Source organism: Pseudomonas sp. MWU12-2345 (genome assembly GCF_023242385.1).
In the GTDB taxonomy this organism is placed as follows: domain Bacteria; phylum Pseudomonadota; class Gammaproteobacteria; order Pseudomonadales; family Pseudomonadaceae; genus Aquipseudomonas; species Aquipseudomonas gingeri_D.
This window is the reverse complement of record NZ_JALLJA010000004.1, coordinates 278,168-388,620: the sequence shown is the minus strand read 5'-3', so window position 1 is coordinate 388,620 and position 110,453 is coordinate 278,168. Positions and strand designations below refer to the sequence as shown.

At 61.9% G+C, this 110,453-nt stretch carries 116 protein-coding genes, 1 tRNA gene and 2 pseudogenes (1 of these 119 cut by a window edge); 53 read left to right on the top strand and 66 right to left on the bottom strand.

Annotation, left to right across the window (positions count from 1 at the left end; translation table 11 throughout):
* Window positions 1-527: 527 nt before the first annotated feature.
* Window positions 528-665, top strand: coding sequence for a hypothetical protein (locus M5C71_RS12160; RefSeq protein ID WP_177100072.1), 138 nt, complete (start codon window positions 528-530; stop codon window positions 663-665).
* A gap of 58 nt (window positions 666-723) precedes the next feature.
* Entirely contained in the window at window positions 724-1,689 is a 966-nt protein-coding gene (locus tag M5C71_RS12155) for a leucyl aminopeptidase (protein ID WP_248767928.1), read from the top strand.
* Between the two features lie 78 nt (window positions 1,690-1,767).
* On the opposite strand, the gene rluB is transcribed toward M5C71_RS12155, so the two are convergent.
* The 5 genes from rluB to M5C71_RS12130 all read right to left on the bottom strand — a co-directional run bounded on the left by rluB (window position 1,768) and on the right by M5C71_RS12130 (window position 6,480).
* Window positions 1,768-2,973, bottom strand: a complete 1,206-nt coding sequence (gene rluB, locus M5C71_RS12150; protein ID WP_103496517.1) for a 23S rRNA pseudouridine(2605) synthase RluB — start codon at window positions 2,971-2,973, stop codon at window positions 1,768-1,770.
* Window positions 2,974-3,098: 125 nt separating this feature from the next.
* The gene (gene scpB / locus M5C71_RS12145) at window positions 3,099-4,142 is read right to left on the bottom strand and encodes an SMC-Scp complex subunit ScpB (RefSeq protein WP_248767927.1); all 1,044 of its coding nucleotides are present in this window, start codon (window positions 4,140-4,142) and stop codon (window positions 3,099-3,101) included.
* A 12-nt stretch (window positions 4,143-4,154) separates the two neighbouring features.
* Window positions 4,155-4,853, bottom strand: a complete 699-nt coding sequence (locus M5C71_RS12140) for a ScpA family protein (protein WP_177093350.1) — start codon at window positions 4,851-4,853, stop codon at window positions 4,155-4,157.
* Window positions 4,854-4,973: 120 nt separating this feature from the next.
* Window positions 4,974-5,603, bottom strand: coding sequence for an L-threonylcarbamoyladenylate synthase (locus M5C71_RS12135; RefSeq protein ID WP_103496514.1), 630 nt, complete (start codon window positions 5,601-5,603; stop codon window positions 4,974-4,976).
* 13 nt (window positions 5,604-5,616) lie between these two features.
* Window positions 5,617-6,480 carry a PHP domain-containing protein gene (locus M5C71_RS12130; protein WP_103496513.1) on the bottom strand — a complete coding sequence of 288 codons (864 nt, stop codon included), beginning with the start codon at window positions 6,478-6,480 and terminating at the stop codon, window positions 5,617-5,619.
* 84 nt (window positions 6,481-6,564) lie between these two features.
* Between M5C71_RS12130 and M5C71_RS12125 the strand changes: the two genes are divergently transcribed.
* From M5C71_RS12125 to M5C71_RS12100, 6 genes are all read left to right on the top strand, one after another.
* Window positions 6,565-7,161, top strand: a complete 597-nt coding sequence (locus M5C71_RS12125; protein WP_100938960.1) for a septation protein A — start codon at window positions 6,565-6,567, stop codon at window positions 7,159-7,161.
* Window position 7,162: 1 nt separating this feature from the next.
* Complete coding sequence (locus tag M5C71_RS12120; protein ID WP_248767926.1) at window positions 7,163-7,462, top strand: YciI family protein; 300 nt, start codon at window positions 7,163-7,165, stop codon at window positions 7,460-7,462.
* Window positions 7,463-7,571: 109 nt separating this feature from the next.
* Window positions 7,572-7,982, top strand: coding sequence for a translation initiation factor 2 (locus M5C71_RS12115; RefSeq protein WP_103496510.1), 411 nt, complete (start codon window positions 7,572-7,574; stop codon window positions 7,980-7,982).
* A gap of 32 nt (window positions 7,983-8,014) precedes the next feature.
* Window positions 8,015-8,692 (top strand): response regulator transcription factor, encoded by a 678-nt coding sequence (locus tag M5C71_RS12110; RefSeq protein ID WP_103496509.1) that lies wholly within the window; start codon window positions 8,015-8,017, stop codon window positions 8,690-8,692.
* Window positions 8,693-8,922: 230 nt separating this feature from the next.
* Entirely contained in the window at window positions 8,923-9,354 is a 432-nt protein-coding gene (locus M5C71_RS12105) for a Spy/CpxP family protein refolding chaperone (protein ID WP_103496508.1), read from the top strand.
* Between the two features lie 74 nt (window positions 9,355-9,428).
* Entirely contained in the window at window positions 9,429-10,763 is a 1,335-nt protein-coding gene (locus tag M5C71_RS12100) for a HAMP domain-containing sensor histidine kinase (RefSeq protein ID WP_103496507.1), read from the top strand.
* A gap of 7 nt (window positions 10,764-10,770) precedes the next feature.
* On the opposite strand, the gene M5C71_RS12095 is transcribed toward M5C71_RS12100, so the two are convergent.
* From M5C71_RS12095 to M5C71_RS12085, 3 genes are all read right to left on the bottom strand, one after another.
* Window positions 10,771-11,040: a type II toxin-antitoxin system RelE/ParE family toxin gene (locus M5C71_RS12095; RefSeq protein ID WP_103496506.1), complete on the bottom strand. Its 270-nt coding sequence runs from the start codon at window positions 11,038-11,040 to the stop codon at window positions 10,771-10,773.
* The gene (locus M5C71_RS12090; protein WP_103496505.1) at window positions 11,030-11,221 is read right to left on the bottom strand and encodes an antitoxin; all 192 of its coding nucleotides are present in this window, start codon (window positions 11,219-11,221) and stop codon (window positions 11,030-11,032) included. Before M5C71_RS12090 ends, M5C71_RS12095 begins: the two co-directional genes overlap by 11 nt.
* Window positions 11,222-11,300: 79 nt before the next feature.
* Window positions 11,301-11,861 (bottom strand): nitroreductase family protein, encoded by a 561-nt coding sequence (locus M5C71_RS12085; RefSeq protein ID WP_248767925.1) that lies wholly within the window; start codon window positions 11,859-11,861, stop codon window positions 11,301-11,303.
* Between the two features lie 120 nt (window positions 11,862-11,981).
* Between M5C71_RS12085 and M5C71_RS12080 the strand changes: the two genes are divergently transcribed.
* On the top strand, window positions 11,982-13,436 hold the full coding sequence (locus M5C71_RS12080) for a TrkH family potassium uptake protein (RefSeq protein ID WP_248767924.1): 1,455 nt from the start codon (window positions 11,982-11,984) through the stop codon (window positions 13,434-13,436).
* On the opposite strand, the gene M5C71_RS12075 is transcribed toward M5C71_RS12080, so the two are convergent.
* Complete coding sequence (locus tag M5C71_RS12075) at window positions 13,393-14,454, bottom strand: AraC family transcriptional regulator (protein WP_248745030.1); 1,062 nt, start codon at window positions 14,452-14,454, stop codon at window positions 13,393-13,395. The genes M5C71_RS12080 and M5C71_RS12075 overlap by 44 nt on opposite strands.
* A gap of 159 nt (window positions 14,455-14,613) precedes the next feature.
* Between M5C71_RS12075 and M5C71_RS12070 the strand changes: the two genes are divergently transcribed.
* Together M5C71_RS12070 and M5C71_RS12065 are read left to right on the top strand one after the other, a co-directional pair.
* A complete protein-coding gene (locus tag M5C71_RS12070; protein ID WP_103496501.1) occupies window positions 14,614-14,925 on the top strand; it encodes a DUF962 domain-containing protein in 312 nt (103 codons plus the stop codon).
* A gap of 99 nt (window positions 14,926-15,024) precedes the next feature.
* The gene (locus M5C71_RS12065; RefSeq protein WP_152738389.1) at window positions 15,025-15,615 is read left to right on the top strand and encodes a phosphohydrolase; all 591 of its coding nucleotides are present in this window, start codon (window positions 15,025-15,027) and stop codon (window positions 15,613-15,615) included.
* A gap of 6 nt (window positions 15,616-15,621) precedes the next feature.
* Here the strand turns inward: M5C71_RS12065 and M5C71_RS12060 are convergent, their stop codons facing one another.
* The gene (locus M5C71_RS12060; protein ID WP_177100060.1) at window positions 15,622-16,443 is read right to left on the bottom strand and encodes a UDP-2,3-diacylglucosamine diphosphatase; all 822 of its coding nucleotides are present in this window, start codon (window positions 16,441-16,443) and stop codon (window positions 15,622-15,624) included.
* Between the two features lie 129 nt (window positions 16,444-16,572).
* Between M5C71_RS12060 and M5C71_RS12055 the strand changes: the two genes are divergently transcribed.
* From M5C71_RS12055 to M5C71_RS12045, 3 genes are all read left to right on the top strand, one after another.
* Window positions 16,573-17,322, top strand: coding sequence for an AraC family transcriptional regulator (locus tag M5C71_RS12055; RefSeq protein ID WP_248767923.1), 750 nt, complete (start codon window positions 16,573-16,575; stop codon window positions 17,320-17,322).
* Between the two features lie 87 nt (window positions 17,323-17,409).
* Window positions 17,410-18,303 (top strand): DMT family transporter, encoded by an 894-nt coding sequence (locus tag M5C71_RS12050; protein WP_248745032.1) that lies wholly within the window; start codon window positions 17,410-17,412, stop codon window positions 18,301-18,303.
* Between the two features lie 153 nt (window positions 18,304-18,456).
* Window positions 18,457-18,750, top strand: a complete 294-nt coding sequence (locus M5C71_RS12045; protein ID WP_103496496.1) for a hypothetical protein — start codon at window positions 18,457-18,459, stop codon at window positions 18,748-18,750.
* Between the two features lie 8 nt (window positions 18,751-18,758).
* On the opposite strand, the gene M5C71_RS12040 is transcribed toward M5C71_RS12045, so the two are convergent.
* The gene (locus M5C71_RS12040) at window positions 18,759-19,046 is read right to left on the bottom strand and encodes a SelT/SelW/SelH family protein (protein ID WP_100938944.1); all 288 of its coding nucleotides are present in this window, start codon (window positions 19,044-19,046) and stop codon (window positions 18,759-18,761) included.
* Between the two features lie 73 nt (window positions 19,047-19,119).
* Here M5C71_RS12040 and M5C71_RS12035 point away from each other — a divergent pair, with 73 nt between their 5' ends.
* Window positions 19,120-21,309 carry a patatin-like phospholipase family protein gene (locus tag M5C71_RS12035; RefSeq protein ID WP_248767922.1) on the top strand — a complete coding sequence of 730 codons (2,190 nt, stop codon included), beginning with the start codon at window positions 19,120-19,122 and terminating at the stop codon, window positions 21,307-21,309.
* 21 nt (window positions 21,310-21,330) lie between these two features.
* Here M5C71_RS12035 and M5C71_RS12030 read toward each other — a convergent pair whose 3' ends face one another.
* The 3 genes from M5C71_RS12030 to recQ all read right to left on the bottom strand — a co-directional run bounded on the left by M5C71_RS12030 (window position 21,331) and on the right by recQ (window position 26,444).
* Entirely contained in the window at window positions 21,331-23,577 is a 2,247-nt protein-coding gene (locus M5C71_RS12030) for a FimV/HubP family polar landmark protein (protein ID WP_248767921.1), read from the bottom strand.
* A gap of 162 nt (window positions 23,578-23,739) precedes the next feature.
* Window positions 23,740-24,174, bottom strand: coding sequence for a MarR family transcriptional regulator (locus M5C71_RS12025; protein WP_103496492.1), 435 nt, complete (start codon window positions 24,172-24,174; stop codon window positions 23,740-23,742).
* 140 nt (window positions 24,175-24,314) lie between these two features.
* Entirely contained in the window at window positions 24,315-26,444 is a 2,130-nt protein-coding gene (gene recQ / locus M5C71_RS12020) for a DNA helicase RecQ (RefSeq protein ID WP_248767920.1), read from the bottom strand.
* A 252-nt stretch (window positions 26,445-26,696) separates the two neighbouring features.
* On the opposite strand from recQ, the gene M5C71_RS12015 reads away from it, so the two are divergent.
* Complete coding sequence (locus M5C71_RS12015) at window positions 26,697-27,284, top strand: YecA family protein (protein WP_103496490.1); 588 nt, start codon at window positions 26,697-26,699, stop codon at window positions 27,282-27,284.
* A 19-nt stretch (window positions 27,285-27,303) separates the two neighbouring features.
* Here the strand turns inward: M5C71_RS12015 and M5C71_RS12010 are convergent, their stop codons facing one another.
* On the bottom strand, window positions 27,304-27,927 hold the full coding sequence (locus tag M5C71_RS12010; protein ID WP_103496489.1) for a DTW domain-containing protein: 624 nt from the start codon (window positions 27,925-27,927) through the stop codon (window positions 27,304-27,306).
* Window positions 27,928-27,940: 13 nt separating this feature from the next.
* The gene (locus M5C71_RS12005; RefSeq protein WP_040065200.1) at window positions 27,941-28,834 is read right to left on the bottom strand and encodes a LysR family transcriptional regulator; all 894 of its coding nucleotides are present in this window, start codon (window positions 28,832-28,834) and stop codon (window positions 27,941-27,943) included.
* Between the two features lie 166 nt (window positions 28,835-29,000).
* Between M5C71_RS12005 and speB the strand changes: the two genes are divergently transcribed.
* The 6 genes from speB to M5C71_RS11975 all read left to right on the top strand — a co-directional run bounded on the left by speB (window position 29,001) and on the right by M5C71_RS11975 (window position 34,218).
* Window positions 29,001-29,951, top strand: coding sequence for an agmatinase (speB, locus tag M5C71_RS12000; RefSeq protein ID WP_103496488.1), 951 nt, complete (start codon window positions 29,001-29,003; stop codon window positions 29,949-29,951).
* Window positions 29,952-29,960: 9 nt separating this feature from the next.
* Window positions 29,961-30,371, top strand: a complete 411-nt coding sequence (locus M5C71_RS11995; RefSeq protein ID WP_248767919.1) for a nuclear transport factor 2 family protein — start codon at window positions 29,961-29,963, stop codon at window positions 30,369-30,371.
* A 54-nt stretch (window positions 30,372-30,425) separates the two neighbouring features.
* Window positions 30,426-31,934 (top strand): cytosine permease, encoded by a 1,509-nt coding sequence (locus M5C71_RS11990; protein WP_103496486.1) that lies wholly within the window; start codon window positions 30,426-30,428, stop codon window positions 31,932-31,934.
* A gap of 82 nt (window positions 31,935-32,016) precedes the next feature.
* Entirely contained in the window at window positions 32,017-33,396 is a 1,380-nt protein-coding gene (locus tag M5C71_RS11985) for a sodium:solute symporter (protein WP_103496485.1), read from the top strand.
* A gap of 259 nt (window positions 33,397-33,655) precedes the next feature.
* Entirely contained in the window at window positions 33,656-33,970 is a 315-nt protein-coding gene (locus tag M5C71_RS11980) for an acyl carrier protein (RefSeq protein WP_248767918.1), read from the top strand.
* Complete coding sequence (locus M5C71_RS11975; protein WP_152738354.1) at window positions 33,967-34,218, top strand: acyl carrier protein; 252 nt, start codon at window positions 33,967-33,969, stop codon at window positions 34,216-34,218. The genes M5C71_RS11980 and M5C71_RS11975 overlap by 4 nt, the downstream gene beginning before the upstream one ends.
* 57 nt (window positions 34,219-34,275) lie before the next feature.
* On the opposite strand, the gene M5C71_RS33670 is transcribed toward M5C71_RS11975, so the two are convergent.
* Together M5C71_RS33670 and M5C71_RS11970 are read right to left on the bottom strand one after the other, a co-directional pair.
* Window positions 34,276-34,401, bottom strand: a complete 126-nt coding sequence (locus M5C71_RS33670) for a PA1414 family protein (protein WP_017903325.1) — start codon at window positions 34,399-34,401, stop codon at window positions 34,276-34,278.
* A gap of 126 nt (window positions 34,402-34,527) precedes the next feature.
* On the bottom strand, window positions 34,528-35,430 hold the full coding sequence (locus M5C71_RS11970) for a LysR family transcriptional regulator (protein ID WP_103496482.1): 903 nt from the start codon (window positions 35,428-35,430) through the stop codon (window positions 34,528-34,530).
* Between the two features lie 103 nt (window positions 35,431-35,533).
* Here M5C71_RS11970 and M5C71_RS11965 point away from each other — a divergent pair, with 103 nt between their 5' ends.
* The gene (locus M5C71_RS11965; RefSeq protein ID WP_248767917.1) at window positions 35,534-36,712 is read left to right on the top strand and encodes an MFS transporter; all 1,179 of its coding nucleotides are present in this window, start codon (window positions 35,534-35,536) and stop codon (window positions 36,710-36,712) included.
* A gap of 137 nt (window positions 36,713-36,849) precedes the next feature.
* On the opposite strand, the gene M5C71_RS11960 is transcribed toward M5C71_RS11965, so the two are convergent.
* Window positions 36,850-37,686, bottom strand: a complete 837-nt coding sequence (locus tag M5C71_RS11960; RefSeq protein WP_100938929.1) for a S1-like domain-containing RNA-binding protein — start codon at window positions 37,684-37,686, stop codon at window positions 36,850-36,852.
* Between the two features lie 347 nt (window positions 37,687-38,033).
* Between M5C71_RS11960 and M5C71_RS11955 the strand changes: the two genes are divergently transcribed.
* Window positions 38,034-38,222, top strand: coding sequence for a hypothetical protein (locus tag M5C71_RS11955; RefSeq protein WP_176987101.1), 189 nt, complete (start codon window positions 38,034-38,036; stop codon window positions 38,220-38,222).
* Between the two features lie 220 nt (window positions 38,223-38,442).
* On the top strand, window positions 38,443-39,312 hold the full coding sequence (locus M5C71_RS11950; protein WP_248767916.1) for a DUF6279 family lipoprotein: 870 nt from the start codon (window positions 38,443-38,445) through the stop codon (window positions 39,310-39,312).
* Between the two features lie 29 nt (window positions 39,313-39,341).
* Here the strand turns inward: M5C71_RS11950 and M5C71_RS11945 are convergent, their stop codons facing one another.
* From M5C71_RS11945 to M5C71_RS11920, 6 genes are all read right to left on the bottom strand, one after another.
* Window positions 39,342-39,734 carry a transcriptional regulator gene (locus M5C71_RS11945; protein WP_248767915.1) on the bottom strand — a complete coding sequence of 131 codons (393 nt, stop codon included), beginning with the start codon at window positions 39,732-39,734 and terminating at the stop codon, window positions 39,342-39,344.
* A 196-nt stretch (window positions 39,735-39,930) separates the two neighbouring features.
* Window positions 39,931-41,295, bottom strand: coding sequence for a hypothetical protein (locus M5C71_RS11940; RefSeq protein ID WP_248767914.1), 1,365 nt, complete (start codon window positions 41,293-41,295; stop codon window positions 39,931-39,933).
* Window positions 41,295-42,542, bottom strand: coding sequence for a DUF6384 family protein (locus M5C71_RS33735; RefSeq protein ID WP_248767913.1), 1,248 nt, complete (start codon window positions 42,540-42,542; stop codon window positions 41,295-41,297). The genes M5C71_RS11940 and M5C71_RS33735 overlap by 1 nt, the downstream gene beginning before the upstream one ends.
* A gap of 1 nt (window position 42,543) precedes the next feature.
* Entirely contained in the window at window positions 42,544-43,671 is a 1,128-nt protein-coding gene (locus M5C71_RS11930) for a merozoite surface protein 3b (protein ID WP_248767912.1), read from the bottom strand.
* 250 nt (window positions 43,672-43,921) lie between these two features.
* On the bottom strand, window positions 43,922-45,268 hold the full coding sequence (locus tag M5C71_RS11925; protein WP_100938924.1) for a DEAD/DEAH box helicase: 1,347 nt from the start codon (window positions 45,266-45,268) through the stop codon (window positions 43,922-43,924).
* Between the two features lie 28 nt (window positions 45,269-45,296).
* Window positions 45,297-46,274, bottom strand: a complete 978-nt coding sequence (locus tag M5C71_RS11920; RefSeq protein WP_103496476.1) for an AraC family transcriptional regulator — start codon at window positions 46,272-46,274, stop codon at window positions 45,297-45,299.
* Between the two features lie 279 nt (window positions 46,275-46,553).
* Between M5C71_RS11920 and M5C71_RS11915 the strand changes: the two genes are divergently transcribed.
* From M5C71_RS11915 to M5C71_RS11905, 3 genes are all read left to right on the top strand, one after another.
* Window positions 46,554-47,867 carry a sugar ABC transporter substrate-binding protein gene (locus M5C71_RS11915; protein ID WP_103496475.1) on the top strand — a complete coding sequence of 438 codons (1,314 nt, stop codon included), beginning with the start codon at window positions 46,554-46,556 and terminating at the stop codon, window positions 47,865-47,867.
* A 69-nt stretch (window positions 47,868-47,936) separates the two neighbouring features.
* Window positions 47,937-48,710, top strand: coding sequence for an L-iditol 2-dehydrogenase (locus M5C71_RS11910; RefSeq protein WP_103496474.1), 774 nt, complete (start codon window positions 47,937-47,939; stop codon window positions 48,708-48,710).
* 119 nt (window positions 48,711-48,829) lie between these two features.
* Window positions 48,830-50,128: a mechanosensitive ion channel family protein gene (locus M5C71_RS11905; protein WP_248767911.1), complete on the top strand. Its 1,299-nt coding sequence runs from the start codon at window positions 48,830-48,832 to the stop codon at window positions 50,126-50,128.
* Here the strand turns inward: M5C71_RS11905 and M5C71_RS11900 are convergent.
* From M5C71_RS11900 to M5C71_RS11890, 3 genes are all read right to left on the bottom strand, one after another.
* Window positions 50,125-50,985, bottom strand: a complete 861-nt coding sequence (locus M5C71_RS11900) for a carboxylate/amino acid/amine transporter (protein ID WP_103499817.1) — start codon at window positions 50,983-50,985, stop codon at window positions 50,125-50,127. The genes M5C71_RS11905 and M5C71_RS11900 overlap by 4 nt on opposite strands.
* A 252-nt stretch (window positions 50,986-51,237) precedes the next feature.
* Window positions 51,238-51,837, bottom strand: coding sequence for an FMN-dependent NADH-azoreductase (locus tag M5C71_RS11895; protein WP_103499816.1), 600 nt, complete (start codon window positions 51,835-51,837; stop codon window positions 51,238-51,240).
* 148 nt (window positions 51,838-51,985) lie between these two features.
* Entirely contained in the window at window positions 51,986-52,300 is a 315-nt protein-coding gene (locus tag M5C71_RS11890) for a 3-phosphoglycerate kinase (protein ID WP_103499815.1), read from the bottom strand.
* 49 nt (window positions 52,301-52,349) lie between these two features.
* On the opposite strand from M5C71_RS11890, the gene M5C71_RS11885 reads away from it, so the two are divergent.
* The 4 genes from M5C71_RS11885 to M5C71_RS11870 all read left to right on the top strand — a co-directional run bounded on the left by M5C71_RS11885 (window position 52,350) and on the right by M5C71_RS11870 (window position 56,579).
* Window positions 52,350-53,273, top strand: a complete 924-nt coding sequence (locus M5C71_RS11885; protein ID WP_100938915.1) for a LysR family transcriptional regulator — start codon at window positions 52,350-52,352, stop codon at window positions 53,271-53,273.
* 14 nt (window positions 53,274-53,287) lie between these two features.
* The gene (locus tag M5C71_RS11880; RefSeq protein WP_103499814.1) at window positions 53,288-54,091 is read left to right on the top strand and encodes an alpha/beta hydrolase; all 804 of its coding nucleotides are present in this window, start codon (window positions 53,288-53,290) and stop codon (window positions 54,089-54,091) included.
* A 3-nt stretch (window positions 54,092-54,094) separates the two neighbouring features.
* Window positions 54,095-54,661 carry a peptidylprolyl isomerase gene (locus M5C71_RS11875; protein ID WP_248767910.1) on the top strand — a complete coding sequence of 189 codons (567 nt, stop codon included), beginning with the start codon at window positions 54,095-54,097 and terminating at the stop codon, window positions 54,659-54,661.
* Between the two features lie 85 nt (window positions 54,662-54,746).
* The gene (locus M5C71_RS11870) at window positions 54,747-56,579 is read left to right on the top strand and encodes an ABC transporter ATP-binding protein (protein WP_248767909.1); all 1,833 of its coding nucleotides are present in this window, start codon (window positions 54,747-54,749) and stop codon (window positions 56,577-56,579) included.
* A 37-nt stretch (window positions 56,580-56,616) separates the two neighbouring features.
* Here the strand turns inward: M5C71_RS11870 and M5C71_RS11865 are convergent, their stop codons facing one another.
* The 7 genes from M5C71_RS11865 to aceK all read right to left on the bottom strand — a co-directional run bounded on the left by M5C71_RS11865 (window position 56,617) and on the right by aceK (window position 67,800).
* On the bottom strand, window positions 56,617-57,741 hold the full coding sequence (locus tag M5C71_RS11865; protein ID WP_152738326.1) for a GNAT family N-acetyltransferase: 1,125 nt from the start codon (window positions 57,739-57,741) through the stop codon (window positions 56,617-56,619).
* A 312-nt stretch (window positions 57,742-58,053) separates the two neighbouring features.
* The gene (locus tag M5C71_RS11860) at window positions 58,054-59,433 is read right to left on the bottom strand and encodes an OprD family porin (RefSeq protein ID WP_248767908.1); all 1,380 of its coding nucleotides are present in this window, start codon (window positions 59,431-59,433) and stop codon (window positions 58,054-58,056) included.
* A gap of 245 nt (window positions 59,434-59,678) precedes the next feature.
* The gene (locus M5C71_RS11855) at window positions 59,679-59,918 is read right to left on the bottom strand and encodes a zf-HC2 domain-containing protein (RefSeq protein ID WP_121137776.1); all 240 of its coding nucleotides are present in this window, start codon (window positions 59,916-59,918) and stop codon (window positions 59,679-59,681) included.
* Window positions 59,912-60,523, bottom strand: coding sequence for an RNA polymerase sigma factor (locus M5C71_RS11850; protein ID WP_103498704.1), 612 nt, complete (start codon window positions 60,521-60,523; stop codon window positions 59,912-59,914). The genes M5C71_RS11855 and M5C71_RS11850 overlap by 7 nt, the downstream gene beginning before the upstream one ends.
* Window positions 60,524-60,697: 174 nt before the next feature.
* Window positions 60,698-61,819 carry a beta-ketoacyl-ACP synthase III gene (locus M5C71_RS11845; RefSeq protein WP_103498703.1) on the bottom strand — a complete coding sequence of 374 codons (1,122 nt, stop codon included), beginning with the start codon at window positions 61,817-61,819 and terminating at the stop codon, window positions 60,698-60,700.
* 250 nt (window positions 61,820-62,069) lie between these two features.
* Entirely contained in the window at window positions 62,070-65,981 is a 3,912-nt protein-coding gene (gene hrpA / locus M5C71_RS11840) for an ATP-dependent RNA helicase HrpA (protein ID WP_248767907.1), read from the bottom strand.
* Between the two features lie 97 nt (window positions 65,982-66,078).
* Entirely contained in the window at window positions 66,079-67,800 is a 1,722-nt protein-coding gene (aceK, locus tag M5C71_RS11835; RefSeq protein WP_248767906.1) for a bifunctional isocitrate dehydrogenase kinase/phosphatase, read from the bottom strand.
* 144 nt (window positions 67,801-67,944) lie between these two features.
* On the opposite strand from aceK, the gene M5C71_RS11830 reads away from it, so the two are divergent.
* Window positions 67,945-68,856 carry a DMT family transporter gene (locus M5C71_RS11830; RefSeq protein ID WP_177100017.1) on the top strand — a complete coding sequence of 304 codons (912 nt, stop codon included), beginning with the start codon at window positions 67,945-67,947 and terminating at the stop codon, window positions 68,854-68,856.
* Window positions 68,857-68,878: 22 nt separating this feature from the next.
* Here M5C71_RS11830 and M5C71_RS11825 read toward each other — a convergent pair whose 3' ends face one another.
* The 3 genes from M5C71_RS11825 to cysK all read right to left on the bottom strand — a co-directional run bounded on the left by M5C71_RS11825 (window position 68,879) and on the right by cysK (window position 72,238).
* Window positions 68,879-69,742 carry a DMT family transporter gene (locus M5C71_RS11825; protein ID WP_248767905.1) on the bottom strand — a complete coding sequence of 288 codons (864 nt, stop codon included), beginning with the start codon at window positions 69,740-69,742 and terminating at the stop codon, window positions 68,879-68,881.
* Window positions 69,743-70,090: 348 nt separating this feature from the next.
* Window positions 70,091-71,029: an aspartyl/asparaginyl beta-hydroxylase domain-containing protein gene (locus M5C71_RS11820; protein WP_103498698.1), complete on the bottom strand. Its 939-nt coding sequence runs from the start codon at window positions 71,027-71,029 to the stop codon at window positions 70,091-70,093.
* A 234-nt stretch (window positions 71,030-71,263) separates the two neighbouring features.
* Window positions 71,264-72,238: a cysteine synthase A gene (gene cysK / locus M5C71_RS11815; RefSeq protein ID WP_103498697.1), complete on the bottom strand. Its 975-nt coding sequence runs from the start codon at window positions 72,236-72,238 to the stop codon at window positions 71,264-71,266.
* A 129-nt stretch (window positions 72,239-72,367) separates the two neighbouring features.
* Here cysK and M5C71_RS11810 point away from each other — a divergent pair, with 129 nt between their 5' ends.
* The 4 genes and pseudogenes from M5C71_RS11810 to M5C71_RS33730 form a co-directional block, all read left to right on the top strand.
* Window positions 72,368-73,456 carry a DUF748 domain-containing protein gene (locus M5C71_RS11810; protein ID WP_103498696.1) on the top strand — a complete coding sequence of 363 codons (1,089 nt, stop codon included), beginning with the start codon at window positions 72,368-72,370 and terminating at the stop codon, window positions 73,454-73,456.
* A gap of 141 nt (window positions 73,457-73,597) precedes the next feature.
* Window positions 73,598-74,443: a MoxR family ATPase gene (locus M5C71_RS11805; RefSeq protein WP_100938900.1), complete on the top strand. Its 846-nt coding sequence runs from the start codon at window positions 73,598-73,600 to the stop codon at window positions 74,441-74,443.
* Between the two features lie 35 nt (window positions 74,444-74,478).
* Entirely contained in the window at window positions 74,479-75,657 is a 1,179-nt protein-coding gene (locus M5C71_RS11800; RefSeq protein ID WP_103498695.1) for a VWA domain-containing protein, read from the top strand.
* Between the two features lie 53 nt (window positions 75,658-75,710).
* A pseudogene (locus M5C71_RS33730) lies at window positions 75,711-75,788 on the top strand (outer membrane lipoprotein carrier protein LolA); the annotation flags it as partial.
* A gap of 11 nt (window positions 75,789-75,799) precedes the next feature.
* On the opposite strand, the gene M5C71_RS11795 reads toward M5C71_RS33730, so the two are convergent.
* From M5C71_RS11795 to M5C71_RS11780, 4 genes are all read right to left on the bottom strand, one after another.
* Window positions 75,800-76,717, bottom strand: a complete 918-nt coding sequence (locus tag M5C71_RS11795) for a biotin-dependent carboxyltransferase family protein (RefSeq protein WP_152738305.1) — start codon at window positions 76,715-76,717, stop codon at window positions 75,800-75,802.
* Window positions 76,714-77,418: a 5-oxoprolinase subunit PxpB gene (pxpB, locus tag M5C71_RS11790; protein WP_248767904.1), complete on the bottom strand. Its 705-nt coding sequence runs from the start codon at window positions 77,416-77,418 to the stop codon at window positions 76,714-76,716. Before pxpB ends, M5C71_RS11795 begins: the two co-directional genes overlap by 4 nt.
* The gene (locus M5C71_RS11785) at window positions 77,415-78,167 is read right to left on the bottom strand and encodes a 5-oxoprolinase subunit PxpA (RefSeq protein ID WP_248767903.1); all 753 of its coding nucleotides are present in this window, start codon (window positions 78,165-78,167) and stop codon (window positions 77,415-77,417) included. Before M5C71_RS11785 ends, pxpB begins: the two co-directional genes overlap by 4 nt.
* A gap of 63 nt (window positions 78,168-78,230) precedes the next feature.
* Window positions 78,231-79,517, bottom strand: a complete 1,287-nt coding sequence (locus M5C71_RS11780; protein WP_103498691.1) for an MFS transporter — start codon at window positions 79,515-79,517, stop codon at window positions 78,231-78,233.
* 159 nt (window positions 79,518-79,676) lie between these two features.
* Here M5C71_RS11780 and M5C71_RS11775 point away from each other — a divergent pair, with 159 nt between their 5' ends.
* Entirely contained in the window at window positions 79,677-80,609 is a 933-nt protein-coding gene (locus tag M5C71_RS11775) for a LysR family transcriptional regulator (protein ID WP_103498690.1), read from the top strand.
* Here the strand turns inward: M5C71_RS11775 and M5C71_RS11770 are convergent.
* Genes M5C71_RS11770 through M5C71_RS11760 form a run of 3 tightly spaced genes read right to left on the bottom strand, consistent with a single transcriptional unit; the run spans window position 80,603 to window position 82,448 of the window.
* Complete coding sequence (locus tag M5C71_RS11770; protein WP_103498689.1) at window positions 80,603-81,136, bottom strand: DUF2937 family protein; 534 nt, start codon at window positions 81,134-81,136, stop codon at window positions 80,603-80,605. The two genes, M5C71_RS11775 and M5C71_RS11770, sit on opposite strands and share 7 nt — an antisense overlap.
* Before the next feature lie 11 nt (window positions 81,137-81,147).
* On the bottom strand, window positions 81,148-81,924 hold the full coding sequence (locus tag M5C71_RS11765; protein WP_248767902.1) for a class II glutamine amidotransferase: 777 nt from the start codon (window positions 81,922-81,924) through the stop codon (window positions 81,148-81,150).
* A 32-nt stretch (window positions 81,925-81,956) separates the two neighbouring features.
* Entirely contained in the window at window positions 81,957-82,448 is a 492-nt protein-coding gene (locus M5C71_RS11760; protein WP_248745052.1) for an MFS transporter, read from the bottom strand.
* A gap of 98 nt (window positions 82,449-82,546) precedes the next feature.
* Between M5C71_RS11760 and M5C71_RS11755 the strand changes: the two genes are divergently transcribed.
* Window positions 82,547-84,598, top strand: coding sequence for a S9 family peptidase (locus tag M5C71_RS11755; protein WP_248767901.1), 2,052 nt, complete (start codon window positions 82,547-82,549; stop codon window positions 84,596-84,598).
* A 91-nt stretch (window positions 84,599-84,689) separates the two neighbouring features.
* Window positions 84,690-85,163 (top strand): cyclic nucleotide-binding domain-containing protein, encoded by a 474-nt coding sequence (locus M5C71_RS11750; RefSeq protein WP_152738293.1) that lies wholly within the window; start codon window positions 84,690-84,692, stop codon window positions 85,161-85,163.
* Here M5C71_RS11750 and M5C71_RS11745 read toward each other — a convergent pair.
* Window positions 85,160-85,459 (bottom strand): hypothetical protein, encoded by a 300-nt coding sequence (locus M5C71_RS11745; protein WP_103498684.1) that lies wholly within the window; start codon window positions 85,457-85,459, stop codon window positions 85,160-85,162. The genes M5C71_RS11750 and M5C71_RS11745 overlap by 4 nt on opposite strands.
* Before the next feature lie 82 nt (window positions 85,460-85,541).
* Here M5C71_RS11745 and M5C71_RS11740 point away from each other — a divergent pair, with 82 nt between their 5' ends.
* Both M5C71_RS11740 and M5C71_RS11735 read left to right on the top strand, forming a co-directional pair.
* Window positions 85,542-86,228 carry a hypothetical protein gene (locus M5C71_RS11740; RefSeq protein ID WP_248767900.1) on the top strand — a complete coding sequence of 229 codons (687 nt, stop codon included), beginning with the start codon at window positions 85,542-85,544 and terminating at the stop codon, window positions 86,226-86,228.
* A 50-nt stretch (window positions 86,229-86,278) separates the two neighbouring features.
* Window positions 86,279-86,653 (top strand): YajD family HNH nuclease, encoded by a 375-nt coding sequence (locus M5C71_RS11735; RefSeq protein WP_248767899.1) that lies wholly within the window; start codon window positions 86,279-86,281, stop codon window positions 86,651-86,653.
* A gap of 3 nt (window positions 86,654-86,656) precedes the next feature.
* Here the strand turns inward: M5C71_RS11735 and M5C71_RS11730 are convergent, their stop codons facing one another.
* Window positions 86,657-88,582: a methyl-accepting chemotaxis protein gene (locus tag M5C71_RS11730; RefSeq protein WP_103498681.1), complete on the bottom strand. Its 1,926-nt coding sequence runs from the start codon at window positions 88,580-88,582 to the stop codon at window positions 86,657-86,659.
* Window positions 88,583-88,795: 213 nt separating this feature from the next.
* On the opposite strand from M5C71_RS11730, the gene M5C71_RS11725 reads away from it, so the two are divergent.
* On the top strand, window positions 88,796-89,725 hold the full coding sequence (locus M5C71_RS11725; protein ID WP_103498680.1) for an HD-GYP domain-containing protein: 930 nt from the start codon (window positions 88,796-88,798) through the stop codon (window positions 89,723-89,725).
* A gap of 12 nt (window positions 89,726-89,737) precedes the next feature.
* Here M5C71_RS11725 and M5C71_RS11720 read toward each other — a convergent pair whose 3' ends face one another.
* Both M5C71_RS11720 and M5C71_RS11715 read right to left on the bottom strand, forming a co-directional pair.
* Entirely contained in the window at window positions 89,738-90,439 is a 702-nt protein-coding gene (locus tag M5C71_RS11720) for a glutathione binding-like protein (protein WP_103498679.1), read from the bottom strand.
* Window positions 90,440-90,460: 21 nt separating this feature from the next.
* Window positions 90,461-91,042 (bottom strand): TetR/AcrR family transcriptional regulator, encoded by a 582-nt coding sequence (locus tag M5C71_RS11715; RefSeq protein ID WP_152738275.1) that lies wholly within the window; start codon window positions 91,040-91,042, stop codon window positions 90,461-90,463.
* Between the two features lie 126 nt (window positions 91,043-91,168).
* On the opposite strand from M5C71_RS11715, the gene M5C71_RS11710 reads away from it, so the two are divergent.
* Window positions 91,169-91,876, top strand: coding sequence for a glutathione S-transferase C-terminal domain-containing protein (locus M5C71_RS11710; protein ID WP_177100003.1), 708 nt, complete (start codon window positions 91,169-91,171; stop codon window positions 91,874-91,876).
* Window positions 91,877-91,924: 48 nt separating this feature from the next.
* Window positions 91,925-92,392 carry an RNA methyltransferase gene (locus M5C71_RS11705; RefSeq protein WP_007926908.1) on the top strand — a complete coding sequence of 156 codons (468 nt, stop codon included), beginning with the start codon at window positions 91,925-91,927 and terminating at the stop codon, window positions 92,390-92,392.
* Between the two features lie 3 nt (window positions 92,393-92,395).
* Here M5C71_RS11705 and M5C71_RS11700 read toward each other — a convergent pair whose 3' ends face one another.
* Window positions 92,396-93,634, bottom strand: coding sequence for a hypothetical protein (locus M5C71_RS11700; RefSeq protein WP_248745054.1), 1,239 nt, complete (start codon window positions 93,632-93,634; stop codon window positions 92,396-92,398).
* 24 nt (window positions 93,635-93,658) lie between these two features.
* Window positions 93,659-94,108: a YcgN family cysteine cluster protein gene (locus M5C71_RS11695; RefSeq protein WP_248767898.1), complete on the bottom strand. Its 450-nt coding sequence runs from the start codon at window positions 94,106-94,108 to the stop codon at window positions 93,659-93,661.
* Between the two features lie 155 nt (window positions 94,109-94,263).
* Between M5C71_RS11695 and M5C71_RS11690 the strand changes: the two genes are divergently transcribed.
* Window positions 94,264-94,857 (top strand): nitroreductase family protein, encoded by a 594-nt coding sequence (locus M5C71_RS11690; RefSeq protein ID WP_103498674.1) that lies wholly within the window; start codon window positions 94,264-94,266, stop codon window positions 94,855-94,857.
* Between the two features lie 133 nt (window positions 94,858-94,990).
* Here M5C71_RS11690 and M5C71_RS11685 read toward each other — a convergent pair whose 3' ends face one another.
* From M5C71_RS11685 to cynR, 6 genes and pseudogenes are all read right to left on the bottom strand, one after another.
* Window positions 94,991-95,923, bottom strand: coding sequence for a D-2-hydroxyacid dehydrogenase (locus tag M5C71_RS11685; protein WP_248745055.1), 933 nt, complete (start codon window positions 95,921-95,923; stop codon window positions 94,991-94,993).
* Window positions 95,924-96,049: 126 nt separating this feature from the next.
* Window positions 96,050-96,343 (bottom strand): YcgL domain-containing protein, encoded by a 294-nt coding sequence (locus tag M5C71_RS11680; RefSeq protein ID WP_103498672.1) that lies wholly within the window; start codon window positions 96,341-96,343, stop codon window positions 96,050-96,052.
* Window positions 96,340-97,473 (bottom strand): ribonuclease D, encoded by a 1,134-nt coding sequence (gene rnd / locus M5C71_RS11675; protein WP_248767897.1) that lies wholly within the window; start codon window positions 97,471-97,473, stop codon window positions 96,340-96,342. The genes M5C71_RS11680 and rnd overlap by 4 nt, the downstream gene beginning before the upstream one ends.
* A gap of 141 nt (window positions 97,474-97,614) precedes the next feature.
* On the bottom strand, window positions 97,615-98,292 hold the full coding sequence (locus M5C71_RS11670) for a class I SAM-dependent methyltransferase (RefSeq protein WP_103498670.1): 678 nt from the start codon (window positions 98,290-98,292) through the stop codon (window positions 97,615-97,617).
* A 182-nt stretch (window positions 98,293-98,474) separates the two neighbouring features.
* Window positions 98,475-98,561 (bottom strand): annotated as a pseudogene (locus M5C71_RS11665) (hypothetical protein); the annotation flags it as partial.
* Window positions 98,540-99,424 (bottom strand): transcriptional regulator CynR, encoded by an 885-nt coding sequence (gene cynR, locus M5C71_RS11660; RefSeq protein WP_248767896.1) that lies wholly within the window; start codon window positions 99,422-99,424, stop codon window positions 98,540-98,542. The gene cynR and the pseudogene M5C71_RS11665, both read right to left, overlap by 22 nt.
* Before the next feature lie 111 nt (window positions 99,425-99,535).
* On the opposite strand from cynR, the gene M5C71_RS11655 reads away from it, so the two are divergent.
* The gene (locus M5C71_RS11655; protein ID WP_103498668.1) at window positions 99,536-100,195 is read left to right on the top strand and encodes a carbonic anhydrase; all 660 of its coding nucleotides are present in this window, start codon (window positions 99,536-99,538) and stop codon (window positions 100,193-100,195) included.
* A gap of 34 nt (window positions 100,196-100,229) precedes the next feature.
* Window positions 100,230-100,700, top strand: a complete 471-nt coding sequence (gene cynS / locus M5C71_RS11650) for a cyanase (RefSeq protein WP_248767895.1) — start codon at window positions 100,230-100,232, stop codon at window positions 100,698-100,700.
* Between the two features lie 77 nt (window positions 100,701-100,777).
* Here cynS and M5C71_RS11645 read toward each other — a convergent pair whose 3' ends face one another.
* Window positions 100,778-101,137 (bottom strand): 5-carboxymethyl-2-hydroxymuconate Delta-isomerase, encoded by a 360-nt coding sequence (locus M5C71_RS11645; protein ID WP_103498666.1) that lies wholly within the window; start codon window positions 101,135-101,137, stop codon window positions 100,778-100,780.
* Between the two features lie 153 nt (window positions 101,138-101,290).
* On the opposite strand from M5C71_RS11645, the gene M5C71_RS11640 reads away from it, so the two are divergent.
* The gene (locus M5C71_RS11640; RefSeq protein ID WP_103498709.1) at window positions 101,291-101,629 is read left to right on the top strand and encodes a type II toxin-antitoxin system RelE/ParE family toxin; all 339 of its coding nucleotides are present in this window, start codon (window positions 101,291-101,293) and stop codon (window positions 101,627-101,629) included.
* Window positions 101,626-101,907 (top strand): addiction module antidote protein, encoded by a 282-nt coding sequence (locus M5C71_RS11635; RefSeq protein WP_100938869.1) that lies wholly within the window; start codon window positions 101,626-101,628, stop codon window positions 101,905-101,907. Before M5C71_RS11640 ends, M5C71_RS11635 begins: the two co-directional genes overlap by 4 nt.
* A 27-nt stretch (window positions 101,908-101,934) precedes the next feature.
* On the opposite strand, the gene M5C71_RS11630 is transcribed toward M5C71_RS11635, so the two are convergent.
* The 6 genes from M5C71_RS11630 to dapA all read right to left on the bottom strand — a co-directional run bounded on the left by M5C71_RS11630 (window position 101,935) and on the right by dapA (window position 106,798).
* On the bottom strand, window positions 101,935-102,855 hold the full coding sequence (locus M5C71_RS11630) for a LysR family transcriptional regulator (protein ID WP_103498665.1): 921 nt from the start codon (window positions 102,853-102,855) through the stop codon (window positions 101,935-101,937).
* 267 nt (window positions 102,856-103,122) lie between these two features.
* Window positions 103,123-103,212, bottom strand: a tRNA-Ser gene (locus M5C71_RS11625).
* Between the two features lie 84 nt (window positions 103,213-103,296).
* Window positions 103,297-104,007 (bottom strand): phosphoribosylaminoimidazolesuccinocarboxamide synthase, encoded by a 711-nt coding sequence (gene purC / locus M5C71_RS11620; RefSeq protein ID WP_103498664.1) that lies wholly within the window; start codon window positions 104,005-104,007, stop codon window positions 103,297-103,299.
* On the bottom strand, window positions 103,994-104,794 hold the full coding sequence (locus tag M5C71_RS11615) for an MBL fold metallo-hydrolase (protein WP_248767894.1): 801 nt from the start codon (window positions 104,792-104,794) through the stop codon (window positions 103,994-103,996). The genes purC and M5C71_RS11615 overlap by 14 nt, the downstream gene beginning before the upstream one ends.
* Window positions 104,795-104,798: 4 nt before the next feature.
* Window positions 104,799-105,902, bottom strand: a complete 1,104-nt coding sequence (gene bamC, locus M5C71_RS11610) for an outer membrane protein assembly factor BamC (RefSeq protein WP_248767893.1) — start codon at window positions 105,900-105,902, stop codon at window positions 104,799-104,801.
* 17 nt (window positions 105,903-105,919) lie between these two features.
* Entirely contained in the window at window positions 105,920-106,798 is an 879-nt protein-coding gene (dapA, locus tag M5C71_RS11605) for a 4-hydroxy-tetrahydrodipicolinate synthase (RefSeq protein WP_103498661.1), read from the bottom strand.
* A 327-nt stretch (window positions 106,799-107,125) separates the two neighbouring features.
* Here dapA and M5C71_RS11600 point away from each other — a divergent pair, with 327 nt between their 5' ends.
* On the top strand, window positions 107,126-107,686 hold the full coding sequence (locus tag M5C71_RS11600; protein WP_100938862.1) for a glycine cleavage system protein R: 561 nt from the start codon (window positions 107,126-107,128) through the stop codon (window positions 107,684-107,686).
* 10 nt (window positions 107,687-107,696) lie between these two features.
* Window positions 107,697-108,170, top strand: coding sequence for a peroxiredoxin (locus M5C71_RS11595; RefSeq protein WP_248767892.1), 474 nt, complete (start codon window positions 107,697-107,699; stop codon window positions 108,168-108,170).
* A 14-nt stretch (window positions 108,171-108,184) separates the two neighbouring features.
* Here the strand turns inward: M5C71_RS11595 and M5C71_RS11590 are convergent, their stop codons facing one another.
* Window positions 108,185-108,424 (bottom strand): sulfurtransferase TusA family protein, encoded by a 240-nt coding sequence (locus tag M5C71_RS11590; protein ID WP_103498659.1) that lies wholly within the window; start codon window positions 108,422-108,424, stop codon window positions 108,185-108,187.
* Window positions 108,425-108,552: 128 nt separating this feature from the next.
* Between M5C71_RS11590 and M5C71_RS11585 the strand changes: the two genes are divergently transcribed.
* Window positions 108,553-109,986 (top strand): M48 family metalloprotease, encoded by a 1,434-nt coding sequence (locus tag M5C71_RS11585; RefSeq protein WP_152738234.1) that lies wholly within the window; start codon window positions 108,553-108,555, stop codon window positions 109,984-109,986.
* 139 nt (window positions 109,987-110,125) lie between these two features.
* Here the strand turns inward: M5C71_RS11585 and nadA are convergent, their stop codons facing one another.
* Window positions 110,126-110,453, bottom strand: the end of a protein-coding gene (nadA, locus tag M5C71_RS11580; RefSeq protein WP_248767891.1) for a quinolinate synthase NadA. It continues 731 nt past the right edge of the window; 328 of the gene's 1,059 nt are visible here — the last part of the coding sequence; the start codon falls outside the window, past its right edge; its stop codon occupies window positions 110,126-110,128.

Here is a 110,453-nt window from a genome sequence, read left to right as displayed (position 1 = left end):
GGGTACGCAGTTGAGTCACAGGTAAAACGCCGCGCATTGTACACCGCCAGACCACCACTGGCAGGCATCCGCGCATCTCACCGCCCCCAGCGCGGGAGGACAAGGGGCCTTTTCGCCACAAAGAAAAATCCTACAGAGCCCCTCGGCAACTATTCCTTACGCCAATCCGAACCTCGGATTTTCAGGCGCTTTTACTGTCCAGATCGTCAGGTTTTCCTGACAAAGTGTCACGTTTTCTTGCCAACAAAGCCATATACGGCCCCCGTTCGAAAATTGACATACAGACTGTTTAGCGCGGGCTTTAGCGAGTGAATCGCTGTTTTTCCAGAAGAAGTTTTTTGCTCTGCAAGCCTGCAAAAAAAATTTGAAAATATTTTTTTGCGCCTATCGAGATACTGCACTAGGTTTTCAGCCACTTGCCGAAGCCTACAGTCGGCAAGCCGGAGAATCGGTTTTTATGCATAGGAATTTTCCTAGCAAAAAGCCTTTTCGACCGTCCAGCAATAACATTCCCAAGGAGATTCACCATGCAAGTCTCGGATCAGGACGTGAGCACTGAACTGCAACTGGACGATTGGTTTGAAGCCCCGACCCACGACGCGGCCGTGGAAATGATGCAAGCCGATGCTGTCGTGCCCTTTGGCACTGCGATGTGGCCTTTCTAAGGCCTCCAGGTGGGTGCGGTTTACCGCACCTACCCTCTGTTGCCCCAGGAACGACGTCATGGACAAGACCCGCGCCCTCGAACACTTTCTCTACTACCTCGCCCGCCATCCGGCCCTGGAAGGGCTCGACCAGCCGAAAGTCCTACTCGGCCATACCCCGGATTACAGCGAGATCACCGCGGCCATCATCGAGCAGGACGCCGAGCGCCAACAGTTCGGCTTCAGCGCGTTGCGCCTGGACCTTGAGCCGGCCCCGAGACTGATCGAGGCCATCAGCGACAGCGACCTGTATATCTTTTTCTACGACTCCTCGATGCTCTCCCCGCCTCGCCCGCAAGGCCCGGAGTTCCTCCACGCATTGCATGGGGTCATGGCCGAGCAATGGCGCAAATCGCTGCTGTTCAAGGATTACGGCGATTACTTCTACGACACCTTCAGTGTCAGCCCGCAACGCATTGCCGAACTCAACGACAGCCTGATCCGCCGCATGTCCCGGGCCACCACCCTGAGCTTCAAGGACCGCCACGGCTCGCACCTGCAGGCGCCGCTGAGCAGTATCCGCAAGTGGACCAATATCAATGGCGTGGGCAACCACGACCTGGCCCCGGGGGAGATCGCCACCCACAGCGACGCTATCAACGGTTGCGTGAAGTTTGTCGGGACCTTTCTCGGCACCATTCCCTTTGCCCGCAAGTACGGAGTGCTGGAGTCGCCGTTGGCGCTGTGGATCGAGGATTCGACCATCCGCCGCATTGCCACCGAAGTGCCTGGGCTGGAGGCGGATTTCAACAAGTACCTGAATGCCAATCCATCCAACCGTCGGGTCGAGGAACTGGGGATCGGTACGAATGAGGGGGTCAAGGCCCTGTATGCGCGCAACTCGGGTTTCGAGGAGCGCCATTGCGGCCTGCACCTGGGGTTGGGCGGTGGCGCCAAGGGCAGCCATCACCTGGACCTGATCTTTGCCAGCGGCGTGCTGGCGCTGGATGACAAGCCGGTGTTTGACGGGCAGTTTGCGTTTTGACCTGCCCCAAAAAACAAAACCCCATGACGTTGGCTCGTCATGGGGTTTCGGGTCTCGCGGTGCGCTCAAGCGCCTGCTTTACTCAGGCTTGCGACGCCCGAACCCCGGACGCTGGCCGGAACCGGCCGGGGCGCCACGACGCTTGCCCGACGGCGCGTCCTTGTCCAGGACCAGGCTTGGACGCTTGGTCTTGGGTGCCGGCTTGGCCGGACGCTTGCTGTCCGTCGGACGATCCGCCACTGGCGTACCACGGGTCGACTCACCACGACCGGCCGCCGGACGCGGGGCACGTGGTGCGCGCTCGCCATCCTGACGAGGAGCCGGCTTGCGGGCTGGACGCTCGCCTTCGATACGCGGCTCGCGCTCACTGCGCTCGGCAGGTGCACCGGCGGCCGGACGCAGGGTCCGCACACGCTCGCCCTTGCCCACCGGACGAGAGGATTTGCGCTGCATACGCTCCAGCTTGTCCTTGCTCTTGGCATTGAGCTGCGGCATCGCTACCGGCGTCAGGCCGACCTCGGCACTGAGGATGTCCACTTCGTACTGGCTCATTTCACGCCAGCGGCCCATCGGCAGGTCGGAGTTGAGGAACACCGGACCGAAACGCACACGCTTCAGACGGCTGACCACCAAACCCTGGGATTCCCACAGACGACGCACTTCGCGGTTACGACCTTCCATCACCACGCAGTGGTACCAGTGGTTGAAACCTTCACCGCCAGGCGCTTCCTGGATATCGGTGAACTTCGCCGGGCCGTCTTCGAGCATCACGCCGGCCTTGAGCCGGGCAATCATCTCTTCGTCCACTTCACCACGGACACGGACCGCGTACTCGCGGTCCATTTCGTAGGACGGGTGCATCAAGCGGTTGGCCAGCTCACCGTCGGTGGTGAACATCAGCAGACCGGTGGTGTTGATGTCCAGGCGGCCGATATTGATCCAGCGGCCTTCTTTCGGACGCGGCAGCTTGTCGAACACGGTCGGACGGCCTTCCGGGTCGTCACGGGTGCAGATCTCGCCGTCGGGTTTGTTGTACATGATCACGCGGCGAACCGATTCGGACGCCTCTTCGCGCTTGATCACCTTGCCATCGATGGTGATGGCGTCATGCATGTCGACGCGCTGGCCGAGGGTGGCGTCTTTGCCGTTGACCTTGATCCGGCCTTTGCTGATCCAGCCTTCCACGTCGCGGCGCGAGCCGACGCCGATACGGGCCAGGACCTTCTGCAGTTTTTCGCCTGCTGGGCCGATTTCCTGGTCGTCTTTCTGCTTGATATCACTCATCTGGGCACCTCCCGGTGTGTCGATTCAGGCCTTGGCCTGAAGAAATTGAATCTGTTGCCTGGGCGAAGGGATCGCCGCGGGGGCGCGAATCATACGCCGATGTTGGCCATTATGCACTCTCGCAATCAATCATCGAGCAAGCGGCGTTCCTGTTCGATCGCCTCGGCCAGGGCCAGGGCTTCGGCTTCTTCATCGGTCAGCTGCGGCCGGCCGGCGGCCTTGTCCAGGGCCGCGACCGCCGCGAGCAATTGTTCCCGGGCCTGCTGGGCACCGACGAGATCCGGTTCCGGTACTTCTGGCACTGCGGGTTCTTCGACTGTTTCCGGCTCTTCTTCGAGCACTTCGTCGGCCTCGACTGCTTCGACTGTCACAGCAGGCTCAACAGGTTCAGCTCTTTCAAGCCCTGACTCCTGCGGCGGCAACTCGCCCGTCGGCACCATTGCGCCGTCACGCAGCAAATCGTCAAAGTCGGTCTTGATCCCCTCTTCCATGGAGTCCAGCTCCAGCAACAGGGTATGGAAGCTGGTTTCCTCCTTCGGCGCCTCGGCACCCTCCGGATCGAGACTGGCATCGGCCAGGGCCTGCAGGCTCGCGGGCACCGGCGCATCCTCGACATCGAACAGCGGCTCGGGCTCCATCTCCCGCAGTTCGGCCAGGGGCGGCAGGTCGTCAAGGTTCTTCAGGTTGAAGTGATCGAGAAACGCCTTGGTGGTGGCGAACATTGCCGGTTTGCCCGGCACCTCGCGGTAACCGACGACCCGAATCCACTCACGCTCCAGCAAGGTCTTGACGATCTGGCTGTTGACCGCCACGCCACGCACATCCTCGATCTCACCCCGGGTGATCGGTTGACGATAGGCGATCAGCGCCAGGGTCTCGAGCATCGCCCGGGAATAACGCTGCGGACGTTCTTCCCAGAGCCGCCCGACCCAGGGAGCGAATTTCTCGCGCACCTGCAGACGATAGCCGGAGGCCACCTCCCGCAGCTCGAAGGCCCGCCCTTCGCAGGACTTGGCGAGGATCGTCAGGGCTTTCTTGAAGACCGGCGGCTCGGGCCGTTCGCCCTCCTCGAACAGCTCGAACAGCCGTTCCAGGGATTGCGGCTTTCCCGAGGCCAACAGAAAGGCTTCAAGCAGCGGGGCCAGCTCGCGGGGTTCACTCAGGTTCATGGATTGTGCTCGTTATTCAGCGCGCGCCCGCACATGGATCGCCGTAAAGGGTTCATTCTGCACCAGTTCGACCAGGGATTCCTTGACCAGCTCAAGAATCGCCATAAAGGTCACCACCACCCCCAGCCGTCCTTCCTCGGCGGTAAACAGCTCGACAAAGGGCACGAAGCCGCCGCCCTTGAGGCGTTCCAGTACATCGCTCATGCGCTCGCGGGTCGACAGTTGCTCACGACTGACCTGATGGCTTTCGAACAGGTCGCCACGGCGCAGGACCTCGGCCATGGACATCAACACTTCTTCCAGGCTCACGTCCGGCAACAGCTTGCGCGCCCGGGCCTCGGGGGCATCGAGCTTGGGCACCAGCACATCGCGGCCGACCCGGGGCAAGGTGTCGAGGCCCTCGGCGGCGCTCTTGAAGCGCTCGTACTCCTGCAGGCGACGGATCAGTTCGGCCCGCGGGTCGTCCTCTTCCGCCTCGATTTCGGCCGAACGCGGCAGCAGCATCCGCGATTTGATCTCGGCCAGCATCGCCGCCATCACCAGGTACTCGGCGGCCAGCTCCAGGCGCACCGACTTCATCAACTCGACATACCCCATGTACTGGCGGGTGATTTCCGCCACCGGGATGTCGAGGATATCGATGTTCTGCTTGCGGATCAGGTAGAGCAGCAAGTCCAGCGGGCCTTCGAAGGCTTCGAGAAAGACTTCCAGGGCATCCGGCGGGATATACAGGTCCAGCGGCATCTGAGTGACCGCCTGGCCATAGACCAGGGCGAACGGCAGTTCCTGCTGGGCATCGGCCTGGCTGTCGACGGTTTCCACGGCGGACATTCAGGCCTCGACCATGAACGGCGCGGGGTCGCCACAGCCCACGCGGATCACTTCCGGCTCGCCGTCCGCCAGGTTGATCACGGTCGAGGCCTTGATCCCGCCGAAACCGCCGTCGATCACCAGGTCGACCTGATGTTCGAGCAGCTGGCGGATCTCGTAGGGATCAATCATCGGATCGGTCTCGCCGGGCATGATCAGACTGACGCTCATCAGCGGCTCGCCCAGTTCTTCGAGCAGCGCCAGGGCAATCGGATGGCTGGGGATGCGCAGGCCGATGGTGCGTTTTTTCGGATGCAGCAACAACCGCGGGACTTCCCGGGTGGCATTCAGGATAAAGGTGTAGGGCCCCGGCGTATGGGCCTTGAGCAGGCGAAACAGGCCCGTGTCGACCTTGGCGAACAGCCCCAGCTGCGACAGATCGCTGCAGATCAGCGCAAAGTTGTGCTTGTCGTCCAACTGCCGCAAACGGCGCACCCGCTCGACCGCATTCTTGTCGCCGATCTGGCAACCGATGGCATAGGACGAGTCGGTGGGATAGATCACCACCCCGCCCTTGCGAATGATTTCCACCGCCTGTTTGATCAGGCGCGCCTGCGGGTTTTCCGGATGAATCTGGAAAAATTGACTCACGTTTTCTACCTGTTCAGACGACGGCAGTAAGTTGCTCATGTTTGAAGCGACACCAGAGTGGCGGCAGATCTTCAGGAACCGGGCGGTATTCACCGATCTCGGACCAGCCTCCAGGACCATGGAAATCACTGCCGGCACTGACCAGCAGTCCGAACTCACGGGCAAGGATCGCCAGACTGCCTACCTGCTCGGCGGGTTGATGCCCATTGACCACTTCGATAGCGTGGCCACCTGCTTGAATATAGTCGCCAATCAGCTTGCGGCGCTTGCTGCGGGTGAAATCGTAGTGCCAGGGATGGGCCAGACTGACCCAGGCGCCGGACTCGCGCAGGGTGCCGACGGTGTCTTCCAGGGTCGGCCAGTGCAGCTTGACGTCCCCCAGCTTGCCCGCGCCGAGCCACTTGCGAAAGGCTTCGGCACGGTCCTTGACGAAACCGGCACGCACCAGGAAATCGGCGAAATGCGGACGCGCCGGGGCATTGCCGCTATCGCCCAGTTCCTGCTGGATCGCCCGCGCGCCTTCCAGCGCGCCGGGCATGCCCTTGAGCGCCAGCTTGCGGCTGATTTCCTCGGAACGCAGCCAGCGGCCCTCGTGCAAGCGGGCGATGGCCTCGACCAGCGCCGGCGCCTCGACGTCGAAGCCATAGCCCAGCACATGGATGGTCGCGCCACCCCAGGTGCAGGACAATTCGACGCCGTTGACCAGCCGCATCCCCAGCCCATCCGCCGCCGCACGGGCTTCGGCCAGGCCTTCGAGGGTGTCGTGATCGGTCAGGGCCAGGACCCGCACGCCTCTCTCGTGCGCACGGGCGACCAGGATCGCGGGCGCGAGGGCACCGTCGGAGGCCGTGCTATGGCAGTGCAGATCGATTTCCACGGGGATTGAATAACCTCTAGGCGGCGCTTTCGCTGGCAATGATGTTTGTTATTATGCCGTCACATCCTGCTTCTGGCTGCCACTGTGAAACAATTCATCGATTTCATCCCGCTCTTCCTGTTCTTCATCGTCTACAAAATCGAACCGCGGGTCATGGAGATCGCCGGCCACAGCCTGACCGTGGGCGGTATCTACAGCGCCACGGCCATGCTGATCATCAGTTCCCTGGTGGTCTACGGTGCCCTGTTCATCACCCACCGCAAACTGGAAAAAAGCCAGTGGCTGACCCTGATCGCCTGCCTGGTATTCGGCAGCCTGACCCTGGCCTTCCACAGCGAAACCTTCCTCAAGTGGAAAGCCCCGGTGGTCAACTGGCTGTTCGCCCTGGCCTTTGCCGGCAGCCACTTCATCGGTGACCGCCTGCTGATCAAGCGCATCATGGGCCACGCCCTGAACCTGCCCGAGCCGATCTGGACCCGCCTGAACCTGGCCTGGATCGTGTTTTTCCTGTTCTGCGGCGGCGCCAACCTGTTCGTGGCGTTCACCTTCCAGCAGTACTGGGTCGACTTCAAGGTGTTCGGCAGCCTGGGCATGACCCTGCTGTTCCTGGTCGGCCAGGGCATCTACCTGTCCCGCCACCTCCACGACGCCGACCCGACCATCCCGAAAACCGAGGACTGACATGCTCTACGCGATCATTGCCACCGACGTCGAAAACTCCCTGGACAAACGCCTGGCCGTGCGCCCCGCGCATCTGGAACGGCTGCATCAGCTCCAGGCGCAAGGGCGCCTGGTCCTAGCCGGCCCGAACCCGGCCGTGGACAGCAACGACCCGGGCGCCGCCGGTTTCAGCGGCAGCCTGATCGTCGCCGAATTCGACAGCCTGAGCGCGGCGCAAGCCTGGGCCGAGGCCGATCCGTTCGTTGCCGGCGGGGTCTACGCCCAGGTACTGGTCAAGCCGTTCAAGCAAGTCCTGCCATAAATTTCTCCCCTCGCGATGAACCTTCAGGGTTCATCGCGGCCCAATCGCTCATTATTCTCGTTCAGCAGCCGACAACCTGCCCAATGCCGATTGGAATCAGGAGTTTGCGATGCGCCAGGGTCCGTTGTTGCTGCTAGTGGTCATCTTGTCGATAGGGGCCGCCGCCCACGCCGAAGAGAGTCAGGGGTCGAGTAATTCCACCCCCCTGTCCTTGAGCGCCGGTAGCCAGATCACCGATTTGCAGCAACGCTTGAAAGAAAGCGAGCGACAACGAGAAGAGTTGAGCAAACAATTGCAGAGTGCCGACGCCGAGCGCGAAAGTGCCCAGTTGAGCCGCCTGCGCCAGGAAAACCAACGCCTGAAGCTGCAACTCAAGGAAGCCCAGGCCAGCGCCGGACCGCGCCTGCTGACCGATCAGCAGCAATGGTTTGTCACCGGCGGGGGAGTTGCACTCCTGGCCCTGCTCTGCGGTATCTTCGCCAGTGGCGGACGTAGACAACGTCGGCAATGGCTGAATTGAGCGGCCAATAGCGATCTGTAATCGAGAGAGTCATGAGCGACCTGTTACTGATAGACGATGACCAGGAGTTGTGTGAACTCCTGACCAGTTGGTTGAGCCAGGAAGGCTTCCAGGTACGCGCCTGCCACGATGGCCAAAGCGCGCGCAAGGCCCTGGCAGACAGCGCCCCGGCCGCCGTGGTGCTGGATGTGATGCTGCCCGATGGCAGCGGCCTGGAACTGCTCAAGCAATTGCGCAGCGATCACCCGGAGTTGCCGGTCGTAATGCTTTCGGCCCGTGGCGAACCCCTGGACCGTATCCTCGGCCTGGAGCTGGGCGCCGATGACTACCTGGCCAAACCCTGCGATCCCCGGGAACTGACCGCGCGCCTGCGCGCCGTACTGCGCCGCAGCCACCCGACCGCGACTCCGAGCCAGATGGAGCTGGGTGACCTGTGCTTCAGCCCGGTGCGTGGCGTGGTCACCATCGACCAACAGGACTTCACCCTTACCGTCTCCGAAAGCCGCTTGCTCGAAGCCCTGCTGCAGCAACCCGGCGAGCCCCTGGACAAACAGGAACTGGCGCAGATCGCCCTGGGCCGCAAGTTGACCTTGTACGATCGCAGCCTGGACATGCACGTGAGCAACCTGCGCAAGAAGATCGGTCCGCACCCGGACGGCCGCCCACGCATCGTCGCCCTGCGTAGCCGCGGTTACTACTACAGCCTGTAAACCCCTGTGGGAGCTGGCTTGCCAGCGATGACTGGCGCAAGAGCGATGCAGGATTCAACCTCATCGCTGGCAAGCCAGCTCACAAGGGTCGGCATTGCCAGTCAGGCAAGTGTCAACCCGGGGCAAAAACCTCTTTACTCAAGCTTTACCCTCCCCTGACCGCCGCTGACCTTGAACTCCTTAATCTGTACTCATCCGGACTGACCGGAATCGAGACAAGGAGAAACACCATGCGCAAGACCCTTATCGCCCTGATGTTCGCTGCTGCACTCCCTACCGTGGCCATGGCCATGCCTCAAGACGGTGGCCCGATGGACGGCCCGGCATACGGTCACGACCAGCATCACGGCAAAGGTGGCTTCCAAAAACTGGACCTGACCAAGGAGCAGCGCCAGCAGATCCGCAAACTGGTGGGTGAACAACGCCATGATCGCAAGGCAATCGCAATCAAGTATCTGGAAAAACTCTCGCCTGCCGACAAGGCTGCCTTCAAAGGCGAACTGGATGCCGCTCACCAGAAGACCCAAGGCCAGATCCGCGCCCTGCTGACGCCTGAACAGCAGAAGACCTTCGACGAAATGCAGAAAAAGCAGGCCGAGCGCCGTGCCGAATGGACCGAATTCAAAGCCTGGAAGGCGCAGCAAGCGCAAAAAGCGCAATAATCCGCTTATGCTCCAGCCCGACGGCCAACGCCGTCGGGCTTTCTTCGTTTGTACCGTTTGGTTGAGGACTTGCTGTGCGATCACTGTTCTGGCGCATCCTGGCCAGCTTCTGGCTGGCCATTGCCCTTGTCGCGGGCCTATCGATTCTGCTCATGCACATCCTCAACCAGGACAACTGGATTCTCAGCCGTCATCCGGGGTTGAACACGCTGGCCGAAGAGTGGACGCAAACCTACGAAAGCCAGGGCGAAGAAGCCGCCCAGGCGATTCTGGAACAGCGCAAGCAGCGCTATCACATTGATGTGCAAGTGCTCAACGAAGGCGGCGATCCGCTGGTCCGCGGAACCTTTCCACGTCGGGCCGCGGCCTTTGAAGCACGCCAGAACAACGATGACCGCAAGCTGCCCTGGCGGCGCCTGACGGTCGAGTACACCAGCCCGAAAAGCGGCGAAACCTACCTGCTGATCTACCGCATTCCCCACCCGGAACTGGACGCCTGGCACCGCGAAAGCCTGCTACGCCCCCTCAGCGCCTTGGGCATTGCCCTGGTGGTGCTGACCTTGTTCAGTTTACTGGTGACCTTGTCCATCACCCGCCCCCTGAGCCGCCTGCGCGGTGCCGTGCATGACCTGGGGCAGACCACCTACCAGCAAAACAGCCTGGCAAAACTGGCGGGGCGGCGCGACGAATTCGGTGTGCTGGCCAAGGACTTCAACCTGATGGGCGCGCGCCTGCAAAGCCTGATCAGCAGCCAGCGCCAATTGCTGCGGGATGTCTCCCACGAATTGCGCTCACCACTGGCACGCCTGCGTATTGCCCTGGCCCTGGCCGAACGCGCCGGTGCCGAGGAACGCGAGCGACTCTGGCCACGCCTGACCCGCGAATGCGACCGGCTGGAAGCGCTGATCAGCGAGATTCTCACCCTGGCCCGGGTCGACTCCGACCAGGCCAGTGCCGAAGAGGTCGACCTCACGGCGCTGCTCACCACCTTGCAGAAGGACGCCAACCTGGGCTGCCCGGAACAGCCGGTGCACTTCGACGGCGAACCACCGTTGAGCTTCAAGGGCTGGCCGACCATGATCGAACGGGCTGTGGATAACCTGCTGCGCAACGCCCAGCGTTTCAATCCCGAGGGCCAGGCCATCGAGCTGACCGCGCAACGTCAGGGTGAGCGCATCGAAATCAGCGTGCGCGACCATGGCCCCGGCGTGGAGCCCGATCATCTGGCACAACTGGGTGAACCCTTCTACCGAGCGCCCGGGCAAACCGCCCCGGGCCACGGACTGGGACTGGCCATTGCCCGGCGGGCGGCGGAACGGCATGGTGGCAGCCTGGTGCTGGCGAATCACCCCGAGGGTGGGTTTATCGCAAAACTGGATCTGCCTTTGGAGCCTGGGGCACTGGTTTAAGTGGCTATCAGGGATACTCTTGCCGGGCGTGCAGCACGGCGACTATCTCGATGAAATCTGTAATGCGGTAAACCACCAGATAGTTTGGATGCACGATGATTTCACGAGTGCCAGGCACACGACCAAACCGATACAAGCAGGGGTGTCGAGGAAGAGCTGAGGTCGCTGCCTCAATGGCGTCGTTTAAATTCTCGGCCGCCACAATATTTCGATCAGCGATGTAATTCAGGATCTCACGGAGTTCGGCCCGAGCTTCGGGCCGCCACTCAACCCGCATCGTTCCGATTGCGCTTCGAAGCGATCAAGGCACGCATTTCCGCCATCACATCATCATGTGGAACGTTAGGACGAGGGTCATCCAGGGAAGCCTGCACCTTGGCACGAAACCAACGGTCGTAGCTGGCTGCCTGCTCTTCAGTCTCGAATTCCGACACTATGGGGGATAGTTGGGCGCTCATAATGGCCTCCGGCGTAGATGCAAACCAGTTTACGCCCTATGAACGCCTGCTGTCTCAGCCTGAAGCTTCAGAAAACATTTCAAGCCGACCAGGCTCTGACAAACTCAGTCAGATCGACCTTCGGTGGCTGACGCAGTTCGTTCTGCGGCGTGCCCAGGTACAGGAAGGCGATCACTTCCTCGTCATCGCCAAGCCCCAAACCCTTGGCCACATGGCGTGAATAGGACAGCTCGCCGGTGCGCCACACCGCGCCGATCCCCTGGGCATGGGCCGCCAGCAGGATGCCGTGGGCCGCACAACCGGCGGCCAGCAACTGCTCGGACTTCGGGACCTTGAAGTGCTCCTGCAAACGCGCCACCACCACAATCACCAAGGGTGCGCGCAAAGGCATGGCGTGGGCCTTGTCGATGGCCGCCGGGTTCGCATCACCCTCTTGCAGGCGCACGGCTTCAGCCAGCAGGCTACCCAATTGCTCGCGGGCCGCTCCCTCAACGGTCAGGAAACGCCAAGGCCGCAGTTGCCCGTGATCCGGTGCACGCATGGCGGCGGCGAAGAGGATATCGCGCTGGGCCTGGGTCGGTGCCGGATCGAGCAGGCGCGGTGCGGATACACGGTTGAGCAAATTGTCGAGAGCCTCCATCGGCCACCTCCTCTGGAAAATGATCGGGCTATTCTAGCCAGATCCCAGGCGGCCGTGCCGGTTTACATGATCGGGGTCACAGGTAAAATGGCGCCCGTCCCCCTTTCCCGAGCCTATTTCATGGCGATGCCGACCCTGCGCATCATTGGTTTCATCATCGGCATCTTCCTGATCACCCTGGCTGTCAGCATGGTCATCCCCATGCTGGTGCTGGTGGCTTTCGAACGCACCGGCGACCTGCCGGCCTTTCTCTGGGCCAGTACGATCACCTTCCTCGCCGGCCTGGCACTGGTGATCCGCGGTCGCCCGGAACAGGTACAGCTGCGCCCCCGGGATATGTATCTGCTCACCGTCTCGAGCTGGGTGGTGGTGTGCATTTTCGCCGCGCTGCCCTTCGTGCTGACCCTGCACACCAGCTACACCGACGCCTTTTTCGAAAGCATGTCGGGGATCACCGCCACCGGTTCGACCGTGCTCAGCGGCCTGGACAGCATGTCCCCGGGCATCCTGATCTGGCGCTCGCTGCTGCATTGGCTGGGTGGGATCGGCTTTATCGGCATGGCAGTGGCGATCCTGCCGCTGCTGCGCATCGGTGGCATGCGCCTGTTCCAGACCGAATCCTCGGACCGCTCGCAAAAGGTCATGCCGCGTTCGCACATGGTGGCGCGCCTGATCGTCACCGCCTACATCGGCATCACCCTCCTCGGCAGCCTGGCGTTCTGGTGGGCCGGCATGAGCCTGTTCGATGCGATCAACCACGCCATGTCGGCGATTTCCACCGGCGGTTTCTCTACCTCGGACCAGTCCCTGGCCAAGTGGAGCCAACCGGCAGTGCACTGGGTGGCCGTGCTGGTGATGATTCTCGGCAGCCTGCCATTCACCCTCTACGTGGCGACCCTGCGCGGTCACCGCAAGGCGCTGATCAAGGACCAGCAGGTGCAGGGCTTGCTCGGCTTGCTGCTGGTCACCTGGCTGGTACTCGGCACCTGGTACTGGTGGACCACCCAGCTGCACTGGCTCGATGCCCTGCGCCACGTCGCACTGAACGTGACCTCGGTGGTCACCACCACCGGCTTTGCCCTGGGCGACTACAGCCTGTGGGGCAACTTCTCGTTGATGCTGTTTTTCTACCTGGGCTTCGTTGGCGGCTGCTCGGGCTCGACGGCCGGCGGGATCAAGGTGTTCCGGTTCCAGGTCGCCTATATCCTGCTCAAGGCCAACCTCAACCAGTTGATCCATCCCCGGGCGGTGATCAAGCAGAAATACAACGGTCACCGTCTCGACGAAGAGATCGTGCGTTCGATCCTGACCTTTTCGTTCTTCTTCGCCATCACCATTTGCGCCATCGCCCTGGCTCTGTCGCTACTGGGCCTGGACTGGATGACCGCGCTTACCGGTGCCGCCAGTACCGTCTCCGGCGTCGGGCCGGGCCTGGGCGAGGTAATCGGGCCATCGGGGAATTTCTCCACCCTGCCGGACGCTGCCAAGTGGATCCTGTCCCTGGGCATGCTGCTCGGCCGGCTGGAAATCATCACGGTGTTCGTTCTGTGTATCCCCGCATTCTGGCGTCATTGATCGAGGCCACCGCCCCCAACATCCGCGCCCGGTATTCGCCGGGCGTGACCTCGAACCAACGGCGGAAGGCGCGAAAAAAGTTGCTCGGGTCAGCGAAGCCCAGCAGATAGGCGATTTCCAGCAAGGTCATGCGCGGCTGCGCCAGGTATTGCTCTGCCAACTCACGACGGGTGTCGTCGAGCAGCGCCTGGAAACTGGTGCCCTCCTCCTGCAAACGGCGCTGCAGGGTGCGCTGGGACAGGTGCAGGGTCTGCGCCACCACTTCGCGCTTGGGCTCGCCCTGGGGCAGCAGGCGACACAACACCTGGCGCGCCTTGTGGGTCACCCGGCTTTCCGAGAAGCGTGCCAGATATTCGCCGGCAAACCGGTCGTGGAGCAAGGCCATGGCCTCATTGGCGGTCGGCAACGGCGCTTCCATGTCGGCCTGCTCGAAGATCAGCGCATCGTAAGGTGCGTTGAATACCAGCGGCGCATGGAACACTTCCTTGTAAGGGCCGATATCCTCCGGCTCCGTCCCCTGCAGCAACACCTTGCGCGGCTGCAAGGTGCGCCCGGTCAGCCAGCCGCACAGCGCCAGGGCGCAGGCCAGGGACGCCTCGGCGCTCTGGCGGGTGGGCGGCAGATGGTCGCCGTGCACCGTCAGGATCAATGCATAACCCTCGGGCAAGAGGCGAAAGCTCAAGTCGGCGCTTTCGGCGATAATCCGCTGATAACGCACCAGGCGCCGGAAACCCTCGGCCAGGGTCTGGCTGGACATCAGCGCGTAGCCGGCAACATGAAAGGACGCCGGGCGTACCACCCGGCCCATGTTCAAACCAATCGCCGGGTTGCCGGAAAGCTCCACCGCGCGCTGCCAGAGGCGCGTCATCGAATCCTGGGGAAAACGCGCATCGGGGTCGTCCAGGGCTGCATAATCGAGCCCCAGCTGCCGGAACAGGACGCGACAGTCCAGGCCATCCATCTCCAGCGCCTTGACAATCCCCATCGCCCAGCTTGCAGAAGTCGTTCTCTCGCTCATGGCCTTTTCTTGCATGATAAGTCGTATAGGACGACTAATGGCCTAAGGATACTAAAGTGGCGTCTATTGTCACTGGTCGCCGCTGCCAATCACTCTAGACTCAAATAAGCTCCCCGTGGAACCCTCCATGGGCGAGGTCGCCAACGCGGAGAGTACCCCGTGGAAAACATCAGAAAATTCAACAGCTTCGCAGAGTTCTACCCCTACTACCTGAGTGAACACGGCAACAGTACCTGCCGCAGGTTGCATTTCGTCGGCACCAGCCTGGTGATCTTTTTCCTGGCGTTGGCCATCGGTCGCGCCTCGGGAGGGTTGCTGCTGGCGGTGCCCGTGGCCGGTTATGGCTTCGCCTGGGTCGGCCATTTCTTCTTCGAGAAGAACCGCCCGGCCACCTTTGAACACCCCTTCTACAGTTTGCTCGGCGATTTCGTCATGTTTCGCGACATGATCCTCGGCAAGGTACCGTTTTAGGCCCGGGGGGCCAGCAAAGCGTCCTGCGCAGCCACTGCCAGGACGCGGGCAAGCCCTAGACTGAGTCCGGCAGCGATAAAAACCACAAGAGGACAGCCGATGACCGGACAAGCCCGCTTTACCCATATGCAGGACGGCACCCAGGAGGATTGGGCGGTGATTGCCGCCGACTTCAGCGCCTACGCACGACAACTGCCGGCACGGATCCTGACTCACCTGAAGCTGCTGGAGGGTGATTTCGGCGGTTTCCCGGTGGATCGCCTGACCCATTCGCTGCAAACCGCCAGCCGGGCCTGGCGCGACGGACGGGACGAGGAGTACGTGATCTGCGCGCTGCTCCACGATATTGGCGACACCCTGGGTTCCTATAACCATCCGGACATCGCCGCGGCGATCCTCAAGCCCTTCGTCAGCGCGGAAAACCTGTGGATGGTGGAAAAGCACGGAATTTTCCAGGGCTACTACTTCTTCCATTACCTGGGAATGGATCGCCATCTGCGCGAGCAGTTTCGCGAGCACCCACAGTATCTGGCGACCATCGAGTTCTGCGCCAAATACGACGCGGCGGCCTTCGACCCGGACTACGAGAGCCTGCCCCTGAGCTTTTTCGAACCGATGATGGAGCGCGTATTCGCCCAACCCCGGCAGTCGATCTACAAGGCCGCGATGGCGCAGAACCAGACGGCCTGATAGGGGCTAACCCGCCTCGGCGACTTTTTCCAGCTCCAGCTTGAGCTGCGCCTCTTTCGCCTGGGCATCCGCCAGGCGATACAGCTCGATGGTGCCATCCCAGTGTTCGATCAGGGCGGTGCAGGACTCGACCCAGTCACCGCAGTTGAGGTAGTCCACTTCGCCGACCTTGCGGATCTCGGCATGGTGGATATGCCCGCACACCACCCCATCGAGCCCGCGCTTCACGCATTCGTGGGCGATCGCCTCTTCGAAGTCGCTGATAAAGCTGACCGCGGTCTTGACCTTGTGCTTGAGGTAGGCCGACAACGACCAGTAGCCATAACCGTAGCGGGCCCGCCAATGGTTCAGCCAGCGATTGAGGGTCAGGGTGAACTCGTAGGCCGAATCGCCGAGAAACGCGAGCCAGCGGTGATACCGGGTGATCACGTCGAACTGGTCGCCATGGATCACCAGCAGCTTGCGCCCGTCGGCGGTGTGGTGCACCGCTTCGTCGACCAGCTGGATATTGCCCAGGATCAGTTTGGAATAACGACGCAGGAATTCATCGTGGTTGCCGGTGACATAGACCACCTCGGTGCCACGCTTGCTCATGGTCAGCAGCCGGCGGATCACGTTGGTGTGCGCTTGCGGCCAGTACATGCCGCCACGCATCTTCCAGCCGTCGATGATATCCCCCACCAGGTAGATACGGTCGGCCTGATAGCCCTTGAGAAACTGCGACAGGTGTTCGGCCTGGCAGTCGCGGGTCCCCAGGTGCACGTCGGAAATCCACAGGGTTCGCACACGCTGCTTACGGCTGGGTTTGGCAAGCTCCGCACGGGTCATGGGCATTCTCCGGATTTTTCCTGAGCTTGCACCGGCGCAGTTAATAGTCCATGACAGCTACATGGCAGTCCGATGACAACTGCCCGAACGGCAAGCGGTGTAGACTGCGACGATGCCAAGGAGACCGCGATGGGACCGATCCTGACCCTGCGCCACTACAGCCCCGACCTGATCAACCACAGCCATGCCCATGCGCAGCTGGTGTTTGGCCTGTCCGGCCGGCTCGACTTCGAGATCGAGGGGCACGGCAGCCAGGTGGTGCAGCAAAGCGTTGCGGTGATTCCCTGCGATGCCCATCACGTCTGCGCCAGCCCCAACGGCAGCCGCTGCCTGGTGCTGGATGTGCCCGACGAACGCTGGTTGCTGAACACCCTGGGCGACCATGCCGAGGCCAGCCGGCGTCTGCTCGACACCGCCGGGCCACGCACCCTCGACGCCTCCCAGGGCCAACTGGTGCAGTGGCTGGCGGCCAGTCCCGTGGACGACCCGTTGATCGCGCAACAGGGCGCCGTGCTGCTGCTTGCCAGCCTGAACAGCCCCGGCAACCGCCCATTCGCTGGCAAGCGCCTGCCCCTGGCCTCCCTCAACGCGCACATCGATCGCCATCTGGCCCACCCGCTGCAGGTGACGGACCTGGCGCGCATTGCCGATCTGTCCAGCGCCCGCCTGCATACGCGCTTTGTCGCCGAATGCGGGCAGACGCCCATGGACTATGTGCGCAGCCGTCGCCTGCATATCGCCCTGGGACTGCTGCGCGAGTCGACCCTGCCGATCGGCGAGATCGCCAGCCGCGTCGGCTACCAGTCGCAAAGTGCCTTTGCCGCCGCCGTGCTCCGCGAGTTCGGCCGCACACCCGGCGCGTTGCGACGCGAGTCCTGAGACAAACGACAGCAGGCACGCGACAGACAGGCACACTGGCCGCCCTCTAGACTGCGGCTCTGTCTGTCAGCGTTTTCAAGGACCACCATGACTCCCCGTTCCGCCCTGGGCGCCCTGCATATCGGCGCATTGATGTTTGGCCTGACCGGCGTGTTCGGCAAACTCGCGAGCGCCGCCCCGGCGATCATCGTTTTCGGCCGTGCGGTCTTTGCCGTGCTCGCCCTCAGCCTGTTCGCCCGCCTGGCCCGCAATCATCACTGGCAACCGTTGCAGGCACAGGACTGGCGGCGCCTGCTGCTCAGCGGCCTGCTGCTGGCCGGGCACTGGGTCAGCTTCTTCATTGCAGTAAAAGTCGCCGGTGTGGCCGTGGCGACCCTGGGTTTCGCCAGCTTTCCGGCCTTCACGGTGATTCTGGAAGGCGTGATCTTTCGCGAGCGCATCCGCTTCAATGAAATCCTCCTGGTGGTGCTGGTCAGTATCGGCCTGGTGCTGGTCACGCCCGACTTCAACCTTGCCAGCCAGGCCACCGGCGGTTTGCTCTGGGCCGTACTGTCCGGCCTGCTGTTCTCATTGCTGTCACTGGCCAACCGGGCCGGCTCCGGGCGGATTCCCGCCGTACAGGCAGCGTTGTGCCAGAACCTGGTGGTCGCCGCCTGCCTGCTGCCCTGGGCCGCCCCGGATCTTGCGCAAGTACCAAAGCTGGACTGGGTCTGGATCGGCCTGCTCGGGGTGTTCTGCACAGCCGTGGCCCACAGCCTGTTTGTGGCCAGCCTCGCGGTGATCAAGGCGCGTACCGCGGCGGTGGTCTTTGCCCTGGAGCCGGTGTACGGGATCACCGCAGCCTGGCTGCTGTTCGGCGAAAACCCGACCCTGCGCATGTTGATCGGCGGCGCCCTGATCATTCTCGCCATCGTGGTGTCCAGCCGCCTGGGCGCCGCGGCGGCACCGCGGGAACACCAGGAAGCCGCGTCAGTTCATTGACGAAAACCCAATCCGCCTATACTGGTGACATCCGCAACAGTTTGCTGTCGTTCACGGAGATCAGGGTTTCTCGACGACAGCTGCAGTGATTCCCCCCCTGAATCGACTCGATTCGAGCGGCCCTCCCCATCAACATGTTGGAGGGTTTCATCCATGGACATCGTCAGTCTTTTGATTCAAGCCATCAGCGGCGCCGTGGGCGGTAACGTGGCCGGGTCGGTCCTGCAGAAATACAACCTGGGCCCGGTCATCAATTCCATCCTCGGCATACTCGGCGGCGGTCTCGGCGGGCAGTTGCTCGATCTCTTCACCAACGGCAGCGTGGGCAGCGGTAGCGGCGCACTGGACCTGACCTCGATCCTCAGCAGTATTGCCAGCGGTGGCGTGGGCGGTGGGGTGCTGATGGTCATCGTCGGGCTCATCAAGTCGAAGCTGAGCCCGTCGTAAGTCCGCGCCTATCGGGGCCGGTCGTTGTGCCCGAGGTCGCGCTCGGGATCGATCCGGTCCCGTACCCGCTGCTTGAGTACCTTGGCTTCGGGAAAGCCGCCGTCTTCCTTGCGCTCCCAGATCTGCACCTCGTCGCAGGTGATCCGGAACACTCCGCCGGTCCCCGGCTCCAGGGCCACCTGGCCGAGATCATCGGCGAAGGTGCTGAGCAGTTCCTGGGCCAGCCAGGCGGCACGCAGCAGCCATTGGCACTGGGTGCAGTAGGTGATGACGATATGCGGTTTACGTGCGGTCATGATTGCATCCGGCTGTGGAAGGAAAGGTCGTCGCTATAATAACGACCTTTTTATCGCCCCTCCCGAGATCATGATGCGCCGCCTGTTGTCCTGCCTGCTCCTCTGTCTACTGCCCCTGGCGCTGCAAGCCGCCGAACCGCCGCGACCGAAGATCGGCCTGGTGCTGTCCGGCGGTGCCGCCCGTGGCCTGGCCCATATCGGCGTGCTCAAGGCCCTGGAAGAACAGGGCATCAAGATCGACGCCATCGCCGGCACCAGCATGGGCGCGGTGATCGGCGGGCTGTATGCCTCGGGCTACAAGATCGACGAGCTGGAAAAGCTCGCCCTGGGCATCGACTGGAAACAGGCGCTGTCCGACGCCCCGCCACGGGAAGACATCCCGTTTCGGCGTAAACAGGATGACCGCGACTTCCTGGTCAAACAGCAGCTCAGCTTCCGCGACGACGGCAGCCTGGGCCTGCCGCTGGGAGTGATCCAGGGCCAGAACCTGGCCTTGCTGCTGGAAAGCACGCTCGCCCATGCCAGCGGCACCCGTGACTTCGACAAGCTGCCGATCCCCTTTCGCGCGGTTGCCACCGATATCGCCAGTGGCGAAAAAGTCGTGTTCCGCCGCGGCCACCTGCCCCAGGTGGTCCGCGCCAGCATGTCGATCCCGGCGGTATTCGCCCCGGTCGAGCTGGACGGGCGCCTGCTGGTGGACGGCGGCATGACCGACAATATCCCGCTGGATGTGGTGCGCGAAATGGGCGTCGATATCGCCGTCGTGGTGGATATCGGCACCCCGCTGCGCTCACGCAAACAACTGGCGACCGTGGTCGACGTCCTCAACCAGTCGATCACCCTGATGACCCGGCGCAACTCCGAAGAACAGCTGGCCACGCTGCACCGCAATGACATCCTGATCCAGCCGGCGCTGGCCAGTTACGGCAGCACCGACTTCGGCCGCGCCCAGGACATCATCGACGCCGGTTATCGCGCCACGCGCATTCTCGACGCGCGCCTGGCCGGCTTGCGTTCGCCGCCCAATCCCGACGCCGAACTGATCGCCGCCCGTGCGCCCGAACAGCGCACCCCGGTGATCAATACGATCAGGATCGAGAACGACTCCAAGGTCAGCGACGCAGTGATCCGCTATTACATCCGCCAACCCCTCGGCGAGCCGCTGGACCTCGAGCGCCTGCGCATCGACATGGGCACTCTCTACGGCCTGGACTACTTCGAGCAGGTGCAATACCGGGTCGCGCGCAAGGGCCAGGAACACACCCTGGTCATCAGCGCCCGGGGCAAACGCAGCGGCACCGACTACCTGCGCCTGGGCTTGAACCTGTCGGATGACATGCGCGGCGACAGCGCCTTCAATCTCGGCGCCAGTTATCGGGTCAACGGCATCAACAGCCTCGGCGGCGAGTGGCTGACCCGGGCCCAGATCGGCGATCAGCAGGATCTCTACAGCGAGTTCTATCAACCGCTGGACACCGGCTCGCGCTACTTTGTCGCGCCCTATGTGAACCTGCAAACGCAGAATGTGGAAGCGACCCTGGATAACGATCCAATTGCCGAATATCGCCTGGAACGGTACGGCTTCGGCTTGAACATCGGGCGCCAGATCGCCAACAACGGCGAGATCCGTCTCGGTATCGGCGAAGCCTGGGGCCAGGCCGACGTGAAGATCGGCGATCGCAGCCTGCCGCGGGTGAGTTTCAGCGAAGGTTTCTACGCGCTCAAATACTCCTTCGACTCGCTGGACAACGTCTATTTCCCGCACACGGGGGAAAACATCAACCTGACCCTGCGCGAGTTCGACCCGAGCCTGGGTTCGACCCAACGCTACCGGCAGTGGGAGTTCACCCTGGACAAGGCCCTGAGCCAGGGACCGAATACCTGGATCCTGGGTGGGCGCTACGGACGTACCCTGGACGACGCCGAAGTGGTCACTTCGAGTTTCCTGCTGGGGGGCGCACGGCAGTTATCGGGGTTCCGCCAGGATTCGATTGCCGGGCAGAACATCAGCCTGATGCGCGCGGTCTATTACCGCCGGCTGACACCCCGGGCCTACCTGCCGCTGGATTTTCCCCTATACCTCGGCGCCTCCCTGGAACGCGGGCGGGCCTGGAACAACGACAATCAATTCGACACCGGCTACATCAACGCCGCCAGCGTGTTCCTGGGCTTCGATACGCCACTGGGGCCGTTGAACTTCAGCTATGGCCTCAATGACGACAATCAGAAGGCGCTGTACCTGAATCTGGGACAGACCTTCTGATATTCCCAGGGGCGAGCCGTATCAGCGAATACTGGCGAGCAAGGTGCGCGCCGTCTGCTTCAGGGGTTCATCGCCTTCGCGCAGCAGCTCGAGGAGCAGTTGGCTGGCATGGTCCAGGTCGCCGACATTGATGCAGGTTTGCGCCTGCTCAAGCTTGCTGGCCGAAGCCTGCTCGCGCTCCAGGCTGTCGAAGTCGACTTCCAGGGGCTCGATGTCCAGGGGCTCGGAATCACTCATGAAACCATCGAGAAACGCGTCGTCCAGTGAGTCCCCGTCGTCGGGCAGGCTCAACTCCACTTCGCCCACAGGCGCGGGCACAGGCTCTGACTCAAGCTCGGAAAAATCGCTGAGGAACTGCTCGTCCGGCATCTCGAACACTTCCGGCAGCTCATTGAAGCTCTTGGTGAAGATCGGCTCGGGCTCAGGCTCCAGCTCGACAGGCAAAACCGGCTCTTCGGCGGCCTTGCTGCGGGGATGGGGCGTATTGTCGAACGGGCTGACCAGGTCCCAGTCGGCGTCCATGGACAGGTCATCAAGGTTGAGCTGGAATTCGTCCTCCAGCGGCTTGTCCGCTACAGGGGCGGTTGCAGTCGTCTCCTCAGCCGGCTCTTTCCAGTGTGCCGCCAGTACTGGCGCGACCGCTGCCACGGCGCCGGCCGCCGCCAGAACGGCGACCGGGGACGCAGCGGCTGGAGCTTGGGCTGGCGTGGCGGCAGCGCTTTGCAGTTTCGGATACTTGGCGCGCAACTCCTGCAGGGCCGACTCACTGAACCCGGCCTCCAGCAGCTTGCGCTCTTCCGTTGCGTAAGCCGCACTGTCGCCCTGCTGGGCCAGCACATCGAGCAAGCGCAGGTGCAAGTCCGTGCGCTCGGGCTCCTTGAGCATGGCCTCGCGCAGAATGCCCGCCGCTTCGCTGAAGCGACCATAGGCGATGTAGATACTCACGCCTTCAAGGGCATCAGGCACTTCGCTGGACTGACGCGAGGCCACTGCGGCCACCGGCGCCACCACCGGCTCGACCCGCGTCGACGCGGGCGTTGCCGGCTTGGTCGGTGGGGCCGGCGTTACCACTCGGCTGACCATCGGCTCCGGAACCGGAGCCACCGGAGGTACCGCCTCGGGCACCTGTTCAGCCTGCTGGCGGTTGCGGCGCAGGATAAAGGCCACGGCCAGCAGCGCGATCAGCAACAGCACCGCCCCCCACAGCAGCCAGTTCGGGCCATCGGCAGTCTCGGCGGCCGGTGTCGGCGCTACCACTGGCGCGGCCACCACGGCGGGGGCCGGCGCAACAGCCTTGGTCTTGAGTTCCGCGAGTTGTGTCTGCAGTTCAACGGCCTGTTTCTGGCTGCTGGCAATCATCTCGTCCTGGGCTTTCAACCTGACCTGCAGATCCTCGACGGTCTTCTGCAACTGCTGGTTTTCCAGGGCGGCCTTGGCCAGTTCCTCGGCGTTTTTCGCTGTCTCGGTCACGGCAGCAAGCGCATTCTGCGTGGCGGCAGCCGCGGTGGCCGTAGCCGCAGCGGCCAAGGTCGGGGCCGGGGAAGACGCCGGGGCCGCAACCACTGCGACGTCCGGCAGCAACAGGCTCTGGCCGACCCGCAAACGGTCGCTGCCCGGGTTCAGCGCACGAATGCCCTGGGACAATTCGTTGACCGACGCCTGACTGCCGGCTTCGCGCAGTCGCTTGGCAATAACCCAGGGGTTGTCACCCTTGACCACGGTGTAGTGTTTGCCTTGCAGCGCAGGCGGCGGTGGGATATTCGCCACCGAAGCCGGTTGTTCAAGGGCTGCGCTGCGAGCAGGCAGGCTGTAACCGGCCGGCCGGTTGCCCGGCGGATCGAGCAGCACGGTGTATTCGCGCAGCAGGCGCCCGTTGGGTCGGTTGACCTGCACCAGGAAATTCAGAAAAGGTTCGCTGACCGGCTTGTTGGTCTGCACCTGGATAACACTGCTGTTGCCCCGCAGCACAGGGGTAAAGCGCAGGTCATTGAGGAAGAACACCCGCTCGACGCCCGCCCGGGCGAACTCCTCGGGTGTTGCCAGGCTGACCGACAGTTCGCCGTCGGCCAGGTCGCCCGGCTCGATCAAGGCGATTTCCGCGTTCAACGGCTGATTGAGCGCCGAATGCAGGGTGATATCCCCCAACCCCATGGCCGGAGCCAGCGCCGAATACAACAACCCGCCGGCCAGCACGGCCAACAGGCGAGCCCGGTTCAGGGTGGATTTTCCAATGGAGCACCGCAACGCGGACTGCAAACTCTCGAGCATGAGCATCCCTTACTGGCGTGACGGCCCGCGCACGCGGGCCGGACACCGACACAATACACAGAACCAGTAACTCTTATAGTCTGCGGCGCAAAGACTATCAAAATTCGTTGAAGGCTTTACAAACTCGCTGAGGACTCCCAAGCCCGGCGGCCTGGGAATGCCTCAAGATTTTTCCAGGTTCGCCAGGATCCGGCTATGGACCCGCATGCAGATCCTCAGTTCTTCATCGTCGACACCGACGAACAGCTCATGGCGCAACGCAGTGGCGATGGTCTCGATCTGTTCAATCAGGGGCCGTGCCGAGGGACTAAGGACGATTTTCTTCGCCCGCCGGTCTTCCAGCACGGCCTGGCGCTGGACCAGCCCCTGGGTTTCCAGGCTGTCGAGCAGACGGGCCAGGGTCGGCCCTTCAACCCCCACACTCTGGGCCAGCTCGCGCTGGGTCGGGGCCTCGGTAAAACGCGCCAGGTGCAGCAAGACCAGCCAGCGCGCCTGGGACAAGCCCAGGCCCGCCAGACGGCGATCCAGTTCCGCACGCCAGCCTCGCGACATGTGCGCCAACTGCATGCCAAAACGGTGTTCATCGGTCAACGGCATAAAACACTCAGGGTTAGACTTAAAATAGACAAAACTAATTATTAGTCAGCTAAGCATGACCCATGCCCGGAGGCAAGGCTTGCTCGGCGCCGAATCGTTACTTGTCGTGAATAAGACAGTGACCGGGGACAATACCGACCTCACATTTCAAATTCCGCCTGCAAGGCGGCCCGCACGCAGTACAGCACCCCTTCCGGCACACGGCCGGCAAACAGTTCGGCAATAGCGGTCACCGGAGGCAATTCGCCTTCGCCGTCGAGGAAGGCGTCCTGGATTTCCCCCAGCAGATCCTCCGGCAAGTCCAGCGCCTGCTCCAGCGACAGTTGCTGGCGGCCGACGGCCTCGGCCAGCAAGGTATAGACATTCTTTTCCGAACACTGCAACTGGCCGGCGATCTGCAACGGCGTCATACCGGCCCGGGCCAGGCTGATCAGTTCGTGGCGGATATCGGCCACGGTTTTCGGGGTTTCTGCCTCGCCGCCGAGGACTTCGAGGAACGCCTCGCCATAACGCTCCAGCTTGCGCGCGCCGATACCGCTGACCTTGGCCATTTCCGCCAGGGAAGTCGGCTGGCTGCGGAGCATTTCCAGCAAGGTGGAGTCGGGGAAGATGACATAGGGCGGCACGCCATGTTCCTGGGCCAGCTTGCGCCGCAGGGCACGCAGGGCTTCCCATTGCTCGCGCTCCTCGCCGCGTACCAGTTGGCTGGCGGGGCTGGCGGAGACACTTTTGGCCGTGGTCTGCGGCTTGAGGTCGCGGCGCAGCTCCAAGCTCACTTCGCCCTTGAGCAGGGGCCGGCAGCTATCGCTCAGACGCAGGCCGCCGTAGCCTTCCAAGTCGATATCGGCCAGACCGCGGGCCACCAGCTGGCGGAACAGGGTGCGCCATTCGCCTTCGGCCAGCGCCTTGCCGACACCGAACACCGTCAGGTGCTGATGACCGAAACTGCGCACCTTGTCGTTTTCCTTGCCCAGCAGCACATCCACCAGGTGTCCGACGCCATACCGCTGGCCGGTACGAAAAATCGCCGACAGCGCCTGGCGCGCCGGTTCGGTGGCGTCCCAGGTCTGCACGCCATCGACGCAGTTGTCGCAATGCCCACAGGGTTGCGGCAAGTCTTCATCGAAATAGGCCAGCAGGGTCTGGCGACGGCAGCGGGTTTCCTCACACAGGGCCAGCATGGCGTCGAGCTTGTGGTGTTCCAGGCGCTTGTGCCGCTCGTCACCTTCGGAGTTCTGCAGCATCTGCTTGAGCATCACCACATCCTGCAAGCCATAGGCCATCCAGGCATCCGCCGGCAGGCCGTCGCGGCCGGCACGACCGGTTTCCTGGTAGTAGGCTTCCAGGGACTTGGGCAGATCCAGGTGGGCGACAAAGCGCACGTTGGACTTGTCGATGCCCATGCCGAAAGCGATGGTCGCCACCATGATCAGCCCTTCCTCGTTGAGGAAGCGCTTCTGGTTGGCGGCACGCACATCGCTGGCCAGCCCGGCGTGGTAAGGCAACGCCGGATAGCCTTGCTCGCAAAGCATCGCGGCCACTTCATCGACCTTCTTGCGCGAGAGGCAATAGACAATCCCGGCATCGCTGCGCCGCTGCGAAAGAAACGCCAGCAGCTGTTTGCGCGGCTGCTCCTTGGGCACGATGCGGTAGAAGATGTTCGGCCGGTCGAAGCTGGAGAGAAAGCGCTCGGCATTCTGCAGGTGCAGGCGATTGACGATTTCTTCGCGGGTCCGCTTGTCGGCGGTAGCGGTCAGGGCGATACGCGGTACATCCGGGAACAGCTCGGCCAACTGGCCGAGTTGCAGGTACTCGGGACGGAAGTCGTGACCCCATTGCGACACACAGTGGGCTTCATCAATGGCGAACAGGGCGATCTGGAGGTTCTGCAGGAACGACAGCATGCGCGGCTGCACCAGGCGCTCGGGGGCCAGGTAGAGCATTTTCACCTCGCCGCGACGAATCCGCGCCGCCAGGTCACGTTGCTGTTCGGCGCTCAGCGTGGAGTTCAACGCCGCGGCGGCGACACCCAGTTCCTCGAGGGTCGCCACCTGGTCGTCCATCAGCGCGATCAAAGGCGAGACCACCACCGTCAGGCCCTCGCGCAGCAACGCCGGAACCTGGAAACACAGCGACTTGCCGCCACCGGTGGGCATCAGCACCAGGGCGTCGCCACCATTGGCCACGCGCTCAATAATGGCACCCTGGCGACCACGGAAGCTGTCGTAACCGAAGATGTCCTTGAGGACGCGTTGAGCCTGTTCGAGCATAACCACTCCAAAAATCATCGAAACGCTTGTTCAAAGGCTGGCTGAAGATTCACCGTTTTCACGAAAAAAACCGTAAGCAGGCATTTCCCAGCGGCCCCGAGGGTCAGCAGCGCATCACAAAACGCGGCAGTATACCCGAGCGTCCGACGGCAATGGGCGGTGCCGGTCGGTTAAGGGAATTCAGTGCTTGCTGGCCTGAGGGCTCAAGAACGCCTAGAATTGCTTATCGTTTATTCCCAAGGTAGCCCCTCAATGTCCTTCGCTGAGCAACTCACCCGCCTGCAAGCCTTCCTCGACGCCGACGAGCTGCACGAAGAGGCGCTGGACTATGTCGCCGCCCACGGCTACCTGACCGCCTTGTCGATCTGCGCCGAGATCGTCCCCGATCGGGAATGGATCGACGCCCTGTTCGCCGAGGAGCCGCACTACAGCGACGCCGCCCAGCGCGAAGAGATCGAAGCCACGCTGATCCAGCTCAAGGCCCATATCGCCCGCCAACTGGCGTCCGATGAAGAATTCGAGCTGCCGTGCGACCTGGACCTGGGCGACGACCCGGACGACTCCGAGCTGCGCGGCTGGTGCATCGGCTTCATGGAAGGCGTGTTCCTGCGTGAAGAGGCCTGGTTCGAAACCGCCGAAGACGAAGTCAGCGAAATGCTCCTGCCGATCATGGTCGGTTCCGGCCTGTTCGACGAACAACCCGAGTTCGCCGATATCGCCGCCGATGCCAACCTGATGGACGACATGATCGTACAGATCCCGGAAGCCCTGACCGCGCTGTACCTGCTGTGCAACGCCCCGGACGAAAAGCCGGCGATCCTCAAGCCACGTCATCACTGAGTCGGCTGACGGCATGAACTCAATCGCCCGGCACTGCCGGGCGTTTTTTTTCGTGGTTGCGCAGGAAAGTCTCTTCACCCATCGCCCGAATCTGCCCTTCGATCAGTGCTTCGAACGGCCGCAGCAACGCCGCGAACGAAACCGGTGCCTCCAGGGTTTCCAGCGCCTGGACAATCGCCTCCAGCGTCGACAACGCGCCCGGCTCCGGCGCCTTGCGCAATCGGTAGCGCGACACCGCCCCCGCCCCCAGCGTCACCCGTGGCAACGCCGCCAGCAATGGATTGAGGTAGAGCATCTTGCGCGCCTTGCGCCAGGTGCCGTCGGGCACCACCAACAACAGCGGCAAATCCATCGGCGCGGCCGCATACGCCTGCAAGGGCTGTGCATCCTCTGCCGGGAACAGCAATTTCGCCTGGTAACCGGGCTGTTGCAGCAATTGGGGCAGATCCTCGAACACCTCACCCACCCGCAACTCGGCATGGGTCAAACCCAGCGCCGCCAGCCGGGCGGTGTTCAAGGCATGGTTGACCTCGCTGGGATGCTGCAACAGCAGCACGCGGGTGCGGCTGTCCAGCTGTGGGATCAGTGCGCACAGGCAGTGGCTTTCGGGACGCAAACAACGTTCGCAACGGGCTCTGGACATTGAGTTATACCGATCAGGGCTGGTTGAGCTGGGCTTTGAGCAGGTCGCGGAAGGTCTGGATCAACGGCTCGCGACTGCGGCCCCGACGCAGGATCATGGAGAACGGCGCCTGGTAACCGAAGGTCGCCGGCAGCAATACCCGCAGGTCACCCTTGTCGGCCCAGGGCTGGGCGTAGTGCTCCGGCAGGTAGCCGATATAGGCGCCGGACAACACCAGGATCAATTGCGCCTCCATACTTTCCACGGTCGCCGCGCTGTGCTTGAAGCCATGGCGCGCCAGCTCGGCCTGGCTCCAGTAACCGCGTCCGACCATGCGTTGCTGCGTAATCACCTGTTCCGGGATACGTCGTTCGTTGTACAGCGGATGCCGGTTGCTGCAATACAACCAGTGCTGCTCACGGTACAGCGGCTGGTAGACCAACCCGCTCATGCGCGTGGAAAAGGCGCCGATGGCCAGGTCGAGACGATTGTCCTGCACGCCGAGCTGCAATTCGTAGGGACTCATCACCGACAGGTGCAGGTGCACGGCCGGGTGCTCCTGGCTGTAGGCGCCGATGGCCTCGGCCAGGGGCAAGGCCGGCTCGCTGACCGTGGAATCGATCACCCCCAGGTTCAAGGTGCCGCGCAACTCACCCTTGAGGGCCGCGGCGTATTGCTCGAAACCTTCGAGCTCGCCGAGCAGGCGCAGGGTTTCCTGGTGGAACAGTTCGCCCTTGCTGGTCAGGCTGAAGCCGCCGCGCCCGCGATGACACAGGACCAGGCCCAGGGACGCTTCCAGCTGGCTCATGTAGGTGCTGATCGCCGAGGTCGATAGATTGAGCTCCTGCTGGGCGTTGGCGAAGCCCTGGTGCCGGACCACGCTGACGAAGATGCGCAATAGTTTGAGGTCGGGTAAAGCGTTGGCCATGGGAGTTCCTGGGGAAAGTCTGCATTGCCGGAAACAATTCTGTCCGCCCAGTTTCCCATTAGTTTAGAAAAACCTGAACTAACTATTTGCCGTCAGCGATTCTTCCCACCCGGCGCCTTTCGCAGAATCGCCCCCTGATAACCAAAATAAATGATGAGGCTTACCCGTGGACAAGATTCTTCACCAACCACTGGGCGGTAACGAAATGCCGCGCTTCGGCGGTATCGCCACCATGATGCGCCTCCCGCACCTGCAATCGGCCGCCGGCCTCGACGCCGCGTTCATCGGCATCCCGCTGGACATCGGCACCTCGCTGCGCGCCGGGACCCGTTTCGGCCCGCGGGAAATCCGCGCCGAGTCGGTGATGATCCGCCCCTACAACATGGCCACCGGTGCCGCGCCCTTCGATTCGTTGTCGGTGGCCGACATCGGTGACGTGGCGATCAACACCTTCAACCTGCTGGACGCCGTACGCATCATCGAAGAGTCCTACAACGCCATCCTCGAACACCCGGTCATCCCGCTGACCCTGGGCGGCGACCACACCATCACCCTGCCGATCCTGCGCGCCATCCACAAGAAGCACGGCAAGGTCGGCCTGGTGCACATCGACGCCCACGCCGATGTCAACGATCACATGTTCGGCGAGAAAATCGCCCACGGCACCACCTTCCGCCGCGCCGTGGAAGAAGGCCTGCTGGACTGTGACCGGGTGGTGCAGATCGGCCTGCGCGCCCAGGGCTACACCGCCGAAGACTTCAACTGGAGCCGCAAGCAGGGTTTCCGGGTGGTCCAGGCCGAAGAGTGCTGGCACAAATCCCTCGCTCCGCTGATGGCTGAAGTGCGCGAAAAAGTCGGCGGCGGCCCGGTGTACCTGAGCTTCGACATCGATGGCATCGACCCGGCCTGGGCACCCGGTACCGGCACCCCGGAAATCGGCGGCCTGACCACCATCCAGGCGATCGAGATCGTCCGCGGCTGCCAGGGCCTGGACCTGGTCGGCTGCGACCTGGTGGAAGTCTCGCCACCCTACGACACCACCGGCAACACCTCGCTGCTCGGCGCCAACCTGCTGTACGAGATGCTCTGCGTACTGCCCGGCGTGGCCCACCGCTGAGGAGTCGCCATGAACGACCGTGACCAGGTACTCGAGGCCGCCGCCGAGCTGGTGGCCTCCTTCGCCGCCAATGATCGCGAAGCCTACTTCGGCGCCTTCAGCGCCGATGCCAGCTTCGTTTTCTACACCCTCGAACAGCCCTTGCTGTCACGCGATGCCTATCAGGCGCTGTGGGACAACTGGCGGGCGGAGGACGGCTTCGAGGTGATTTCGTGCACCTCGAGCAACGCTTTCGTCAGCCTGCAGGGCGATGTGGCGATTTTCATCCATGACGTGGCCACCGAGCTGCGCATGCAAGGGGAGCTTCTCTTTAGCCAGGAGCGCGAAACCATTGTGTTTCGCAAACAACGAGAATCAGGCCCATGGCTGGCCTGCCACGAGCATTTGTCAGCGAAACCCCAGGGAATGCCCTCCCCTTAGCCAACCCCGGTAGCCCTCGCGGAAGACGAGGGCACCGCAGTGATCGGAGCGATCATGAATAAAAACAACAATGAAAAAAGCCTTGGCAGCATTGAAACCAACGGGGTCGAACAGATCCCCGACCACGAACGCGATGCCCGACCCAGCGACCTGTTTCGCCTGATCTTCGGCGGTGCGAATACCTTTGCCACCGCAGTGCTCGGCAGTTTCCCGGTGCTCTTCGGCCTGTCCTTCCAGGCCGGTGTCTGGGCGATCGTCCTGGGCGTTGTACTAGGCGCGCTGATCCTCGCGCCCATGGGCCTGTTCGGTCCGATCAATGGCACCAACAACGCCGTGTCCTCCGGGGCGCACTTCGGTGTCCACGGACGGATCGTCGGCTCGTTCCTGTCGCTGTTGACCGCCATTGCGTTCTTCTCGCTCTCGGTATGGAGCTCGGGGGATGCCCTGATCGGCGGCGCCAAGCGGCTGGTCGACATGCCGGAAACCGACCTGACCCTGGGCCTGGCCTACGGCCTGTTCGCGATCCTGGTGCTGACGGTATGCATCTACGGCTTCCGCTTCATGCTGTGGGTCAACCGCATCGCCGTATGGGCCGCAAGCCTGTTGTTCCTGCTGGGGATCTTTGCCTTTGCACCGGCCTTCGACAGTCACTTCGCCGGAACCGTGGCGATGGGTCAGGCCGGTTTCTGGGCGGCCTTTATCGGCGCCGCGCTGGTGGCCATGAGCAACCCGATTTCCTTCGGGGCGTTTCTCGGCGACTGGTCGCGTTATATCCCCCGCGAAACCTCGAAAGTCCGGATCATGCTGGCGGTGATCGCCGCGCAGATCGCCACCTTGATCCCCTTCCTGTTTGGCCTGGCCACCGCGACCATCGTGGCGATCAAGGCACCGGACTACATCACCGCGAACAACTATGTCGGCGGCCTGCTGGCCGTCTCGCCGACCTGGTTCTTCCTGCCGGTGTGCCTGATCGCGGTGATCGGTGGCATGTCCACCGGCACCACCTCGCTGTATGGCACCGGACTGGACATGTCCAGCGTGTTCCCACGACTGCTGTCGCGGGTCAAGGCGACCCTGCTGATCGGCGTGCTGTCGATTGCCTTTATCTTCATCGGACGCTTCGCGGCGAACCTGGTGCAGAGCGTGTCGACCTTCGCCGTGCTGATCATCACCTGCACCACCCCGTGGATGGTGATCATGATCATCGGCCTGCTGGTACGTCGTGGTTACTACTGCCCGGATGACCTGCAAGTCTTCACCCGCGGCGAAACCGGCGGGCGCTACTGGTTCAGCCACGGCTGGAACTGGCGCGGCCTGGGCGCCTGGATCCCCAGCGCGCTGGTGGGCCTGTGCTTCGTCAACCTGCCGGGGCAGTTCGTCGGCCCGCTGGGCAACCTGGCCGACGGCATCGACATCAGCCTGCCGATCACCCTCGGGCTGGCATCGCTGATGTACCTGGCGCTGCTCAGCCTGTTCCCGGAGACGGCAGAGGTTTATGGACCGCAGGATGCGCGCAGCCGGGATGGCAAAACATTGAAGCCCGGGATGCGCCAGGCGGCCTGATACTGCTGTGGCGAGCCCCTCGCCACAGCATGTGCCTTGAACTTTGCTCGACCATAAAAAAGATAATCGGAGACACGCCGTCATGGCTTTGGATTTATTGGTTGTACTCATTTATGCCGCCGGCATGCTCGTGCTCGGTTACTACGGCATGCGCAAGGCCAAGACCCACGAAGACTACCTGGTGGCCGGACGCAACCTGGGCCCGACGCTGTATATGGGCACCATGGCCGCCACGGTACTGGGTGGTGCCTCCACCGTCGGCACCGTGCGCCTGGGCTATGTCCACGGCATTTCCGGCTTCTGGCTCTGCGCGGCCCTGGGTTTCGGCATCATCGCGCTGAACCTGTTCCTCGCCAAACCGCTGCTTAAACTGAAGATCTTCACCGTGACCCAGGTCCTGGAGAAGCGCTACAACCCCATGGCCCGCCAGGCCAGCGCGGTGATCATGCTGGCCTACGCGCTGATGATCGGCGTGACCTCGATCCTCGCTATCGGCACCGTGCTGCAAGTGCTGTTCAACCTGCCGTTCTGGCTCTCGGTACTGCTGGGCGGCGGCGTGGTGGTGGTCTACTCGACCATCGGCGGCATGTGGTCGCTGACCCTGACCGATATCGTCCAGTTCGTCATCAAGACCGTGGGCCTGATGTTCATCCTGTTGCCGATCTGCCTCTACCGCGTCGGCGGCTGGGACCAACTGGTGAGCAAGCTGCCGGCGAGCAGCTTCAGCTTCACCACCATCGGCTGGGACACCATCATCACCTACTTCCTGATCTACTTCTTCGGCATCCTGATCGGCCAGGACATCTGGCAACGGGTGTTCACCGCCAAGGACGAGAAAGTCGCGAAGTATGCCGGCAGCGTCGCCGGGGTCTACTGTATCGCCTACGGCCTGGCCTGTGCCCTGATCGGCATGGCCGCCCATGTGCTGATTCCCGACCTGGCCAACGTCAACAACGCCTTTGCCGCCATCGTCAAACAGTCGCTGCCCGATGGCATTCGTGGCCTGGTGATCGCCGCGGCCCTGGCGGCCATGATGTCCACCGCCAGTGCCGGCCTGCTGGCCGCCTCCACCGTGCTGACCGAAGACCTGCTGCCGAAACTGCGCGGCGGCAAGCAATCGAGCCTGGGGATCAACCGCCTGTTCACCTGCCTGACCGGGATCGTCGTACTGGGCATCGCCCTGGTGGTCAGCGACGTGATCAGCGCCCTGACCCTGGCCTACAACCTGCTGGTGGGCGGCATGCTGATTCCGCTGATCGGCGCAATCTTCTGGAAGCCCGCCACCACCAGTGGCGCCATTACCAGCATGGCCCTGGGCTTCATCACCGCCCTGGTATTCATGATCAAGGATGGCCTGGACGCCAATACCCCGATCTACTACAGCCTGGCCATCGGCTTGATCAGCTTCGTCGTGGTCAGCCTGCTGTCTCCGCGCCCGGCCAGCGTCGCCAGCGCCATCTGATACCGCGGTTACTTCAGCGGGTGCGACGTCGGTTGTCGCACCCGTTTTTTTTGCCTGCCGCCTTCCCCCATTGACCGCCCTGCGCACGCCCAGGGAGATGAACGGTCAGGTCCCGCGCAAAACTTGTGCTGTACTGGCCTATAGCGACTACCTTTTTGATTAACCGGAAGGTACAAGGATCGCTGGTGTCGTAGTTTGATCACTATCGCAATGCCCCAGGAAAGGGTCGAACAATAAGAAACCCTTCTTCGAGGCTCTTATGAACAGACTCGAGATTCATCAGCAAATCTGCCATTCCATTGAAGAACAACTGTCGCTGAAATGGTCGCAAGATCCGTCAAAGGCCACGGACAACACCTGTTCCCTTGATCTCGTCGAGTTGTTCCACAACCTTGAGTGCCTGTTCGAGGTGCGGCTGGATCTGAACCGCGACCTGATAGGCATCACCACCCTTGGCGATCTCAGTCGATTTATCTATGAAAAAACCCGGCCCGCCGAACCCGCCGGATTCCCTCTCCCAGGCACAATCCCGCCGCCCTTTCCGCAAAGGCAGACAGGGAGACCGGGCGCATGAAAAGAGCCGATATTCGCAAGAGCGTGCATGATTTCGTCAGCCAACGGCTCGACGACCACCAGGCGTTCGCTGACGATCAGAGTTTGCAGGGATTGGGATTCGACACCCAGGACATTGAAGACCTGATGTTCCATCTTGAAGATGAGTTTGATCTGACGGCGTTTACCGAAGAGGAAGACCGCTTGCTCAAGGAAGCGGTCACGGTCAACGACTTGAGTCGTTTCCTGGAGAAAATCGCCAGGCACTGAACTTCGCCAACACGGCACGGCGAAGAGCGCTGAACCCTGTTGCCGGCCCGTGGGCGCTTAGCGACGCGGCTGGCGGCGACGGCGATCATCGTCGGTACGAATAGGTACCGGCTGCAGTGGCGGTTCGATCAGACCCAGGGCAACACCGAGGTCATGGAGCCAGGTTTGCAGTTTGTCTTTCATATAGCCCCCTTCAGGGTAATGCGAGCGACGGGATTCTGTAGCCGCTTCACACAGATCATAGCCCTAAGTCCTACGCAATGCTGTCCCTTGCAGCAGGATCTTTGATTTAAATCATGGCAAAACGCTTCAAGCCGACGCACGGAGCCCTTCGGCACTGTCCGCCAGGGGCAGCAAGGCGCTTTTCTGCAGCTCGATCCAGGCCGCCAGGTTGGCGCCGACCATGCCTTTGCGCCACATCAGCCAGGTGGTGGCGCTGGCAAAAGGCTCGACCAGCCGATGCACCGACACGCTTTCCCGCCCGGGCAGGCTGGCCAGCATCGACTCGGACATCATCGCCACGCCGGAGCCGGCGGTGACACAGGCGAGCATTCCGGGATAGGACTCGATCTCGATGGCCCGGCCCATGGCCGCGTGATAGTGGCCGAACCAGGCCTCCAGGCGCAGGCGGTAGGCACAGCCGCGGCGAAAGGTGAAAACCGGCTGCCCCTGTACTTCCAGGGCACTGCGCACCGGCGGGTGATCGGCCGGTGCGATCAGCACCAGGGTTTCATCGCAGAATGCAAGGCCGTCGAGCCCCGCCAACTGCAGCGGGCCATCCACCAGGGCGGCATCCAGGCGCCCGGAGACCAGCCCTTCGAGCAATTCGCCGCTGGGCGCGGACTGCACCTGCAGGTTCACTTCGGGATAGGTGCGGTGATAACGCGCCAGCATCGACGGCAGGTAAATCGCCGCGGTGCTGTACATGGTGCCCAGTACGAAGTCCCCCGCCGGTTGCCCGCCACGCACGGCAGCCTGGGCCTCGTCATGCAGCGAAAACAGCCGGTTCGAGTAATCGAGCAGGACCTTGCCGGCCGGAGACAATTGCAGGCGCTGGCGTTCACGCAGGAACAGTTCGACCCCCAGTTGCTCCTCGAGCTGCCTGATCCGCGTGGACAGGTTCGACGGCACCCGGTGCAGGCGCTCGGCGGCGCGGGTGATGGAACCCTCCTCGGCGACCGCGTGGAAGATCCGCAATTGGCTGAACTCCATGACCCTCTCCAAAACTGAACAAGTTACTCACTATTATTCATTTTTAAAGAAAGTCAATCGATCCTAGCCTGACGGTCATAGTCCTCTGCCGGGAAATGACGCCATGTCACCTCTGATTCGTTTAACCGCCTGCTTTATCGCCCTGATGATGGCCATGGGGGTGGGCCGCTTTGCCCTGACCCCGCAACTGCCGCACCTGATCAGCGAAGGCCAGATCGACCTGACCGCCGGCGGCCTGATCGCCGCCGCCAATTACCTGGGCTACCTGCTGGGCGCGGTGGACGCCATGTTCGCCCGGCGCGCGCACCATGTCCGCCTGCGCCTGCTCGCCGGCCTGTGGTTATGCGTGCTGTTGACCCTGGCCTCGTACTGGGCCCATGGGTTCTGGTCACACTGGCTGCTGCGCTTCGGCACCGGGGTGGCAAGTGCCTGGGTAGTGGTCATGATCACCAGCCTGAGCCAGCCGCTGGCCCATGCCGTCGGCCGTCCACGCCTGGGTGCCTGGGTGTTTGCCGGTCCCGGCCTGGGCATCGTGCTCACCGGCTTGCTGGCGCTGGGCTCGAACCTGCTGGGAGAGAACTCGTCGACCCTGTGGCTGGTGTACGCCGGCGTCGGCCTGCTGATGTTGCTGTTGATCCTGCCCTTCCTGCCGCTGCCGAGCGCCACACCCGTGGCCACAACCACAGCCGCACCCGTGATCGTGGACACAGAACAGCAATCCATCGGTCATCTGGGCCTGGTCTATGCCTTGTACGGCCTGGGCTACATCATTCCGGCGACCTTTCTTTCGCAGATGGCCAGTGCGCACTTCCACGGGCAATGGCAGGCCGATCTGTTCTGGCCCGGCTTCGGCTTGGTCGCGGCCCTTGGCGTGGTGCTGGTGAGCCTGCGGCGCGCCAAACCCGACAGTACCCGTCGCTGGTTGATGGTGACGCTCTGGCTGCAGGCCGCCGGGGTCTTCGCCTGCCTGTTGTCGAGCGGCCTGGGGCTGGTGCTGGGTGTGATTCTCTGCGGTACGCCGTTCCTCGCCTGCATGCAGTTGGTCATGCAGCGCTCGCGGGAACTGGCGCCGCACGCCACCCATCGCAATGCCGGGTGGCTGACCGCCTGTTTCGCCATCGGCCAGCTCTGCGGGCCGTTGCTCGCGGCCTTGAGCAGCCACTTCAGCGGTGGCCTGCAACCGGCCTTGATCGTGGCGGGCAGCGGCCTGGTACTGGCGGGATTGGTGGTGTTGCGGCCGGTGGCGGCCGCAACACCCGGGGTGGCCCTGGTGCGACGCTGAGCCTTGCAGGGTTGCGACAGGCAGGACAGCTACGCAGTCCATCGCCGGCAAGCCGGCGCCTACAGAATCACGCTGAAACGCGATTATTGTGGGAGCTGGCTTGCCGGCGATGACGTCAGCCCGGGCAACATCCACACTCAGCTCAATTCGATGCGATCGGCATGGATCACAATCTGCCCTTGCTTGTAGAGCGCACCAATGGCTTTCTTGAAGTTGCCTTTGCTGACCCCGAACAAACCGCTGATCACGGTCGGATCGCTCTTGTCGCTGACCGCCAGCACACCGTTGTTTTCACGCAACTTGGCGAGGATCTTGCTGTTCAGGCTCCCGGAAGCTTCTTCGCCGACGGGTTGCAGGCTCAGGCTGATCTTGCCGTCGGCGCGGATCTCCTTGATAAAGCCCTTTTCCTCTTTGCCGGCCCGCAGGAACTTGAACACTTCGTTCTTGTGAATCAGCCCCCAATGCTTGTTGTTGATGATCGCCTTGAAGCCCATGTCGGTGGCTTCGGCCACCAGCAGGTCGACTTCCTGGCCGGGCGTGTAGCTGGCCGGAGTCTTGTCCAGGTAGCGATCCAGGCGGGCCGTGGCGGTGATACGACGGGTATGCTTGTCGAGGTAGACATGCACCACGCAATAGTCGCCGGCGCTCAACTGGCGCTTCTCTTCGGAATACGGCAACAGCAGATCCTTGGGCAATCCCCAATCGAGGAACACACCAATACTGTTAACTTCCTTGACTTTGAGACTGGCGAATTCACCGACCTGAACTTTGGGTTTTTCCGTGGTGGCAATCAACTTGTCAGCACTGTCCAGATAAATGAAAACATTCAGCCAGTCTTCATCTTCACTGGGAATATCCTTGGGGATATAACGGTTGGGCAGAAGAATCTCGCCGTCCGCGCCGCCGTCCAGATACAAACCGAAATTAGTGTGTTTAACCACTTGCAAGCTGTTATAACGCCCGACTAAAGCCATTTCCAATACCCTCATTGCGTGGCTGGCATTCTACCCGAGTTTGACGACGCTGTTTCACAGCCCTTGCCCCCGGCTGAAAAGCCCGCTGCAAGGCTTGATTTTCAAGGGGTTGCCGATAGAAACAGGCCCGTTCGTCAGACCGCTGGCTGCACTCCCCCTTGAAAATCTACCCTTGGGTGGAAAATATCGAGGCCGGGTTACGAGTCAAAACAGTAGCTTAGCCAATAATAACAAGGCCCCCACCACGTCTTGGCGAATACCCCACTACCTTTGCCCTGGATATTTATCAAGCAATTGTCAAGCCTTTCAGGTAGAATGATCGATCCAGTTAATATCTACACAGGTTAATGGCCGCCATGCGCGTAAAAGCATCGAACAGCAAAGCAAAGCCCGCTCCAGCCGTTGAAACCAGCGATTCGATCAACGAGCAAATTGCGGCTTTCCTGAAATCCGGCGGCGAGATCCAGCAAATTGCCAAAGGCGTCAGCGGCCAGACTTTCGGCCCGTCGAAACAGATCACCCTCGGCAAAAAGTAATTCCCCCCGCGCAACACCCAAGCCACTCTGCGCTTTGAACCTCAAGGCGCAGGGCTGAAGCAACACTCCCGCCCCCATTGCAGATACCGCGCCGATCACCCGTGCACAAGTCCCCTTGCGCCCGTATCAGCCGCCATGGTCATCGTTGGAAACCATTGAGCGGTTGAACCACTGGCCGCAGAAGCGTTCCATGGAAAGGTGTCCCCATCAGGATTCGTCCATGTCGTACCGGCTGACCTCCCTCTTCTGGTTGCTGTTCCTGAGCCTGGCCATCGGTGCCTGCTCGCGGGCAAGCCTGGCCTATCGCAACCTCGATGTGATCATTCCCTGGACCCTCGGCGACTACGTGGACATGAACCGCGGGCAGAAAGACTGGTTCCGCGAACGCCTCAAGGAGCACCTGCACTGGCATTGCACCACGCAACTGCCGGACTACCTGGACTGGCTCGAGCACGTGCAGCAGATGGTCGAAACCCGTCAGGTCACCGATGCCAACGTGCAGGCCCGCACCGCCGAGGCCCGCCAGGCGATTGCCCAGGTCACGCGCACCGTCACGCCCTCGGCGGTCGAGTTGCTGCGGGGCCTGAGCGATCAACAGGTAAGCGAGATGAGCCAGGCTTTTGCCAAGGATCAGCGTGAACATCGAGCGGAGTACGTGACCCCGCCCGTCGACGAACAGATCCGCGACCGCGCCGAGCGCATGAGCAAGCGCCTCAAGGGCTGGCTGGGGCCATTGAGCCTGAGCCAGCAACAGCGCATCACCGCCTGGTCCACCAGCCTCGGCGAACAGAACCGGCTATGGGTGGCCAACCGGATGAACTGGCAGATGCAATTGAGCAAGGCGGTCGAACAGCGCCAGCGCGCGGACTTCCCGCAACGGATCGAACAGTTGCTGCAAGATCAGGACAGCCTGTGGACCACCGAGTACCGCCAGGCCCACGAGCGTGCGGAGCAGGCCACCCGCAGCCTGCTGGTGGCGTTGATGGCCGAGAGCAACGCCGAACAACAGATACGACTGCTGAAGAAGATCGACGAAATGCGTCAGGACTTCTCACAGCTCAAATGCCTGAAAACCGCTCAGGGCGGTTGAGCAAAAACCGTCGTCTGTTGGCCCGGGACTCAGGCGATCTGCACCTTGGCGGCCAACTGATCGAAGGTGGCCGGGTCCAGCGCATCAACCTGCTCGTCGAGTACCTGCAAAGGGTGATCGTTGCCGGGAATGCTGCTGTCGAGCAGGCTCAACAGGGCAGAGCCACGCGGCGTAAGGATAAAGTTCTCGCCATTACCGCCCTCGTCCTCCGGGCGGCTCTCGATATAGTCGTGCTTGAGCAGCAGCCGTTCGTAATCGGCCGCCAGCGCCTTCAGGTCATCGAGATTGCCCGTCACCTGTCCCTGCGCGGCCTGGGCCGTGGCGTGCTCCTCGGCGTAGGCCCGGGGGGCGAAGCTATGACCGGCGCTGTTCTGCACCTCATGGAGCAAACGTTCGATCAGTTCCCAGTTGTAAGTCGTCATCCTGATTAACCCTTCACGTGTGAGAGTGAGAAGCCCTGCATAAGGATAGAGTAGTGTCGGCCATGACGGTTCAGCCGGTTTGCACCCACGGATGACCATTGGGCGGAAACCGCCCGACGCCTGGCCGATCGAGCCCGGGAGAAACGACACGGGGCAGCCTGCGCCGCCCCGTCCTTGTTCCGTCAGACCTTTCGATCTAGAGACTGTCGCTGGTGGAGAACCCGCCGCCACTCCCTGAGCTGGAAGAACCGGACGAGCTAGCGGAACTGGAACCGCCCGACGAACCGCCCCCAAAGAAGCTGCCCGAACTGCTGTGCGAACCGCGGCTCCGACTGCTGCTCGAACGGGCACTGCTGCTCGGGCTGGGAGCAACCCTGATGAACTCGCGGTTATTGTCCACCTCACTCACCACCTGGGAGAGCGACAGGGCGCCCCGCATGAACCCGACGAGCAAGCCATCAAGATCCACGTTCTGATAGTCGTAGCGGGAACTGATGAGTCCCCCTGACTGCAACGTACGCTCCAGTTGCTTGGCCAGCTCATAGCTGGCCTCGGCGTCCCGGCACTGCCGCTCCAGAGAAGGCACGCGCAACCGCAACACCTCCAGCTCAGCGCGCAGATCACGTACCCTGCGCACCAGCTCGTCATCCTGCGCACCCTGGGTCTGTCCGGCCAGGTGCTCCAGGGTCAGGTCATTCATCTCGGCCAGTTGCCGGGACAACAGCTCGGAGGCCTTGGCGAAACCCTCGTCACGCTTGCTGACGTAGGGCGCCAGGCGCTGATGGAGCGCATTGGCCTGCGCCTTGCCCGCTTCCAGCGCCTGCTGCGCTTGCCGCTGACGCTCTTGCAAGACCGGCAGATCGCTGGCGGACAGGGCACGTTGATGCAGCCGCGCGCGCTCGGCCTCCTGGGCCGCCCGATTTGCCTGACGCTCCTTGCCAACTGCTTCATTGGCCCGCTGCATGGCCAGCAGCGTGCGCTCGGCGGCACTGTTCTGGGTGAAATTGCACAGTCGCGCCACCCAACGGTCCAGCCCGCGCCAGACAAACCGACCGACATAACCCTCGGTACCGAATCCGCGGTCGCGCAGATAGACATAAAGCGGGTCGGCCTGGAATGCCTGGAGCTTGAGCCGACATTCATCGCGCAGTTCCTTGTAGGACTGCTCGTCGGCCTCGCTGATCAAGGCGGCCTGCTGCTGGGCCCGGAGGTCCTGCTCGACTTGCTGATCAAGGTCCGCCACCTGGGTCTCAAGCGCCTCGGCCAAGCCCGAGATCACCTGCAACTGCCCGGCAATGCCCTCCTCCACCTGCGCCAGCTCCTGACGCAAAGCGGCCTCCGCCTGCTCGCGCTGGTCGAGCAAACGCTGAACCTCGACAGACAGCGGGGCACCGCCGGACAGCTGATAATTGGCGATATGCGGAAAGGCGTTGCCGAGCCCCTGCTGCAGGCGCAACTCCTGATCGTGGGCAGCGGACAACTCGAGCTGCAGTTGGCGCAGCTGTGCCTCCAGGTTCCGGGAGTTGTCGCGGATGGAAGCTTCTATGCGGCTCGCGTTCATTACCACTCCAGGATGTAATCAGGTTTGGTTTTGACCGGTCCTTTGACGAACGCAAAGGACAGCGAGTTGGCCGCCTTTTTCCCCATCAGGCGATCATCGACAAGGCCATCTGCCTGCTTGTCATTCTTGGCCGCCTGGTAGGTGGCCTGATTGACCCGCACGCCAAAGATCGAGGCATAACGCCGCTCCCCGGTCTCGACACTGGTGATGGGCAACGGGACGACATTGCCCGAGGCGTCGAGCGCCTCGGCCAGCAGGTACCAGGACTTGCCCCCGGTCGGATCGAAATTGCGCTCAACCATCGACTTCTCGCCGGTACGGCTGACCACTTCCAGGGTCAAGGGTGTCGCCGCTATCGCCCGCAGTTGCTCAACCTCCTTCAATCCCTGTTCGGCGGCCGTCGCATCCATGACCTTGACGGCCTGATCGACCTTGGCAAACAGCGGTTGGAACTGCCCGGCATCGGCGTTGCTCAAGCCCATCTTGCGCACTTGTTCCTGCGCATCCTGCAGCTTCGTCAACCAGGGCCTGATCGTGTCCGTTTGCGCGCTCAGCGCATCCAGCTGAGTCGCCAGTGCCTTCATGTCGGCACTGTCCTTCTTCAGGCTCTTGACCGCCGAGGCGGCCAGCTTGGAGTCCTCTTTGTAACTCTGTTCCGTGACGTGCACCGGCAGCGTGATCCGTTCTGCTGCACGCGCGGTCTCCAGCACCGGCCCGGTCTGTTCAAATACCTGCCGCGCCGCCGGCAAATTCGCCACAAGCCCATCGGCCTTCAGCGTGGAGACACGCTTTTCCAACTGCTCACGCTGCCCGGCATGGCTTGCAACCAGCGCCCTAGCCTCATCCACTCGACCCTGTGCTGCGCTCAGCGACGCCTGAGCAGAAAACTCCGAGACCGACGGCGCAACCAACAGCACCCACAACCCAACTCCCAGGACACCTACCGTAGGCAGCAGCCAGCGTCCACGAGTGATATAGACCCGTGCCAGCAGCCGGGTCATCGAGCCGAAAGTTGCCGGAGCCTGATACGTCAGGCGGTTGGCGAAGAAGTTGCGAACGCCCTCTTCGACCAGGGCATCCTCCACCTCGATGCCCTTGGCCCGGTAAAACTCACGGATCTGCTCGGCCACCCGCAAGCGATGCTTGGGCAGGTCCAGCTGTTTCTGCAGTTCGGCCTGGCTGAAACGCATCTCGTCGATCAGCGCCATGGCCCCCATCTGCTCGGTGAGGGAGACAACGTTGCTCACTTCAGATCCCCTTTTGCAGGAGCGCGCTGAAGCGACGCTTGCTGTCCTCGGTGATCGACTCGATTTCCGCCGCCGCCGCCGAGGACTCCTTGCGCAGTTCCTGGATCAGACTCAGGCTGCTGGCCTGGAAGTCCACCACGGCATCGGCCAGGGCCTTGACCGAGCTGGCCTTCAGGGTCGAGCCGTAGCCGGCCTTCAACGCCGCATTCAGCTGCTCGCCGCCGACCTTGGCCTGGATCTCCAGGCTGGAGTTGATCCCCTGGTTCATCGCATTCAGGGTGTTGGTCACTTCGGCCAGCCCGCCGGACGAAGTAAAGCCCGCTGCCAGGCCGGTCAGGACGATTTCGTTGGTGGCGAAAAAGCTCACGGCACGCTGGTACAGCCGCTCTTTGACGCTGTGGTACTGGCTCAGGCGCGCAAACACCAGCTCGGCCGCGTTGTAGGCGGTCTTCAGTTGATCGGCGATATCGGTGATGATCTGGTAACGCTTGTCCTCGTCCTGCAGGTCGCGCAAGGCGACATCCCGTGCCAGTTCGAGCTTGGCCCGTTCGGTCGCTTCCAGCTCGGCACCCTCCAGGGCCGCGCCAGCCTCGGTCAGGCCCTGGCGCCCGCTATCCATCTTCGCCTGGGCGATTTTCTGCACTTCGCAGGCATCTATCTCGGCCGTTTTCATCGCCAGGCGATAGTCCTGATAGGCTTCGAGAATCAGGCTTTCCAGCTGTATCTGCTCATTGGCCGACTTCGCCACATCCAGGTAGTTCTTGCGAATGCTCTCGAAGCGATCCGGGATCGAACCGCGGCGCATATTCATCCAGCCCAGCTGGATGCGCTCGGAGAATTGCAGCTTGCCGTCGGCCATCCATTCCATCATCTGCCGGGCATCGGCCTGGATCGAATCGAAGCTGGCGGCGATATCGGCATAACGGGTGCTGACGTCCATGCTCTGCAACTTGTCGCGGACCACGGCATTGAACACCGTGGACTGTTGCAGCGTGGCGGCGATGGCGGTGACGCGGGTGGCGTCATACACCGATACCTTGTCCAGCAGTGCCAGCACGGGAGCATTCTGCTCCGGGAAAGTGATGCCGATGGAGCGCAAGGCAGACATGGAGCGTTCGAGGTAGTTCATGAGCATATTCCCTATACGGAGCCTTCCAGGGCTCCATCATCCTGCCAACGTGAACGCGAAATAATACCAGAGCGTCGTTGTTGAAGTTCCCATCTGACTGCCGTTTTTTAGCAAAGTGCCACTACCGCCCTTCACTATTTGAAGGGCAGCTGCGCAAGCATCGCCCCACAAAAACGCCAATGCCCCGACAAGTCGGGGCATTGGTGGGAGAGCAACCGCTTCACTGCGTTTTCACGCAACCGATAGCGGGTTATTCGGCAGCCGGGGCTTCCGGCTTGCGGCGCTTGAGCGGCGCCATGCCGTCCTTGCTGACCAACGACAGGGCATCGGTCTTCGGCCGGTTGGCGATCTTGCGTTTGGTCGGTGCCTTGGCGGCCGACTTCTTCTTGTCGCCCTTGGCGTCGGTCTTTTTCTTCTTCACGCCGACAGCCTTGCCCGAAGCCTTGACCTTCTTCGGCCCGCCATAGGTGCCCTTGACTTCCTTGATGGTGCGGCGCTCGAAGCTCTGCTTGAGGTAGCGTTCGATGCTCGACATCAGGTTCCAGTCGCCATGGCAGATCAGCGAGATCGCCAGGCCGTCGTTACCGGCACGCCCGGTCCGACCGATACGGTGCACGTATTCGTCGCCGCTGCGCGGCATATCGAAGTTGATCACCATGTCCAGGCCGTCCACGTCCAGGCCGCGAGCGGCGACGTCGGTGGCCACGAGGATCTTCACCCCGCCCTGCTTCAGGCGGTCGATGGCCAGCTTGCGGTCCTTCTGGTCCTTCTCGCCGTGCAGGACGAAAGCCTTGTATTCCTGGGCCACCAGGCGGCCGTAGATACGGTCGGCCATGGCCCGGGTATTGGTGAAGACAATGGCTTTCTGATAGGTCTCGTTGGCCAGCAACCAGTTGAGGATCTGCTCTTTATGCTGGTTGTGGTCGGCGGTGATGATCTGCTGGCGCGTGGTGTCGTTCAGCTGGCTGACCGCATTGAGCTGCAGGTGCTCAGGGTTGTTCAAAACCTTGGCGATCATGTCGCGCAGGCCGGAACCGCCGGTGGTGGCGGAGAACAGCATGGTCTGCTGGCGGTTGGTGCATTCGTCCACCAGGCGCTGCACGTCTTCGGCAAAACCCATGTCGAGCATGCGGTCGGCTTCGTCGAGCACCAGCACTTCGACTTCTTTCAAGTCCAGGTTGCCGGCGTTCAGTTGCTCGATCATCCGCCCCGGGGTGCCGATCAGGATATCCGGCACCTTGCGCAGCATGGCGGCCTGGACCTTGAAATCTTCACCACCGGTGATCAGGCCGGACTTGATGAAGGTGAACTGGGCGAAACGCTCGACTTCCTTGATGGTCTGCTGGGCCAGCTCGCGGGTTGGCAGCAGGATCAGGGTCTTGATGCTGACGCGAACCTTGGCCGGGCCGATCAGGCGATTGAGGATCGGCAGGACGAACGCGGCGGTCTTGCCGCTACCCGTTTGCGCCGTCACCCGCAGGTCACGCCCCTGCAACGCCAGTGGAATGGCCGCGGCCTGCACGGGCGTAGGCTCGACAAATTTAAGCTCGGCCACGGCTTTGAGCAGGCGTTCGTGCAGGGCGAATTCGGAAAACACGGGTGCTACCTCGAAGAAATACAAAATATCAGCGGCATAGGGTAACGGTTTCGAGCGCCGAGGCCGAGTTTCTTTGTGAAAAGCGCGACAAACAGCGCTGTTTTTGTGCGCTGAATGGGTTGGCACGACGATAGTCGGTCGGGGTCTGGTTCATCTCCACACGAAAGTGCCGATTGAAATTGGAGAGGTTGCAGTAGCCCACCTCGAAACAGATGTCCGCCACCGACATCTGGGTTTGCAGCAACAAACGGCAGGCGCGCTGGACCCGCAGCTTGCGCATAAGGTCGATAAAGCCATGCCCGGTAATACGTTTGAAAAATCGCGAGAACCCCGGTTCGCTCATCCCCAACTGCCCGGCGATCACTGACAGCCGGACATCTCCCGTCAGCTCCCGAAGCAGGTAATCGAAGGCTTTATGGATGCGTTCGGAGCTTTTCGCATCCAGCGCAGGCATATAGCAGGTGCTGGCCAGACAGCACGCCTCTGTCACCGGAGCACTCGCCAGGGTGTTCAACAACTGCAGGAACATCAGCAAACGCGGCAAACCCTGGGCAGGACCGATGGCTTCCAGCAGCCGTGCCGCTTCAAGGGCCGTTTCGCCAGTGAACTCCAGGCCCCGCCGGGCGCGCTCGAACAGCACCTGCAAATCGCCAAGCTCGGGCATGACTTCGCGCAGGGCCAGCAGCGCCGCACCGTCGAACTGCAAAACCACATCTCGCCCCTGCAGATGCTCCCCCGGCGCCAGGTCACCCATCCAGTCATGGGGCAGGTCCGGCCCCATCATCGCCACGTGGCCGGCGGCAAACGCACCGATGTAGTCGCCCGCCACCAGTTTGCCGCTCCCCTGGCGGATCAGATGGATTTCGTATTCGGGATGATGATTCCAGCGCGCAAGCGCGTAGGGATAGTCGTGCTCATACCAGCGAAAGCTGTGCTCCGGCTGAGGCAGGATGACCTCCAGCTCGGCCGGGGGCTGCTCGAATAGCGCGGCGCGGCGATCAGGCATGGCTTGCCCCTTTTTTATAGTTCTGAACAGCAACATAGCCGGATCAAAGGGTGTTCGCTACCCAAGGTATTACCCATGACTGGTACTTTTTTGATCTTTGCAGGGACCAGGCGGCGCGATTAAAAAAGTATCGGTTTCTCGTCCTCAACGCGTTTGTTGCGCCTTTCGCGAGCTGGTGTAATCCAGCCGTCACCCGCTGCGGTCCGAGACATTTTTGACCAGCCACGGTTTACAACAACAATAATAATTCCGCGCCACCGGCGTGGAGTGGAGAGCATCATGAAGACCCGGCATCACGCGCTCATTCTGTCCGCTGGTTTGTCTTTGGCCTGTGCCGCCCAAGCCGCCGAAACCCTCACCATCGCGACGGTGAACAACAGCGATATGATCCGCATGCAGCGGCTCTCCAAGGTTTTCGAAGAACAGCATCCCGACGTCAGGCTGAATTGGGTCGTGCTGGAAGAGAACGTCCTGCGCCAACGGCTGACCACCGATATTGCAACACAAGGCGGACAGTTTGACGTCTTGACCATCGGCACCTACGAAACGCCGCTGTGGGCCGCCAAGCATTGGCTGGAACCGATGAAGGATCTGCCGGCGGCCTACGATGTCGCCGATATCTTCCCGTCGGTGCGCCAGGGCCTGTCGCTCAACGACACCCTCTATGCCCTGCCCTTCTACGGTGAAAGCACAGTCACCTATTACCGCACGGACCTGCTCAAGCAGGCCGGGCTGACCATGCCCGAGCATCCGACCTGGACCCAGCTCGGCGAGTTTGCCGCCAAACTGCACCACCCCGATAAAGAGCAATACGGCATGTGCCTGCGTGGCAAAGCCGGTTGGGGCGAGAACATGGCGCTGCTGAGCACCCTGGCCAACACCTTCGGAGCGCGCTGGTTCGATGAGCAATGGCAACCCGAACTGACCGGGCCCGAGTGGACCGCCGCGGCCAATTTCTACGTCAACACCCTCAAGAATTACGGCCCGCCAGGCGTTTCAAGCAATGGTTTCAACGAAACCCTGGCCCTGTTCAACAGCGGCAAATGCGCCATCTGGGTCGATGCAAGCGTCGCCGGTTCCTTTACCACGGACAAGACCCAAAGCCGGGTCGCCGACACGGTGGGCTTCGCCCCGGCACCGGTCGAGGTCACAGACAAGGGTTCGTCCTGGCTGTATGCCTGGTCATTGGCGATACCCACGACGTCCCGGCACAAAGAGGCCGCCAAGGCGTTCATCACCTGGGCCACATCGAAAGACTACATACAGTTGGTCGCCGACAAGGACGGCATCACCAATGTGCCGCCGGGCACCCGTCTGTCCACCTACAACGATGCCTACCTGAAGGCAGCACCCTTTGCCAAAATCACCCTGCAAATGATGCAGAACGCCGACCCCGCCCGCCCCTCGGCCAAGCCCGTGCCCTATGTCGGCATCCAGTACGTGACGATTCCCGAGTTCCAGGCCATTGGCACCTCGGTGGGCAAGCTGTTTTCCGCCGCGCTCACCGGCCAGATGTCGGTGGAGCAGGCCCTGAGCGCTGCGCAGATAGCCACGGCCAAGGACATGCAGCGCGCGGGTTACCCGAAAAAATAATCCGCACCACCGGCTGTCGCAGCCCTTCGGCCGACAGCCGCTCATTTTCGTGAACAGGAAGCCCATCTGATGAAACGACTTGAAGGAAAAAGCGCGCTGGTGACGGGTTCGGCCCGAGGCATAGGCCGCTCATTCGCCGTGGCCTACATCCGCGAAGGCGCCAGCGTGGCGATCGCCGATATCAATCTTGAACGCGCACAGGCGACCGCCGCCGAACTGGGCCCAAAGGCTTATGCGGTGAAAATGGACGTCACCGATCAGGCCTCTATCGACGACGCCATTGCCACGGTGATTACCCAGGCCGGCAAACTCGACATCCTCGTCAATAACGCCGCGTTGTTTGATTTGGCACCGATCAGCGAGATCACTCGTGAAAGCTACGAGCGCCTGTTCTCCATCAACGTGGCCGGTACGCTGTTTACCCTTCAAGCCGCCGCGAAGCAGATGATCAGCCAGGGTCATGGCGGCAAGATCATCAACATGGCCAGCCAGGCCGGGCGTCGCGGCGAAGCCCTGGTCGCGGTGTACTGCGCGACCAAGGCGGCCGTGATCAGCCTGACCCAGTCAGCCGGGCTGGACCTCATCAAGCACAGGATCAACGTCAATGCGATCGCCCCCGGGGTGGTCGACGGCGAGCATTGGGACGGCGTCGATGCCCTGTTCGCCCGGCATGAACACCTCCCCCCGGGAGAAAAGAAGAAACAGGTGGGGGCGCAAGTCCCCTATGGCCGGATGGGCACCGCTGAAGACCTGACGGGGATGGCAATCTTCCTGGCATCGGCGGAGAGCGATTACGTCGTTGCGCAAACCTACAACGTCGATGGGGGGAACTGGATGAGCTGATATCGAAGGCCCCTCGCCAGCGAGATTTTTGTGAGCGGATTTGTCTTCAACGGTCATCTTCCCGGTGTTAAATGATCTAATCCCCCCGATCATTTCCTTCAGAAGATTCGTCGTCCCCCATGGATATCAAACAGCTCTGGCTGCGCGCCCAGGACTTTTTCAGCGCCCTCGATCAACATCCCCTGCTGCAAACCGGGCTGGGCCTGGCCTTGTTGCTGATCGTGGCGCTGGTGCTCGGCCGGGTCGCGCGTTATGTGATCCTGCATACCGCCCGTCTGCTCGGGCGCCAGCCGGCGCTGCACTGGGTCAATGACCTGCTGCAGAACAAGGTCTTCCATCGCCTGGCGCAGACCACGCCCTCGCTGGTGATCCAGTTCGGCCTGCACCTGGTGCCGGAGCTGAGCAAGAACGGCCTGATCTTCTTCGGCAATGTCGCGCTGGCCTTTACCTTCCTGTTCCAGGTACTGGCCATGAGCGCCCTGCTCAATGCCCTGCTGGATATCTACGCACGCACCGAACATGCGCGCACGCGCTCGATCAAGGGTTATGTGCAGTTGGCGAAGATGGTGCTGTTCGTATTCGGAGCCATTGTGATCGTCGCCACGCTGATCGACCGTTCGCCGCTGTTGCTGCTCTCGGGCCTGGGCGCCATGTCGGCAGTGATCCTGTTGGTCTACAAGGACACCCTGCTGTCCTTCGTCGCCAGCGTGCAGTTGACCAGCAATGACATGCTGCGGGTCGGCGACTGGATCGAGATGCCCCAGGTCGGCGCCGACGGCGATGTGGTGGACATCACCCTGCACACGGTCAAGGTGCAGAATTTCGACAAGACCATCGTCTCGATCCCGACCTGGCGGCTGATGTCCGAGTCGTTCCGCAACTGGCGCGGCATGCAGCAATCCGGTGGCCGGCGGATCAAGCGCAGCCTGTTCATCGACGCCGGCGCCGTGCGTTTCCTCCACGATGACGAAGAACAGCGGCTGAGCCGGGTGCGCCTGCTCACCGACTACATCGCTCGCAAGCAGGCCGAGCTCAAGGCCTGGAACGAAGCCCAGGGCAATGTCGCGGCGATGGCGGCGAACCGTCGACGCATGACCAACCTGGGGACCTTTCGCGCCTACGCCCTGGCGTATCTGAAGAGTCATCCGGAAGTACAGCCGGACATGACCTGCATGGTCCGCCAGATGCAGACCACGGCCCAGGGTGTACCGCTGGAGATCTACTGCTTCACCTCCACCACCGCCTGGGCCGACTACGAACGTATCCAGGGGGATATTTTCGATTACCTGCTGGCGGTGCTGCCGGAGTTCGGCCTGAGCCTGTACCAGCAGCCGAGCGGCAACGACCTGCGGGCCGGGATGTTGCCGGCGCTGTTGGGCGCCAGCCATATTCCCGAGCCGCAGGAGCACGCGCTCTAGGCTTTGAGCGGACGCGCGCCCAGGCGGCTGATCCAGACTGCCGCAAGAATCACCAGGCCGCCGAAGAACAATCGCCCCAAGGGTTCATGCTGGTTCCAGATCAACAGGTTGATCAGCAGCCCCACCGGCACATGCAGGTTGTTCATCACCGCCAGCGTGGCGCCATTGACCAGGCACGCGCCCTTGTTCCACCAGTACATCCCCAGCGCCGTGCTGACCAGTCCGAGGAACACCAGCACGCCCCATTGCAGCGGCCCCTCGGGCAGGTAATTGGTCTTGCCGAACAACAGGAACGCCGGCAATGCCACCGCCAGCGCGCCCAGGTAGAAATAGCCGAAACGCCGGTAATGCGGCAGGTCGCTGGGATGACGCGCCACCAGGTGCTTGTAGAGCACCTGTCCGGCGGCATAGGTGAAGTTGGCCAATTGCAGCAGCAGGAAGCCCATGAAGAAATCCGGATTGATCCGGTCGTAGCGGATCACCGCCGCACCGGCCACCGCCACCAGTGCCGCGAGCAAGGCCCAGGGATTGAAGCGTCGGTTCAAGGCATCTTCGATCAGGGTCACGTGCAACGGTGTAAGGATGGTGAACAGCAGCACCTCCGGCACCGTCAGCACCCGGAAGCTCAGGTACAGGCAGACGTAGGTGACGCCGAACTGCAAGGCGCCGATCAGCAGCATGCCGCGCATGAACGCCGGCTCCACCTGGCGCCAGCGGGTCAAGGGAATGAACACCAGCCCGGCCAGCAGCACCCGCACCAGCACGGCAAAGTAGCTGTCGACATGACCGGCCAGGTATTCACCGATCAGGCTGAAGGAAAACGCCTGGAGCAGCGTGACGAAAAGTAGATAACCCATAAGCCCTCACATATTGCCGCCCATCCCACAAAAGGAACGGGCCTGCCATCGAATGGCCGCGACCTTAGCGACTTTCTGCCGCACAAGGAATCCGAGGCGAAAAAAAACCCGATCGGGCTGGGCGGCCGGATCGGGTTGCATGCACTCAGGGAGCAACCAGTGCAAAGGGAGGTTCTGCGCGTACAACTTGAAGGGGTTACTTGAAGAACTGTTGCTACTAAAACAATCGGCGATTAGCTGAACATTAAGCCCTCAAGCAACTTGGGCAATCCGCGCCTTGGCCTGGTTCAGGCCTTTTTCCTGGAAGTCGCCACCCATATTCAGGCCTTCGGCATGAATGAAGGTGACGTCGTGGATACCGATAAACGCCAGCACCTGGCGCAGGTAGGGTTCCTGATGATCGTTGGTGCCACCGGCATACAACCCGCCGCGCGCGGTCAGGACATAGGCTCGCTTGCCGACCAGCAGCCCTTGCGGGCCGGTGTCGGTGTACTTGAAGGTCAGGCCGGCCCGCAGCACATGGTCGAGCCAGGCCTTGAGGGTGCTCGGGATTGCGAAGTTGTACATCGGCGCGGCCAGCACCAGCACGTCCGCCGCCAGCAGTTCGTCGGTCAGTTGGTTGGAGCGCTCCAGCGCCGCCTTCTCGATGGCCGTACGTTGCTCGACGGGTTTCATCCAGCCGCCCAGCAGGTGGCTGTCCAGATGCGGCACCGGATCGGTTGCCAGATCACGGACAGTGATCGGATCGGCCGGGTGAGCGGCTTGCCATTGACCGATGAATTGCTGGGTCAACTGGCGGGAAACCGAGTCTTGCTGGCGGGCGCTGCTTTCGATGATCAGTACGCGGGACATGGGATGTAGGCTCCATCGCTAGGGGCTGTAAGTCGATGAAGTGAAGATTAAACAGCACTTAGCCGATAAAAAAGCCGAAAAAATGACTACAACCTATCTATAAATTTGTTGATAGGCGGAGCATGCTTGGCAGAATGCTCCTGGAGGGTCATTTCGCTACGCAAGTCAGTCCCAGGCTCAACCGGATGATGCTGCGGGTGAATTTGGCGCTGGCATTCTTGCTCTTCCCGGCCGGCAGATCGAGCTTGCGGGTCCGTGGGGCCTCGGGGCCGTTACGGAACACCACGGTGCACAACGCGTCGGTTTTCCCGTAGTTGTTCACCTGGATGGAACCGATATCCGTATCGGTATCGAAGGTCGTGTAGTCGATGCTCAGGCCGTTGAGTTGTTTTTCGACCTCGATGGGATAGGCGAATGCCGTCAAGGGCAGCATGGCCAGCAACACACAACAGATTTTTCTCATTCGGCGGTCTCCATTAGGGACCGCCAGCTTAGGACAAGAGGAACCCAACTTGAAAGCGCCCCGCGTGACCCTTGATCAATGGCGAACGCTGCAGGCCGTGGTCGATCACGGCGGCTTCGCCCAGGCCGCCGAAGCCCTGCATCGTTCGCAGTCGTCCGTCAGCTATACCGTGGCCCGCATGCAGGATCAGCTCGGGGTGCCGCTGTTGCGCATCGACGGGCGCAAGGCCGTGCTCACCGAGGCCGGCGGCGTATTGCTGCGGCGCTCCCGGCAACTGGTGAAACAGGCCAGCCAGCTGGAAGACCTGGCCCACCATATGGAGCAGGGCTGGGAAGCCGAAGTGCGCCTGGTGGTGGACGCCGCCTACCCCAATGCCCGCCTGGTCCGTGCGCTGACCGCGTTCATGCCACAGAGCCGCGGTTGCCGGGTGCGCCTGCGCGAAGAAGTGCTGTCGGGGGTGGAGGAAGTCCTCCTCGAAGGCGTCGCGGACCTGGCCATCAGCGGCTTCAATATCCCCGGTTACCTGGGCACCGAGATGAGTGCGGTGGAGTTCGTCGCCGTCGCCCACCCGGAACACGCCCTGCACCGCCTGCAACGCACCTTGACCTTCCAGGACCTGGAAAGCCAGCTGCAGGTGGTGATCCGTGACTCCGGCCGCCAGCAACCGCGCGATGTCGGCTGGCTCGGTGCCGAGCAGCGCTGGACCGTCGGCAGCCTGGCCACCGCCGCGACCTTTATCGGCAACGGCCTGGGCTTTGCCTGGCTGCCGCGACACATGATCGAACGGGAAATCCGGGAAGGCCTGCTCAAGGTGCTACCGTTGGATCAGGGCGGCAGCCGCCACCCGACCTTCTACCTGTACTCGAACAAGGACAAACCCCTGGGGCCGGCCACGCAGATTCTCATCGAACTGCTGCGCACCTTCGACACCGCGCCGCTGGACGCCCCCTTCGCCGCTCCCCAGCAAGCCTGACAGGACGTTGACCGATGGCCTATTTCGAACACGAAGGTTGTACGCTGCACTATGAGGAATACGGCCAGGGCACACCGGTGCTGTTGATACATGGCCTGGGGTCCAGCACCCTCGACTGGGAAATGCAGATACCGGCATTGTCAGCGCAGCACCGGGTAATCGTCATGGACATGCGCGGCCACGGTCGCTCCGACAAGCCTCGCCAGCGCTACAGCATCGCTGGGTTCAGCGCCGATGTAATGGCCCTGATCGAACACCTGAAACTGGACCCTCCGCACCTGGTGGGCCTGTCCATGGGCGGGATGATCAGTTTCCAACTGGCAGTGGATCAGCCGCAAATGTTCAAGAGCTTGTGCGTGGTTAACAGCGCGCCCGAAGTCAAGGTCCGCAAGCCCGGCGACTACCTGCAATGGGCCAAGCGCTGGAGCCTGGCCCGTCTGCTGGGTCCGAAGCGCATCGGCAAGGCCTTGAGCGTGATGCTGTTCCCAAAACCCGAACAGGCAGAATTGCGGCGCAAGATGACCGAACGCTGGGCAAGAAACGACAAACGTGCTTATCTCGCCAGCTTCGATGCCATCGTCGGCTGGGGTGTCCAGGAACAACTTTCACGGATTGCCTGTCCAACCCTGATTGTCAGCGCCGACCATGACTACACACCGGTCGCGCTGAAGGAAAGCTATGTCAAACTGATTCCCGATGCGCGTCTGGTGGTGATCGCCGACTCACGCCACGCCACGCCGCTGGATCAACCCCAGGTCTTCAACCAAACCCTGCTTGAGTTTCTAACCGCAGTCGAAACCACCACCCAGGATCACTGAACCATGCTGAAAAAAATCGCCCTGTTCACCGGCTCCGTCCTCTTTGCCGCCAACCTGATGGCCGCCACCGATGCCGTCAAGGCGCCCCATGTGGAACTGGTGACCACCAACGGCACCATTGAAATCGAGCTGGACCCGGTGCATGCGCCGATCAGCACCAAGAACTTCCTCGCCTACGTGGACAGTGGTTTCTATAACAACACCATCTTCCACCGGGTGATTCCGGGCTTCATGGTCCAGGGCGGCGGTTTCACCGCGCAAATGTCGCAGAAGCCGACCCAGGCGCCGATCAAGAACGAAGCCAGCAACGGCCTGCACAACGTGCGCGGCAGCTTGTCGATGGCGCGGACCTCGGACCCGAACTCGGCCACCAGCCAATTCTTCATCAACGTGAAGGACAATGACTTCCTCGACCCGGGCCGCGATGCCGGCTATGCGGTCTTCGCCAAGGTGGTCAAGGGCATGGAGGTGGTCGATATCATCGTCAACTCGCCGACCACCACCAAGCAGGGCATGTCGGACGTGCCGTCGGACCCGGTGTATATCAAGTCGGCCAAACGGATCGACTAATGGCAGGCGCAAGCTTCAGGCCGGATGCCCGTGGCTTGCGCCGCTTCATCTTCAAGGAGAGCCCGCCTGACGGGCGTCAGAACCCATGCTCTATCGTCGTTTTGAACAACTGATCGATATTTTCCGCGACGCCCCCACTGCCGCTCCGCCGAACACTGTCCTGCCCTTCTACCTGTATTACCTGCGCCAGGTCTGGCCAAGCTTCGTCGCGCTGTTGATCGTCGGCTTGTTCGCCGCGCTGATCGAAGTGGCGCTGTTCAGCTACCTGAGCCGGATCATCGACCTGGCCCAGGGCACGCCCAATACCGAATTCTTCCAGGTCCATGGCCGCGAACTGCTGTGGATGGCCGTGGTCGCCCTGATCCTGCGGCCGATTTTCTTCGGCCTGCACGACCTGCTGGTGCACCAGACCATCAGCCCGGGCATGACCAGCCTGATTCGCTGGCAGAACCACAGCTATGTGCTCAGGCAGAGCCTCAACTTCTTCCAGAACGATTTCGCCGGACGTATCGCCCAGCGCATCATGCAGACCGGCAACTCGCTGCGTGACTCCGCCGTCCAGGCCGTCGACGCCATCTGGCATGTGCTGATCTATGTCATCAGTTCCCTGGTGCTGTTCGTCGAGGCCGACTGGCGCCTGATGATCCCGCTGCTGATCTGGATCGCCTGCTACATCGGCGCTCTGTACTACTTCGTGCCACGGGTGAAGGCGCGCTCGGTGATTTCCTCCGAAGCCCGTTCCAAACTCATGGGCCGGATCGTCGACGGCTACACCAACATCACCACCCTGAAGCTGTTTGCCCACACCCGTTTCGAGCAGCAATACGCCCGTGATGCCCTGGTGGAGCAGACCGAAAAAACCCAACTGGCGGCCCGCGTGGTGACCAGCATGGACGTCGTCATCACCAGCCTCAACGGCCTGCTGATCGTCACCACCACGGGCCTCGCGCTGTGGCTGTGGACCCAGTCGCTGATCTCGGTCGGCGCCATTGCCCTGGCCACCGGCCTGGTGATCCGTATCGTCAACATGTCCGGTTGGATCATGTGGGTGGTCAACGGCATTTTCGAAAATATCGGCATGGTCCAGGACGGTCTGCAGACAATCGCCCAACCAGTCAGCGTCACCGACCGCGAGCAGGCGCCGCGCCTGAGGGTCACCCAGGGCGAGGTGCGCTTCGAGCATGTGGACTTCCACTACGGCAAACGCAGCGGGGTGATCAGCGACCTCAACCTGACGATTCGTCCGGGGGAGAAAATCGGCCTGATCGGTCCGTCGGGGGCCGGCAAGTCGACCCTGGTCAACCTGCTACTGCGGCTCTATGACCTGCAAGGCGGGCGGATCCTGGTGGATGGCCAGGACATTGCCGAAGTCGCCCAGGAAAGCCTGCGCGAACGCATCGGCATGATTACCCAGGACACTTCGCTGCTGCACCGTTCGATCCGCGACAACCTGCTCTACGGCAAACCCGATGCCAGCGACGCCGAACTCTGGGAAGCGGTGCGCAAGGCCCGGGCCGATGAGTTCATCCCGCTGCTGTCGGATGCCGAGGGCCGCACCGGCTTCGACGCCCATGTCGGCGAGCGCGGGGTGAAACTCTCCGGTGGCCAGCGCCAGCGCGTCGCGATTGCCCGGGTCCTGCTCAAGGACGCGCCGATCCTGATCATGGACGAAGCGACCTCGGCCCTGGATTCGGAAGTGGAAGCGGCGATCCAGGAAAGCCTGGAAACCCTGATGGAAGGCAAGACCGTGATCGCCATTGCCCACCGTCTGTCGACCATTGCCCGCATGGACCGCCTGGTGGTCCTGGAAAATGGCCGGATCGCCGAAACCGGCAGTCATGCCGAGCTGTTGGCCCATGGCGGCCTATATGCACGCCTGTGGCAGCACCAGACCGGCGGGTTTGTCGGTATCGATTGAACGTCACCATCGCCCTCGGAAGGGGGCGGTTGACCCATCAGGCCTGCCGGTAAGGCAGTGCCGCCTTCGCCTCTTCGGCATAGGCCAGAATGCCCACCCGTTCCTGTGCGAGGAAATCCTTCACCGCCGTGCGCAACCCCGGATGACGCAGGTAATGCCAGGAGTGGGTGATCACCGGCTCGAAACCGCGAATCAACTTGTGCTCGCCCTGGGCACCGGCATCGAAGCGTTGCAAACCCTGGGCGATGGCGTAGTCCATGCCCTGGTAGAAGCAGGTCTCGAAATGCAGCCGGTCGAACTCCGCCAGGCAGCCCCAGTAACGCCCGTAGAAACTGTCGCCGCCGATCAGGCTGAAAGCCATGGCCACCGGCCGCCCGCCCTGCTTGGCCAGGACCACGCGGATCGACTCGGGCATGCGCTCGGCCAGCAGGCTGAAGAATTCCCGGGTCAGGTAGGGCGTCTGGCGTCGCACCGCATAGGTATTGGCATAACAGGCGTAGACGAAGTCCCACTGGGCTTCACTCAACTCACGGCCTTCCAGCCATTGGAAATCGAAGCCCTGTCCGGCGACCTGCTCGCGCTCCTTGCGCATCTGCTTGCGCTTGCGCGAACTCAGGGTATCGAGGAAGTCCTGGAAATCCCGGTAGCCGCGGTTCTGCCAATGAAACTGGCAACCGTAACGCAGCAGCCAGCCGGGTTGTTCGCCCAGGGCGGCATCGGCCAGGGCATCGGTGAAGTTGATATGGGCGCTGGAAAGCTCTTCGATCTCCAGATAACCCGGCAAGGCGGCCAGCAACTCGAAACCGTCCTCGGCCTTGGCCGCCAGCAATCGCGCGCCGCCCACCGGACTGAACGGTACGGCGGTCAACAGCTTGGGGTAGTAGGCGATGCCCGCGCGCTCGCAGGCCTCGGCCCAGCCGTGGTCGAACACATATTCGCCATAGGAATGCCATTTGCGATAACTCGGCAGGGCCGCCAGCAGCCGACCGTCCTCCACATGCAACAGATGCTCCGGCTGCCAGCCCGAGTGCGGACCGAGGCTGCCGCTGTCTTCCAAGGCACTCAGGAACCCATGGCTGAGGAATGGCTGGCCGTCGGGCACCAGCGCATCCCATTGCTCGGCAGCGACCTCAGAGAGGCTTTGCAGACGTTGTAACGGCATCGATATCCCCAGGCAGGTGCAACATGCAGAGCGAGTATCGCGCATGTGTGGCAGGAAGGGCGACAGGTAGAACGGAAAACCGATAGCGTTCTGAAAGTCCGCCGGGAAGGGAATCTTAAAAACTATTTCATTGGACTTGAAAGTCGCCTGGGCACACCATTCCAGAAGGTTACAGAACAGCGGCCGGGCTGTTCGACCGAGGGCTTTGAGGGCAGGTAACGCGCAAGGACAGCTCCCTGAGCACGTCCGAAAGCCAGAAAAAAAAACGCCCCGCGCGACAGAGCGTCGAGCGGGGCGCCAAAAGAGCGGAGCTTACAACAGTGGAATGGTGTAGCTGACGATCAGACGGTTTTCGTCCTGGTCGCCACCAGTGGAAACGAGGGTACTGGTACGCCACATGGCGTTTTTCCAGGCGAAGCCGAGGTTCTTGAGGGGGCCTTCAGGAATCACGTAGGACAGGCTGATATCACGTTCCCACTCGCTCTGGTTGCCTGCGGTGTTCTGAATATTGTCGCCATGCAGGTAGATGATACCGGCGGTCAGGCCAGGTACGCCGACCTTGGCGAAGTCATAGGCGTAACGAGCTTGCCAGGTACGCTCGCCGGCACGGGCGAACTTCTGGATCTGCATGTCGGTGATGGTGCTGTTGGACGAGCCGTCTCCCTGGTTCAACCATGGGAAGTCGCTGTCGCCTTTGGTGTACTGATAACCAGCGCCGAAGGTGTGACCGGCAACCGAGTACAGGGCCAGATAGCTGTACAGGTCGTTGTCGACCTTGCCCTTGGTCACAGGTGCGTTATCAGGGAAGTAACCAGTGGTGTAGTAAGCAGAGGTGTTACCGTTGGCACCGTTGTCGCGGCTACGGTAGTAACGCAGGTCGCTTTTCAGCACGCCCGGACCGATGGCCCAGTTGTGTACCAGACCCAGGAAGTTCTGCGAGTAGAAGTCTTTCAGTTCGCCGAAGTAGTAGGAAGCGACCAGATCCTTGGTGATCTTGTAGTCGGCACCGGCGTACTGGAACTTGTTGCTGAACCGACCCGCAGTACCCTGGGAGTAGTTCGAGCTGGCGTTGGCACCGGCAATCGACAGATCTTCGTCGTTGCTCGAGTTACGGCCCTTGGCTTTCTCGACCTGACCGAGGGTCAGGGTCAGATCCTTGATCTCGTTCGAAGTGATCTGGCCACCGGTGAAGGTTTGTGGCAGCAGACGACCATCGTTGTACTTGATCACCGGGTTGTTCGGCAGCAGGGTACCGATCTTCAGTTCGGTCTGCGAAACGCGGACTTTACCGGTCAGGCCCAGGCTACCGAAATCATTGACTGCCTTGGCATTGTTGCCGTTGGTGGCTTCGGTCGGGAATACCGTGCCGCCAGCAGAGGTTTTGCTCGCACCGTTGGTACCACCACCGGTGTCCAGACGAATACCTTCCAGGGCAATAACATCAAGGCCGAAACCTACGGTACCTTGTGTGTAACCAGAGTTGAAGCGCAGATCGAAGCCTTGGCCCCATTCCGAGTTCAGGTTCTGAGCGGGCTTGCCGCTACGGTTATCGGTGTTGATGTAGAAGTTACGCAGACCCAGGGTCGACGTAGCGCCATCGATAAAACCTTTCGCGTCAGCTTGCCCATCGGCGTACGCCTGCTGGGACAAAACCCCTACGGCCACTGCCAGGGCCAAGGTGCACTTGTTCATTGTTTCGCTCCTCTGGATTCAAACTTTTTCGGGTCTATTTGTGGCGTCCGTTGCCATCACGCGGGTGCGCAGCCATTGCCGGGGCCTGACCTGCTTTGTTGGGAGGGAATCTTGGCGTGGGGTTATTTCAGAGCGGTTTCTGGTCGATTAAGGTTTTGTGACAGCGGAACTTTTTCCGACAGGCACAAATAATCGCAAAGCCCCGGTTTACGGGGCTTTGGCGGAAAAATAGTGGCTTTTTAGAACTATGGTTTTCCAGCATCCTGGCGCTGAGCGGCCAACTGGGCGGACAAGGCCTCGAGATTTTCGACCGGCGGTTCGGGCATATGCTTCAGGGTGGCCTGCATCAAGCGCATCTGACGGATAAAACGCCGGCAGTTGGGGCAGAACATCAAGTGATGGCGCACCATCAGGCGCTCCCGAAAGCTCAACTGGCCATCGAGATAGTCGCTGGAACGTGCCACTTGTTCCTTGCAGGTCAGCATTCGCCGGTCTCCTCAAAATGCTCCACGGTCGCGAAAACTTTCAAGCGTGCCCTGTGCAGCAGCACCCTGACATTGGAGAGCGAGATCCCCAGAAGATTACAGATCTCCTCCAACTCCAACCCCTGGCGTTCGCGCAACAACAAGACACTGCTCTGCAACTCGGACAAACTCAACAGCGTGTGCTCCAGGCACTGGCGCAGTTCATCCTCGCTGAGCAGGGCCTCGGGAGTGTCCTCATGCCAGGCGTGGGGAGCCAATGCCCAGTGGCCGTCAGCGGCAAAGCGTTCGTCGCCGATGGTGCCGTGGGGCGACGGCAGGTCATCGAGCAGCACTTCGCGGCGGTTCTGCTTGTAGCGATTCTTCGCCGCGTTGGCGGTGATGGTCAACAGCCAGGTCTTGAGACTGGAACGTCCCTGGAAGCCCGCCAGGTTGCGCACCACGGCCAGCCAGGCATCCTGGACCGCTTCATCGGCCTGGCGGCTGCCGACAATGGCATAGGCCACCGCGCGCATCGCGCTCTGGTAGGTGCTGACCAACTCCTTGTAAGCCCGTTGTTCGCCTGCCAGCAAGCGCTCGAGCAGTTGACTATCGTCCATCGCCGCCATTCACAACCTCGCGTTCGGATTTCCGGGACGTTATAGAGCATCAGTTTTTTTGCCGCTGCTCCATCCCCATGTTCAACACGAGAATAGCGATCGCTCCCTGAAACGCATCGGAACGAACAAGGAAGCCCCCCTTCCCGCCTGGCGCGCACACGATGCCAGACGGGAGGGCGCCGATCAACGCTTGCGCAGGATCACGCTACCGATCGAATAACCGGCGCCGAACGAACTGAGCACGGCCAGCGAACCCGTCGCCAGATCGTCCTGGTTCTTGTGGAACGCAATCACCGAACCTGCAGAGCTGGTGTTGGCGTAAGTGTCGAGAATCACCGGCGCCTCTGCTTCCGTGGCCTCACGGCCCAGCAGCTTCTTGACGATCAGATGGTTCATGCTGAGGTTGGCCTGGTGCAGCCAGAAGCGCTTCACATCGCCGATGTTCAGCTGGTTTTCCTGCAGATGCGCGGCAATGAGTTCGGCCACCATCGGGCAGACGTCACGGAACACCTTGCGACCTTCCTGGACAAACAGCTTGTCCGGGGCACCGATGCCCTCTTCCGCCGCGCGGTTGAGGAAACCGAAGTTGTTGCGGATGTTATTGGAGAACTGGGTCAGCAGCTTGGTGCCGACAATCTCGAACTGATAAGGCGAGGTCGCCAGGTCAGCCCGCTCCACCACCACCGCCGTCGCCGCATCACCGAAAATGAAATGGCTGTCACGGTCGCGGAAGTTCAGGTGGCCGGTGCAGATTTCCGGGTTGACCATCAGGATCGCCCGGGCCTGGCCCAGTTGAATGCTGTTGCTGGCGGTCTGGATACCGAAGGTCGCCGAGGAACAGGCGACGTTCATGTCGAAACCGAAGCCCTGGATACCCAAGGCTTCCTGGACCTCGATGGCCACCGCCGGGTAGGCCCGTTGCAGGTTCGAGCACGCCACGATGACGCCGTCGATGTCCGCGGCGGTCTTGCCCGCGCGTTGCAGGGCCTGTTCGGCGGCACCGATGGCCATCTGGCAGAGGATCGACCATTCGTCGTTGGAACGCTCGGGCAGGCGTGGGCGCATGCGCTGGGGATCGAGAATGCCATCCTTGTCCATGACAAAACGGCTCTTGATACCGGACGCTTTCTCGATGAACGCGGCACTCGACTCGATCAGGGCCTGAACTTCGCCGCGCTCGATGGCAGCGGCGTTTTCGAGGTTGAACTGCTGCACATAGCTGTTGAAAGACTGCACCAGCTCCTCGTTGGAAATGCTGTTGGCCGGGGTGTACAGGCCGGTGCCGCTGATGACGACGTTATGCACGCTCGTTCCTCTATTCTGTTCAGGCAGAAGGCATTGGCACATTCGTACCAATACGTAAAAGGGCCAATCCCGTCAAAACGGCAAAGGGCCTGGAGTCGTTTTCTTCCGTCCCGGTCGGGCAAGCAGCGCTCAAACCATGGAATCGGCATTTATAGCCGACAAGTGTGCCATAAACATTGGGATTTGGCCCTAGGGCCGAGATCAAAGGAGCACAACCGGGCCCCTGGGAGCCCGGCCATAAAAACCTGCATCAGGCTTCCACCTGGCTCCACTGCTTGCTCAGGCGCTTGTCCGAAATCGGTGCCTTGGTCCCCAACTGCTGGGCAAACAGCGACACCCGATACTCTTCCAGCCACCAGCGATACAGCTCCAGTTGCGGATCGCGCTTGCCTTCCTGGGCATGCTTGGCCGCGCGCGCCTGGTACTGGGCCCAAAGCCCCGCCAGTTCGGTGCTCCAGACCCGGTCCTTCTGCACTTGTGACGGCAGTTTTTCCAGGCGCAGCTCAATGGCCTTGAGGTAGCGCGGCAACTCCTTGAGCCAGACACCCGGCGTCTGCCGGACGAAACCGGGATAAACCAGCTGGCTCAGTTGCTGCTTGATGTCATTGAGTGCCACTGCCTGGGCCAGGTCGATCTTGCCCTTGAAGCGTTTTTGCAGACCGTGCCAGAGCTTGAGGGTCTCCAACGTCAGGCGCGCCAGGCGTTCGGCATGCTCGGTCCAGGCACCGCGCTTGCGTTCGGCCAGGGACGCCAGCCCGACGCCATCGCGCGGCAGGTTGTCCTCACCGTCCAGCACGCAGCTGTCGAGGCTCGCCAGCAGGATATCTTCGACCAGCGCCTCGACCCGACCCAGTTCGCGATAGAGCAAACCCAGTTCGGTCAGGCCCGGCAGCTTGCCACGAAGAAATTTCGCCGGCTCGGCCAACTGCTGCAGCAGCAGGCGCTGCAAGGCCCGGCGATGCTGGAACTCGGCTTCGGCCGGGGTGGAGAAACGCCCTTCCTTGACCGTACCGCCCTCTTCAACCAGCGCCGGGTATACCGTCATCGACAGGCCGGCGATCTTCTGCTGGGTGCTCTGGGCCACCGCGGCGAATTCCTTCGCCTGCACCGGCTGCTGGCTTTTCGCCGTCTGCGGCACGGCCAGGGCCGCCTGGCTGGCTTCGGCAAAGCGCGCCGTCAGCTCGGCCAGATCACGACCTTCGCCGAGGAACTTGCCCTGGGCGTCGACGATTTCCAGGTTCATCCGCAGGTGGCTTTCCACCTGCTGCGCCGCTTCGGCCCAGGCTTCATCGCTGACCCGCGCGCCGGTCATGCGCAGCAGCTCGCGGCCCAGGGTCTGGGGCAAGGAGCCCTCGGCAAACTCGATCCGTTGCAACGCCGCCTTGACGAAATCCGGCACCGGCACGAAGTTCTTGCGCAAGGCCTTGGGCAGGTTGCGCACCAGGGCGATGCACTTGGCTTCGATCACCCCCGGCACCAGCCACTCCAGACGCTCGCCGGGCAAGGCCGGCAGCAGCGGCGCCGGCACCCGCAGGGTGACGCCATCACGCGGATGGTTGGGCTCGAAGTGATAACTCAAGGCCAGGGCCAGGTCGCCCAGGTGCAGGGTATCCGGATAGTGCGCGGCGGTGACTTCACTGGCTTCGCGGGCGAGCACATCCTCTTCGCGCATGATCAACAGTTGCGGGTCTTTCTGGCTGTTGACCCGGTACCAGCTGTCGAAGGTCGCGGTCTGGTGAATCTCCGCCGGCAGGCGCGCGTCGTAGAAGGCGAACAGGGTTTCTTCATCGGCCAGGATATCGCGACGGCGGGCCTTGGCCTCCAGCTCGTCGAGTTGTTCGAGCAATTGCTGGTTGGCGCTCAGGCACCGGGCTTTCGATTGAATCTCGCCGCGCACCAAGCCTTCGCGGATAAACAGCTCGCGGGAAGCGACCGGCTCGATGGGACCGAAGTGCACCGGACGGCGGCCGACCACGATCAGGCCGAACAGGGTGATCTGCTCGAAGGCCACGACCTGGCCGCGCTTCTTCTCCCAATGGGGCTCGAAGTGGTTCTTCTTGATCAGGTGCCCGGCCAGGGGCTCGATCCAGTCCGGCTCGATCTTGGCGACCATCCGCGCATAGAGCTTGGTGGTTTCCACCAGTTCGGCGGCCATCAGCCATTGCGGACGCTTGCGGCCCAGGCCCGAGGACGGGTGGACCCAGAAACGCCGCTGGCGGGCGCCCAGGTAGTCGCCGTCTTCGGTCTTCTGGCCGATCTGGCTGAGCAACCCGGACAACACCGCCTTGTGCAGCTTGGGATAGTCCGCTGGCTCCTTGTTGACGCTCAACTGCAGGTCGCGGCAGATCAGGCCCAATTGCCGATGGGAATCACGCCATTCGCGCATCCGCAGGTAATTGAGGAAATTCTTCCGGCACCAATTGCGCAACGCACTGGCGCCGAGGGCCTGGCGCTGTTCCTCGAAACCGCGCCAGACATTGATCAACCCGGCGAAATCCGAATCCACGTCCTTCCACTGCGCGTGGGCCTGGTCGGCGGCCTGCTGGCGCTCGGGCGGACGCTCACGCGGGTCCTGCACCGACATGGCGCTGGCGACGATCAACACTTCCTGCAGACTGCCGAGGGTGGCCGCCTCCAGCAACATGCGACCCATGCGCGGGTCCACCGGCAGGCGCGCCAGTTGACGGCCCAACGGGGTCAGCTGGTTCTCGCGGGTGACCGCCGAGAGCTCCTGCAGCAGGTTGAAACCGTCACTGATGGCCTTGCCGTCCGGCGGTTCGATAAACGGAAACGCCGTGATTTCACCGAGCCGCAGGTGCAGCATCTGCAGGATCACCGCCGCAAGGTTGGTGCGCAGGATCTCCGGGTCGGTAAATTCCGGACGGCCGTTGAAGTCGTCCTCGCTGTACAGGCGAATGCAGATACCCGGCTCGACCCGGCCGCAACGGCCCTTGCGCTGGTTGGCGCTGGCCTGGGACACCGCTTCGATCGGCAGGCGCTGGACCTTGGCGCGGTAGCTGTAGCGGCTGATGCGTGCCGTACCGCTGTCGATCACATAACGGATACCCGGCACGGTCAGCGAGGTTTCCGCGACGTTGGTCGCCAGCACGACCCTGCGCCCCGGATGGGACTGGAAAATCCGTTGCTGCTCGGCCGGCGACAGGCGCGCATATAAAGGAAGGATTTCAGTGTGCTTGAGCTGGGCCTTGCGCAGCATGTCCGCGGCGTCGCGAATCTCCCGCTCGCCGGGCAGGAACACCAGCACATCGCCCGGGCTCTTGCGCTCGCTGCGCTCGAAGGCGGCGATCTCGTCGAGGGTGGCGATAATCGCCTGGTCGACGCTCAAGTCTTCCTCGACGCTGTTGCCCTCTTCATCCTGTTGCGAGGTCAACGGGCGATACCAGGTGTCCACCGGGAAAGTCCGTCCGGACACTTCGACAATGGGTGCATCGTTGAAGTGTTTGGAAAATCGCTCCAGGTCGATGGTCGCCGAGGTGATGATGACCTTCAGGTCCGGGCGCCGGGGCAGCAGGGTTTTCAGGTAGCCCAGCAGGAAATCGATATTCAGGCTGCGCTCGTGGGCCTCGTCGACGATGATCGTGTCGTAGCGTTCCAGGTAGCGGTCGTTCTGGGTTTCCGCCAGGAGGATACCGTCGGTCATCAGCTTGACCAGGGTATTGGCCTCGCTCTGGTCCTCGAAGCGCACCTGATAACCGACCAGTGCGCCCAGGGGCGTGGCCAACTCGTCGGCGACCCGGCTCGCGACACTGCGCGCGGCGATCCGGCGTGGCTGGGTGTGGCCGATCAGACCATGCTGGCCACGGCCGATTTCCAGGCAGATCTTCGGCAACTGGGTGGTTTTACCCGAGCCGGTTTCGCCGGCGATGATCAGCACCTGGTGCTTGAGCAACGCTTCCTTGATCTCGTCACGCTTGGCGGCGATGGGCAGGCTGTCGTCATAACGAATCAACGGCACGCTCTTGGCCCGGGCCGTGACCTGGGCGCAGGACGCCTGCATCCGCTCGACCCACTGGGCCAACTTGCTTTCGTCGGGCTTTTTGCGCAACTCGAGCAACTGCCGCCGCAACCGGTGGCGGTCGGCAATCATGGCCTGGTCGAGGTTTTTCAGCAGCTGGTCGATAGCGGGCGATTCGTCAGTCATCAGGTACGCAAAGGTCGTCTATTTTAGGCAGGCGCGGATTGTCGCAGATTTGCGCCGAAAAATGATGCCAACTGCGTTGCCGAACCACCCCAACGGGTTATTCGTTGCTCCAATCCTTGCGCCGATAGGGAAACACGTCGATCACCTTGCCCGCCCGAATCGCCTCTTGCAGGCCTTTCCAGTAGTCGGCGTTGTACAACTCGCCATGCAACTGGTCGAACAGTCGGCGCTGCGCCATGTCGGCAAACAGGAAGGGCGGGAACTCCTCGGGGAACACGTCCAGTGGCCCGATGGAATACCAGGGCTCCGAGGCCATTTCATCCTCGGGCGTACGCGGCGCGGGAATGTGCCGGAAGTTGGCCTCGGTGAGGAAGCAGATTTCGTCGTAGTCGTAGAACACCACACGGCCATGGCGGGTGACGCCGAAGTTCTTCAGCAGCATGTCGCCGGGAAAGATATTCGCCGCCGCCAGTTGCTTGATCGCCTGGCCATAATCCTCCAGCGCCTCGCGAACCTGGGCGTCATTGGCATTTTCCAGGTACAGGTTCAGCGGGGTCATGCGCCGTTCGGTCCAGCAGTGGCGAATCAGCACCGTGTCTCCTTCGACCTGCACCGTGGACGCGGCCACCTCCAGCAACTCTTCCAGGCACGCCGGCTCGAACTTGCTCAAGGGAAAGCGGAAGTCGGCGAACTCCTGGGTGTCGGCCATGCGCCCGACCCGGTCGACGCTTTTCACCAGACGGTACTTTTCGATCACTGTGGCGCGGTCGACGTTCTTCGACGGTGAAAAGCGGTCCTTGATGATCTTGAACACGGTGTTGAAGCCCGGCAGGGTAAACACGCTCATGACCATGCCGCGCACGCCCGGGGCCATGATGAAACGGTCGTCGGTGTTGGCCAGGTGATTGATCAGTGCCCGGTAGAACTCGGACTTGCCGTGCTTGTAGAAACCGATGGAGGTGTACAGCTCGGCAATATGCTTGCCCGGCAGAATGCGCTTGAGAAAGCCGACGAACTCCGCCGGCACCGGCACATCCACCATGAAATAGGAGCGGGTGAAGGAAAAGATGATCGACACCTCGGCTTCGTCAGTGATCAGCGCGTCGATCTGGATGCCATGTCCTTCGCGGTGCAACAACGGAATCACCAACGGCCATTGTTCATCATGGGTGTAGATGCGCCCCACCAGGTAGGCGCCCTTGTTGCGGTAGAGCACCGAGGAGAACAGTTCGACGCCCAACTCCGGGTCCTTACACACCCAGTCCGGCAGGTTCTCCCGCAACCGGGCTTCCAGGCGCCGCAGGTCTCCCGGCAAATCGGCGTAGGCCTCGCTGAAGCTGTAGTCGGCGAAGATCTGTTCGAGCATGCCGGACAATTCGCCCTGGGGCCGATAGATCCGGGTCTGCGCCGCTCGCGCCCGGCGTAGGGAGGGCCGGGTGGTGTGGATAAACATGCAGCCGTCGCTGATCAGGTCGTGGCTGAACAGGCCGCAAAAGGTCGAGTTGTACCAGGTCTCCGCCAGCTCATCGTCGAAACGCAGGTCGATCAGGCTGATATAGGCGCTTTTCACCAGGGGCCAGAGCGTGACATCGAGCAAGGTACTTTCATCGAAACCGGCGCGCAGCCGGGCGTTGACCTCGCCGACCTTTTCTTCATACAGATTGATCCGCGCCGCCGAAGCCACCTGCGCTTCCTGCCAGCGCGCGCCTTCGAAACGGCTGCGGGCACCATCGGTGATCTGGCGAAAGTGCTCGCGGTAATCATCGAAGCCATCGAGGATCATGCGGGCGATATCAGCGGCCGGCCATGGCTGCGGCATAGTGGAACCCCTGCGCTGTTTGTTCGAAGTTGTTCTGTTCGCGACTCGCTTGAGCTTAGAGGCCAACCCTCGGGCAACGCAACCATTGCCTTGCCAGTTACATGCGGTGACACTTGCCCGCCCTACCCTGCCAAGGAAGCCACCGTGAGACCCGTCGATATTCTGCGCATGTTCATGCTGGCCGCCGTCTGGGGCGCCAGTTTCCTGTTCATGCGGATCATTGCTCCGGTGCTCGGGGCCTTTCCCACCGCCTTTTTCCGTGTTTCGATTGCCGCTGTCGGCTTGCTGGTGATCCTCACGCTGATGCGCGTCAACTGGGACTTCAAAGGCAAGTTCAAGGTCTGCCTGATGCTCGGCGTGATCAACTCCGGGTTGCCGGCGACACTGTATTCGGTGGCGGCGCAAGTGCTGCCGGCCGGCTATTCGTCGATCTTCAACGCCACCACCCCGCTGATGGGCGTGCTGATTGGCGGCTTGTTCTTCCATGAAAAACTGAGCCTGAACAAGCTGGTGGGGATCTTCCTCGGGTTGTTCGGGGTGGCGGTACTGACCCGTGCGGGGCCGGTGACCTTCAACCTGGAATTGCTGATGGGGGCTGCGGCGTGCCTGCTGGCCACCACCAGTTACGGCTTCGCCGGTTTCCTGACCCGTCGCTGGCTCGACCATCAAGGCGGCCTCGATCCACGGCTTTCGGCCATGGGCAGCATGTTCGGCGCGACCCTGGTGATCCTGCCGTTCTTCGGCTACAGCGCCATCACCCATCCGCCGGCCAACTGGGGCGGGATAAGTGTCTGGCTGTCGCTGCTGGGGTTGGGCCTGGTGTGTACGGCGTTTGCCTACATCATGTATTTCAAACTGATCAGCGATATCGGCCCGGTCAAATCGATGACCGTGACCTTCATGATCCCGGCGTTCGGGGTGTTATGGGGGGCGCTGTTTCTCGACGAGCCACTGTCGATGGCCCATGTGTATGGCGGGGTGTTGATTGCGCTGGCCCTTTGGCTGGTGTTGAAGCCAGGGGCAGCCTTGAAAGCGGTCAGTGTGGCTGACCGCTAATGTCGTGGTGTATGGGCTGCCGTCAGGCGCTCTTGCGAAACACGAACACCAACCCGACGATAATCAGCCCCATCCCCAGCATGCTCAGCGCCGCCAAGCGATTACCGAAGATCAGGTAATCCATCACCGCCGTCACCGCCGGCACCAGGTAGAACAGGCTGGTGACATTGACCAGATTCCCCCGGGCAATCAGCCGATACAGCAACAAGGTCGCCAGCACCGAGACCACCAGCCCCATCCACAGCACCGGCAGGATAAAACCGCTGCCGGTTTCAAAGTGGAACGGCTGGAACGGTACGAAAGCCCCGCACAGCAGTAACCCGGCCAGATACTGCACCGGCAGCGTGCCCAGAGGGTTATCGGTGATACGTTTCTGCATGATCGAGCCCAAGGTCATGCTGGCCAGGGCCAACAATCCGAACAGCATCCCGGCCAGGGACATCCCGGCCAAACCGATCCCCTGGTAAACCACCAGGATCAGCCCCGCCAACCCCAGCCCCAAGCCGAACATCCGGCTCCAGGAACGCTGCCGCTCCATCAGCACCGCGGTCAGGATCGGCTGTACCCCCATGATCGTCGCCATGACCCCGGGCGTGACCTTCAGGTCCAGGGCCAGCAGATAGAAAATCTGATAGGCCCCCAGCAGCACCAGCCCGGTCACCGCCGCGTAGAACAACGGCTTGCCCATCCGCGGCAGCTTGAACTTGAGCAATGGCACCAACACCACCAACCCCAACAGGGCGATGGAAAAACGGATCAACAGAAAAGCGAACGGCGAAGCATGCGCCAAGCCCCACTTGGAGAAAATCGCCCCACTACTCCAGAGCAGGACAAACAGAGTCGTCGAGGCCGCCGCGGTTGCGGATTGTTTGGAAAAAGCCAACATGGATACCACCCGTGATTCAGGCAAAAGCCGATTCAGCCCAAGGCTGAACATTCAGTAGTTTTTTTCAGGCGGGCACAGGGGAACAGCAAACGCTGCTGATCAGCCCGAAACGCCAACATCCGGCGGTGATACGACTGCGTACACCGGCGTGCTACTGACAGGTGGGGGGTAATGACTGATCTGCGCAGGCTGTTGGTTCCCGCACGGCACGACCACAGCGTTGAGCGCTGAATCGACTACCGCATTGAGAAAGGAAACCGGCATGGGCTGATCTTTTGCTGAGGGAGGTGAATCGGTTGAAACACCGAGCGCCGACTATAACCAGCGCCCGGTCGCAATTGCAACAGGTCAGCCGAACAGCCAATAGCCGAGGGCGGCGAACACCACCACCGCCAGCACTGGGCGCATGGCGCGATAAGCCTTCGGATTGGCACGCTTGAAACGCTTGACCACACCGCTGATGCTATCGCTGAAGCGCTTGCTCCAGGCATAAGCCTGGTTGATCCCGCCGACCCGCTCATCATCGAGGTTCTGCGGCGCGGTGGCGCGGCCGAGGAAGGCGCTGACCCGGCGGTTGACCGCAGTCATGAAGCGGCTGCTCAGCGGACGCTCGATATCGCAGAACAGAATAACCCGGGTCTGCTCGGTTTCATTCTTGACCCAGTGCACGTAGGTCTCGTCGAACATCACGTCTTCACCGTCGCGCCAGGCGTAGACCTGACCATCGACGAAAATCCGGCAATCGTCGGAGTTCGGCGTGGACAACCCCAGGTGATAACGCAGGGAACCGGCAAACGGGTCACGGTGCGGGTTGAGGTGACTGCCACCCGGCAACAGGGCGAACATCGCGCCCTTGACGTTGGGGATCGAGTTCACCAGTGCCACGGTTTTCGGGCAGAGCAGTTCGGCCGACGGCAGGGCCTTGTCGTACCACTTGAGATAGAAACGCTTCCAGCCCTTCTTGAAGAACGAGCCGAAACCGGCGTCGTTGTTCTTCTCGGCGGCGCGGATATAGCCCTCATCAAACAGATGCATGGCCTCTTCGCGGATCACTTCCCAGTTGTCCTTGAGCACATCCAGCTCGGGAAACTTGCTGCGGTCCAGGTAAGGCTTGGACGGTACGCTGGAAAACAGGTACATCAAGGCGTTGTACGGCGCGAACGCGGCGGAATGGTTGACGAATTGGCGCAACAGGGGCAACCGCGCCTTGCCGCGCAGATGCACGTAAAGCGTACTGCCCAGGAACAGCAGCAGGACTGCGGCCTTGGCGGCAAAGGAAAAGGTCATTCAACACTCCTCGAAAATGGGCAACGCACGCGTGGCCTGTACAACTTGACTCACCCGACGTGGCAGCCGGCCATGATAAACATTACCGGCGCCGGGAAAAACCCATGCCTTCACAGATTCAACGTTGCCGATCCGGCAATAAAGCACCTGTTTAACAGGAAACCGCTGAACGGTAGCTGATCCAGATCAGCGGATTTTGCCCTGTCCTCCAAGCCTGAAGCGCCGCTACCCGGCTTACTGCTGAATTTCCTGCTCGCTGAACAGATCGCTGAACAGCATGCTCGACAGGTAACGTTCACCGGAGTCCGGCAACACCACCACGATGGTCTTGCCCTGCATTTCCGGCGTCTGCGCCAGCCGCACGGCAACGGCCATAGCCGCGCCGCAGGAAATCCCGCACAGAATCCCCTCTTCCCGCATCAGCCGCAGGGCCATGGCCTTGGACTCCTCATCGGTGACCAGCTCCACCCGGTCGACCATCGCCAGATCGAGGTTTTTCGGCACGAAACCGGCGCCGATGCCCTGGATCTTGTGCGGGCTGGGCTTGACCTCGGCCCCGGCCAGGGTCTGGCTGATCACCGGCGAGGTGGCCGGCTCCACCGCCACCGAGAGGATCGGCTTGTGTTTGGTCAGCTTGATATAACGGGAAACCCCGGTAATGGTCCCGCCGGTGCCGACACCGGCCACCAGCACATCCACCGCGCCGTCGGTATCGTTCCAGATTTCCGGGCCGGTGGTCTTTTCATGAATGGCCGGGTTGGCCGGGTTGTCGAACTGCGCCGGCATGAAGTACAGGGCCGGATTGCTGGCAACAATCTCCGTGGCCTTTTCGATCGCGCCTTTCATGCCCTTGGCCGGCTCGGTCAACACCAGCTCGGCGCCCAGCGCCTTGAGCACCTTGCGCCGTTCCAGGCTCATGGAGGACGGCATGGTCAGCAGCAGCTTGTAGCCCCGGGCGGCGGCGACGAAGGCCAGGCCGATGCCGGTATTGCCGGAAGTCGGTTCGACAATGGTCATGCCCGGCTTCAATTTTCCGCTGCTTTCCGCGTCCCAGATCATATTGGCGCCGATCCGGCATTTCACCGAATAGCCTGGGTTACGCCCTTCGATCTTGGCCAGGATCGTCACACCCCGAGGCGCGATACGGTTGATCTGAACCAGGGGCGTATTACCGATGGAATGGGCGTTGTCGGCGAAAATACGGCTCATGACGGGGTCCTTTGGGCAACGGTGAGTTGGCTTTCAAGGGTATGCCCCGAGCTGGCGGGCGTCCAGTCATGGCGAACGTATAGCGTTGCCGGGGGTCCATCGCCTATAGACAACCTTCGGGACACCACCATGAAACGTCGTTACAGCTGGCCATTGTGGGGACTGGCGAGCCTGGCCCTGCTGCTGGTGGTCCTGGACCTGGCCCTGCCTTCCCTGGTGCGTCACTATTTGAATGAAAAACTCGCCGATATGGGCGATTACCGCGGCCAGGTGACGGATGTCGACCTGGCCCTGTGGCGCGGCGCCTACAAGATCAACGGCCTGGAGATCGTCAAGGTCACCGGCAAGGTGCCCGTGCCGTTCGTCAAGGCGCCATTGATCGACCTGTCGGTGAGCTGGAAATCCCTGTGGGAAAACCATGCGGTGGTGGCACAGGTGCTGTTCGTCAAACCGGAACTGAACTTCGTCGACGGCGGCGCCAACAACAAACAGGCATCCCAGACCGGTCAAGGCACCGACTGGCGGGCTCAGTTGGGCAAACTGCTGCCCATCACCCTCAATGAGGTGCGCATCACTGACGGGCATATCACCTTCCGTAACTTCAATTCCAAACCGGTGGTCAACCTGCAGGCCACCCAGGTCAATGCCAACCTCTACAACCTGACCAACGTCGTCGACCTCAAGGACCACCGCGACGCCCGTTTCGAGGGCAAGGCCTTGTTGCTCGGGCAAGCGCCCCTGGAAACCAACGCCACCTTCGATCCGCTGAGCAATTTCGAGGATTTCGAATTCCGCCTGCGGGCCACTGGCATTGAATTGCGGCGCGTCAACGACTTCGCTTCGGCCTACGGCAAATTCGATTTCAACGCCGGCAGCGGCGACCTGGTGATCGAGGCCCAGGCCCATAAAGGCCAGCTCACCGGCTATATCAAGCCATTGCTGCATGATGTCGAGGTATTCAACTGGCAACAGGACGTCGAGAACCCGGACAAGAGCATCTTGCGCTCGGTGTGGGAGGCTCTCGTCGGTACCGGCGAAACCCTGTTGAAGAACCAGCAGAAAAACCAGTTCGCCACCCGCGTGGAACTCAGTGGCAGCGTTCACCAGCAGGATATCAGCGCGTTCCAGGCCTTTTTGCAGATCTTGCACAACGGATTTATCCAGGCCTTCAATGCTCGTTACGAACAACCGCAGCCGACGACTGGCCAGAAGCCCTGACCGGGTCAGGATCTGACGCCCCATTCAGAGACTGAATAAGCCGTCTGCGTTCACACTCGACCGGGCGCCGCGTTATAGTCAGGGATGATTTTTTTTCCGCCCGCCCCAAACCGGCCGGCGTTATCGTCCGAGGAATTGCAGATGAAGTTCGAAGGCACCCAGGCCTACGTTGCCACCGATGACCTGAAGCTGGCCGTGAATGCCGCCATCACCCTGGAGCGTCCGCTGCTGGTCAAGGGCGAACCCGGCACCGGCAAGACCATGCTGGCCGAGCAACTGGCCGAATCCTTTGGCGCCAAGCTGATCACCTGGCACATCAAGTCCACCACCAAGGCGCACCAGGGTCTCTACGAGTACGACGCGGTCAGCCGCCTGCGCGACTCGCAGCTGGGCAACGAAAAGGTCCACGACGTTCGCAATTACCTGAAAAAGGGCAAGCTGTGGGAAGCCTTCGAATCCGAAGAGCGGGTGATCCTGCTGATCGACGAAATCGACAAGGCCGACATCGAGTTCCCCAACGACCTGCTGCAAGAACTCGACAAGATGGAGTTCTACGTCTACGAGATCGATGAAACCATCAAGGCGAAAAAACGCCCGATCATCATCATCACCTCCAACAACGAGAAAGAACTGCCGGACGCCTTCCTGCGCCGCTGCTTCTTCCACTACATCGCCTTCCCGGACCGCGTCACCCTGCAGAAGATCGTCGACGTGCATTATCCGAACATCAAGAAGGACCTGGTCAGCGAAGCCCTCGACGTGTTCTTCGACGTGCGCAAGGTCCCGGGCCTGAAGAAAAAGCCCTCGACCTCGGAACTGGTGGACTGGCTGAAACTGCTGATGGCCGACAATATCGGCGAAGCGGTGCTGCGCGAGCGTGATCCGACCAAGGCCATTCCGCCCCTGGCCGGTGCCCTGGTGAAGAACGAACAGGACGTGCAACTGCTTGAGCGCCTGGCCTTCATGAGCCGTCGCGGCAGCCGCTGAGTTCGCTTTTTTCAACAAAAGCGGGGGCGATTGCCATGCTGCTCAACCTGTTCAATGAAATGCGCGCCGCCAAGGTTCCGGTGTCGGTGCGCGAACTGCTCGATCTGATCAACGCACTGAAACAGCGCGTGACCTTCGCCGACATGGACGAGTTCTACTACCTCGCCCGGGCGATCCTGGTGAAGGACGAGCGGCATTTCGACAAATTCGACCGGGCTTTCGGCGCCTACTTCAATGGCCTGGAAAAACTCGACGATCACCTTCAGGCCTTGATTCCCGAAGAATGGTTGCGCAAGGAATTCGAACGCTCGCTGAGCGCCGAGGAACGCGCGCAGATCCAGTCCCTCGGCGGCCTGGACAAGCTGATCGAGGAATTCAAGAAGCGCCTGGAAGAACAGAAGGAACGCCACGCCGGCGGCAACAAATGGATCGGCACCGGCGGTACCAGCCCATTCGGCTCGGGCGGTTTCAACCCCGAAGGCATTCGCGTCGGCGACGCCGGCCAGCGCCAGGGCAAGGCGGTCAAGGTCTGGGACCAGCGCGAGTACAAGAACCTCGACGACCAGGTCGAACTGGGCACGCGCAATATCAAGATCGCCTTGCGTCGCCTGCGCAAGTTCGCGCGCCAGGGCGCGGCGGAAGAACTGGATATCGATGGCACCATCGACCACACCGCTCGCGATGCCGGATTGCTGAATATCCAGATGCGCCCGGAGCGACGCAACACCATCAAGTTGCTGCTGTTGTTCGATATCGGCGGCTCGATGGACGCCCATGTGAAGATCTGCGAGGAGTTGTTCTCGGCCTGCAAGACCGAGTTCAAGCACCTGGAGTACTTCTACTTCCACAACTTCATCTATGAATCGGTGTGGAAGAACAACCTGCGGCGGGGTTCGGAAAGCACGTCGACCCAGGACCTGCTGCACAAGTACGGGGCCGACTACAAAGTGATTTTCGTCGGCGATGCGGCCATGGCCCCCTATGAAATCACCCAGGCCGGTGGCAGCGTCGAGCACTGGAACGAAGAAGCCGGTTATGTGTGGATGCAACGCTTCATGGCCAAGTACAAGAAACTGGTCTGGATCAACCCGTATCCGAAGGACACCTGGAATTACACCGCGTCGACCGGGATCGTTCGGGATCTGGTGGAGGACCAGATGTATCCGCTGACCTTGCGCGGGTTGGAGGAAGGAATGCGGTTTCTGTCCAAGTAGAACCGCATCGACCGGTCCGACGCACGATCCCTGTAGGAGCGAGCTTGCTCGCGATGGTCGTTAACGATGACGCGGGGCACCTGATCCCCCACGGTGCCTGGGCTACCATCGCGAGCAAGCTCGCTCCTACAGGGGGGCGGTGTCAGGCGAACCGGCGCATGAATTCGACCTGCTGCCGATGCGCCGTCTCCTGCACCACCGGCGCCAGCCTGATCTGGGTCCCTGGCAGACATTGCGCCAATCGCGCCAGCGACAATGGCGTCAACGCCCCCAAACGTGGATAACCACCAATGGTCTGCCGGTCGTTGAGCAATACAATCGGCTGCCCATCCGGCGGCACCTGGATCGCTCCCAGGGGAATGCCCTCGGAGATCATCGGCTCGCCCTGATACTTCAACTCCGGCCCCAACAGCCGAATCCCCATGCGATCGGCGCGACTGTCCAGGGTCCAGACACTGTTGAATGCATCGAACAGACTTTGCCCGCTGAACTCACCGATCTGCGCCCCGAGCACCACCTGCAACGGCGCGCTGGAACTGAAATCCGGCACCTGCGCCCCTGACAATCCTCTCGGCGTCGACGCCTCCCCGCGATACTCCAAACGCCCGCCCTTGGCCAAGGGCCGCCCCATACCATCCAGCCCACCGAGTTCCTCACGAACCACACAAGCGGCACTGCCAAGGACCTGCGGCGCGATAAAACCACCCGGCGCCGCCAGATACGCCCGCGCCCCCGACAACGGCTGCGTCAATTGCAGACGCTGGCCTTTCCTCAAGACAAAACTGCACCAGGGTGCCAACGCCTGACCATCCACCCGCGCGCCGAGATCGGCACCGGCCAGGGCCAGGCAGCAATCCTCCTCAGCCACCAGCGTCAGCCCGCCCAGGGTCACCTCCACCACCGCGGCGTCCGGCGCGTTGCCCAGCAGATGGTTGGCCCAGAACATCGATACCCAATCCAACGCGCCGCCCTGGGTCACGCCCAGATGACGCACGCCAAACCGCCCCGCATCCTGCAACAGGCACAGAGGCGTACTCGCCTCGATCGACAGATAGCTCATGCCAAGCCCTCCAATGGCGTGTCATCACCGCCCAACGTAATGAATTCAGCATGATCGATCGCGGCAAAACGCACCGTATCGCCCGGCTGCATCAGGCTATAACCGTCACGTTCACGGTCGAACAGTTTGCTCGGCGTCCGCCCGATCAGGTTCCAGCCCCCCGGGGAAACCACCGGGTAAGCTGCGGTCTGGCGCTCGGCAATGCCCACGCTCCCCGCCGCCACCCGCTTGCGCGGCGTGCTGATCCGCGGCGCGGCCAGTCGTTCGTCGACCAAGCCCATAAAGGCGAACCCCGGGGCAAAACCCAAGGCGAACACTTGATACTCGCGCTCGCTGTGACAGCGAATCACTTCGCTGACCGACCAGCCGCTGCGTTCGGCCAACAAGCCCAGCTCCGGACCGACACTCGGGTCGTACCACACCGGCAACACATGGCATTGACCGCCAGCCCCGGTGCTCGGGGTCAGGTCGGTCAAGGCCTCGGCAATCAGTTCCCGGGCCTGGGACGGGCTCAACGCCAGCAGGTCGTAATGCACCATCAAGGTGGTATAGGACGGCACCAGGTCGATCAGGTGCCCGGCAAATCCAGCCCGCAAACGCTCACCGGCGGCAAGCATCCACGGCATGTTTTCCTCGGCGATCACCTCGAACAGCCGCACCATCAGACAGTCGATCCCGACCACTTCGATCCGTGGCTTCATACGGCAGGCTGCCGATCCAGGGCCTCGCGGATACGCTGCACCGCAGCCACCGAACTGGCGTTGTCGCCGTGCACGCACAGGGTATTGGCCTGCAGGCGCAGCGCACTGCCATCGCTGGCGATAAGGTTGTCACCACGGGCAATGGTCAGAGCCTGCTCGACGATCCGTTCAGGCTCGTGATGCACGGCACCGGGCAACTGCCGGGAGACCAGGCGCCCGGCGCTGTCGTAGGCACGATCGGCAAAAGCCTCGAACCACAACTCGACGCCGTATTCATCGCCCAGGGCCTGGGCCGCGCTGTTGTCGCGCATCGCCAGCAGCATCAACGGCAGGTCCCCGCCGTAGGCGGCAATCGCCTGGATCACCGCCCGCAGTTGCTCGGGATTGACCATCATGTCGTTGTACATCGCGCCGTGGGGCTTGACGTAACTGACCCGGGCGCCCTGCGCCCGGCAGATGCCGTCCAGCGCGCCGATCTGGTAATGCAGCAGATCCTGGATTTCCTGGGGCGTGCAGGCCATGGAGCGGCGGCCGAAACCCACCAGATCGGGATAGGCCGGGTGGGCCCCGATACGCACATCGTTGGCCAGGGCCAGCGTCACCGTCTTGCGCATGATGCTCGGATCGCCCGCGTGATAACCGCAGGCCACATTGGCGCAATCGATAAACGGCATGACCTGCGCATCCAGACCCATGGTCCAGTTGCCATAGCTTTCGCCGATATCGCAATTCAATAACAAGCGGCTCACGGTGGTTGCTCCTGTGGGCTTTTAACTTTTCTTAATGTGGGACTTTTCGCAAATACCCACAGATTACTGCGCTTCGAGTTCCTTGCCACGGGTTTCCGGCAGGCTCAGGGCCGCGAGAATTACCACGCCGTAGGACACGGCGGCAAAAGCGCCGATCCCCAGGCTCAAGGACACTTTCTGGCTGAGCAGGCCGATCAGCAGCGGAAAAAACGCCGCCAATGCCCGCCCGATGTTGTAGCAAAAACCTTGGCCCGAACCGCGAATCCGCGTAGGGAACAGTTCGGTGAGAAACGCGCCCATGCCGCTGAAAATCCCCGAGGCGAAAAAGCCCAGGGGCAAGCCCAGCCAGAGCATGACTTCGTTGCTGACCTGCAGCTGGGTGTACAACAGCACGATAATGAAGGAGCCGACGGCGAACAGGATGAAGTTCTTCTTGCGCCCCAGCAGATCGGTCAGGTACGCGCTGATCACATAACCGATGTAGGAACCGGCGATCACCATGGCCAGGTAACCGCCCGTGCCGAGTACGCTCAGGCCGCGCTCGGTCTTCAGATAGGTCGGCAACCAGGCGGTGATGGCGTAATAACCACCCAGCGCGCCGGTGGTCAACAGGGAAGCCCGCAGGGTCGTACTGAGCATGCCCGGGGCAAAGATCTCGTAGAAGTGCGTCGGGTTGCTCGGGGCTTCCTGGTTCTTGGCCTGGCGATAGACCTCCGGGTCCTTGACCAGGCGCCGAACGAAAATCACAAAGATCGCCGGCACGATGCCCAATACGAACAGGGCACGCCAGGCGTCCTCGGGCGGCAGCAGGGAAAACAACAATGCATAGAGGATCGCGGTCAAACCCCAGCCCAGGGCCCAGCCCGATTGCACCATGCCGACCGCCTTGCCGCGATCCTTGGCGCGGATCACCTCGCCCATCAGCACCGCACCGGCGGTCCATTCCCCGCCGAAACCGAAGCCCATCAAGGTCCGGGCCACCAGCAACTGGTGGTAGTTCTGGGCAAAGCCGCAGAGAAAGGTGAACACGGCAAACCAGAGCACCGTCAGTTGCAGGGTGCGTACCCGGCCGATGCGGTCGGAGAGAATCCCGGCGATCCAGCCACCAAGGGCCGAGGCAATCAGGGTACTGGTGGAAATCAGCCCAGCCTGGCCGGTGGTGAGGCCCCAGAGGGCGATCAGCGTCGGGATGACGAAACTGAGCATCTGGGTGTCCATGCCATCCAGGCCGTAACCGATCTTGCAACTCCAGAACGTACGACGCTCCTGCTGATCGAGGTTGCGATACCAGGTGAAAGGACCGGGTGGGCCCTCGGCTTGGGTGACGTCCAGCGAGCCTGGCGTAGTCATGGGGGGAAGTTCTCCGCATAAAACTTATTGGTATTGTTCTGGCGACCAGCGGGGCATAGGCTTATCGTGCCTGACCGGTCGAAGGCCATTTTTCGTTGGCCGTGCCCTCTGCGTCCAACTAATTAAAGTCCTGCCCTGGCATAAGAAAAAGTTGATTGCATGAACCTCAAATTTCTCGAGACCTTCGTCTGGGTAGCACGACTGAAGAGCTTTCGCCTGACGGCGGACAAGCTCTTCACCACCCAGGCGTCCATTTCCAGCCGTATCGCGGTGCTCGAAGGTGAGCTCGGGGTGAAGCTGTTCCTGCGCGATTCACGCGGCGTCAGCCTGACTCCCGAAGGGCTCAAGGTGCTCGACTATGCCGAGCAGATGATGGACACCATGCAGGCTCTCAAGCATGCCATCGAGATCAGTTCAACCAAGGTCGGGCGCCTGCGCATCGGGGTGATGGACACGGTCATCCATACCTGGCTCAGCCCGTTGGTGGCGCAGATGTCGGATCGTTTTCCGCTGGTGGAAATCGAGCTGGTGGCCGATACCGCGCTGAACCTCTGTGATCAGCTGCAAAAAGGCTTTCTCGACCTGGTGCTGCAAACCGACCTGTTGCGCCAGGAATCGATTCGCAGCCTGAAGCTGATCAGCCACCCGATGGGCTGGGTGGTGGCCAGCAACTCGATCTATAACCGCGAATACGCAAGCCTGGCCGAGATCGCCCGGGAGCGCATCGTGACCTTCTCGAAAAACTCGCGGCCGCATCAGGAAATCCTGGGCCTGATGCAGGTCCATGGCGTGCCGACGCCGCGGCTGAACTGCGTCAACTCGGTGTCGGCGATTACCCGGCTATTGCGTGATGGTTTCGGTATCGGCGCCCTGCCGTCGGTGCTGGTGCGCGAAGAGCTGATGCGCGGCGAGTTGACCTTGCTGGCCTTGGACGTCCGCCCGCCGAACCTGGAAGTGGTGGTGTCCTGGCGGGTCGGCGTGGAGCTGGTGGAGGAGATTGTCGCGCTGTGCCAGGAGGTCTTGCACAGCTATGCGGACAAGATGGGCGAGCAGTATGTGGTCCTGAGCAAGCCCGCCCTCCCCGGTCAATAACCTCGTTCGCGCCGCGCCAGGCGTTCACGCTGGCGCTTGCCGCCCAGCACCACCCAATCCACCAGGCGGAAGAAGCCTTCGATCACGAACGAGAACAACAGCGCCGCACCCATCGCCCAGCCGATCGCCTCGGGCGACAGCAGGACCTGGTAGGTGTAGCCCTGCAAGGTTTCCTGGCGGATATCCGGATCGGCCGCATACGCCACCTGCAACGCGCGTTTGTACCAGGGCCCCTGCATCGCCTGGAACTGGTCGTCCAGCAGGCGCTGACGAGTGAGCAAGTTGCCGAGGCTGTCGGCATCGCTGCGGAACACCGGATCGTCACTGGCGCGATAATGCGCCACCAGGGCCTGCAGATCACCGTTGAAGAATTGCTCGGCGGTCTTCTGGAAACCCTGGAGGTTGGTCTGCGCTTCAATCAGGTGCGCTTCAACCCGCTTGGCGTAGTCATTGATAAAACCCGGTACCTGGACACCGATCAACAGCCCCAGGGTAAACAGAATCAGCCGCAGGTAACTCAACCACATAACGGACTTCCTTATTCGGTTTGGCCCTGGCTGACGCATTCACCGCGTCGCCACAGACTCCATTGGCCCGGTTCGTAGCGGGTCCAGGTTTCGTTTTCGGTCAAAGGTTCGGTGGCGATCACCGTCACCACGTCATTGGGCGTGGTTTCGGCCTGGAAGTCGACGATCACATCGACATCCTTCAACCGCGCCGGCCCGAACGGCGCGCGCCGGGTGATTTGCGCCAACTTGGTCGAGCAATAGCAGAACAGCCAGTCGCCGTCGCTGAGCAGGCAGTTGAACACGCCCTTAGCGCGATATTCGGCACAAGCCTGGACCAGGGACGGCAGCAGCACTTCGATGTCCACCGGCTCCGGAAAGGCCTGGCGCACGCGGTTGAGCAGGTCGCAGAAGGCCGCTTCGCTGTCGGTATCGCCTACCGGACGATAAAAGCTGGTCGTCGGCTGGAAGTCCGCCAACTGGCCATTATGGGCGAAACACCAGTTGCGGCCCCACAGTTCACGGACAAAGGGATGGGTATTGGACAGGCAGACCTTGCCGACATTGGCCTGGCGGATATGCCCGATCACCACTTCGCTCTTGATCGGGTAACGCTGCACCAGGTTCGCGACCTCGGACTCGCAGCTCGCCGCCGGGTCCTGGAACAGCCGCAAGCCACGGCCTTCGTAGAAGGCGATGCCCCAGCCGTCACGATGGGGGCCGGTACGCCCCCCACGCTGCATCAGGCCGGTAAAGCTGAAAACGATATCGGTCGGTACATTGGCGCTCATGCCCAACAATTCACACATGCTCGGACTCTCGCTTCAATGCAGTGACGCGCTTACAGACGCGGTTCGACCCGCGGGCGACCATTGCCACCGGTCGGCGGCTGACGGCCAAAACGCTCGTTGCGCTCGGCTGCGGTGAACGGTTGATCGTCTTCCTCGGGCTCGGTCGCCGGGACAGTGCCAGCCGCAACGGGCTGCGGGCGACGGGCCTTGATGGAGCGCTCGATGGGCCAGCGGATCAGCGCGAAGAGCAGATAGACGCCCACGGCGATCATCAGGTACATGAACAGATCGGAAACCGCGCGCCAGGCGTTGTTGCCGACCTTGAACATCAGGTCCAGGGCTGTAATGGCCACCGCCGGGGCGAATTTTTCCTTCACCGGGTCGATAATGGTCGGGCTGAACAGCAGCACCGCCATCACCACCCGCAGCGGCTCCCGCAGCCAGCGCCAGATCCAGCGGGTCAGGCGAAACCACACCAACAAGCAGCCCAAGGCGGCGAAGGCGTAGCAGCCCCAGGCGATCAAATAGTCGTTCTCGGTCATGGTGTCCATGGCAAGGCTGGCAAGTAGACGCTTATGATAACGGCTTTTCGCCGGTCCGGCTGCCCCGCCGTCAGCGATCAGCCAACAGAGAGTTGCCCATGTCCTTCGATAGCAACGTCAACAGCGCCCCGATTGCCCGCCGCGACGCGGGCGCGGACCCTTACGCCTGGTTGCAGGAACGCGACAGCGATGCCGTGCTCGACTACCTCAAGGCCGAAAACAGCTACCAGGAAGCGCAACTGGCCGATCAAGGCAAACTGCGCGAAAGCCTGTTCGAGGAGATCAAGGCGCGGATTCTCGAAACCGACCTGTCCCTGCCCTCGCCCTGGGGACCGTTCCTGTACTACACCCGCACCACCGCCGGCGACGAATACCCGCGGCATTACCGCTGCCCGCGTCCGGCCGATGGCAGTCTGACGGTGGATGAAAGCGCCGAAACCCTGCTGCTCGACCCCAACATACTGGCCAAGGGCGGCTTCTTCTCCCTCGGTGCCTTCAGCGTCAGCCCGGATCACCAACGCCTGGCCTACAGCCTCGACACCAGCGGCGAAGAAGTCTATCGCCTGTACGTCAAGGAGCTCGACAGCGGCGCGGTCAGCGAACTGCCGTTCGAGGACTGCGATGGCAGCATGACCTGGGCCAACGACAGCCAGACGCTGTTTTTTGCCGAACTGGACGACACCCATCGGCCCCACAAGCTGTACCGCCACCGCCTCGGCGACAGCACGGCCGAGGAAGTCCTGCACGAAGCCGATGGGCGCTTCTTCCTGCACTGCTACCGCAGCAGTTCCGAACGCCAACTGGTGGTGCTGCTCAATAGCAAGACCACCAGCGAAGCCTGGGCCCTGGACGCCGATACCCCGACCCAGGCCTTTACCTGCCTGGCGCCACGGGTCGAAGGCCACGAGTACTTCGTCGACCACGGCCAGCACCAGGAACAGTGGAGCTGGTTTATCCGCAGCAACCAGGACGGCATCAACTTCGCCCTGTTTCATGCCCCGGACCACGGTGTGCCGGGCCGCGACGACTGGCAATTACTGGTGCCCCACGACGACCAGGTGATGCTCGAAGGCCTGACCCTGAACGCCTCGGCCCTGTGCCTGAGCCTGCGTGAAGGTGGCTTGCCGATCATCGAGGTGCGCCCCCAGGGCCTGCCGAGCTATCGCGTGCAACTGCCGGATGCCGCCTACAGCCTCTATGTGCAGGACAGCCTGGAATTCACCAGCCAGACCATCCGCCTGCGTTACGAGGCCCTCAATCGGCCGGCCCAGATCCGCCAACTGACCCTGGCCAGCGGCGAACAGAGCGTCCTCAAGCAGACCCCGGTGCTGGGCGATTTCGACCCCGATGCCTACGTCAGCCAGCGTCTCTGGGCCACCGCCGCGGACGGCACCCAGGTGCCCATCAGCCTGGTGGTCAAGCGCGAACTGCAAGGCCATGCCACCCCGCTCTATCTCTACGGCTACGGCGCCTACGGCGAAAGCCTCGATCCGTGGTTTTCCCACGCCCGCCTGAGCCTGCTGGAGCGCGGCATGGCCTTCGCCATCGCCCATGTGCGCGGCGGCGGCGAACTGGGCGAAGCCTGGTATCGCGCCGGCAAGCAGGCGCACAAGCAGAACACCTTCGACGACTTTATCGCCTGCGCCGAGCACCTGATCGCCGAAGGCCTGACCACCTCGAAACAACTGGCCATCAGCGGCGGCAGTGCCGGCGGCCTGTTGATCGGTGCCGTGCTCAACCAGCGCCCGGAGCTGTTCCAGGCCGCCATCGCCGAAGTGCCGTTCGTCGATGTGCTGAACACCATGCTCGACCCGGACCTGCCGCTGACCGTCACCGAATACGACGAATGGGGCAACCCCGAGGAGCCCGAGGTGTACGCGCGGATCAAGGCCTACGCACCGTATGAAAACGTCCGCGCCCAGGCCTACCCGGCCGCCCTGGTGATCGCCGGCTACAACGACAGTCGCGTGCAATACTGGGAAGCGGCCAAGTGGGTAGCGAAACTGCGCGCCACGAAAACCGACGAGCATCTACTCTTGCTCAAGACCGAACTGGACGCTGGCCATGGTGGCATGAGCGGTCGTTATCAGGGATTACGTGACGTAGCCCTCGAATACGCCTTCGTGTTCAAGGTTCTCGGCCTGGTCTGAGGAACTCTGCCCGGCCCCCTTGTCTTAACCCTGGGCCGCCGGGCTTTAATGCCCGCACAGAACAACAGGCAACAAGAAAAGACCGTGAGCCATGTCAGAACCGACCTTACTGAATAACGAAATCCGCGACATGCTGATGGACAGCGGTTTGTTCGCCAGCCTGCTGCCTGCGGATTGCCTCGCCGCTGCCGGCTATTTCAGCATCAGCAGCGTCGCCAAGGGCGAAGCCATCTTCAATGAGGGGGATGCCGGGACCTTCATGTGCATCATTCACTACGGCAGCGTGAATGTGCAGAAGAGCAACGCCGAGGGTCAACCGGTGGTGATCGCCACCCTGCGCGCCGGCCGGGCCTTTGGCGAGATGGCGGTGCTCGATGGCGAGCGGCGCTCGGCCAGTTGCGTGGCCGCCAGTGATTGCCAGTTACTCAACCTGGGCAAGGATTCCCTGGAAAAGATGCTCAACGATGCGCCGAAGATCGCCGCCAAGATCATCCGTGCCATCGCCATTGCGCTGTCCAGGCGACTGCGCATGGCGGACGGCCAACTGCTCTCGCAACAGATCTAGCTGGAGGTCTCCTTCGCCTTATCCGTCTTGTCGCTTTTATCGTTCTTGTCCGTCTTGTCGTTCTGTTCCGGGCCCGGCTGGGTCTGGTCCTTGGGCGGCTGCGGCAACTCGATGCTGGGCAGCGGCTCGCCGGGTTTTGGCGGTGTGCGCGGGGTGATCTGCGGGGACGGCGTCGGGGTCGCCGTGCTCGGCGCTCCCGGTTTCGGCGTGACCGGTACCGGCGAGAGATCCTCGGCCCGTACCGTGGTAATGGTGAGCGCGGTCAATGCAATGACCGCTACAATAGCGCGTTTCATCAATGGCTCCGTTGCCAGACTTCTCTGTCTGCCATCAGGCTACTCGCAACGCGGCTATTTTGCCCCTCCCAATGAGATTTCCATGAAACGTTTCGTTCTGCTGGACACCGCTCCGATTCCTGAAAACGGCGGTGCCCTGTGCCTGTTCGAGTATGGCGAAGACTTCGTGATCAAGATCCAGGGCGGTGACGGCGGGCAATTGATGAACACCCGCATGCACGGCTCCGAAGATGCCCTGGCGGAAATTCCCTGCCGCAAGGTCGCCGGCCGGCCGCAATCGCGGGTGCTGATCGGCGGCCTCGGCATGGGCTTCACCCTGGCCGCGGCCCTCAAGCACCTGGGCAAGACCGCCGAAGTCGTGGTCGCGGAACTGGTGCCCGGCGTCGTCGAATGGAACCGCGGCCCGCTGGGAGAAAAAGCCGGCCGGCCGCTGGATGACCCGCGCACGGTGATCCGCCTGGAAGACGTGGCCAAGGTCCTGCAGGCCGAGCCCAATGGCTTTGATGCGATCATGCTCGATGTCGACAACGGTCCCGAAGGCCTGACCCAGAGAGCCAACAGCTGGCTCTACTCGGCGGGCGGCCTGAGCGCCTGTGCCAAGGCCCTGCGGCCCAAGGGCGTGCTGGCGGTGTGGTCGGCCAGCGCCGACAGCCACTTCTGCGACAAGCTGCGCAAGGCCGGCTTCAAGGCCGAGGAAGTCCAGGTCTATGCCCACGGCAACAAGGGCACGCGCCACACCATCTGGATCGCCGAGAAGCTCAAGAACTGAGCTAAACTTTGCCGCATAACCGTCATTAACCTATTCGACAAGGTGAACCCATGAGTTCGGCCAACCCTCCCTCCCATACCGCCAAGCTGGACCGCATCCTGGCCGATGCGAAACGCGATAAAGAGATGGGCTATCGCGACAAGGCACTGAAGATGTATCCGCACGTGTGTGGTCGCTGCGCCCGTGAATTTTCCGGCAAGCGCCTGAGCGAGCTTACCGTGCACCACCGCGACCACAACCATGACAACAACCCGCAGGACGGTTCCAACTGGGAACTGCTGTGCCTGTTCTGCCATGACAACGAGCACTCGCGCTACACCGACCAGCAATACTTCGGCGACGGCTCCCTGAGCAGCCCGAAGATCGCCAAGGCCACCCACAACCCGTTCGCGGCGCTGGCCGGGCTGATGAAGAAAGACGGGTAAAAGCTACACCGTGAATCGCTGAACCAGCACGTTCAGGTCGCCCCCCAGGCGCGACAGTTCGAGGCTCGCCGTCGCCGTGCGGGCACTTGACTGCGCCGATTCGTCGGCGATATCGCGCACGCGGGCCAGATTGCCGCTGATCTGTTCGCAGGCGCGGGTTTGCTGATCGGCAGCCGTGGCAATCTGTGAGTTCATCGACTGGATCAACGACGCCGACTGGCGAATTTCACTGAGCACGCCACCGGCCTCACGGGCCAGGACCACACTGGACAGGCTCATGTCCTGGCTCTGGCGCATGATCGCCGTGGCCTGTTCGGTACCGCCATGCAGGGCCGCGATCAACCCCTCGATTTCCTCGGTGGAACGCTGGGTACGCTGGGCCAGCGCCCGCACCTCATCGGCCACCACTGCAAAGCCCCGCCCGGCGTCACCTGCGCGAGCCGCTTCGATGGCGGCGTTGAGGGCCAGTAGATTGGTCTGCTCCGCCACCTCGCGGATCACCCCGAACACCCCGCCGATACGTTCACCGTCTTCACGCAGACGCTCCATCGCCAGGGCGGAACGATCGACGTTGAGTACCAGGGCTTCAAAGTGCTCGATCGCCTGGGTCACCACGCGGTTGCCCTCGACGCTGCGCCGCTCGGCCGCCTGCGCCGCCTCCGAGGCCTGCTGCGCGTTACGGGCGATATGCTGGGCACTGTCGACCATTTCACCCATGGCGCCGGCAACCTCTTCGGTCTGCTGGCGCTGCTGCGAGACTCCCGCGCTGCTATGGGCGGTGATCGTCGACAAGCCTTCGGCGGCCTGGGTCAGTTGACGCGTGCCTGCGCCGATGCTGCCGATCAGTTGGCGCAGGTGCCCGGCCATTTCCCGCATGGCCGTCATCATCTGCCCCAGTTCGTCACGCCGATGGCTTTCCAGGTTACCGGTCAGGTCGCCCGAGGCGATCTGCCGGGCCAGGGTCAGGGTCCGCTTGAGCGGCGGAACGATCTGCCGGGTCATGGCCCAGGCCGACAGCAAGCCCAGCAACAGCGCCAACCCGCCCGCCAGCAACAGCTCGCTACGGGCCATCCGTACATCGTGAGCGCGTCCCTGTAGTTGCAGTTGATAGACCGCCGCACTCAGTTGCTGCAAGTCCCCCGCCTGCGCCAGCATCGCCTGCTTGGCCTGCTGGCTCTTGAGCACGCTGGCGCTGAAGTCCACGACCCGATCCTGGTAGATCACCGCCGCCTGCAACGCGCCCAGCAAGGGTGTCTGTAAAGCATCACCGGGCAGTTGCCCGTACAAGTCGTTGCCCTGCACGCGAATGCGGTCGGCCATCTGCGAAACGCGCAACTGCGCCTCGGGTTGTGGATCGGCGATATACAAACGCACCTGATCGCGCAATTGCGCCATCAGCCATTGCAGCTCGGCCACCGCCTGCGCCTGATCGATGGTGACCGCCGGATCGCTGCGCATCTGCTGGAAGAGTTGGGTACGCAAACGCGTCAACTGCTCGGCGATAGTCTCCATCACCGGCACCATGGCCTTCTCCGCCTCCCGGGCCTGGCGCCGGGCCGCGACGAACTCGGCAAAACTCTGTTGATAGGCCCGGGCCACCTCGCGGATACGTGTGAGAGTCGTCTGTGCGTCGGTTTCCAGGCTCATCTGCAACTTGTCGACACCGGCATACAACGCCTGCATCTGCCCGGCATAGGCGTCGACCGCCGCGCTTTGCCCGGTGCGGTCGAATTCGTTTTCCTGCAGGCGCACGGCAGCGATCTGGGTGTCCAGCGAGACACTGTCCACCAACGCCTCGCTGCGCATTGTCAGTTGCCCGATGCTGTACCAGGCAATCGCACTCAGCAGCGCCGTGAGCAGCAACACGATGCCAAACCCCAGGGTCAACTTGCGACGTACCGAAGCGCCCATCAACCAGTCAGCGACCATAACGAACTCTCCTGTGAAGCCGTCAACCGGCGAGGCAATGCGCCAAATGCCTTGAGGCACGTCGAGATGCCAGGCATTCTAAATCGAACGATCTAAAACACAAGGCCAAGATTTTTTCAAACGTTTGTAATTTAAAGCCCTATACCTTCTCAACAGGGCAAAGTACCAGTGTATGCGACTTCCTCCTTTATTCCTGTACCGAGAGCGTCTTCGATGAAACTGAACCAACTGATTCAAAATCTGCTGGGCGCCCGCCAACCGGCGCAGGTTTCGCGTCCGGAACAGGAGTTGTTGTCGAGCCTGTTGGTGATGGCCTGGGTGGTGGAGGCGCGTGATCCCTATACCGGCGGACATCTGTGGCGAGTGGCGCAGTTTTGCGAGTTGCTGGCGAAAAAAGCCGGCTTCGCGGTGGAGGAAGTGGCGCGGATCGCCTTGGGCGGCTTTGTCCATGACCTGGGCAAGGTTGGTATTCCCGACGCTGTGCTGCGCAAGCCCGGCCCCTTGAGCGACGAGGAGTACGCCGTGATCAAGACCCACCCCGAAATCGGCTTCAGGCTGCTGCATGCCCACCCCCTGGCCACGCTGGTGGAAGACGCCGTGCGCCTGCACCACGAGATGCCGGATGGCCGGGGTTATCCCCTGGGGCTCAAGGCCGGCGAGATTCCGCACCTGGCGAGCATCGTCGGCATCTGCGACGCCTTTGATGCCATGACCAGCACCCGCCCCTATCGTGCGGGCATGCCGCAGGCACAGGCATTGCAGATCATCGGCAAGAACCTGGGGAGCCAGTTCGATGCGCACTTCGGCGCCTTGTTTATCGAGTTGGGGGAGTCGGGTGTCTTGAGCCCGATCATCGGCCATACCGACCAGGGCATTCCCCTGCGGCACTGCGGCATGTGCGGGCCGACGGTAGTACTCAAACGCGCGCACCGCGCAGGCGACCATGTGTTCTGCGGCAATTGCGGCGCCGACTATTTGCTGCTGCAGAAGACGCCGGACAGCGTGCTGGAGCTGGAGGCCACCGGCACCTCTGGCAGTGCGAAAGACCTCAGCCCCGAGGCCGATGTCGAATTGATCGAGCGCCTGGTGCAACACCAATTCGTCCCGGTGCTGCGCGAGCAAGCGAGCTCTCGCCCGCACTAACCGGGTTGAGCCTCAGGCGGCCGGGCCCTTGGCGGTCTGGCCGAAGAGGATTTTCTTGCCGTCTTCCGTCTCCGTGGCACGCCGCGAATACGGCTCCCCCCGGGCATAGGCGCGCAATGTCGCCGGACGTTGTTCGATAGCGTGGAGCCAGCGACTCAGATCCGGGAAATCCTCGATATTCTGTTGCTGACGCTGCCACGGCGCTACCCAGGGATAGCAGGCCATGTCGGCGATCGAATAATGCTCGCCAGCAATGAACTCACGCCCTTGCAACCGACGGTCGAGCACACCGTAGAGACGGTTGGTCTCATTGACATAACGGTTGATGGCGTAGGGTATTTTTTCCGGCGCATACAGCCCGAAATGGTGATTCTGCCCGGCCATCGGCCCCAGGCCGCCCATCTGCCAGAACAGCCACTCGGTCACGGTCTTGCGCCCACGCACATCGGCGGGCAGGAACTGCCCGGTCTTTTCCGCCAGGTACAGCAGGATCGCCCCCGACTCGAACACCGTGATCGGCTCGCCGTCATCGGCGGGCGCGGTGTCGATGATCGCCGGCATGCGGTTGTTCGGCGAAAACGCCAGGAACTCCGGCTTGAACTGGTCGCCGGCGCCGATATCCACGGGATGGATACGGTACTCAAGACCCGCCTCCTCCAGGAACATTGTGATCTTGTGGCCGTTTGGCGTAGCCCAGTAGTAGAGCTCAATCATGCGATTCCCCTCGTAGACGCACTATTTCAATAACCCAAAGACCGGTCGCACCAGCCCTTCCAGCAATTCCCGTTCCGGCCTTGAGCGGGCCAGCACCCGCAGTCCCATCAGCACCGCCAGGCACATACGCGCCAGATCCTCCGCCGGCTGTGACGCATTGATGCTGCCCTGGGCCTGGCCGGCACTGATACAGCGCCGGAAAAAGCTCTCCATCCCCTCCTGGACCTTGGCCAGTACCGCCTTGAACTCCGGATCGTGGGGCGCCACCTCAAGGGCCGCGTTGACAATAAAACAGCCCTTGTGCTCGGGATCGCTCAGGGACAGTTCGATGATCTCGTTGAAGAACGTCTGGATGGCTTCGCGGGGCGGCAGTTGCTGCTCCAGGCGCACGGAACGCTCGCAGAAGCCGCGCTTGATGTAGTGATCGAGGGCCAGGCCGAAGAGCGCGCGCTTGTCACCGAAGGCGTTGTACAGGCTGGCCCCGGTAATCCCCATGGCCAGCGCCAGATCCCGTACGGAGGTGGCCTCGTAGCCACGGGCCCAGAAGCAGCGGATCGCCGCCTCCATTGCCCTGGCCTCGTCAAATTCTCTTGGTCGCGCCATAACTCACACATGGATTCAAATTGAAGTAGCGCAGATATTCGTTGAAACAAACGACGATTGCCACGCGCCAGCGTTTCGTCCTATTTTATAACACTCGATCCAAAACATCTGCCAGGACCTTTCGACATGATCCGTTTCTTTTTCCACCCGACGCCCAATCCGGCCAAAGTCGCCCTGTTTCTTGAAGAAACGGCGCTGCCCTACGAGCTGGTTCCGGTCGATACCAGCAAGGGCGAACAGCACAGCCCGGAGTTCCTGGCGATAAATCCCAACGGCAAGGTTCCGGCAATCCTCGATACCGAAGGCCCGAACGGCCGCGAAGTCCGGGTGTTCGACTCGAACGCGATCCTGCTGTACCTGAGTGAAAAGACCGGACTGCTCGGCGGTGAACCCGGCGATCGGGGCGAACTGCTGTCGTGGATGATGTTTATCGGCACGGGCCTGGGACCATTTTCCGGCCAGGCGGTGCACTTCCAGCACTCGGCCCCGGAAAGCATCCCTTACGCCATCAATCGTTATCGCCGTGAAGCCGAGCGGCACTACCGGGTACTTGACCGGCATCTGGCCGGGCGCAGCTATATCGTCGGTGACAGCTATACGATTGCCGATATCTCGGCCTGGGGCTGGATCGATCGGGCTGCCCGCGTGCTCAAAGGCGAAGAATCGCCATTGGCGGCCTATCCCCATCTGTCGGCCTGGTTCCAGCGCATCGACGCGCGGCCAGCCGTGGCCCGCGCCCGCCAAGTGGGCAAGAGCCACGCCTTCAAGCAAGTCAACGACGAGCAAACCCGACGGGCGCTGTTCCCTTCGAACTATCCCGACACCACGAGCTGACGGAGATGCCGGTATAATCGCGTCTTTTTCCTGGAAGGCACCCGGCTCGTGGCAAACAAAAGGTACAGCTGCATTGGTTTGTATAACCCCAAGTCACCGGAGAACGTCGGCTCGGTGATGCGTGCGGCTGGCTGCTACGGCGTGGCTTCGGTGTTCTACACCGGCAAACGCTACGAACGGGCGCGGGACTTTGTCACCGACACCAAGAAAGTCCACCAGGACATTCCGCTGATCGGCATCGACGACCTGAAGAAAATCCTGCCCCTGGGCTGCGTGCCGGTGGCCGTCGAACTGGTAGAAGGTGCGCGCTCGTTGCCCGAATACACCCATCCGGATCGGGCGCTGTATATCTTCGGCCCGGAAGACGGCTCGCTGGACAAGGACATCCGCGACTGGTGCGAAGACGTGGTGTATATCCCGACCACCGGTTGCATGAACCTGGCGGCGACGGTCAATGTGGTGCTGTACGACCGCCTGGCCAAGGGTAACAACACCCGTTCCGGTCCGAAGTTCTAGGCTTTACTTCAGCAGCCCGCTCGCCAGCACCTTCGACGGCTCACCCATCACGCTTTCGCACAGCTGGATAAATTCCTCGGTGCTGACGGTATCCAGGCGCATCGCCGCCCGGCTGACATCATCGAGGGAACGCTTGCCATCGGTCTGCTGGCGAATCTCGCGATCCAGCGCCTGCAACAGCAACACCGCCCGTGCCACCGTCGCCCTGTCCACCTGTTCCCCCCGCAATGTGCCGACCTTGCGACTGAGCCGGGTCAAGCGCACCTGCAACGCCTGGTAACGTTCCTCGCTCATCCCACCGGCACGGCGCAACAACTCGATCGCGTAATACTGAGCCAGGCCTTCGCCGACCCAGTCACTGTGCTGGCTGTCATTGATCCGCCCGAACACATGAACCAGCTCGCGCACCAAGGCACTGTCCCCGGACTCGCTGATCAGCGGGGCGGTGCTGTGCAGGTAGATCGAATCGCGGCCCGCCTGACTGCCATGGGCCATTGACTCCCCGGCCCCGACCACCAGCAATTTACCGGGATTGCGCGGAAACACTTCCTGCAGCTTGGGCCAGACGAAGGTCAGCAGCGTCAGCACATCCATGCGCCGCATGCCTTCGCCCCGAGGCGCCGCGACCGTGACATCGGTTTCACCCAGGCGGGTCCGCCGGCTGCCCAGGTCGCCAGCCAGTATCCAGCCGACCGGCCGGTCGAACAGGCGTGAGACGTTGTCGATACGAAAGCGCTGCTTGCCGATACGCGGCCAGGCGGTCTCGACACTTTTCCAACCTCCGGGCAATTCGAATTCCAGGCGCGAGACCAGTTCGGTGCCGTCGTGCTGATCCAGATGGGCCGGCGGTACCAGGTCCTCGCCTCGCAACAGTGCCCAGGTCGGCGTCATCCGCGTCTCGAACGTGCCGTTGCTACGTGGATGGTTGAGACTGACCCGATAGCTCAGGCTGGCCTTGCCCGATGCCGGATGCCAGACACCACGGCGGCTGTCCGGCGTAGACCCGGAGCTCAGCTGCCACTGCCCGTCGGCCATGAAGTCACTGTAGTAACCCTGGTTGCCGAGATCGAAATCCAGGCTGCGCACCGCCGAACCCTGGGCCAGGGTCAGGCGCACCTCAGCCTGTTCGCTCTGGGGCAACAGGCGCACCCGATAGTCCAGGTCGACTTTTTTCCCGGCCCAACCCAGCCCGCTGAACACCATCAGCAGCAGGAACGCCGGCAGCCTGCAAGGTAACGACATGGAGTTCCTCGGGGTTGGCGGACATCAGCCGGCGCGGAAAATCAGATGATCTTCCCAGTCCTCTTCCGGCACGCTGCCTTCGGCAAGCATGCGCCCGGACTGGGAAATCCGCTCGTGGTGCAACGCGTCGCGGTCACCGCAGACCAGATGGTGCCAGAGCGGCAGGTCCTTGCCTTCGCTGACCAGGCGATAACCACAGGTCGGCGGCAACCACTTGAACTGGTCGGCCTGGCCCGGGGTGAGCTGGATACAGTCCGGCACCGAGTCGCGACGCTTGGCGTAGTCGGTGCACTGGCAGGTTTTCAGGTCCAGGAGCTTGCAGGCAATGCGCGTGTAATAGACGCTGTTGTCGTCTTCGTCCTCGAGCTTTTGCAGACAGCACAGGCCGCAACCGTCGCACAGCGACTCCCATTCCTCCTGATCGAGGTGCTCGAGGGTCTTGCGTTTCCAGAAGGGTTCGACTTTCGCGGCCATGGTTCAGACATCTGCATCGGGGAGTGAAAAGGCCGCCAGTCTAGTGCGCCAAGCCTTTGCGGCCAAGCGTCGGCGACTATCGGTTGAACAAGGCTTGTCAGGCCGCCTGCGGCGCAGTAGCTTTCTCGCTAATTTTCCCCAGTCAGGACTGTGCCATGAGCATCAACCCACGCATCGCCGATCACCCGATCGACCCCCAGTTCACCCAGCGCTGGTCGCCGCGCGCCTTTACCGGCGAGAGCATCCCGGAACAAACCCTGCTGAGCTTTTTCGAAGCGGCCCGCTGGGCGCCTTCGGCCTATAACTCGCAACCTTGGCGCTTTCTCTACGCCCGCCGCGACACGCCGAACTGGGAACGTTTCCTTGGCCTGCTGAACGAATTCAACCGTGGTTGGGCGCAACACGCCTCGGCCCTGGTGATCGTGATTTCGAAAACCACCTTCACCGCTCCCGGCGCCAGCGAAGAAACCCCGGCGCTGTGGCACACCTTCGACACCGGCTCGGCCTGGGGCCATCTGGCGTTGCAAGCCAGCAACAGCGGCTGGCACAGCCACGGCATGGCCGGCTTCGATCAGGAACTGACCCGCCGCGAGCTGAAGATTCCAGAAGGTTATGCACTGCATGCGGCAGTGGCCATCGGCAAGCTGGGCGACAAGGCGAGCCTGCCGGATTACCTGCAGGCCCGCGAAACCCCAAGCCCACGCCAGCCGCTGAGCACGCTGGTGGCTGAAGGCGATTTCAGCCTGTAACCCTCGCAGTTCCGCCCCACCGCGGACTGTAGGAGCAGGGCTTGCCCGCGAAGCTTTTAGCGATCTTGAAGGCCCCTTCGCTGGCTGGCCATGCTCCTACAAGGTGCCTGGCCAGCCCTGCAAACCGGGACCATCAATACCCGCGCTCGAAATCCACTTCCCCGCGCAACGCTTCCCCGGCCTGATAGGCCCGCAGGTTTTCGACAAACAACTGCACCATCATCCCCGGCGAAGTCGGTGCCGAACTGTGCCCGGTCAACAACAACCCCCAGGCCGTCCAGAACGGATGACGCTGCGGTAACGGCTCCTGCCGGCAGACATCGATCACTGCCCCCGCCAGATGCCCTTCCTTCAAAGCCTCCACCAGGTCCGCATCGACCACCGCCACGCCGCGCCCGACGTTGATAAACAGGCCGGTAGGCTTGAAGCGCTTGAACAACGCCGCATCGTACAGATCATGGGTATTGGGCGTGTTCGGCAACAGGTTGATCACATAGTCCACCTTGCCAACCCACTCACCCAGGGCTTCGAGCGCCGCCACCTCGATAAACGGTGCCTGCTCCCGCGCGGTACTGGCAATACCATACAACTCGACACCAAAGGGTTGCAGGAACTGCGCAACGCTCTGGCCGATATCTCCGGCGCCGACAATCAGCACCTTGCGCCCCGCCAGGCTCTGGCCCATGCGGTTGTCCCACTTGCGCTCGACCTGACTGACCAGGCGGGCCAGGACCTCACGCTCATGCCCCAGCATATAGGTCAGCACATACTCGGCCATCACCTGGCCAAAAATCCCCACCGCACGAGTCAGTCGGTAGTCCCGTGGCAGGCCCTCGGCCAGCAGCGGGGTGACACCGGCCCAGGTCGATTGCAACCACTGGGGGCCGTGCCCCTGACGCAACAGGGTTGCCAACAGGTCCGGCTGCCCCAGCCAGACCGGGCAATCGGCCGCCATGCTCGACAGCGTGGCCGAATCGCTGCTGGTCATGACTTCAAGTTCCGGGGCCATCTGCTGCAGCAAGCTGGCATAGAGGGCGTGGTCGTGTTCGGCAATCAGAACGCGCATGGTTCAAACCTTTCAAAAACAGTGCAGGCAGCCGCCGACGGAGTTCGCTCCATCGTCATCGGCCACTGCCAGAAAATACAGTCCATTTGAGTCGAGCACTCCGGACAGAGCACTCAGAGATGTCCGTCAGATCGGATCATTGCGCCGCAACAGCTCTTCGGGCAAATGTTCGATGTATTCGTCTTCGGCCGGCGGCATCTGCAGGTGATAGCCCTGCTTCTCGAGGTTCTCCAGCACCTGGTGGATATCTTCGCGCGACAGCGTGCGCTCGGGTGTCAGGACCAGGTCGAAGGCATGATGCGGTTTACCGAAGGCCAGCAGCAGATTTTCCGGAACGCGCTCCAGAGCATCGCTCTTGAGCACGTAGAGGTACATCTCGTTCCGACGCGGGCTTCTGTAGATGGAGCAAATACGTTTCAAGGCTGTTCTCCGGCAGTGGCCAGGCTGTCGAGCAGCGCCTGGCCCATCAACTCGCGGCGCCAGCCACGCAGCGAATCGGGCAATTGGTAAGGTCCATGGGGAAAGCCGCTCTTGATCAGCGCTTCCAGGGTTTTCTTGCGCAGCATCAATTCCGGCGCAACGCCCAGGCGTTCAGCTTCGGCCTGACCGAGGGCACGCAGGCGCTTGACCAGCGCCGAGGCTTCGATCGGCAAGGGCTCGGGCACCGCCGGCGGCCATTGGTCGATTGGCGCGCTGCCGGCCTGCTTGATCAGCTCCAGCAGGAACTCGCCGTCCTGGCGCACGGTACGCGGGTGCATGTCCTCTATGCGGGCCAATGCCACCAGGTTGTCCGGCTGGCTCTTGGCCAGAGGCCACAAGGAGTGCTCGCGGATGATCCGATTACGCGGCAGATCGCGGGCGCGGGCTTCGCGTTCGCGCCAGGCGCACAGCTCGCGCAGCACGACCAATTGCGCACGGGACAGCTTCCAGGCCAGCTTCGCCTCGCGATAGACCTCGTAGGGGTCGACCTCGCGACGCAGGTTGGCCACCAGTTCCGCGCCGTCTTCCAGGACCCAGGCGTACTTGTCGTCCGACAGCTTCGGGCGCAGGCGGGTGTAGACCTCGGCCAGGTGCACGGCGTCTTCGGCGGCGTAGCTGACCTGGGTTTCCGACAGCGGACGCTGCAACCAGTCCGAACGGGTCTCACCCTTGGGCAGCTCGATACCCAGGACTTCCTGCACCAGGCGCGAATAGCCCATGGAAAAACCGAGGTTCAGGTAGGCGGCGGCAAGCTGGGTGTCGAACAGCGGCACCGGCAGGCTGCCGGTCAGGCGCAACAGCACTTCGAGGTCTTCACTGCAGGCGTGCACGACCTTGACCACGGCCGGGTCTTCGAGCAACGCCGCCAGGGGCTGCCACTGGTCGATGGTCAGGGGGTCGATCAGGTAGGCACGCTCGCCGTCACCGATCTGGATCAGTCCGGCAATCGGATAAAAGGTGTCGACCCGCATGAATTCGGTGTCGAGGGCTACAAAGGGTAACTGTTGCCATTGGGCGCAATGCCGACCGAGGCTATCGTTGTCGCGAATCCAGTGAATATCGATGGCCACACGGCTCTCCCTTGAAGAATGGCACGCAGTATATCTCGCCACCGGGGTTTGCGAGCACTCACTCTGCAAGTGCCGAGACGAAAGAGCTGACTGAACGAAAAGAATAGTCTTACTTAGCGATTTGAAGTGTTCACGCCAGGATCAACTGTTCTTGCGCAGCACATAGAGGCGACGCATGGCGTAACCCGGAAAGAAGTCGCGGTGACCAATGATGTCAAAGCCGGCTTCGCGGAATTCCCCTTCGACCAGCGCCTTGCCGAACAGCACGCGTTGCGAGTCCTGGCCATACGCCTGAGCCTGACGCCGCCGATGCCAGGCCATGACCTTGCCGTCCATCCATAACGAGAGGATCACGGTGTCGCGGCTGACCCGGTGGAACTCACGCAGGATCACCAGCCGGTGCTCTCTGTCGCCCAGATGCTGGAACAACGGCATACAGAAAATGCAGTCCACCGCATTCTCAGGCAAGCCGATGGCAAACACCGAGCTTTGGAAGGTCCTGACCCGTTGGAGCAGATCGACGGGATGATGGACCGCGCATTGATCCAGTATTTCCTGCGAAGGGTCGGCTGCAAGGATCACCCGGTTGCCGCGCTCGGCCAGCACCGGCCAGAAACGTCCGGTACCGCTGGGCAGATCGAGGACCAAGCCGGGCTCGCCGGCCAGCTTCAGCGCCTGGCGCACCCACTGTTTTTCCCGCGCCAACCCCAGGCGCCGGATCAGGCCGTCGGGAGACTTCTCCAGGCGAGCCCGGGCATGCTCGCGTGCATGCTGGCGGGCAAGTTCAAGCTCATCGGTTGAGGGTGGCTGCGCAGGCATGACTTGCAAACTCTCGGGGGTGGACCTGTGCCGGGCGGGTCGAACACACGGGATCGGTTTGAGGGGGTGCCGGGAGCCCAAAACACTCGCTCGACAACGCTTCGAACCTTAGTCAGGCACGCATCAATATTTCGTGAAAAATTCCCGCCCTTATTGTTCAACAGATTACCGGACCGTCATTAGCTGACGTGCATGTGCAGCCCGGTGCCGGCCAGGTCGTCGAACAGCTTGAGCATAAAGCAGGCAATCATCCCGTGCTTGTGCGCCACTGCCCCGCCAGCGTCGCGAACGCCTGGCAGGCCGCACTGCGCCAGGCCCCCCGGCGACTGAGCAGGGCCACCGTGCGTTGTGGCAGCGCTGGCGTCAGCTCAAGCGCCACCAGCCCCGGCTGTTCGAGGGCAATGGCCGCGGGCAGGATCGTCGCCAACTGACCACGGCGGACCAGTTCGACAATCGCACTGATGGAGTTGGCCTCGATGGCGATGCGCGGCACGATACCGTGCTGACGGCAATACAGGTCGATGTGCTGGCGCGTGGCGAAATCCTGGCTGAGCAGGACCAGCGACTGCCGCTCCAGCTCATCGGCAGTGAGGGTCTTGCCCATCGCCTGCGGATGAGCCGCACCCACCATCAGGCTCAAGGTTTCGCTGAACAGCGCTTCACCCTGGATATCCGCCAGGTGCATCCCGGTAAAGGCAATGCCGATATCCAGCCGGTCCTCGGCCAACGCGGCCTCCAGGCGATCCTGGGTCATTTCCTCGACACTCAGGGTGATGCCCGGGTAAAGACTGTGGAAGCGATGCAACAGCGGCGCAATGAGGTACGCCGTGAAGGTCGGCGTCATGGCCAGGCGCAGACTGCCGCGACTCAGGTCCTGCACATCGTGCATCGCCCGCTTGCCCGCCTCCAGGTCCTGCAGGGCCAACCGGGCAAAACGCACATAGGCCTCGCCGGCATCGGTCAGGCGGATGCTGCGTCCCGAGCGGTCGAACAGCGCCGCCCCGAGGCTGTCCTCGAGTTGCCGGATCTGCTGGGACAAGGTCGGCTGGGAGACATGCAGGGCCTCGGCGGCCCGGGTGAAATTGCGGTGGTCGGCGACGGCCAGCAGGTAACGGATATGACGCAGCAGCATCGGGCACTCAACTATAGGCAAGACTTATAGCTTTCATAATAAGCCGGTCTTGGACGCTATGCCTGAAAACTTCCATCCTTGCCCCATCAGCCACACGCAAGGAGACACATCATGCAAGCCATCATCGACGGATTCCTGAAGTTCCAGCGCGAAGCCTTTCCAACCCGCAGCGCCCTGTTCAAGCAACTGGCAACCACCCAGAGCCCCGCTACCCTGTTCGTCACCTGCTCGGACAGCCGGGTGGTACCGGAACTGCTGACCCAGCAGGAACCCGGCGATCTGTTCGTGATCCGCAATGCCGGCAATATCGTGCCCTCCTATGGCCCGGAGCCGGGTGGCGTCTCGGCCACGGTGGAGTACGCGGTAGCGGTACTGGGGGTGCGCGATATCGTGATCTGCGGCCATTCCGATTGCGGTGCGATGACGGCGATCTCCACCTGCAAATGCCTCGATCACCTGCCGGCGGTGGCCAACTGGCTACGTCATGCCGAGTCGGCCAAGGTCATCAACGCCGCCCGCAACCATGTCTCGGCCGAGGCGCGACTGGATGCCCTGGTGCGGGAAAACGTGATCGCCCAGTTGGCTAACCTGAAGACTCACCCGTCGGTCGCCCTGGCGCTGGAACAAGGTCGGCTGAACCTGCATGGCTGGGTGTACGACATCGAGAGCGGCTCCATCGCGGCCCTCGACGGCAGTACCGGTCGTTTTGTCTCACTTGCCGAACAGCCGCAGGCCTGCGCGCTGTCGACACAACCGCCACAAGTTGCCTGATCTGAATCCTACTGACGAAAACGAGGAAATCACCATGTTGCAGTCCCAATTCGCACAAGCTCCACGCCTGGCCCTGGCCGACACCATCATCGACGCCAAGCAGCGCCTGAACCTGTCCTGGCAGGACCTGACCGACGGCACCGGCCTGAGCCTGGCCTTCGTCACCGCCGCCCTGCTCGGCCAGCACCCGCTTCCTGCCAGCGCCGCCAACGTGGTCTGTGAAAAACTCGGCCTGGACCAGGACGCCAGTCGCCTGCTGCAAAGCGTGCCGTTGCGCGGCAGCATTGGCAATGGCGTCCCGACCGACCCGACGATCTATCGTTTCTACGAAATGATCCAGGTCTACGGCACCACCTTGAAGGCCCTGGTCCACGAACAGTTCGGCGACGGCATCATCAGTGCCATCAACTTCAAGCTGGATATCAAGAAGGTCGATGACCCGGACGGCGGCTCGCGCGCGGTCATCACTCTGGATGGCAAGTACCTGCCAACCAAACCGTTCTGATAAAACGACAAGGCCAGGGCTGAATGCAGCCCTGGCCTTTTCACAGGCTCACACCCGCAATGGGTTTTATCGCCTGATCAGATCGCAACCTTGGCGTAGGACTCGCGATCCAGATCCACCACTTCCACCGAAAGCTGTACTTCAATACCTTCCGGCCAATCACCAAGATCCTTCAATCCAGCCAGCAGGCTCTCGGAAAGTTGTTTCTTGATCTGTGCCGAGCGCCCGCTCAACAGCGCCAGCTTCACATGCACGAAGCCGCGCTCGCCCAGCGCTGTCCCCACGCGAAACGCCCCCAGTTCCATGGCCCGGCTCTTGATATCGAACTCGGCGCCGAACTGCCCGGATGCCACCAACGCATGGTTGATACGCAGCAACGCCTTGTCGGCGTCGAATTCAGTCAGGTTGGGGGTGTATTCCAGGAAAACGTGAGGCATCTACAGGCTCCAAAACAGCGGAATAGGAAGGCACACAGATATAGCACGCGGCCTTCGGGAAAGATCGTGAAACGATAGCGCATTGGCGCGCCGGCTGCTCCTGGACCAAATACAGAAGGGTCAAGGTAAAAAAACGGCGTAAAGACTTTGAAAATCGTATCCGAACTACTACACTCGAAACCAACACACACCCTGGTCACTACCGAGGTGTTTGACGATTGGCTGCGGCGATTGAAAGACCCCATCGCCAAGGCACGCATCCTCTCCCGCCTGATCTCGGCGCAATTCGGCGCGCTGAGCGATACCAAGAGGGTCACCGACGGGGTCAGTGAAATGCGTATTCATACAGGTCCTGGCTATCGCGTTTATTTCGCTCGCCGGGGTGAAATTCTGATTTTGCTGTTGTGTGCGGGCGACAAGTCATCGCAAAAACGCGACATCAAACACGCCAGGCTGATCCTGAGCGAGATCGAACGAGGTGATCGAACATGACCACGCTGAAACCCTTTGAGGCCAGTGATTACCTGAGCGACGAGGCAACCATTGCCGAACTGCTCAACGTGGCCCTGAAAGACAAGAATCCCGACGTATTTCTCGCGGCACTGGCGGCTGTTGCCAAGGCTCGTGGCATGACACGGGTTGCCCGCGACTCCGGCATGGGTCGCGAGAGTCTCTACAAGGCCCTCGCTCCCGGAGCCAAACCCCGCTACGACACCCTGCTCAAGCTGGTTGACGCCCTGGGCGTGGAACTGGTGGTGCAACCCACCTGAGCCAACCCGCCAGGGCGACCGGCCCCCTCAAGGCACCAGGGGCTGGCGATCACTCATGAAATGCTCAAGCCGTGAACGCAGCCAACGCTCGGCCGGATCGGTATCGACGATCCCGAGCCAGACCATCGACAGGTCCAGGTTCGGCACTTTGAACGGTAGCGGTTCGTCAAACAGCAACCCTGACGCTGCCATGGCCTTGGCCGTGTAATCCGGGAGGCTGGCGACCAGATCGGTGCCCGCGAGCAGGGCCGGCAAGGCGCTGTATTGCGGCACCGAGAGCACCACATGACGCTTGCGGCCGATTTCCGCCAGCCACTCATCGGCCAGACTGCTGATATTGGCGGTGTGGGACACCAGGACATGCGGCCGCGCGCAGTACTCATCGAGGCTCAAGGGCGCCGTCGAGGCGTCGGCGCGCAGGATCATCGGCTGGATATGGCGCAACAGCTTGCGCTTGGCATTGGCCGGCAAACCGCGGGTCTGGCTGATGCCCACGGTAATGTCGCCGGAGGCCAACAGGTCGGGAATACGCCAGTAGTCGACGTGCTGGACCACGATCACCACATTCGGCGCTTCCTGGCGCAAGGCTCGCAGCAGCGTCGGCAACAAGCCGAACTCGACATCGTCCGACAGGCCGATGCGAAAGGTCATGGTGCTGCTGGCCGGGTCGAAGTCGTGGGTCAGGCTCAAGGCATTCGACAGCGAATCCAGCGCCGGTGACAGGTGCTGGATGATCTCCTCGGCCCGCGCGGTGGGCTCCATGCGATGGCCGACACGGATAAACAGCGGATCGTTGAACATCACCCGCAGGCGATTGAGCGCCGAACTGATGGTCGGCTGGCCGAGAAACAGCTTCTCCGCGACCCGCGTCACATTGCGTTCAAGCATCAGTGTTTCGAAGACCACCATCAGGTTGATGTCAGCCTTGCGCAATTCGTTGCGGTTCATCTGTGACCCCTGGTCCTCGATTGCGCCTCAGTGTAGGAACGCAACAAGGGACGTGTCTAGACGACGAAGGGACGGTTGCGCGGACAAATATTGAATCAACAGCACTATGACGCACACCCTATCGTTTCAAAAGTGCTTGGGTTTAGAACAGACTAAAACGGTATAGGGCACGCAGCTTCTGCCCTAAAATTGCCCTAAATTAATCGTCGGAAACGAAAAAGCCCCTGAAAACTTCAAATTTTTCAGGGGCTTAGTCGTATTTAATAATGGCGGAGAGATAGGGATTCGAACCCTAGGTACCGGTGAAGGTACAACGGATTTCGAATCCGTCCCATTCGGCCACTCTGGCATCTCTCCAACGGCGCGCATCATAACAACACTTTTGCCGGAAGCGAAGCCCCAACTGCAAAAAAATTACGTGCTATCAGATGCTTGCGTCGATTACAGCGGTACGCCCAGACGCTTGGCGACTTCTTCGTAGGCTTCGATGACATCACCGAGGCCCTGGCGGAAGCGGTCCTTGTCCATCTTCTTGCGTGTTTCCTTGTCCCACAGGCGGCAGCCGTCCGGACTGAACTCGTCGCCCAGGACGATCTGGCCGTGGAATACGCCGAATTCCAGCTTGAAGTCCACCAGCAGCAGGCCAGCGTCGTCGAACAGCTGGCTCAGTACTTCGTTGACCTTGAGCGACAGCTCTTTCATCTTCGCCAATTGCTCGGCAGTGCCCCAACCGAACGCCACGACGTGGGATTCGTTGATGAACGGGTCGCCCTTGGCGTCGTCCTTGAGGAACAGTTCGAAGGTGTAAGGGTTGAGCTTCAAACCCTCTTCCACACCCAGACGCTTGACCAGGCTGCCGGCCGCGTAGTTACGCACCACGCATTCCACCGGGATCATGTCGAGTTTCTTCACCAGGCATTCGTTGTCGCCCAGCAGTTTGTCGAACTGGGTCGGGATACCGGCCGCTTCGAGCTTCTGCATGATGAAGGCGTTGAACTTGTTGTTCACCATGCCCTTGCGGTCCAGCTGTTCGATGCGCTTGCCGTCGAACGCCGAGGTGTCGTTGCGAAACAACAGGATCAAACGGTCGGCGTCGTCGGTCTTGTAAACCGACTTGGCTTTGCCGCGGTAGAGTTCTTCACGTTTTTCCATGATGGGCTCCGCTTGTTAAGTTGTTGGGCCAGGCGATATGTCGCCAGTCGAGCCCTGAATCTTGATCGGCCAATTGCAGCCAGTCCGGGTCGCACCCAAGGGTGTCGACAAAACATTGCCGGGCCAGCCGCGGCAGGTTGTTCTTGCTGCTCAGGTGAGCCAGTACCAGGTGTTGCAGGTCTTGCCAGCCCAACTCGGCCACCAGGCTCGCGGCCTGGTGGTTGTTCAAATGTCCCAGTTCACCACCGACCCGCTGCTTGAGAAAGGCCGGGTAATGCCCACGACCCAGCAGGTCGCGGCAATGGTTGGACTCGATCATCAAGGCATCGAGACCACTGTAGCTGTCCATGACCCTGCCACAATAGGAACCCAGGTCGGTCAGCAGGCCGAAACGCCGCCGACCGTCACTGAACACATATTGCGTCGGCTCAAGGGCATCGTGGGCCACCGACACCACTTCGATGCTCAAGCCGCCAATCCGCAAGGTCTCGCCACCCACCACGAAACCCGCGGGTTCGATAGGCTTGCGCAGGCCGCGCAAGGTGCCACGGCTCAGGTACACCGGTAGATTGTAGCGCCGAGACAGCAAACCCACGCCATGCACGTGGTCGGCATGTTCGTGGGTCACCAGAATCGCGCTCAGTTGCGTCGGGCTCACCCCAAGGCGCGCCAGACGCCGCTCGGTTTCCCGTAGCGAGAAACCACAATCGACCAGGATCAGCGTGTCTTCACTGGCGATCAGCGTGCCGTTCCCTTGGCTACCACTGCCGAGAACGGCAAACCGCACCGGATCAGCCCAGGTTGTCTTGAATCACGCCCAACACCCGACGGGCCACATCGGCCGGTGCCACGGTGTTGATGTCTTTCTCGACGGTGACCTGGACGTTGTCGCCGACCTTGCTCAGGCGAACCTGATAACGCACGGCACGGGTTTCGATCTCTTCCTTGCTCGGCTTGCTGCCGAACAGACGGGCGAAGAAACCAGGCTCGTCGTTCTTCTTCTCGGCTTTTTCCGCCAGGTTGATGTAGTAAAGACCCAGGCTGCGGTTGATGTCTTCGACACGCCACTCGCCCTGCTCCAGAGCACGGCCGACACTCGACCAGGCACGGTCGAGGTCTTCACCGACGTTGAGCACCGGGTTGCCGCTGCCGTCCTGGCTCAGGGCGACACGGCTCGGGGTATCGAAATCACGCGCGGCCAGCAAGGACACCGAACCGCCCTTCTCGGCGCTGCGGCTCATGCTCGAGAGCATTTCGTCGACCAGGGCCGAATCCAGGCCGAGGTTGACCGAATGCGGGGTGAAATCGACGTTGGCGGTGCTGCCAGCCGGGCGCTGGGCGCTGACCACGTAGACTTCACTGGTATTGCGCTGCACGCCCGGCTCGATACGAACCCGCACGCGGGTTTCGTTGTCACCCGCCGCCAGGCGCTTGCCCATGGCCGCCGAGAGCTCGCTGGAACGCTGCCAGGCCGTGGTGAATTCACCGGTCTGTGGGCGTTGCGCGTCGATCCGGAAACCGTTGTCCTGGAAGAACTGCAACGCCACTGGCCAGACTTCGGCCGGGGTGTGCTGGGCCATTACCCAACGCGTGTCGCCGCTTTTCTGCAGGCTGTAGTCGCTGGCGCTGGCCGCAGCCTGCAAAGGCAGCGGACGTGGCACTTCGAACGGCCCCTTGGCGGTGTCGTCGGCGACGTTGCGTGGAATCGGCAGCAGCGGGTCAAGACGCTTGCTGGTGCTGACATCCGCCGGCAATTGCATCGCCGGCGTCTGTTTCGAGTCCAGGTAGTCGCTGCCGCGGTCGCGGAAATATCCTTCCGGGCCCCACAGCCAGGCGCAGCCACTGGTGCTGGAGATAATCAAGGCAAGTGCAGAAAGTCCGGCCAATCGCTTCATGCGGGGTATTTCCTCAATTAAACCAGGACGCCGGACTGGCGCATGGCCTGCCGCAGCGGTTCGTGACAGGCAGCACTGAGCCAGGTGAGCGGCAGACGGATACCGTCCGGCATCAAGCCCATCTCATGCAGCGCCCATTTCACGGGGATAGGGTTGGATTCGATGAACAGGGTCTTGTTCAGCGGCATCAGTTTTTCGTGAATCGCCCGGGCCTCATCGGCCTTGCCAGCCATGGCGGCGGCGCACATCGCGCTCATTTCACGGGGTGCAACGTTGGCGGTCACCGAGATGTTGCCCTTGCCGCCGAGCAGGATCAGCTCGACCGCGGTGGCGTCATCACCGGAATACACCAGGAAATCACTGCTCACGCCAGCCAGGATCGCCTTGGCTCGCGCCAGGTCACCGGTGGCTTCCTTGATGCCGATGATGTTCGGCACGCTCGACAGGCGAATCACGGTCTCGGCCTGCATGTCACACGCAGTACGGCCTGGAACGTTGTAGAGGATCTGCGGGATGTCGACAGCTTCGGCGATGGTGCGGAAATGCTGGTACAGGCCTTCCTGGGTCGGCTTGTTGTAATAAGGGGTCACCAGCAGGCACGCGTCGGCGCCGGCGGTTTTCGCATTGGTGGTCAGTTCGATCGCCTCACGCGTCGAGTTGGCGCCCGTACCGGCAATCACCGGGATACGACCTGCCACCTGGTCGACCACGCGACGAATCACTTCGATATGCTCGTTCACATCGAGAGTGGCCGACTCACCTGTGGTGCCGACCGCGACAATGGCGTTGGTGCCGTTTTGCAGGTGGAAGTCCACCAGTTTGCTCAGGCTGTCCCAGTCAAGACGACCCTGTGCATCCATGGGTGTGACCAGTGCCACCATACTGCCCGCAATCATGCAACCGCTCCTGCCGGAAAAAGAGAGCGGTAATGGTACTGGCGCCATCAGGCTTGTACAAGCGAAGTACTGTCTATGAGCATTCCCCTGAGCGCAGGTTTTCGCTACCCTTCAGACTTTGATCGGTACTGAGTCGCTCAAGTGCCGGGTTCCAGTCTCCATTTTCGCTGCCCGAAGCCCGCTCCGGCCTGGCCGCCGCCCGTCCCCTGCGAGACGGCAACCGGCACCAGCGCTCGATTCCAGGCCTCGCCACCCGCATCCGGATCCCCGAACCCAGCCCCTGACCGCCCCCAAGGTACTGACCGCTCATCGCTTTAGGAATGCTGCATGTCCACCCCCACAGTCCGCGAACAATTCCTTGTTATCAGTGCCCTCGGCGCCAACCCCATGGAGCTGACCAACGTCCTGTGCCGCGCCAGCCATGAAAATCGCTGCGCCGTCGTAACCTCACGCCTGACCCGCCATGGCGAGTACAGCGCGCTGGTCCTGCAGATTTCCGGCAGTTGGGACGCCCTGGCGCGCCTGGAAGCCGGCCTGCCGAACCTGGCGAAGAAGCACGCCTTCATTGTCAGCGTAGTGCGCAGCGGCGCCCTGGAAAGCCGTCCCCAGGCACTGCCGTACGTCGCTTATGTCAGCTCGGCCTACCGCTCGGACATCATCAACGAGCTGTGCCAGTTCTTCATGGACCACAACGTCGAGCTGGAAAACCTGACCTGCGACACCTACCTGGCGCCCCAGACCGGCGGCACCATGCTCAACGCCACCTTTACCGTGACCCTGCCTGCCGGCGTGCAGATCAGTTGGTTGCGCGATCAGTTCCTGGACTTCGCCGACGCGATGAACCTCGACGCCCTGATCGAACCGTGGCGCCCACAGAACCCAATGTAAGGAAACCCCCATGGCCGTCGTTATCGATCAACCCGTCGCCGATTTCCAGGCCCAGGCCACCAGCGGGCAGACCGTCAGCCTCGCCGACCTCAAGGGCAAGCAGGTGGTGATCTATTTCTACCCCAAGGACAGCACCCCGGGTTGCACCACCGAGGGCCAGGGCTTTCGTGACCAGTACGGCGCCTTCCAGGCCGCCAACACCGAAGTCTTCGGCGTATCCCGCGACAGCCTGAAGTCCCACGAGAACTTCAAGGGCAAGCAGGAATTCCCCTTCGAACTGATCAGCGACAAGGACGAAGCCGTCTGCCAGCTGTTCGACGTGATCAAGTTGAAGAAGCTCTACGGCAAGGAATACCTGGGCGTGGACCGCAGCACTTTCCTGATCGATGCAAACGGTGTGTTGCGTCAGGAATGGCGCGGCGTGAAGGTTCCGGGCCACGTCGACGCGGTACTGGCGGCAGCCCAGGCGCTGAACAAGGCCTGAGCCGACGCGCTGCGTCAGGCCTTGCGCAACCAGTAACGATAAACGCCGGACGCTTCCTCTTCATGAATCAGGATATGTCCGGCAAGCCTGGCGAAAGTCCGAAAATCGCGCTGCGATCCGGCGTCGGTGGCAATGACCTTGAGCACCGCGCCACTGGCCAGGCGATTGAGTTCCAGCTTGGCCTTGAGCAACGGCAGCGGGCAGTTCAGGCCACTGGCGTCCAGCTCGGCGTCGTGCTCTACAACTTCGGTCATTGCTTCACTCCTGGCGCGCTGCCGGATGGTCGGTTCGAAGCGCCTAGGATACCCCAAGTGGAAGCAGCTCTGGTCGCAGGCGCAGTGTCCGGCTACAGTAAGGACTTTGCCGACTCAGAGCCCTGTGCATGACCTTTCTGCGCCCCACCCTGTTGACGCTCGCTTGCCTGCTCGCCTCTCCAGGCTTCGCCGACGACCTGCCGTCACTCGGCGACGCCAGTTCCGCCATTGTCTCCCCGCAACAGGAATTCCAGCTGGGCCGTGCCTGGCTGAGCCTGCTGCGCAGCGAGGTCAAGCAACTCAATGACCCGCAGCTCAAGGATTACGTCGAGACCACCGTCTACAAACTGGCGGAAAGCAGCCAGGTCCAGGACCGTCGCCTGGTGTTCATCCTGATCGACAGCAACCAACTCAACGCCTTCGCCGCGCCCGGCGGGATTGTCGGGATCAACGGTGGCCTGTTCCTCAACGCCCAGACCGAGGGCGAATACGCCGCGGTACTGGCCCACGAACTGGCGCACTTGTCACAACGCCACTTCGCCCGGGGCGTGGAAGCCCAGCAACGCATGCAACTGCCGATGATGGCGGCACTGCTGACCGGGATCGTGATCGCGGCGGCGGGCGGCGGTGATGCCGGTATTGCCACTATTGCCGGCACCCAGGCCGCGGCGTTCCAGGAGAAACAGCGCTTCTCCCGTCAGAATGAGCAGGAAGCCGACCGTATCGGCATCCTCACCCTGGAAAAAGCCGGTTACGACCCACGCTCGATGCCGACCATGTTCGAGCGCCTGATGCGCATCTACCGCTTCGACGCCAAGCCACCGGAATTCCTGCTGACTCACCCGGTCACCGAGTCACGGATCGCCGACACCCGCAACCGCGCCGAGCAGTCCAAGCCCGGCGGTATCGAGGACAGCCTGCGTTATCAGTTGATTCGAGCGCGGGTGATACTGTCCTATGAAGACTCGCCAGGGTTGGCGGCCAAGCGCTTCCGTGCGCAACTGGACGAGAACCCCAAGTCCGACGTGGCGCGTTATGGCCTGGCTATCGCACAGATCAAAGGTACGCAGTTGAACGAGGCCCGGGCGACCCTCAAGCCGCTGCTGGACAAATCACCCAACGACATCACCTACAACCTGGCCCAGATCGACCTGGACACGGCGGCCAGCCGGTTCCCCGAAGCACTGCAACGGACCGACAAGATGCTGCTGCAATATCCTGCCAGCTACCCGCTGAAGCAGGAACGCATCGACCTGCTGATCAAGCAGAATCGTCCGGCCGAGGCGGAAAAGGGCCTGGACGACCTGTTGAAGACTCGCCAGGACGATCCGGATGTCTGGTATCAGCTCGCCGAAACCCGTGGACAGTCCGGCAATATCATCGGCCTGCACCAGGCGCGAGCCGAGTATTTTGCCTTGGTCGGCGACTTCAAGCAGGCGATCCAGCAGCTTGACTTCGCCAAGCGCCGCGCGCCGAACTTCCAACTGGCTTCACGCATTGATGCGCGCCAGAAGGAGTTGATTGATCAGGAGCGCATGGTCAAGGACTTGATGGGCGGCTGACAACATCCGCCCCCTGTAGGAGCGAGCTTGCTCGCGATGGTAACCCAGGCACTGCGGGGTATCAGGTGCCCTGCGTTATCGTTGACGTCCATCGCGAGCAAGCTCGCTCCTACAGGGGTGAGCCGTCGCCAAATGCCTCTCAGGCATTCCCCGCCAGTTTCATCCGCGCCGCCTGGGTGAAATCCAGCATGCGCTTGAGCGGGCGAACCGCGCGGGGAATCACCGCCGGGTCGACGAAGATCTCATTGCTGCCCTCGCGCAGGCACTGCAAGGTGCGCTCCAGGGTATTCATCGCCATCCACGGGCAATGCGCGCAACTGCGGCACGCCGCGCCATTACCGGCGGTCGGCGCCTCGATAAAGACCTTGTCCGGGCACAACTGCTGCATTTTGTAGAAAATGCCGCGGTCGGTGGCCACGATAAAGGTCTTGTTCGGCAGACGCTGCGCCGCCGCGATCAACTGGCTG

Coding starts and splice junctions, on each gene's coding strand:
- M5C71_RS11670 (WP_103498670.1), bottom strand. CDS start 98,292: ATGCCTGCGCAGCCACCCTCAACCGATGAGCTTGAACTTGCCCGCCAG.
- M5C71_RS11900 (WP_103499817.1), bottom strand. CDS start 50,985: ATGGGTTATCTACTTTTCGTCACGCTGCTCCAGGCGTTTTCCTTCAGC.
- pxpB (WP_248767904.1), bottom strand. CDS start 77,418: ATGAAGCCACGGATCGAAGTGGTCGGGATCGACTGTCTGATGGTGCGG.
- M5C71_RS11890 (WP_103499815.1), bottom strand. CDS start 52,300: ATGAGAAAAATCTGTTGTGTGTTGCTGGCCATGCTGCCCTTGACGGCA.
- M5C71_RS11590 (WP_103498659.1), bottom strand. CDS start 108,424: ATGACCGAAGTTGTAGAGCACGACGCCGAGCTGGACGCCAGTGGCCTG.
- hrpA (WP_248767907.1), bottom strand. CDS start 65,981: ATGACTGACGAATCGCCCGCTATCGACCAGCTGCTGAAAAACCTCGAC.
- M5C71_RS11985 (WP_103496485.1), top strand. CDS start 32,017: ATGGCTTTGGATTTATTGGTTGTACTCATTTATGCCGCCGGCATGCTC.
- M5C71_RS11710 (WP_177100003.1), top strand. CDS start 91,169: ATGATCCGTTTCTTTTTCCACCCGACGCCCAATCCGGCCAAAGTCGCC.
- M5C71_RS11700 (WP_248745054.1), bottom strand. CDS start 93,634: ATGTCGTTACCTTGCAGGCTGCCGGCGTTCCTGCTGCTGATGGTGTTC.
- cynR (WP_248767896.1), bottom strand. CDS start 99,424: ATGCTGCTGCGTCATATCCGTTACCTGCTGGCCGTCGCCGACCACCGC.
- M5C71_RS11805 (WP_100938900.1), top strand. CDS start 73,598: ATGAAGTTCGAAGGCACCCAGGCCTACGTTGCCACCGATGACCTGAAG.
- M5C71_RS11730 (WP_103498681.1), bottom strand. CDS start 88,582: ATGGTCGCTGACTGGTTGATGGGCGCTTCGGTACGTCGCAAGTTGACC.
- M5C71_RS11950 (WP_248767916.1), top strand. CDS start 38,443: ATGTCGTACCGGCTGACCTCCCTCTTCTGGTTGCTGTTCCTGAGCCTG.
- M5C71_RS11995 (WP_248767919.1), top strand. CDS start 29,961: ATGAACGACCGTGACCAGGTACTCGAGGCCGCCGCCGAGCTGGTGGCC.
- M5C71_RS11685 (WP_248745055.1), bottom strand. CDS start 95,923: ATGCGCGTTCTGATTGCCGAACACGACCACGCCCTCTATGCCAGCTTG.
- M5C71_RS11820 (WP_103498698.1), bottom strand. CDS start 71,029: ATGACCTTTTCCTTTGCCGCCAAGGCCGCAGTCCTGCTGCTGTTCCTG.
- M5C71_RS11800 (WP_103498695.1), top strand. CDS start 74,479: ATGCTGCTCAACCTGTTCAATGAAATGCGCGCCGCCAAGGTTCCGGTG.
- rluB (WP_103496517.1), bottom strand. CDS start 2,973: ATGAGTGATATCAAGCAGAAAGACGACCAGGAAATCGGCCCAGCAGGC.
- M5C71_RS11945 (WP_248767915.1), bottom strand. CDS start 39,734: ATGACGACTTACAACTGGGAACTGATCGAACGTTTGCTCCATGAGGTG.
- M5C71_RS12040 (WP_100938944.1), bottom strand. CDS start 19,046: ATGACCGCACGTAAACCGCATATCGTCATCACCTACTGCACCCAGTGC.
- M5C71_RS11960 (WP_100938929.1), bottom strand. CDS start 37,686: ATGGCTTTAGTCGGGCGTTATAACAGCTTGCAAGTGGTTAAACACACT.
- M5C71_RS11795 (WP_152738305.1), bottom strand. CDS start 76,717: ATGAGCTATCTGTCGATCGAGGCGAGTACGCCTCTGTGCCTGTTGCAG.
- dapA (WP_103498661.1), bottom strand. CDS start 106,798: ATGATTGCGGGCAGTATGGTGGCACTGGTCACACCCATGGATGCACAG.
- M5C71_RS12065 (WP_152738389.1), top strand. CDS start 15,025: ATGACCGGACAAGCCCGCTTTACCCATATGCAGGACGGCACCCAGGAG.
- M5C71_RS11975 (WP_152738354.1), top strand. CDS start 33,967: ATGAAAAGAGCCGATATTCGCAAGAGCGTGCATGATTTCGTCAGCCAA.
- M5C71_RS11720 (WP_103498679.1), bottom strand. CDS start 90,439: ATGATTGAGCTCTACTACTGGGCTACGCCAAACGGCCACAAGATCACA.
- M5C71_RS11600 (WP_100938862.1), top strand. CDS start 107,126: ATGTCCACCCCCACAGTCCGCGAACAATTCCTTGTTATCAGTGCCCTC.
- M5C71_RS11810 (WP_103498696.1), top strand. CDS start 72,368: ATGAAACGTCGTTACAGCTGGCCATTGTGGGGACTGGCGAGCCTGGCC.
- scpB (WP_248767927.1), bottom strand. CDS start 4,142: ATGAACCTGAGTGAACCCCGCGAGCTGGCCCCGCTGCTTGAAGCCTTT.
- M5C71_RS11585 (WP_152738234.1), top strand. CDS start 108,553: ATGACCTTTCTGCGCCCCACCCTGTTGACGCTCGCTTGCCTGCTCGCC.
- M5C71_RS11655 (WP_103498668.1), top strand. CDS start 99,536: ATGCAAGCCATCATCGACGGATTCCTGAAGTTCCAGCGCGAAGCCTTT.
- M5C71_RS11850 (WP_103498704.1), bottom strand. CDS start 60,523: ATGGCGGCGATGGACGATAGTCAACTGCTCGAGCGCTTGCTGGCAGGC.
- M5C71_RS11980 (WP_248767918.1), top strand. CDS start 33,656: ATGAACAGACTCGAGATTCATCAGCAAATCTGCCATTCCATTGAAGAA.
- M5C71_RS12005 (WP_040065200.1), bottom strand. CDS start 28,834: ATGGCCAACGCTTTACCCGACCTCAAACTATTGCGCATCTTCGTCAGC.
- M5C71_RS11905 (WP_248767911.1), top strand. CDS start 48,830: ATGGATATCAAACAGCTCTGGCTGCGCGCCCAGGACTTTTTCAGCGCC.
- aceK (WP_248767906.1), bottom strand. CDS start 67,800: ATGCCGCAGCCATGGCCGGCCGCTGATATCGCCCGCATGATCCTCGAT.
- M5C71_RS11765 (WP_248767902.1), bottom strand. CDS start 81,924: ATGTGTGAATTGTTGGGCATGAGCGCCAATGTACCGACCGATATCGTT.
- M5C71_RS11855 (WP_121137776.1), bottom strand. CDS start 59,918: ATGCTGACCTGCAAGGAACAAGTGGCACGTTCCAGCGACTATCTCGAT.
- M5C71_RS11715 (WP_152738275.1), bottom strand. CDS start 91,042: ATGGCGCGACCAAGAGAATTTGACGAGGCCAGGGCAATGGAGGCGGCG.
- M5C71_RS11970 (WP_103496482.1), bottom strand. CDS start 35,430: ATGGAGTTCAGCCAATTGCGGATCTTCCACGCGGTCGCCGAGGAGGGT.
- M5C71_RS12025 (WP_103496492.1), bottom strand. CDS start 24,174: ATGCCGTTGACCGATGAACACCGTTTTGGCATGCAGTTGGCGCACATG.
- M5C71_RS11755 (WP_248767901.1), top strand. CDS start 82,547: ATGTCCTTCGATAGCAACGTCAACAGCGCCCCGATTGCCCGCCGCGAC.
- M5C71_RS12045 (WP_103496496.1), top strand. CDS start 18,457: ATGGACATCGTCAGTCTTTTGATTCAAGCCATCAGCGGCGCCGTGGGC.
- M5C71_RS12105 (WP_103496508.1), top strand. CDS start 8,923: ATGCGCAAGACCCTTATCGCCCTGATGTTCGCTGCTGCACTCCCTACC.
- M5C71_RS11775 (WP_103498690.1), top strand. CDS start 79,677: ATGAACCTCAAATTTCTCGAGACCTTCGTCTGGGTAGCACGACTGAAG.
- M5C71_RS33670 (WP_017903325.1), bottom strand. CDS start 34,401: ATGAAAGACAAACTGCAAACCTGGCTCCATGACCTCGGTGTTGCCCTG.
- M5C71_RS11745 (WP_103498684.1), bottom strand. CDS start 85,459: ATGAAACGCGCTATTGTAGCGGTCATTGCATTGACCGCGCTCACCATT.
- M5C71_RS12010 (WP_103496489.1), bottom strand. CDS start 27,927: ATGTCCAGAGCCCGTTGCGAACGTTGTTTGCGTCCCGAAAGCCACTGC.
- M5C71_RS12110 (WP_103496509.1), top strand. CDS start 8,015: ATGAGCGACCTGTTACTGATAGACGATGACCAGGAGTTGTGTGAACTC.
- M5C71_RS12115 (WP_103496510.1), top strand. CDS start 7,572: ATGCGCCAGGGTCCGTTGTTGCTGCTAGTGGTCATCTTGTCGATAGGG.
- M5C71_RS11825 (WP_248767905.1), bottom strand. CDS start 69,742: ATGTTGGCTTTTTCCAAACAATCCGCAACCGCGGCGGCCTCGACGACT.
- M5C71_RS11915 (WP_103496475.1), top strand. CDS start 46,554: ATGAAGACCCGGCATCACGCGCTCATTCTGTCCGCTGGTTTGTCTTTG.
- M5C71_RS11725 (WP_103498680.1), top strand. CDS start 88,796: ATGAAACTGAACCAACTGATTCAAAATCTGCTGGGCGCCCGCCAACCG.
- M5C71_RS11695 (WP_248767898.1), bottom strand. CDS start 94,108: ATGGCCGCGAAAGTCGAACCCTTCTGGAAACGCAAGACCCTCGAGCAC.
- M5C71_RS11735 (WP_248767899.1), top strand. CDS start 86,279: ATGAGTTCGGCCAACCCTCCCTCCCATACCGCCAAGCTGGACCGCATC.
- M5C71_RS11760 (WP_248745052.1), bottom strand. CDS start 82,448: ATGACCGAGAACGACTATTTGATCGCCTGGGGCTGCTACGCCTTCGCC.
- M5C71_RS12095 (WP_103496506.1), bottom strand. CDS start 11,040: ATGCGGGTTGAGTGGCGGCCCGAAGCTCGGGCCGAACTCCGTGAGATC.
- M5C71_RS12155 (WP_248767928.1), top strand. CDS start 724: ATGGACAAGACCCGCGCCCTCGAACACTTTCTCTACTACCTCGCCCGC.
- cysK (WP_103498697.1), bottom strand. CDS start 72,238: ATGAGCCGTATTTTCGCCGACAACGCCCATTCCATCGGTAATACGCCC.
- M5C71_RS11955 (WP_176987101.1), top strand. CDS start 38,034: ATGGCCGCCATGCGCGTAAAAGCATCGAACAGCAAAGCAAAGCCCGCT.
- M5C71_RS11920 (WP_103496476.1), bottom strand. CDS start 46,274: ATGCCTGATCGCCGCGCCGCGCTATTCGAGCAGCCCCCGGCCGAGCTG.
- M5C71_RS11860 (WP_248767908.1), bottom strand. CDS start 59,433: ATGAACAAGTGCACCTTGGCCCTGGCAGTGGCCGTAGGGGTTTTGTCC.
- M5C71_RS12080 (WP_248767924.1), top strand. CDS start 11,982: ATGGCGATGCCGACCCTGCGCATCATTGGTTTCATCATCGGCATCTTC.
- M5C71_RS12120 (WP_248767926.1), top strand. CDS start 7,163: ATGCTCTACGCGATCATTGCCACCGACGTCGAAAACTCCCTGGACAAA.
- purC (WP_103498664.1), bottom strand. CDS start 104,007: ATGGAAAAACGTGAAGAACTCTACCGCGGCAAAGCCAAGTCGGTTTAC.
- M5C71_RS12060 (WP_177100060.1), bottom strand. CDS start 16,443: ATGACCCGTGCGGAGCTTGCCAAACCCAGCCGTAAGCAGCGTGTGCGA.
- M5C71_RS11875 (WP_248767910.1), top strand. CDS start 54,095: ATGCTGAAAAAAATCGCCCTGTTCACCGGCTCCGTCCTCTTTGCCGCC.
- M5C71_RS11780 (WP_103498691.1), bottom strand. CDS start 79,517: ATGACTACGCCAGGCTCGCTGGACGTCACCCAAGCCGAGGGCCCACCC.
- M5C71_RS11870 (WP_248767909.1), top strand. CDS start 54,747: ATGCTCTATCGTCGTTTTGAACAACTGATCGATATTTTCCGCGACGCC.
- M5C71_RS12035 (WP_248767922.1), top strand. CDS start 19,120: ATGCGCCGCCTGTTGTCCTGCCTGCTCCTCTGTCTACTGCCCCTGGCG.
- cynS (WP_248767895.1), top strand. CDS start 100,230: ATGTTGCAGTCCCAATTCGCACAAGCTCCACGCCTGGCCCTGGCCGAC.
- M5C71_RS11690 (WP_103498674.1), top strand. CDS start 94,264: ATGAGCATCAACCCACGCATCGCCGATCACCCGATCGACCCCCAGTTC.
- M5C71_RS12090 (WP_103496505.1), bottom strand. CDS start 11,221: ATGAGCGCCCAACTATCCCCCATAGTGTCGGAATTCGAGACTGAAGAG.
- M5C71_RS11865 (WP_152738326.1), bottom strand. CDS start 57,741: ATGCCGTTACAACGTCTGCAAAGCCTCTCTGAGGTCGCTGCCGAGCAA.
- M5C71_RS11630 (WP_103498665.1), bottom strand. CDS start 102,855: ATGAACCGCAACGAATTGCGCAAGGCTGACATCAACCTGATGGTGGTC.
- M5C71_RS11740 (WP_248767900.1), top strand. CDS start 85,542: ATGAAACGTTTCGTTCTGCTGGACACCGCTCCGATTCCTGAAAACGGC.
- M5C71_RS11595 (WP_248767892.1), top strand. CDS start 107,697: ATGGCCGTCGTTATCGATCAACCCGTCGCCGATTTCCAGGCCCAGGCC.
- M5C71_RS11635 (WP_100938869.1), top strand. CDS start 101,626: ATGACCACGCTGAAACCCTTTGAGGCCAGTGATTACCTGAGCGACGAG.
- M5C71_RS12050 (WP_248745032.1), top strand. CDS start 17,410: ATGACTCCCCGTTCCGCCCTGGGCGCCCTGCATATCGGCGCATTGATG.
- M5C71_RS11880 (WP_103499814.1), top strand. CDS start 53,288: ATGGCCTATTTCGAACACGAAGGTTGTACGCTGCACTATGAGGAATAC.
- M5C71_RS11770 (WP_103498689.1), bottom strand. CDS start 81,136: ATGTGGTTGAGTTACCTGCGGCTGATTCTGTTTACCCTGGGGCTGTTG.
- recQ (WP_248767920.1), bottom strand. CDS start 26,444: ATGCTCGAACAGGCTCAACGCGTCCTCAAGGACATCTTCGGTTACGAC.
- M5C71_RS12085 (WP_248767925.1), bottom strand. CDS start 11,861: ATGGAGGCTCTCGACAATTTGCTCAACCGTGTATCCGCACCGCGCCTG.
- M5C71_RS11940 (WP_248767914.1), bottom strand. CDS start 41,295: ATGAACGCGAGCCGCATAGAAGCTTCCATCCGCGACAACTCCCGGAAC.
- M5C71_RS12015 (WP_103496490.1), top strand. CDS start 26,697: ATGTCCTTCGCTGAGCAACTCACCCGCCTGCAAGCCTTCCTCGACGCC.
- M5C71_RS12030 (WP_248767921.1), bottom strand. CDS start 23,577: ATGCTCGAGAGTTTGCAGTCCGCGTTGCGGTGCTCCATTGGAAAATCC.
- M5C71_RS11910 (WP_103496474.1), top strand. CDS start 47,937: ATGAAACGACTTGAAGGAAAAAGCGCGCTGGTGACGGGTTCGGCCCGA.
- M5C71_RS11750 (WP_152738293.1), top strand. CDS start 84,690: ATGTCAGAACCGACCTTACTGAATAACGAAATCCGCGACATGCTGATG.
- M5C71_RS12075 (WP_248745030.1), bottom strand. CDS start 14,454: ATGAGCGAGAGAACGACTTCTGCAAGCTGGGCGATGGGGATTGTCAAG.
- M5C71_RS11965 (WP_248767917.1), top strand. CDS start 35,534: ATGTCACCTCTGATTCGTTTAACCGCCTGCTTTATCGCCCTGATGATG.
- bamC (WP_248767893.1), bottom strand. CDS start 105,902: ATGAAGCGATTGGCCGGACTTTCTGCACTTGCCTTGATTATCTCCAGC.
- M5C71_RS12160 (WP_177100072.1), top strand. CDS start 528: ATGCAAGTCTCGGATCAGGACGTGAGCACTGAACTGCAACTGGACGAT.
- M5C71_RS11930 (WP_248767912.1), bottom strand. CDS start 43,671: ATGAACTACCTCGAACGCTCCATGTCTGCCTTGCGCTCCATCGGCATC.
- M5C71_RS11895 (WP_103499816.1), bottom strand. CDS start 51,837: ATGTCCCGCGTACTGATCATCGAAAGCAGCGCCCGCCAGCAAGACTCG.
- M5C71_RS11645 (WP_103498666.1), bottom strand. CDS start 101,137: ATGCCTCACGTTTTCCTGGAATACACCCCCAACCTGACTGAATTCGAC.
- M5C71_RS12055 (WP_248767923.1), top strand. CDS start 16,573: ATGGGACCGATCCTGACCCTGCGCCACTACAGCCCCGACCTGATCAAC.
- M5C71_RS11990 (WP_103496486.1), top strand. CDS start 30,426: ATGAATAAAAACAACAATGAAAAAAGCCTTGGCAGCATTGAAACCAAC.